This window comes from Shewanella sp. 30m-14 (assembly GCF_052977125.1).
In genome coordinates this window covers 1-115,343 of the sequence record NZ_JBRILW010000014.1, presented here as the reverse complement: position 1 = coordinate 115,343, position 115,343 = coordinate 1, and the positions used below count along the sequence as shown (strand labels likewise).

The following is a 115,343-nucleotide window of genomic DNA, read 5'->3' as shown; positions in this document are numbered from 1 at the left end:
GCCGTCAATCACGCTCATTAGTGCAAAACGATTAGGTTCATTACGCTTGTGTGAATCGTCAAATTCAGTGCCATCGATTAAGAAACCTTTGTAGTGCACTGTGACGACATCTTGTGGGTTTGGCTTACGGCCTTCTCCCTCACTAATGACTTCATATTGCAGACCTGAAGCCGTCTCTGTTACGCCATTTTTGTTTTTATTGTCAGCCAGGTATTCATTGCCTGCTGTCACGTTAGCGAGTGCAAGCTTTGCTTCAGCGGCTTCACGTGCGGTATTGAGCGTCTCTGCGCGCTGATTTAGGAACGTCAGGATTTCTTCATCTGAAAACTGTGGGTTATTTTTCAGCGCATCAATAACGCCTTCAATGACAAGGTCGACATCCACTTCAGCACCCAGCTCAGTTTGACTATAAATTTGGCCTGAAATGTACTTACCTAATGATGCACCAATGCTGTAAGACTCTTTTTCAACATCAGATGTCAGCTCAGTATTAGCCATTGAATTTGCAGACATAAACAGGGTCAAACCTGTCACAACAGCTAGGGTAGTTTTTGTGAATTTTTTCATAATAATCATCTCTTTAAATAAACTAGTTGCGTTTAACTTCTGTTACCCAACATCCTGCTGTTATGGCTTTTCTGTGACTCTATTTGAAAGTCGCCATCCATAAATTCCATCTGGCATCTGTAAAACATTGCTGTAGCCCATCTTCATCGCCTCATGTGCCGCTATCTCGCTGGCATTACATAGGCGGTTGGCGCAATAAAACACCATCACTGCATCTTTCTTAGCTGGCAGTAATTTTTTCCAATCTTTAACGTTGAAGTAAATAGCACCTGGAATGAACCCTTCAGCCCAAAGTTCAAGCGTATTCACATCGAAAAAGTAAACACCTTCCTTACCGATTAAGGTCTCAGCTTCCATCATGCTGATGGTGTTGAGCTGGTGTTCGTAACGATGAGCAGGTGCCATCGCAGAACCACCACCAGCGAAACAGCTAGCTGAACTTGCAATTAACGTGAGGCTTACCAGAATTTGACCCAGTGCTTTTTTCATAATCTTTCTCTTTATTGCCTCGGCAATTATTGCGCTGCAATGCATGCCGAGGCGGTTAACGAGTTAGGCGGCTTATTTAGCTGCGTAACCTGTTCCATCTAAGATGTTTTGCGCTTGTGTAACATAAGTAAGTGCAGCATCTAGACGCTTCTGGCTATAACGGAAGCCATGCACACCCCAAGAACCGTCTTTCTTGATTAGATCAACAGTCTCTGCAGCCTTCTCAGCTAGCATTAGTACTTGAGTCTTGTCTTCAGTAGACAACTTAGTGACTTCTAATAGCTGGTCGATGCGTACAAGAGCTTGCTCAACTTTCGCGAACACTTCTTTAACAGGTGTTTGCATCTTCATTACTTCACCGTAGATCTCTAACTGGTCTTCGTAATGTAAGCCTGTTTCAAGCTCAGACTGGAACTGGCTGTGACAACCCTTGTTCTCTACCACGTCGTGGTCAGAGATAGAGGTACGAGCACAAGACCACATTAAGTCTAGGTATGAGCGGCCTTCTTCGTTCTTAGCAACAGTCCAACCTTTACCCGCTTTAGGACCTTGAGTACGTGGCTCACCTTCAGGTGGGTTTAGCGTCTTCATCGTTGGGTCGACTTGAATCTTCCACATATGAGACTTACGTACTGCGTCGAAACCAGCTTGGTCAGGGAACTGCAGTGCCTTGAAGTTTTCACAGCTACCCATGTTAGGCATGTGACAGCTTTGACATGTTTGCTTATTGTGTGTATCTGAGTTTTCAGCAATCAAAGTCTGCGCTTCGTGACAGTCTTTACAGTCTTTCTTCAGCTTTGGTGTAGTGAAACCAGACTGCCAAGAACCATCAGTCACTTCGTGCGGATCGTGACAAGTCGTACAGCGCATGCCCTTCTCGTAGTGCTCAGAGTTATACATCTGAGAACCTTCAGTACCACATGATGGACAGAGTGACTTCATCTTCACACCGAAAGCGTACTCACGCTTTTCTTGTGCTTGAGGCGTGTCAGCAAGAGTAGGGTCATACTGGAAACGCTGGTGACAACGTTCACAGTTAGACTGCATACCGCCAGTACCACCATCTAAGTGACCACCCGCGCCATGACACTCTTCACAAGCGATACCACGAGAAATCGTGTGCTCTTGAAGCTTCTTAGGATCGCCTAATGCATCGAAGAACTCTTGCTTGTTTTGGAAGTCAAACTTAAACGTATGGCACACTTCACAGTAAGAACTTGCTGGTTGGAACAACATCTCTTTTTCGTACTTAGCACCGTATGAGCTCATACCTTGCTGGTGCGAACCTGAACCACCAAAACCTTCAAGGGTTGTTGGGAACTCAGGAATAACATCGTTAATTTTCTTCGACATTTCAGGCGTTAACCATTCAGCCCAACCACGAGAGAACTGGTTAGCACCCGCTACCATTTTACCGGTACCGTCACGTAATAAACCGTCTCTGATGTGGTAAGTACCACGTACAAGCCACGCATCGATGAAACCGTATTTAGTACGAGGCGTACCAACAGTTGCATAGATCATGTCAGGGGTAATACCGTCTGGTAAGATTGAGGTATCTTTAGTGTTGTACATGGTTTTTTCAATATCGTTATCCACTTCTGGGTGCTCTCCAGGGAAACGAATTGTTTTAGCATGACGCGAACGCTGCCACTTCTCATATTGAGTCGCATGACATTCAGCACACTTTTCAGGGCCAACGAAGTTGTTTGGATAATCTAGAATTGATTTAGCACCTAGACGGTATTGAACTGCGCGAGGCGCGCCAACACGTTCACTATAATCTGGGCTCTTACCTGTATCTAAATACTCTTCACCACGGTCACTAATATGGTAATCACCAATTAAATTACCGGCTTGCTGATATTTGAATACTGGGTGGTTTTCGAATAGATAATCAAATAACTCTTCTTCTTGAACAATATAGTCTTGCAGCGTTTTTACGCCGTTGACTTGTTGCATACCGTTGTATTCAGCTATTGCCCCTTTAGCGGTTTTACCCATTTGGGGAATACTGTCATATTTTCCAGCAGCGTTCGCATTGGCAATGGCACCAAAACAAAACAGCATGCTTAATGCTACCTTGTGTTTCCACCGTCTCATCATTCACTCCTACTTATCATTATTTTATTTTTTATCACTGTTTTTGCATGCTTTTATAAGCACACTTTTTTAAAAACTAACCGTTCACCGATTGAGCTAAACAACTGAGCGATGTCTATTTTCCATATAAAAAACAGTAAAAACCTGAGCTACAGCACACTAAAAAAAGCATTAGAAGCGATTAGATGTGAAAACAACATTTACGTTAAAAAACAGAAAGATAAATACAGCCAGAGAGATGTTTTTAGATATAAAAATGCACGTTAAACGTTTCTTAAAGCGCAAAAAAGTTACAAAACAGCGATTAAAAACCAAGCAGCGATTAATAAGGAAGTCTCGCAAGCTTAGGCGGTATAAGGCCTAGCGCAGTTATAATCATAAAGGGAGTAGGTTGACGTTGGTGTATTGCAGCAAAATGATAAACGGATCTCCCTCTAGCGCCCAAGTCCAGGGTAAAGGGCTTTAAAACGTGTTTTAAGGGACTATTTTTAAGGGGCTATTTTTAAGAATTGGAATCTAGACTAATTGGCTTAGATACGACGTGTAAAACCGTTATGAGCAATGAGCAATGAGTAATGAGCTTCTATTTTGAAAAATGTTTTCTATTTTGAAAAATGTTTTCTATTTTGAGCTTGTACTTTGAACTTGCACTTTAAACTTGCACTTTTACTTTGCAAAAAGGAGTAAGGGTGGCAGCAACACAGCCACCCAGTTCTATTGCTGTTAAGTTCGGTTACCAAACAGCTTATTAGCCAACTGCTTCACAGCGCTGGAGCAATCTTGCAAAAAACCTTCTGTGGTGGCCTGTGGCAATGTTCCAGCCCCTTGCAGCATCGCAAGTAATTGTCCCCGCTCATTAGCCGTCAACCAATTCTGCATATCCGGCAAGCGGTTTTCTGCCGCTAATCTGCATACAAACGCCTGTTGCTCATAGCCTTCATGCACGGCGAAATACACCAAAGATGCCTCTGGTACGCCGGCGTTATCAAGCCAGTTGAGTACCCAGCTTTGTTTGGCGATATCGAGCGCATCGCCCATCTCACTGTCTCGGTGACGCTCATTGCCAACTTCACAATGGCTCCAGCGCTCTGCCATTTGCAGCTCACCACGTTGAATAAGACAGGCAACATAGGCGCTCTCTACTGAACTCCTTCCTAGCCAATGTAAGCCACGCTTACCTAGTTGCGCTAAAAACAGCGCTAGGCGCTGCGCCATTTCGCTTGGTAGCATCCAGATAAAATCAGCCGGCCCGAGTTTACTGCGGTGCATTGGGTATGGGTTCCAGCCCTGCAGTTTTGGCATTTTTAACGCCTCTGGGCTCAACGTCTCTAATCCCTCACCGCTGGCAAGATAGGCCATCAGTTTGTCATACAGAGTTTGCGCACTCGCGTCATCGAAATCCTCTTTTAAGGTATTGAGCAAGGCGGTCTCAAACATGGGGACTATCGGCAGCGGCATATCTGGGTTGATAGCATTAATATGCTGTAAAAACTCCAGCACTTGATCTTCACGGCAGTACTCAAGCTGCTGCAATAAGGCCTCGAATTGCAGCCACTGCTGACGCCCTATCATAGAGGTATCAGCTGGTTCTAACTCTGCATATTGCGCGACCTTGCTAGCATAACGCAGGGCAAAGCGGGGATCGGCAGGACGATAGTCAGCGACTTGTTGATCTACCATCAAAGTAAAGGCTTCAAGCATGGCATCTGTTACACCGTGTTGCTGCAATAAATCGAATAAACCGGCCTCGGCATCTTGAGCATCAATCGCCGCGTAAAGCGAATAATCGGCCTTAAACTTCACAATGCGATTTATCACTCGCTGGGGCGCTAGCGACAGCCAGAGTTGCCAATGTCTTTTAGCTAACAGCACAACCTGACTAGAGGGATCGAGCTGACTCGTTTCAGCCTGATTTTGCTTACTTGCGCTTTGTAAAAACAAGGTGGTTAACATGCAGCGCTGACCCGCATCATGGGTAAACAGGGTCCAATAAGCCGCTTGTTTAGCGCTGATTTCAGGCCCTGACTTACCCCCATCTTTTGCCATACCTGCGCGCACAATCTCGATCATTTCTGCGTCAATACTCTCTGTATTGTCAGCTTGAGAGTCAGCTCCAGAAACTGCTTCAAACTCAGCACAGCAAAGCCACTGATGCAGTGCCTCGCTAGCCTCTTCTGGTACTTCGCAATACTTAAGGACAAAGTCAGTGAGTAGCTTACTTAAGTGCTGCTCAAGCCATTGCTCAATTGCTGTACGCTCGGCAAGACTGGGGTTATTAAGCAACCGTAGCGCAAGATAAGTACTACTCCCCAGATGCAACGGCATATAAGGTAAGGCTTCAATGATTTCTTGGCCGTCACGATAGCCAAGCTCATCACTGAGACGTTCAAGTCGATTTTGGCTGATTAAATCTGTTCTTGGGTTCAAGCAGGTAAAGAATCTACGCCCAGTTGCTTCATCCCACTCGATTGCTTCAACTTCTGGATCTGCTGCAGTATCAATCTCTTGCTCAGCCTCAGCGGGCTGCATCCAAGCTTGATAAACGTTATCAACGCCATTGCGCTGCGCTTCGGCTATAGCAAAAAAATCCGATTCGCTGCGGGTTTCAGTAAGGCTTGCCGCTAAGGCGATAATCTCATCTTCAACCTTAGCGCCACAAATAAGCTGTTGTTTAACCTTGTCTTGCCATTCCTCTTTTGAGAATTCAGCCTCGTCTTCAAGCTGCCAGCGATCGCATCCCACAGGCCAAGCGCCCATGCTGTCGTAATACTCAAACAGCATCTGCGTCAGCGAGTTCGTTGCGTCCGCAAGCGCTAAAATAGGACTGGTTTGCAGTCGCGCTAAAAGCTCGTTTTTAAAATAGCGATAATCGTCAGGATTGGATTGTAGGTGCGACAATAAGTCTGGTTGCACCGCATCCGCTTCTTCAGACGACGTCTCTGCATAAAAATAACTGCGTACCTCAGCACTATCGCACCAGACATAAGCCTTGATCAGGTCTTGCGTCCAGCCATGCTTAGCAACTAAACCAGCAAGCAAGTACAGCGGTGCCGCCATGGTTTGCGTATCCCAGTAAGGCACCAGAAAACGAGCGAGCATCGGGCTATAACTAACCTCGGTTGCAATCAGCATATACAAGGCTTCGATACCGAATGCGTTGTAATCATCTATCCAAAGATCGTTAGAGTCATTGCGACTGCGGGAAAACGCCACCAAAGCTGTAACCGTTTCAACCACCGCAGGCATAAGTTCTGGGAAATTCAATGCAGCGCCAAACAGCACAGGTTCACTGATGTAGGCCTGTTTTTCCTCAAAACGACAGGTATTAATGGCCTGCTCTACCAAGGCGCGATTATCTCCTGCATCCTCGATAGTCAGTGCACTGCCATCAGGCTTAACAAACTGCACATTGAGCAACAGATTCATGGTTAAGCGAAACGCCGAACCGTCTGCTAAACGCTGACGATACTCGGCTAATGCATTGGTAATACTCTCGGGGGAACTTGGATCGACAACAATAGAAACAGACTTATCAAACTGGGCCATACTGCATCCTTGGCGGTGGAATCAAATTAGAAAACAAATAGATAAAGCGACAGCAGGTTATCTTGCATAGCAATAAAATGCGAATCAAGTTGTAAAGAGGTGCGGCGGCGTCACATATCAGCGCGCCTGAAGCCTAAGTTAGTCTAGGTATAACAACTAACGTCTTGAGTCTCCTGATCATATTCGGTAGCTCAGATTAGCATTAGCATTTTACTGCCGATATTGAGGAATGGTCGAGCTCTATGAAATTTTGAGATTTGATAGTTGTTTATCTATTTCACCCGCTTCTGCCGTCAGTAGCGAGTAAGTTCTAATATCGCCTTTCCTCTGCGCAAGCATCGCTTGCTCAAGCTTAGCAAAATACAGCTTTTTAAGTTTCTTGGCAGGATCTCGTTTAAATATTGAAAACATTGGTTACCCCATTAACTCTCGTGTTTGGTCTGCAGCTTAGACAGGCAATTGCTTTAGCACTTACCGGACGATTTTCTTTGTCAAAAGCTATACGTCAAAGAGGTAAGAAAGGATTAACTTAGCAGTTAAAATAAACATTTAGATTACGGTGTTTACCACATAGCTAAAACAGCCACGTTCAACCTAGAAGTGCACCACCTATACTTTTTTAAAAGATTAGGAGGGGATTATGGGACAGCAATATAACCACTTAACAGAGTGGGAACGTAAAAGGTTATTTGAGTGGTATCACTACCAAAAGAAGTCCATGCGCGAAATAGGAAGGCTATTAGATCGCTCACACTCAACAATTAGTCGTGAGATGATGATTTTAAGCTAAGCTGATTTTAAGCTAAGCCATCCATTATTAATCAACTGATTTTAAGCTAAGCCATCCATTATTAATCAACAATATAACCGTTATAACGAAATCTTTCTCAAACTATAAACATGAGGTGTAGCATTATTTGATGGCAGGCAAATAATTTAGTGATTAACTGAATAAAACTGAGGGGTTTAGAGTAAATAAGCTAAAAAACGAGCGTGGAAAGCCAACCGAACTAGAACGGTATAACGAGTAATTTGTTTAGAAGTTCTTAGCCGACTTGTAGATGGTGACAGCTATTAGCGAAGTGCCGTCGTCGCTTATCTAAATGTTCGCAATAATGAGTTAGCTCCTGCAACGAGCCAACAGGGCCATGAAACAGCTTGCCAAACTCGGTGGTGACTTTTATCCAGTTATCGCTTGGAATATTGAGTCTATTCAATATCTTTTCTGCACTATGAGAAATGGCTCCTCGCTTGTCATCACGAATGATTCGGCCTGTTTCATCTACAAGTGTTAGATAATCTTGAAGAGAGAAGTTGATACCTTTGGTTTGGTGTTGTCTCTCGTTACCGATAAACGGCAGTAACTTAGCAGACTGCTTACCTTTTAGAGCCGCATTAACTCTTAATTGTAAGCTGGTGTAGTCCGACTTTTCAGGTGTTTTGACCATCTTAGCTCTAATAGGATTAAGCTCTACATAAGCCATACAGGCGAGCACTGCAGCTTCATCCAGTAATGCTTGGCTCTTGAATCGCCCCTCCCAGAAATGACCTGTACAGTTGTCTTCATAATTAGCTTGCCTTGCAATTGGTTCATTAAGGCACCTCATAAACCAGCTGATATCACAGAGGCGTGAGCGGTATGTCGCTATCAGGTGCTTGAGTGTAGCAACCATACATTCTTCTATCACATCACCTTTAGCAAACTTCTGAGTTAAATCAGTACCATTAAACAGTTTGTGCCACTGTTCAACTACTTCTCTATCTGACCAACGATTAACGGATTCTAAGTCGATATAAAGCACTACATGCAGATGGTTACTCATCACAGCATAGGCTGCTACATCAATTGCAAATACTTCTGTTAACTTGAGTATTTGTTCCTCTACCCAACCACGCCGATGATCATAGTTTTTGCCTGTGTACTTATCATCACCACATAAGAAAGCCCGTCGAACCACCCGACTGCAGCAATGATAATAAGGCGTGTCTTCAAGACTAATTAGCGTACTTCTAGCGCGGGGCATAATCACCTCCTACTTCAGCAATAACTAAAGCTTAGTAAGAGGTCTACAAACATGCCATTAACGATGGGTGTCTATGATGGGGCTAAGAGGCCTACAAACATGCCATTAACGATGGTGTCTATGATGGGGCTCTACGCAAGAGTAACATATCTCATATAAAACCTTTCTTTTTTTAAAAATACTTATTGACCATACCACCAAAAGAAACCTATTATATACACAAGGTTAACTACAGTCATAAAATAAGAGACATTAAATGAATAACTTAGAGATTCACTATACACCCTCACCAGCTCTTACTCAGCTAGCAAAAACTTTTGAGGCTGAACTTCTTTGGGACTTTTTATGTTCCCCAGAAAATCAAATACGAATGGAAACAGCAACGTTTTTGCGAAAGCCTGCACTTGAGCCTTTATCACCTTATTTACGAGAAAAATTTGAATTTTTTCGTGTTGAATCGGCTGAAAAAGCAACTTTTGACAGATTCAAACAGTTAGCAGGTAGTATGACTAAACAGGTAATGAAAGAGTTGGGATATGAGCTTGAAAAAAACTCTGTGACTGTATTGAATGGGGGCGTTTTTAAAACTGCTTCACGATATAAGTCTATTAAATAAAACATTTACGCTAATAATATAAATGATTTTTTTGTCAAAAAAGGACAAATTCATGAGTGGTATCATTTGGACATTAGAAACACTAAAAACAATTGAACAACTAGACTACCTATGGAAAGTGATAGAAAACTCAAGTGAAGACGAATTGAACGCTGTGTATTTCGGAACAAAAGGAGAAGGATATGCTCCCAATTACCTAATTAAATATGTAAATGGGACAAAAAAAGCCTTTAAAGGACTTAGTCACAAAGAGGATTCTATTGATGAGTATAACTCCAACAATCTTTCCGAAGAGGCATTTTCTTTATCCGACTTAAAGCTAGTATTTGATCAACAAAGTAAATCCTCCTATTCAGCAGTTAAATTAATGAGTGAGTACTGGAAAGAGAACAAAAATCTATTTTTACTTACAAAACCTGTTTCTGAATATAGAGATAAAATTATAGCTCTATCAACGTCAGGAGTACCAATTGATAAAGCCTTTAAGTTAATCATAAGTACTCATACTACTGAATGATATAGATAATCAATTAAGCAACTCTTGAATATAAAAAGTATTCTTCTCAAACCTTTGACTACACCAACAGAAAACACCATTTCCCCATCGAAGTTGCCGAAGTGCGTTGATGAAATAGTCGTGATGCCCACATGGATGTGGGCGTAGCTTTCGCGGGGCAGGATGCCCCATCGGAAGCGTTAGACTATTTCGAATAAGCATGAGGAAGACAACTTCGTTAGGCGCGGCTCGGGAGATGCAAGAGGGGGAAGCTGTTGTCCCCCTTTTGCCCGAGTGTGAGCTGGAAGCTCACGACCTTTATCAAGAGTGACGCAGTCCCATAATGCTAACTGTTAGACGCAGTCTAACTTATAAGTCAGGCGCAGCCTGATGCCTCACAAAACTTGACCTCGATATCAAGTTAGATATCAAACCTCTCATAATGGTACCAAGCCGTAACTTGCCCAAACAACGGAATGATCCACACCGCCGTCTTGTGATCTTGATGAATTCGAATGAAATACAACTCTTCATCCTTAATATCGCGCTTTCTCAAATCGCGATAAAAACGCACCGCCGAGTCATTAAGTTTATCTGGCTTAATCAAGTCTTTCTGCTCGACCTTAACCTGGAATATATCAGCCTTAAGGCCGCCAATCATGCCTGAATATTGCTTAAACTTGCCTCGCACCTTGTACTTAATCGGTGTAGTTAAGCAATCTTGGTCGGTAATACAGGTCGAAGAGTAAAACTCACCAGTATCAGCTGAATCATAGATCAGTGACATATTAATATCGGCGCGGATTAGCAGCTCATCTTTAACCGGAAAATATACATCCGCTTGGTAGTTATGCTCTAAAAAAGCGCCGCTAGTATCAGTGCTCTCAGGCAACATAACCCGGTTATAGCGAATACGTTGCTCCATGGCGCTCGACAGATCTACAAATTTTTGCAGGTTTAATTCTGCAGGTTCGGAGTCGACCGACGTGATGTTAATTAGGCCCTTACCCGCGCATTGTTCTTTATCATTACCCGGACAAAGTGCCATCGAATAGTTGGCACCATCGGTGGCTGCGAAAGCATTAAAATCATCATGACAAGTTAAAAAACTGGTGTCTGGCAGTAAGTGCTTTTCCCACATAAATGGATGCAGATGCGGCGCATTATCTTTATATAACAGCTGAGCACTGCCCTTTAAGCCGCCCACCTGCAACTCAAATTGCTCATTGCTACTCCAGCGTGACAGGTTCTGCTTTACCTTGTGATAATCACTGAAGTACCAGGCAAGAATAATTAACAGCAACGCGATTACGATGCCTGAAATTTTAACCAGTAAAGACACATCGAAAAATGCGGCGCGCATCGATTCAGCATCATTGACTGCTAGCATCTTCACATGGGATTGGGTCGATATATGCAATTGATAACCACGACGAGCAATGGTTTTTAATTGGATCTCACGATAACCATCGAGCTTTTTACGCAAGGTGCTAATACATTGAGTTAACGAGGTCACCGCCACTACGCGATCGGGCCAGCCAGCGCTAAGAAGCTCTTCTTTTGAGCAAACGGGATTTGAAGACAATAACAGGCGGTGTAGTACAGCAGATTCTGAGAAAGTTAAACCGACCGTCTTACCGCTCACATGATCAACTAACTGGTTCGCTTCTGTATCTAACTCCAAATAAGGAGTAATTTTCAACACAATGTACCTCTACTACTTATCAGGAGTAATTGATAGATATAAATATTTCGACTCGCGAAGTTTACAGTTAACTACTTAAGCGGAATGTGATTATTGGCTCAAATTAGTCGAGGTAAGTAAGCCAATAGTCGCTAACGCTCACAAATTTAGCGCTTAGCTAACTTACCTCTTTAGATATATACCCAAGTAACTTCAAGATGCTCGATTCAGCAAGTCGAGAAGTAACAGAGTTCAAGGCATGAAATTGATGGGCTAGTTATTCAGAGGCTTTAATCCCATTAAAGCGGCTTACGCTTGAAGATTTGATGCGAAAGCCCCGTCAATGACACTATCCACAATAGCAATAGTGCGTACATGCTAGGTAAACCCCAATCGGTTGTCGCTATCATGGCTAAACTGCCGCTGGCACTGCTTCCATCAATCGCGACTAGGTTAATCGCTCGATAAAGATCCGTCGGGCTCATGGCAATGAGGGTGTTGATGACATATTGGTTCGCGAATGAAAAGTCTGACACTAAAATAGTCAGTAGTAACAGATCATAGATAAGGACAAATAAAAACCAAATTAGCAGTAAACCGCCAATCGCCTTGGCTTTTTCGGTGCTTTTAAGGCTGACAATATAGCTGATTAAAATAAAGGTCAGTGCTAACAGGTTGCTACTTATTAAGAACTGCACAAAGGCGCTGATTAGATCCCCCTTGTGGTAATGGTCGCCTAACAGCATTAATAGTACCGCCGTTAAACCAAAAGCAGCGCCAGTGGCAACAAACATCACCGTCACATGGCCGAGCAACTTACCAAATAGAATTTGCATCCGCGTGAGTGGGTAGGAAAGTAGCAACAATAAGGTACCGGACTCGTCCTCACCAACAAAGCTGTCATAGCTGAGCAATATCGCTGCCAATGGAATAATAAAGACCGAAATGGTCGATAAGCTGGTCATCAAACTATTGAGCTCTGGAAGATACAAACTTCCCGTCACCGCACTACCAGCAAAGCTGACACTTAAAGACAAGACTAAAAACATGCTGCCCATAAAAGCAAGCCAACGATTGCGCGAACTGTCGCAGATCTCTTTATAGGCGATAATGAGGATCGGCGAGGTAAGTTTATTGATATACATGTTATGACTGCTCTGCTGCGGAGCGTAAAGACTGCCCCATTAAATCGTGATAAATGTCTTCAAGCCGTGGCTCTTTAATTTCAAAATTAAATATTTGGCATTGCGAGACTAAGTGCTTAATGATGTCGGCTTTGTGCTCAGCGTTAAAACGCAGTAAACCGTCTTGATAATATTGCTGCAGATAAGCATTGCTCTTCACTCTGTCATTCAGCTCACTGAAGTTGATACTGCTTTTTAAGCCGCTATTCATACTCAGCTGGGCACATGTCCCTATCGCTTGACACTTGCCCTTGGCCATGATCAATGCGGTATCAAGATGAGATTCCACTAACGACAGTTCGTGGGTCGAAATCACCACCGCGCAACCCGTTTGCTTTAACTGATTTATTTTGCCGTATAGGAACTGCGACGCTTGCGGGTCTAACCCCACCGTTGGCTCATCAAGTAATAATATTTTAGGCTCTGATAAAATGGCCTGCGCCACACCTAGGCGCTGTTTCATACCTTTTGAGTAAGTTTTTAGCTGGCGGTGCTGGGCATATTCAAGGCCAAATTCTTCAAACAACGACTCGACGCGAGCCATGCCAATGCCCTTTAGTGCCGCAAAGTAACATAGGACTTCACGGCCGCTGAGTTTGTCATAGAAGCTAACATCCTCAGGCAGGTAACCTAAGTTAACGTTATGCTTTCGATGGTTTGACTGAGCTGCTTGGCCCATGATACTAACCGCGCCACTGGTAGGGGGAATCAAACCAAGAATGATTTTTATCAGACTCGATTTACCCGCACCGTTATGGCCTAACAGCGCCATAGTTTGCCCGGCCTTAACGTCAAAGCTGACATGACTTAATGCGGTGAACTCATGATATTTTAGGCTAACATCGGTTAGTTTTATCGAAGGGGGAAGCATTATGCTCTCTGTCTTATCTTGTTCAATTGGCAAATTAACTGCGCTGCAGTGACCCATGGTTATTGCTCCATGTGAGGCGTTAATAATGGAAAGCTGTCTACGATGCCTGTTGCTGGACCAAACTCAAATTGACCTTGTACCCAGCGAAGCACTGCAACAACAGGGCTATTCATTAAGAATCGCGCTTCAGGATAGAGCCAAAACAGTTTGTCGAGATTGTCGTTAGGGCGGTATGGTTTATCGGCAATGCCATCATGGTTAGTATCCCAGCCCATATGGCCACCCCAATAGTTACCCTGCCCTTCATGGCTCCACTCTAACAGCGAGTCGCCGACATATTTAACTTGTATATTATTATTCACAAACTGGTTGCCATAGACTTTATTGCCTTCGCCGCCCATGGCCATATAGATGCCGATATCGTTGTTTGCAAACAGGTTATGGGTCACTTCGTTGTCGCGAGCACCGTAAATAAAGATCCCTTTACCTTCGTTACCTAGCTCAGGCGTTCCTTGTGGGTTGTGAGCTAACGACGCGCGGTTATTAGTCACAATGCAGTAATTGCTGATATTGAGCAGCACACCAAAATCAATCGCATTCGAGACCTGGTTTTGATGCAGATTAACAAACTTTGAACTCATGATGGCGTAACCACCGTCAACGTTATTAACCTCGTTGCCATAGGCCTCATCATGTTGGGTATACATGTAGTGAATACCGTATTGCTGCGAGTGAAAACGGTTATCGAACACTAGGCTATTGGTACTGGTTTCGAGGTAAACTCCGTCTCTCACATAGGAAATTTTGTTGTCATGTACCACTGGTGAGTCGACCCCTTTTAGGTAAACACCGTCACCTCGGTCGAGTTTGTACAACTCTGGGTTGCCTGAAATCATATTATTTGCCACCGTAATATGATTTGAGTTTTCTGAGTAAATGCCAAAGCCATCGCCATTGAGACGGCTTGATTCGATTCGTACATGATTAGCGTTATCTTGCACAAAAACACCAGAGTCACGCTCGTACAGATCGGCGCCCCAATTTTGGATCTGCACATTAGAGATGTGTACATTTGAGCTAAAGATCCCCAGAGCCGTGCCACGGTGCTCTGCATCAATAATCGCGCCCAGCTCACCCGTAAGATGAATAGGCTGATGGATCTCAAACTGGCCTAGGTAAGTGCCCGCTTTAAGTAAAACGGTGTCACCCGCAGCCACGCTTTTTAGTCGCTGAGTTAGCATTTCAGCATTGGCGACCGAATACGTGGCAGCAACACTGCCAGGGCTAGCAAGTGCTGCAAACCATACGTTTATCAGGAGGCATTTAGCACAGCGATGTAATCGCTTTAACATTCGCTTTTGGGTGACTGCTTTCATAATTAACTTCAAAAAGTAAGTAAACACTTACCTGTGACTCTAAATAAAGCGGATGATTTACTCGCCCGCTAATAACTGGATATCAATCTTGTCGTAAGGCAATACAGCCCCACCAAACTCTTTGGCAAAGTTGACCGCATCTGCCTGGTGCTTAAAGCTGGCTACAGCTGGACCCATCACGGCTTTTTTTATCGTACCGTATACATACCAGGCCGTTTTCGCGTCGGTAAAGCTGCTATCTTGTGGTTTTTCCCAGTCGGTGTTGCCAGCATCATGGACAAATAGCGCTTCAATTTGACGTTTATTTTCGCTCTGTAAGGCAAAGTTAAACATGTCGCGAGTCGAGCAGAACTTAGGCACGATTGTTTGGCCTTTAAGGTGGACTTGGCCTTTGGGTCCTGGGTATTTGGTGATCATCATGCCGCACAGGTGGCAGCGGTCATGTTCATGGATCGCCTCTGCAGTATATTGGGTTGCATCCGCGCTACTTTCGCTGCACGCACTGAGTAGAGGTAAAAGAAATAGTAAACAGATTAACTTTTTCATGATATTTCCAAATCACTGTGCTTTCAGGCTACCCCTTCAATTGCCTTGCAGGGGCGACATCAAAGGGCTAGCTTACTCACAGCTAGTCTAATTTATGGCTGTAATAATGAAGCGAATAGATCACTAAGCACCCATAGGGAAAGCGCTCAAAGACTTGCGGCTTCTTTACCACAACCACTACGACTAACATTATTTGTATTGAGTTAGGGGTCACTCACTCCCGCGCTAAGCTAAGCACTAAAGGCTCAGCTCAAGCGCACTGAAGAGTCAGTGACCGCAAACTCGCTACTCACTTTCGTCTATAAAATCGAGGCACCTGTTAAGTCGGGGAAACTTATACGGCTATCGAATTCATTCGACTAGATGGCATTTAGCTGACCTGCGTAAATAACAAACATACGCAGACACATCATGCCAACTACTGCACACATGCCTGACATGTAAAACGCTTTAGCTGAATGACTAAAGGCCTTACCTGTGGCGAAGTTAAGCAATAGAGGACCCACAAAACCGATACCCACAACACCAATCCAGAACACGTTCGCCCAGATACCGGTATGGAAACCAGCAAATGCAGCTTGTGCACCTTCATTACCTGTAGCCAAAGACATGATAATCATGAATAGGAACAGAGCTTCGGCTGCCATAACTGGCCATTCAAAGCCATGCAATGTGTGCATGTCTTTGCTGTGTAAGTCTTCTTTGAATACTGATACTGCAATCATTTTGGCAGCAGCGGCACCCGCAGAAAGGCCTGACGCAACAAATAGCGCTGGCAATACTGAAGTATTGATTATTGGGAAACGGATTAGTGCAGAGATCAAGAAGCCGGTGTAAGCACACACTGACATAGCAAGTAGCAGGACTAGCTTTTCAGATGGTGCGCGAATACCGCGTAACTTGTCGATGATTGGTAGTAAGAAGTTCAAAGGCTTGTAGGCTTTGATCTCTTCTTCCATCGCAAACAAGGTCACTAACGCGACTAGCGGAATATAGGCAGATAGTGCAATAACACCCACTGACATCACTGAGTTTAGGTTGTAGAACACCAAGATTCGCCAGAAAAACAGCGGATTGGTTAAGTCTAAAACCAAGCACAGCATACCTAGTGCAATCGTGACTAAAGAAACTAAAGATGCCGCCTTTAAGAAAGGCGTGTTTTCAGTTTGTTTTTTATAGAAACGAATGAACAGAGCAACCGATAGTGCGCCGCCAGAGATACCAGCAAAGAACAGGTAAACCGCAATTGGCCAAGGCCACGCGATGCCTTGTGACAGGCCCATGGTAAATTCAATATTACCGTCCATGACTATACTCCTAACTTCACAATAGGGATGTAGCGCAAGCTAGGTTCAGTACCGAAGCCCGGCTTAATACGTACCGAGTCCTTCACTGCTAATAACTTACTCACATATGAAGTTGGGTCGTTTGCATCACCAAAAATCAACGCATCGTAACGGCACTGCTGCACACAAGCAGGTAGCTCGCCAATGGCAAGTTTGCTGTTTAGACAGAAGTCACAGTTATCGGCTACGTCAGTTTCTTTGTTGATAAAACGTGCGTCATACGGGCAAGCACCAATACAGTACTTACAGCCAGCACATTTAGACGCGTCCATAGTCACAATGCCTGTCTTCTCGTCGCGGTGAGCCGCGCCAGTTGGACAAACAGTGACGCAAGGTGCGTTCTTACATTGCTGACATGAAACACGGACAAACTTACGCTGACAACCACAGTCATTTGTTTTGCCACAGTGTGGACAAGGCTGACCTTCAACGGCGCTCGATTGCTCTTCCATTAACAGGCGAGATTTACCTTCAGGTAAGTGGTTAGCTTTGTTACAAGCATCCTTACACTCACCGCAACCAACACATTTGTTTTGGTCGAAAACCATAACGTAGTGAGGCTTGTTGGTATCTTCCTTGTCTTTGACCGAGCTACACCCTAGCGGTGCCAATATCAAAGAGCTGGCTCCTAGACCTTTCAGGAACCTCCGTCTCTCTAGATTTTCACTCACAGCATCCTCCGATTATCGGTTTAACACCGACACGTAATTTTTATATTTAATATTTTTGCTAGTACGTTTATTTGGGGTTATTAACCACTAGGATTTAACTTGCGTTAATTTGCCCTTAGACTTGTCGATGGCGAATTGAATTGCACCACGATTAAACGCTTGCACTTTATTGGTTAAAACAATATTCCAGTTATCAATCGCCTTTTGATAATTACCGTTAAGGTAAGCATCATTAGCCATTAATAATCGGGTATGTAATTCTTGGTGATGTAGAGTTAGCGCCCTCGCGATCACTAAAGAAGTGTCCATGTTGATAACGCGGTCATCGCGGTAGTACATAGACGTTGCTTTAAGCCCTAACGCTTCAGTGTTTTCGGCGTCTATCGCCAATAGTTGGTCTAAGGTTCCTAGCGCGTCGTTGTATAAGCCACCGTCAACATATGACTGGGCTAGCCCTAATAGCACTAGTGGATCACCGGGGTTTTCTATTGCGAGTTTCTGGCCTTTGTTAATATCTGCAACGAGCAAATAATCAATATTGTAATCAACCTTGGCTGAGTCCAAATTCTGATAACTGCCAACTGTTAAATAAAGTAAAGCTGAAACACTAATTAGAAAGAAACCAATGGTTCCAAAGTAATAATTATTGTTTTGATTAACCTCAACTGAGTCGAAGTTAATCGTAGAGCCAAAAAAGTGCCCAACATCTGATTCAAGTTCGCTGACTTTTTTGTCGTACCTTAAATGGTGACAAAAAAGGAACGCTGCCGAACAGAATAAAATAATGAGGATACTAATAAGTACAGTGTTCATTTTGGCTCTATATCAATAATTAATATCAAATTTATTTGTGTGGATTGGCGCCCATAGAGCCGCCCATCATGCCACCCATACCCATGCCACTCAGTCCCATGCCGTGAGCGCCTTCACCAGGTGCTTCAACTTTGACAAGTTCAACTTCAAATACCAAAGTCGAATGCGGCTGGATCATGCCAACAACACGGTCGCCGTAAGCAAGTGCAGGTGGAATCGTTAACTTAAATTTTGACCCTTGAGGCATCAAAGCAAGGGCTTCTTGCCAGCCTTCAATTACGGTAACTAAAGAGAAACGGTTAGGCTCGTCGCGATCATAAGTGCTGTCAAACTCAGTGCCATCAATCAAGGTGCCTTTGTAGTGCACAGTAACCACGTCATTGCCCGCTGGCATTGCGCCGTCACCCATGGTGATCACTTCATACTGCAACCCAGACTCAGTCTGTTTAACGTCGCTGTTTTTAGCGTTTTCAGCCATGAAAGCAACACCTGCTGCCAAGTTCTTAGCAGTCAGAGCATCTAACTTGACTTGCTTAGCCGCATTGAGCGTTTCAGCACGTTGGTTTAGGTAAGTCACAATTTCCTCTTTAGACATTTTTGTCTCATCTTTCAAAGCGTCGAGTAAACCGTTAACCACCTGAGCCATATCCACTTCAGCGCCTAACTGAGATTGGCCATATACCTGACTAGAGATATGGTGGCCAAATGATGCACCTATGCTGTACGATTCCTTTTCAACGTCAGTGGTCAAATCGCTATTAGCGAAACATGACACAGATACTGATAGGGTTAGACAAGACACAACGGCCAAGACACTTTTTTTAAGCTTTTTCATACAATCAATCTCACTAAAAAATAAATTTACATAATCCGTTATGGCTTTTCTGTTACTCGATTAGCTAAACGCCAGCCATATATTCCATCTGGCATCTGAAGCACCTGGGTGTAACCCAGTTTCATCACATGTCGAGCAGCAATTTCACTGGCATTACAAAGACGGTTTGCACAGTAGAAAACCATCAGTGCGTCTTTGTTTTTTGGCAGCAAGTCTTTCCAATTTTTTACGTTGAAATAAACAGCGCCTGGAATGAATCCTTCTGCCCATAATTCCAATGTGTTGACATCAAAGAAGTAAACTCCCTCTTTGCCCACTAAGGTTTGTGCTTCCATCATGGTGATCGTATTAAGCGGCTCATCATAATATGTAGCAGGGCCCATCTCTTGGCCACCACCGGCATAACTGCCCGCTGATAGCATTGATAACAAGACGGTGAAAACGACACTTCCCAGTACTCTATTCATATTTTCTCTCTTTGTTACCTCAACCTAAGCGTGCCTAGGTTGAGGTCGGTATAAACTCAATTACATTTATTTAGCGCTGTAACCAACACCGTCAAGAATGTTTTGAGCTTGGGTAACATAAGTTAGTGCTGCGTCTAGACGCTTCTGGCTGTAACGGAAGCCATGAACACCCCATGAGCCATCTTTCTTAATTAGCTCAATCGTTTCTTGTGCTTTCTCAGCTAGCATTAGGACTTCAGTCTTGTCTGCAGTAGACAACTTAGTCACTTCTAGTAGCATGTCGATACGCTCAAGAGCTTGTTCAACTTCGGCATAAACCGCTTTAACAGGCTTTTGCATCTTCATCACTTCGCCGTAGATTTCCATCTGGTCGTCGTAATGTAGGCCCGTTTCTAGCTCAGACTGGAATGGGCTGTGACAACCCTTGTTGTCCACTACGTCTTTGTCAGAAATCGCGGTACGAGCACAAGTCCACATTAAGTCTAAGTAGTTGTGACCGTCTTCGTTCTTAGCGACTGTCCAGCCTTTCACGCTTGAATCACGTGGTTGACCTTCAGGTGGGTTAAGTGTCTTACGCTCTGGGTCGATATCAATCTTCCACATGTGTGTACGACGAACCGCGTCAAAACCTGCGCTGTCTGGGAACTGAATCGCAGCGAAGTTTTCACAACTACCCATGTTTGGCATGTGACAGCTTTGACAAGTTTGGTTGCTGTGCGTGTCAGTGTTGTCAGCAATCGTTGCTTGCGCTTCGTGACAGTCAACACAGTCTTTCTTCAACTTTGGCGTAGAGAAACCAGATAGGAAATCGCCGTCAGTTACTTCATGTGGATCGTGACAAGTTGTACAACGCATGCCTTTCTCGTAGTGAGCAGAAGCAAACATTTGCGAGCCTTCAGTACCACAAGATGGACAAGCAGACTTCATGTATACGCCAAATGCGTATTCCATTTTCTCTTGTGCTTGCTCTGTATCAGCTAGTGCGTCAACGAAGAAGAAGCGCTGGTGACAACGTTCACAGTTAGACTGCATACCGCCAGTACCGCCATCTAAGTGACCGCCCGCGCCATGACACTCTTCACAAGCAATACCTTTAGAGATAGTGTGCTCTTGAAGCTTCTTAGCATCGCCAAGTGCATCAAAGAACTCTTGCTGGTTTTGGAAGTCAAACTTGTACGTGTGGCACATTTCACAGTAAGAGCTACCTGGCTGGAATAGCATCTCTTTTTCGTACTTAGCACCGTATGAAGTCATACCCCATTTGTGCGAACCTGTATCACCAAATTCTTCAAGTGTTACTGGGAACTCTGGAATGGCTTTATTAATTTTCTTAGCCATTTCTGGCGTTAACCACTCAGCCCAACCACGTGAGAACTGGTTACCACCAGCAACCATTTTACCGGTGCCTTCAGATAACAAACCGTCACGAACGTGGTAAGTACCGCGTACTAACCATGAATCTAGGAAACCGTACTTAGTACGTGGTGTACCGATAATCGCGTAAACGTCGTTTGCACGAACACCGTCTGGTAGCATTGATGCTTCGCTGCCGTACAGTGGCGCGTTTAAGTCGCCGTTTGGTACTTCTTTATCAGTAATTTCACTTGGGAAACGTACTACGTTAGCGTGACGCGAACGTTGCCATTTCTCATATTGAGTCGCGTGACATTCTGCACACTTCTCTGGACCTACGAAGTTGTTTGGGAAATCCAAAGTAGACTTAGCACCAAGGCGGTACTGAACTGCACTTGGACGACCTACACGCTTGCTGTATGCCTGGCTTCCGCCAGTATCTAAATACTCTTCACCACGGTCACTAATATGGTAATCACCAATTAAGTTACCTTCTTCTTGATATTTGAACATTGGATGGTTTTGAAATAAGAAATCAAATAACTCATCTTCTTGAACAATATAATCGTGCAGTGATTTAACACCTGTTCTTTCTTCTGTACCAGCATAGTTTGCGATTGCATTCTTAGCCGATGCACCCATTTCTGGGATGCTATTGTATTTATCACCAGCAGCACTAGCGTTACCTATTGCGCCGAAACAAAACAGCACACTTGCGGCTGCTTTAAGTTTCCAACTTTTCATCATCACTCCTAGATATATCTAGTTATAGTATTTTCATCATCATTCAACTAAGTCACTCTCTTGTTAACTGAACAACTGAACAATTGAGTTGACGCTATTTTCCACATCTTTTTTGCGAAAAATATGCGTCACTGCAAGAAATGAGATCTAGAAAAGTGCAGATAGTAAAAAACCAGTGAAAACACATTAAATACAACAACTTAAACAAACATACCGAGTGTGTTTTTCATTTGTAATAGCATTTTTTGATATCTAAAAGAACCTAAAAAAAGCGCCTTTAGACGTGAAAAAATATCACTGCGTAGCTGGAGTGCAATAAAGGTTAGAGAGGTCACAAAACACTTCACTAATATACCCTACCCTTAGCCTTAACGGCCTGTTTAAGGCTTTGCTTGAATAGTTGCACATAAAGTAGTGAATTAATGAAAAGTAAGAATAGCTATATAACAACGGCTAGAAACTAATATTAAACCACACAGAAAAATCATTAATAAAAGAATATAACCAACCCAATAATTTATTAGAACATAGAGAATATAATTAAGATGATCCCAGAACTCGGACTTATTTTTCTAATAATTAGCACTGTGTCGGCCTTGTTGCTTTCATTTATCCCTCTTTATGCTTCTTATACAAAAAATAGCTACCTGTTTAGCTATGTAAAGTCATTAACAGCATTAATGACCGTTACCATTAGCGCCTCTATTTTGTGTTTATTGATCTCTTTCCTGCTTGATGACTTTTCAGTGGCCTATGTTGCCAATCATTCCAATACTCAATTAGCGACCTTATATAAAGTGGCCGCGGTGTGGGGCAGCCATGAGGGTTCCATGTTGTTTTGGGTGGTATCCATCGCGATTTGGGGTTGTTTAATCGTGTTTTCATCGCGCTATCAAGACCCACTGTTTATTGGCCGCATGATTGCTATATTGGCGTTTGTGATTGCAGGCTTTAACTTGTTTATGCTGTTTACCTCTAATCCTTTTGCCCGCTTGCTACCTAACTTTCCAATTGAAGGTCGCGACCTTAACCCCATTTTGCAAGACATAGGGTTAATCTTTCACCCACCGATGTTGTTTTTAGGCTACGTGGGGTTAACTGTTACTTTTGCTGCGGCGATTGCGGCTTTGCTTGGCGGCCAATTTACTCAACAGCACGCCAGTTATCTGCGCCCTTGGGCGCTCATGGCGTGGGTATTCTTAACGGGCGGTAATGCCTTTGGTTCATGGTGGGCTTATAACGAGCTTGGCTGGGGCGGATGGTGGTTCTGGGATCCGGTAGAAAACGCCTCGTTTATTCCTTGGCTGGTAGCCACCGCCCTGCTGCACAGTGTCGTACTGAGCCAGCAACGTAGCAGCTTTAAAATAGCCACCTTATTACTGTGTTTATTGGCGTTCTCTTTGAGTTTACTCGGCACCTTCTTGGTGCGCTCTGGCATTGTGCAGTCGGTGCATGCTTTTGCCTCAGATCCCACTCGCGGCATGTCGATTCTATTCCTGCTTGGGGTATTCGTGTGTGGCGCGCTTACCCTGTTTGCCCTAAAAGCCAACCAGATAAAATCCAAGTCGGAATTTGCGCTACTATCGCGCGACACCATAATGCTGCTGGGTAATATCGTATTAGTGGTGGCGGCTATCTCTGTATTACTCGGAACCTTCTACCCGCTGCTATTTGAACTGCTTAATTTAGGTACGCTGTCGGTGGGTGCACCTTATTTCAATAGCATCTTTGTGCCGCTCACCTTCGTGGCGGTATTGCTCATGGGCGCGGCGCCATTGCTCAAGTGGCAACAGCAGTCGTTCAATCGCTTATACCCACTTGCAGGACTTTTCGCGCTAGCTGCCATCATAGGTGTATTAGTGGCCATGCAAACTCGCGACGGCTTTAACCCTTGGGTATGGCTTGGCGCAACGGCGGCAAGCTGGGTGGTGCTGACATTAAGTTATTTAGTATTTAGCCTTCGCCAGCAAGGCTTAGCGGTTATCGCTACCAAGTCGGCGATGATGATTGCTCACTTTGGCGTGGCAATCACCATTATCGGCGCCACGGCGGTATCTAACTTTGAAACGGAGGAGCTATTAAGAATGGGCCCAGGCCAAGGTAAAGTCGTGGCAGGCTACACCTTTGTATATGAAGATACGGTTGATGTGGACGCTAAGAGCTACACCGCGATTCAGGCCAATATTCGTGTAACCGATAGCGATGATAACGTTGTTGGTTACATTACCCCTCAGCGTCAAACCTTTAAAACCAACGCCATGGAGACGACTCAAGCGGGCATTATGCGCAACCTAGTGCGCGACCTGTATGTATCTAGCGGTCAGCAGCTTAGCGAGACTGAATACTTAGTGCGTATTAGCCATAAACCGCTAGCGTGCTGGATCTGGATTGGCGGCTTGATGATGATGCTTGGCGGCGTTATTGCTGCTCTGTCTGGTCTTTATCAGCTACGCCTGCGTAGCTGCCAAACAGCTAACACACCGTATCAAGCTGCTGCCTGTAAAACTGCAGCCTGTAAAGCAGGAGATCTCGCATGAGTAAAGCTTACACCTCATCGTTAATCCGCTTGTTAGCAGGCTTGGCTATTTTGCTGTGCATCAGTCTTTCGGTGCAAGCGTCAGCCCAAGCGGCTAGCGACAAAATCCACTACACCCAAGATCAAATTCGTGATTTGGGCTTTGAAATCGCCCACGAGCTACGCTGCCCGATGTCGGTCAACCAAAACCTATTTGATTCGGGGGCACCGATTGCGAGCGAGCTTAAAGGTCAGATTTTTTTAATGCTAGAACAAGGTGAGTCCAAAGCTGAGATCATCGACTTTTTAGTACAACGCTATGGCGAAAAAATCAGATACCAACCTAGCTTTTCAGCCGCAACGGCGGTGCTGTGGTTTGGGCCGATATTGCTACTATTTGGCATTATTGCGTTTGCAGTAATGTGGATCCGTGAACAACGTAAACATCAAGACATGAAGGCTAACACCTATGAATAAAACACACCTGCTGAGCGGCTTACTGGTGCTCTCATCTTTGCTTATGCCAGCTCAGGCGCAAGTTGCTTCAACCAAGGTTTATAACACTGGTGACGCCATTGAAAAGCCGCTAATTATGTCACGCTTTATCGAAATGCAATCGGCGCGATCAGTACCTGAAGTAAAGTTTACCGACACCAAGGGCGATGAGATCAGCCTAAAACAGTTTAAGGGCAAGCTGGTGCTAGTGAATCTGTGGGCCACATGGTGTGCACCGTGCATTAAAGAGATCCCGCAGATGGAAAACATCCGCCAAGTGAATAAGAATAACGACTTGGTGGTGGTACCTATCTCTATCGATGAAGAGAGTGACAAGGTGCAAGCTTTCTTAGAGCGTCATAAACTTGGCCATTATCAGACCTGGTTAGACCCAAAGAAAAGCATCGATCAGGTGATGCCTGCTGACGTTGTCCCTGCAACTTATGTATTTGACGGCTCGGGTAACCTTGTGGGTTTCTTGCGTGGCTACCTCGATTGGGGCGACAAAGAGGTGCAACCTTACCTTGAAAAGCTGACGGCAAAATACGCGAAGCGTTAGTTCTAGGATCAAGGCTCAAGATCCTAGGTCCTAAAGTGATTTTCACCCTCTCCATGGTGATATTTGGCTTTGCTAATTGCTGCATTAATAACAGTTATTAATTGCTACGGCCAAACGCCTTGTCGGGGACTAACTGACAAGGCTTTTTTTTGCTTAGCGTTTACTAACCAACCGCTGTAACAGGCTTTTCTTCAACCGGCTCTATACGCTCAATCTTAAAATCATATTTTGCGTAAGCAGCACTAATCAACGGGCAAACTAAGTTAAAAAAGGCATAAGGCAGATAAGCCACTGTCGCCACCCCAAGAGTACTGGCCATATAGGCGCCGCACGTGTTCCACGGAATTAACGGACTAGTAATCGTGGCAGAATCTTCTAGTGCTCGGCTAAGGTTCACAGGGGCTAAACCTCGTTTTGCGTATTCCACTTTAAGCATGCGTCCAGGTAGCACGATGGCAATAAACTGATCGGCGGTAATTAAGTTGGCACCTATACCACTCGCTAACGTTGTCAAAATCAAGCTACCACTTGATTTCACTAGGCCTAAGATACTTTGCAAAATACGCTTTAACAGGCCTGTGACTTCCATAATACCGCCAAAGGTCATGGCGCATAAAATGAGCCACACTGTATTGATCATGCTGCTCATGCCACCGCGGCTGAGGAGATTATCTAATACTTCATCACCTGTGTTAGCTGTGTAGCCGTTAAACATCGCTACCCAAATACCTTTCACCAGTGCAACCACGGGCATTAGGCTGGCATCATTGGCAAACTTGACCACATTCTCAAACTGAAATAGTGCCGCGCATACAGCACCTGCGATGGTACCGATTATTACAGTCGGAAATGCCGGGATTTTTTTCCAGGCCAAGATCAACACCACAAGTAGTGGTAATAACAGATGAGCACCGGGGTTAAATTGCGTATCAATAAGGTATAAGGTCGTTTCAAAGTTATTATTATCGACGCTCGCCTGGGTGTTAAAACCTAAGATTAAAAAGCCAATCATGGCGATAATGATACTGGGGGCAGTCGTCCATATCATGTGGCGAATATGACTGAATATATCCGTGCCCGCGACCGCAGGAGCCAAATTAGTGGTGTCTGACATTGGTGACATTTTATCACCAAAATAGGCGCCACTGATGATGGCACCGGCAGTAATTTCCACATTAAGCCCCATAGCCGAAGCCACACCGACCAAGGCAATGCCTAAGGTACCTGCGACTGTCCACGAGCTACCGATACTGATCGCCACCACGGCGCATAGTAAGCAACAGGCCGCATAGAAATACTCAGGGTTGAGCACTAACATACCGTAATAGATCATGGTGGGCACCGTACCTGCGAGCACCCAAGCTCCTATCAAAGAACCGACTGTGAATAAGATTAATATGGCGCCCGTTGCGACACCTATACTGCGAACAATTCCTTGCTCCATCTCAGTCCAGCTGTAGCCATTTTTCCAACCGATAAGTAAGCCGATACAGCCCGCCATAATCAAAGCGATTTGATTGGCACCGTAGGAGCTGTCGGACGAAAACAGATACACGGCGGCAGTGAGCATCATGACCAAAGCGATTATCGGGATCAGGGCGTCGAGCAGTGAAGGAGCGCGATGTCGACTATCTTCTATAGGGTCAATAGTCACCGACTCTGACTGTTGAAGATCATTATTGGAGCTCATGAGGTATCCTCTTATTATTCTTACCTATGCTAAGCACTCAACGCTGTAACGGGTCGCCTTTACGACGAGCAGAACAGCTAAATGTTATGGATATGAGCGATAGGCTGGAGCAGCATCCTTACATAAAATTAACAACACCGTCTAGCGTGGAGCTTGGGCGCTGGTGCCACCCTAGTCTTTCGTGCATATGAAAATAGCCTAGCCATTCAAACTAATCACTCTATATCGATTAAATATGCAAACAATACCCATATTTAAAAACCCACCTAACGCGTGATAAAAATTCATCTCAGAATGGTTTATCGGTTAAAATGGCAACAATTATGCAAAATAAGTTGGAAGCATGACTCTTATGGCTTATATCAAAAATAGAGTGAGCAGCGATGTTTATATCACTGCTTAAATAAGGCATTTCAATGAGCAGTTAAAATAAGAAGTTAAATGAGCAGAAACTGAGGAAGTGAAGCCATAATTATGCGTCATTTTAGCATTAGCCGATTAAGCACCAGTATAGGAATCGTTAAGCTCCAGGGCGAAATACAGCAAGCAAAAACGATCACTATGACCCAATTTTCTATCATGGGTACCGATGGCTGGTTCGAGCTTGATCTGACTCATCAAGACAGTCAAAACTTAATCAATCAGATCCAAGCTGAAATTGTGGCTCACCTTACAATATCACTGAGCTCTAGAGCACAATAAATCAATAGCTTGTTGATACTATTACTTAGCCTTAAGACCTGATCCGCCCCCACTCAGACATTTTCAATTACGCAGCACGGCTTTCCTTTGCAGACTCATTTCTTTAGTATGGCGACTCTTAAATCTATTTAGCAGCAAAGGCATATTACCGATGAAATTATCCGCTTTGGATCAGCCACTATACGATCACTTATATCGCGATATTCGAGAGTTTCGCTTAACTTTCGATCTACCGATTGAAGATATCAGCACTCTGGATGATAAAGCCGATACGCTACACACATCGCTTGCGATAGAAGAGCTAACCGAGCTTGCTGAGGCCGATAGCCGTGTAGAGCAAGCCGATGCTATCGTCGATTCAATTTATGTATTAATGGGCAGGTTAGTGCATTTAGGCGCAACTCAAGTGAGTGATCGTCTTGAAATCAGCTACGTTATCGATTTACTTTTACATGTGGCCAAAAACCGTGAGATCGACTTTGTCACCTGTTGGGATGAAGTGCACTCAAGCAATATGAGCAAGGTGTGCCGTAACGAGCAAGAGCTTGCTGAGACTGTCGAATTTTACGCCAAGCAAGGCGTGGAAATTGTGGGTAGCACCAAGGGTGATTTTATCATTGCCAAGTGCGCTAAAGACGTTGATATGGCCGGTAAAATAGTTCGTCAAGGTAAGGTGCTTAAGTCGGTTTACTACCGCCCTGCCGATCTAGAAAAGTTAGTTAAAGCATAATTTTGCTTCAAACCAATACAGCAGCTATCTTGCTGTATTGGTCTATTCAAATATCAACTCAGACAAGAATATAACTAAGCCGCTTGCGCTACGTTGATGAGTTCCGTTAGCGCTGTAGGCTGATCAACATGTAAATACAGCTGCTGTATATCTTCTGGTAACACACTCATAGCGCCATAATAACGCTGTGGAACCTTCAGTTTTATCTGTACATTACTGTCACCACGGCCTAAGTGCACCTGCTCGGTTTGTTCTTTCGTCCCATCATCACTTAATAACTTACTGCGGCGATACTGGCCAACATTGATGGCTTCGATGTCAGTTAACGGCAACATAATAAAGCCCCAGACGCCGGCATTAATCACCAAATATTGCTGATGTAAGTAGACACTGTAATAGCGAGCAAGACGATAGTTCGCCCTCGCCATCACTAAGCAGTAACCAATAAAGCTCGAGACTAAAATGGCGGCAATCACACTCCATGATGCCAACAGCCAATAACTCAGTACCGTAGCCGACAATATACCTAAGTTAACTAACAAGTAGTGCCAACGCGAAGCTGACCAAAGTTGCAGTTTGCACAGTGCTGGCGGGTGCTGCCTAGATAGATGATTTAAAGCATAAAACCAGTTCACCACTTCCATCGCCAATGTCATTGCCACGCCATGAGCTTGCAGTGCTTTTTCAGTTAGAGGCTTGCCTTGCACGCCATCATGGATATGTAGGCGCGGATCACCGGGTAATTTTCGCCCTTGCCATAAAGACTTAACCACGCGGTATATTAGCGTTACTTGCAGCATCAATAGCACCACAATAATCGGATAGCGGATCCAACTAATAAACTCGAAATAACTCGCAAGTTCGGTAGGAAAGCTAAATCGCGCCATCAAACTACTCAAACTGAATATAAGCAACATTTTCCACCAATGCTGCTGGCCAATATAGATAATGCAGTAGCCATAAATTGCAGGCAATAACACAAAATAGCCAATCGAGCTGGCAACGGTTAGCCACTGTTCAACAGGAGTTACCATTGACTCTGGCAGCCAGTAAAAACCTGCCGAATAGACCATAATGGCACAAAACAAAAATATTAAACGGTACTTAACGCTACGACGCATTCTAAGACCCTTGATGGTTGTTAAGTATTTGTTATAGCAGATATAGTAACGCTATTGCCATAAAAGAAGGCGAAAGATTTTGAAGGGTCATTGAAACCGGTGACAAGGTGAACTCTGCACGTAAATGAGGCGCAGACATCACCAACCAACTAAATAACTCAGAGAAGTTCAAGCTTATACCGTGACAATACTGCAATAATTTAATACCGATTAACTGATCCCGCGCTGCTCGATTTTCAAGATACAGGGCGTTTTGATTACAACCTTGGCACTTTTATGAGTGAACTTATGCTCATACCAATGTATGTACAAACGCAGCTCTATATTGTCACTAAAATTATTGCTGTTATAAAAGTCGCGATAACAGCGACTATGCTCTAAATATCCCCCGTGATAGAGCTTTAACATGCGTTGACCTATGTGAATTTCTCGAAAGTCGACACCATGGGCAGAGTTATGAGGAAAACGATACTCACCATAACGGTACTGACCATCAAGTACCTCGATGTTCCGCCCTTTAGTTAGCAATGAATTTAATTGCAATGCATCAACCCGACTGGTTAAACATAACCCACTAAGGGCTACGCAACTCACTATTGCGAATGTCCAACGAATAAACCCTTGGGGCTTAAAGCGACTGACCAATAACCAAATAAGTAAAATAGAGACGCTGATACACAATAGAGCTAACTCATAATCGGCCCACTGCCCCGCCTCATAAGTCGTATTCCAAGCTGCCATAATCCCTCCGTAGCCACCAAATCCCTTTGTGTTTACTACCCGATACGTTAGCTAGCCAATATGTCATTTAGATGACCCTTTATAAGGGCTAGCTGATTGGTATGAGTATAGTCAGGAATATCTGGCTCTGTTGTATACGAAAGGGAAGCTAATCGAAGTCCTACTTGGGGCATAAAAAAACGCCTCATTATGAGACGTTTTATATGACTAACTTGATATGAAAGCTTATATGAAGAGCTCAGTGGGTTTAGCGCTTAACCTAGGACTAAATAGTCTAATATCAGTGCAGTAAACAACACAAAACCCGCCCAGTTATTATTTAAAAAGGCAGTAAAGCAAGGTCCACGTTCGCGGCCATAAATCAATTTTTGTTGATAAACACCAAAACCAATGAAGGCCAAAATACCTAGGCCGTAAATCTCACCCCGGCCAGCAAGCATGCCCGCAATAATAAAGCAGCTTAGTGCCGCAAACTGAAACGCTGCAATAATCTGCCTGTCGTAGCGGCCAAATAGAATCGCTGTAGACTTAATACCAACCTTCAAATCATCATCGCGGTCCACCATGGCGTACATGGTGTCATACGCCACAGTCCAGCACCAGTTAGCAGCAAATAGCCACCACGCTTCAATCGGTACCGCGCCAGTTTGGGCTGCATAGGCCATAGGAATAGACCAGCTCCACACTGTGCCGAGGAACATTTGCGGCATATTAGTGTAGCGTTTGGTAAAGGGGTAAATAATGGTAAGAATAATACCGACAATAGAAAGTTTGACCACCAGAGGATTGAGCATTAGCACTAAAGCGAAAGCAAGCAGTGCCATGACGACAAACAAGAGTAGCGCCTCTTTACTTGAGACTTCACCGCTCGCGAGCGGTCTGGCTTTAGTGCGCTCCACATGCGAGTCAAGATCCCTATCGGCATAGTCGTTGATGATACAGCCGCAGGCTCGCATCACCACCACGCCGATAACAAAAATAATAAAGACCTTAAGATCGGGCAAGCCACCAGCGGCAAACGTTAAGGCCATCAAACAGGGCCACAATAACAACAAGGTACCAATGGGACGGTCCATACGCGCGAGTCGCATATAAACGTCTAGTTTATCCCTTACATTCATGATTAGGCTCTCCTACAACGTCTTCGGCCTTAGTTTTGTAACCGCATTATGACTGAGCTGTAACAGTATTCAACCAGTATTGAGATAAATAAAATCAGTGCCGGTTTTATCGGCTAAAAATAAGGCTGAGCTTCACGCTCAGCCTTAGATTCAATGGTCGTTAATCGCGTAATATCCAAGCTGCTATCTATAACTGCTTAGCTGTATTACACCTTCTCTAAACGGGCGTAAGCGATCACTAACCACTTGCTGCCCACGTCGAAAAAGTTAACCTGAATACGTGCCTGCGCACCACTACCTTCATAATTGGTCACTGTGCCTTCACCAAATTTCGGGTGCATAACACGTTGACCTATCTTAAAACCTGAATCATTGAAGCTATCGTCTTGCTTGCTAAAGCGAGTGCTCACTGCAGGCGCTGACACTTGAGTGCGCATGCGGATCTCTTGCACATATTGCTCTGGGATCTCTTTAACAAAACGCGACGGTCTCGCAAAGCTTTCACGGCCATAGATACGTCTAGACTCAGCATAAGTGATATACAGCTTTTGCATGGCGCGGGTCATACCCACATAACAAAGGCGGCGCTCTTCATCGAGACGATCCCCCTCATCAATCGCCATTTGGCTTGGGAATAAACCTTCTTCAACCCCTGCCATAAATACCATTGGGAACTCAAGACCTTTGGCCGAGTGCAATGTCATCAATTGCACCGCATCGGTAAACTCGTCCGCCTGGCCTTCACCGGCTTCTAATGCCGCATGCGACAAGAAAGCATTAAGCTCACCCATATCTTCAATTTCTTCAGGCATCACAAAGCTGCGTGCAGCCGTGACCAATTCTTCTAAGTTCTCAACACGAGCGCGCGCCTTTTCACTCTTCTCCGCTTCATACATCGCCTTAAGACCCGATGTTTGAATAACATGGTCTGTCATGCGGTGCAAAGATTGCTCGTCGGTGTCCATTCGCATGGCGATAATCAAATCCATAAAGCCACGCACTGCATTCGCGGCGCGCCCAGCAAGGACTTTCTCTTCTAGTAAGCGAACACTCGCTTCCCACAAGGTCATCTCTTGTTGGCGTGCAGTCGTGCGAATAATGTCTAAGGTACGGTCGCCAATACCACGGGTTGGGGTATTCACCACACGTTCAAAGGCGGCATCATCATTTTTATTGTTGATAAGCCTTAAGTAACCCATGGCGTCTTTAATTTCTTGACGCTCGAAGAAGCGCAGGCCGCCATAAATACGATAGGCGATACCTTTGTGTAGCAAGGCTTCTTCCAATACACGTGACTGAGCGTTTGAACGATATAAAATGGCGCAATCTTCAAGCTTGCCGCCTTCATCTTGCCAGTCAGTAATGCGACCAACGATAAAGCGCGCTTCATCCATTTCATTAAACGCACAATACAGCCCTATCGGCTCGCCGTCTTTGTCGTCGGTCCACAGTTTTTTGCCCATGCGGTCTGGGTTATTGGCAATCAGCTCATTCGAAGCATTAAGGATATTGCCGCTTGAACGGTAATTTTGCTCTAATCGAATGGTTTGCGCTGCAGGGAAATCAGCTAAGAACTTATGTAAATTTTCAACCTGAGCGCCACGCCAGCCGTAAATAGACTGGTCATCATCACCAACGATCATCACGTTGGCAGTTGAACCTGCAAGCACGCGGATCCACGCATATTGAATGGCGTTGGTATCTTGGAACTCGTCCACCAATATGTGCTTAAATCTATCTTGGTAATGATCCAAAATATGCGGTTTGTTGAGCCATAACTCATGCGCTCTTAGCAGGATTTCAGCGAAATCTACCAGGCCAGCACGGTCACATGAGTCTTGATAGATTTGGTAGATCTTCAGTAAGTTTTGCTCAATCGGAAAACCGCCAGCATCGATATGCGATGGGCGTAGACCTAAGTCTTTCTTACCATTGATATAACCTTGGGCTTGTCTTGGCGGATACTGCTTCTCATCCAAGTTAAGGCTTTTTAGAATACGTTTGATTAGACGCAGTTGATCGTCTGAATCTAAGATCTGGAAGCTCTCAGGAAGATTAGCATCTTTATAATGGGTACGTAGCAATCTATGGGCTAAGCCGTGAAAGGTGCCGATCCACATACGGCCCACATTGCCACCAGCGACTTTTTCAACTCGCTCGCGCATCTCTTTCGCCGCTTTATTGGTAAAAGTTACCGCTAAAATGGCATAAGGGCTTTGCTGTTCAACCTGCATCAACCAGGCAATTCTATGGGTTAACACCCGCGTTTTGCCACTACCTGCACCCGCCAAAACTAGCATGCTAGATTGCGGTGCACCAACAGCTTCGCGCTGCTTGTCGTTTAGGCCGTCGAGTAAAGATGATACGTCCATTATTGCCTCCAAAAAATCAGGCGAGAAGTATAACAGAACCTAGGAACTCGGGGATAGAATTAGCGCGATTGCACTGGGTTAAAATCGAAGAGGGAATAGAGTTACCGAAGCGAAAATCCACCTCGGTAATGGGTCGGCCTAAGGTTAAGCTTTTTCAGCAGCAACCACTGAAATTTCAACTAACAGCGCTTCGCGCGCCATTTTAGCTTCAACACAGGCGCGTGCGGGTGCATGCCCTGCTGGAACCCATGCATCCCAAACTGCGTTCATTTGGGCAAAATACTGCATATCTTTAATATAGATAGTGGCAGATAAAATATGCTCTCTGTCGCTGCCCGCTTGCTCAAGTAAACTATCGACTTTTTCTAGCATGGTACGAGTCTGCTCCTCAATGCCCTGCTCAGCATCCTTAGCGACCTGGCCACATAAATAGATGGTACCGTTATGCTTTACGATACGGCTCATACGGGCTGCGGTTTCAATTCTTTCAATCGTCATTGTTAACTCTGTTACTCAATTAATTGGGTTATTAGCGTAATTCTAAATAATATCTCATTGATTAGCATCTGATTTATCTATGAAAAATTGTCAATACATCAGCGGGTATTTTGTTAGCATTGAGCTAATCTACCATTTATTGATTTAAGTCCTATACTTAGTTCAAAAAAGTAATCAACGGATTTGATTGCTGATTGTTTAAAGGACTAAATATGGTTTATCCAAAAACCCAGTTTTTCTTACTCTACCAAGACCATTGTGTCTTTTACTCTACTTTTTTAGAGCATCTTCGCTATACGACAGCCTTGTTAACTCATTTTCAATTGCAATTAAATCCTCAAAGCTGCGTGAGGATCTGAGGTATGCAACCAAATACAAAGCGCTCAATCATCTCTAAGAACCTATGCCTAGTCATGGTTATTTTCAACGCCAGCATAGGGTTATTTTGGTTATTAGATCTCTCTAGCCAACACTCAACATTATCAATGATGCTGCCGCTATTTTTACTGGCTAATATTATCGTTCTGAGCCTGCTGAGCTGGCAGTTACATCACCACTCGACTCGCCTCAATCAACGAGTAAAAGCCAGAGAAAACAACCATGTGCAAAGACACAAAACATCGCAGCCCACTCGCACTCACAATGTGCCACTGGGTAACATAGAAGACAGCCTTAAACACGCCAATGAAAGCTTAACTGCGGCAGTGATTCAAACTCAAGCGATTGAGTCACGCCAAGCAGAGACTCAACTCTTCTCAACGATTTTAGATGCTATAGATGTTGCGATTTATGCCGTTGACAGCAAAGGGCAATGCATTTTTGCCAACCCACAATGTGCACGACTATTAGGCTATAACCACCCTGACCTCCTATTCAATTCAAATATCCAACAACTACTTTATCAACAAGATAACGCACAGGATTTTGAACTATCAATACAAGATCTTGAAGCTATCAAAAAAGATATTTTTTGGAAGGCTGATGGTACTCACTTCCCCGTCGAGTACAACTTACAACCACTGACGCTACATAATCAAAGCAATGGTGCCATCATCTCTTTTTATGACAATAGTGAACGCAAGAAAGCGGAAGAACTGATCCGTCGCCAGGCCCATTATGATGCCTTAACCGATCTGCCTAACCGCTTCTTGGCGTTAAAACGTCTTGAACAGTTAGTGAATGCCAGTGAAAGAAGCGGCAAAATGCTCGCTGTCATCTTCCTTGATTTGGATGATTTCAAAAAAATTAACGATTCACTGGGTCATGAAGCAGGAGATCAATTACTCATCACAGCCTCTAAGCGTCTATTAAAAACCACCAGAGCCGAAGATACTGTAGGCCGCTTAGGTGGCGATGAGTTTATTATTTTACTCGACGGCCTTTCGAGCGCTAACGATGCCCAACCTCTGGCGGAAAACCTCATCAGTGGTTTTAGAAAGCCATTTTATATCGACAATCGTCAACTCATTCTCACCGCGAGTATCGGTATCGCCATCTACCCTAACGATGGTGAAACCCCTTCTGAACTATTACGAAATGCCGATTCAGCCATGTACCATACTAAGAGTATTGGCCGTAACACATACTCTTACTTCACCCATGCAATGAACAAGGAGGTCTCTCGCCGTCTGGCTATCGAAGAACAGATCCACGGTGCCTTAGAGCGTGGTGAGCTTAGAGTTCATTATCAGATCCAACTCGACATTAGAGATGGCAGCATTATGGGGGCAGAGGCACTGTTACGTTGGAGCAATCCGGCGTTGGGTAACGTATCTCCTGCGGAGTTTATTCCGATTGCCGAGCAAACCGGCATGATTGAGCCTATGGGGGAGTTTGCTCTACAGCAAGCATTAGAGACTGCACAAATTTGGCAGAAAAAATTTAATGACAAGTTTAGGGTCGCAATAAACCTTTCGCCTCGTCAATTTAGGAATCCAAAGCTGGTACAAACCATTATTGATAACGTTAATCAGTTCGGCATGAAACCTGAGGATCTTGAGTTGGAGATCACTGAGGGCGTACTACTCAGCGGTCATGCTTATACGCTAGGTGCATTAATGGAGTTAAGCCAAGCCGGTTTTTGTATCTCAATGGATGATTTTGGTACCGGCTACTCTTCTCTTAGTTATTTAAAAACTTACCCATTTACCATACTGAAAATCGATCGTAGCTTTATTAATGATATGAATAAAGACGATAAGAGTAATGACCTTATTATCGCCACGATTGAAATGGCTCACGCTTTAGGCATTAGAGTGATTGCTGAGGGAGTAGAGACTCAGGAGCAACTCGACGAGTTAAGCTTTATGATGTGCGATTACGCTCAAGGCTTCTTGATCAGTAAGCCTGTACCGCTAAAAGAGCTATTAAAAATTGGCTTTCGCTACAAAAAAGTACATCAAAAAAACGCATTAAAAAATGAATCTGAAACCTTAAAAGTTATTTAACTGAACCGAAAAAATGACTAATCTTTACACCTAGAATTTGCAGCTGTTTACCGCTAATCACAATAGCTTTATAGACAAAAAAGCATAAAAAAATACTAGACCCATTTCTGAATCTAGTATTTTTATTAAGTATCAATATGTTACTTTTTGCTTTCTTCTAAACCAATACTATTCATCCAGTGATCAAAGTCCATCATATTACCCGGTAAAATGACCTTACTCTGACCAGTACTGACTCCATCAAGCTGCTTTAAGTATTGCGCACCTAACTGCATACGCACCACATTCTTACCACCAGGCGCTGCAATTACCATTGCCATACGCTCAATCGACTCCGCTGTTGCACGTGCAATGGTTAAGATCTCTTCGCCCTTACCTTCTGCCTCGTTAATACGGCGCTGCATCTCACCTTCTGAGTGATTAATGGTTTCCGTTTTAATACCTTCAGAGCGGTTGATCTTACTCTGCTTATCACCTTCACTCTTGGCCAATAATGCACGACGCTCACGCTCAGCATTTACCTGCATCTCCATCGCATTTTTAACCGTTTCTGGTGGCGTGATATTTTTAATTTCATAACGATGCACTCGTATGCCCCACATGGCACCAGCTTGATCTAGCACTTCAACCACTTTTGCACTAATCACGTCACGCTCTTCAAAAGTGCGGTCTAAATCTAGGGTTCCAATCACGCTGCGCGTCGTCGTTTGCGCCAATTGAATCGCCGCATATCGGTAATCTGTCACACCATAACTGGCTTTAACGGGGTCAACGACCGAGATATAGATAACACCATCGACTTCCACATTCACTTCATCACAAGAAAAGCACTCTTGCGGTGGTACATCAATCGTCTCTTCTTTTAGATCGTGTATGTAAGATACTTTGTCGACAAAGGGGATTAAGGCGTGAAAGCCCGCATCTAAGGTGGAATGATATTTACCTAAACGCTCAACAATATAAGCTGATTTTGTTGGTACTAAACGGATCGATTGAAATAACTTAATCACAAAAATAGCAAAGATTAATCCCCAAATAGCCATAACAATTAAATCGGTATCAATTCCTGCAATCATTAGCGTGCTCCTTTTACTGAATTGGCAGCCACGGCACTAGTGACCTGTTCCATGCCTTCGAAAAAACCTTCAATCTTAGCCAGCTCTGCCGGGACCACCGACACATCAGCTTCAGCTAAAATCTTACCGACTTGGGCAATAAACTGCTCTTTTAGCTGCATGTTCATCGCTTCATTACCGCCATCTTTAGCAAGAGCCGCAGACACAAGCTCCATACCTTCCGCTTTTGCTCTGGCAACAATCGCGATCTCTTGTGCGGTACCTTTTGCTTCATTAATCCGGCGCTGTTTTTCCCCCTCAGACAAGTTAATCGCCTGTTGGCGCTCACCTTCAGATAAATTAATCATCGCTGCCTTTTCGGCATTTGCTAAGGTGATTTCAGCGCGCTTACTGCGCTCTGCTTCCATCTGTTTTTCTAAAGTATGAATAACTTTACGAGATGGAGTGATATTCTTAATTTCATAACGCAGCACCTTGATCCCCCAAGGATCAGAGGCTTTATCGATCTCACGTACAATCGATTCATTAAGGCTATCTCTCTCCGAGAATGTCTGACTAAGGCTCAACTTACCTATCTCTGAGCGCATGGTCGTTTGGGCAAGGTTCACCGCAGCGCGGCGATAATCTTCAATACCGTAGCTGGCAAGCTTACCGTCCATCACTTTGAGGTAGACTAAGCCATCGACTTCTAACTGAGTATTATCTTTTGAAATACAACTTTGTGGCGGCACATCAAGTACTTGCTCACGGATTTCATGTTTATAAGCCACCCGGTCAAAAAACGGGATCAAGAAATGAAATCCTGGCTGCAGCACTGTACGAAACTTTCCTAAACGTTCGATCACATTGACCTCACGCATAGGCACAATTAACAGCAACTTATAGAGGATAAAAAAAACAAATAGAACAAAGAGTGTAAATGCAAACATAAATAGATTCCTTCCTTAAAGCGATTACTTTTCTTTTACGAAGTGCTCATTGTCAGCCTCTATAGGCTCAACCACTAACGCAATATTATCTCGACAGATAATCCTAACCTGTGAGCCGGCGGCAATCTCGCTACCATCTCCCAAAGCTGACCATTCACTGCCTTGAAATTCAATCCGCCCCATTTGTTGAGCCGGACCAATTGTTTGTTTGACGATAGCGAGCTGATTATAAATCTCCAACTCTTCGTCTGTGTTGTCAATGTGAGCGTCTCCGCCAACCAACTTCTGTGTGATCTGGCGAAATGCCAGTAAGAGAACCATAGATGCGATAAACCAAAGCGTTAAACTTTGCACTATGCCTTCGACTAAACCTATAGCCAAAGCACTTGCTACAACCAAACAAGCCGCGCCTAAAAGAATCACAATACCACCTGGTAAAATGATCTCTGCCAGCATAAGAATAATGCCGATACATGCCCAGATAAAGATGGGATTTGAAAACTCCATATTTCCCCCTGAAATGAAAGAGTCAAGCAATGACTATATCAGTTGCGCATCATTTGTGCGACATAATATGTCAGCATTCAGTATTCCATAAATGTAACTAAAGCTGTCAGCCCTCAGCTATCGCAACCCTATCACGGCCTTTATCAAGAGTAAAAAGTTGTCCGGCAGTTATAGCGCGTTTGTTTTAATACACAATAATGACACGATTTAAAAACTACTAATCAGCATTTATTCAAGGCATTACCGTGAGACGATGACCATAAGCTCGAAAAATAATGACAAACCATTTGAACATTGTTCGCACAACCCCTATATTCCCCGCCAATGAAACACATGTTTAGTTTATTTCAAATTAGCTGCACCCTAGATCTCATAAAAATAAGAAGGTTTTACGATGAACAACAAACTACTTTGTTTAGCTTTATTGGTTAGCCCTACGGCGATGGCTGATAATATGGTTAACTGGTGGGACGCCAGCGTCACTGCGCTTTATGGCGAAAATTATGATTTAGCGCCATCTGAGAAGCAAACGACCCTCACATTTGAAACCGCTGGTGATTGGAAATACGGTGACTGGTTTGCCTTCCAAGATGTGACTTACTTTAATGGCTCTAATGCCAATAAAGACAACACCACCTATGGTGAGATCTCGACTCGTTTTAGTGCCGGCAAGATATTAGGCAAAACAGTTGGTTTCGGTCCAGTTACCGATCTATCACTGGCGCTAACGCTTGAAGAAGGCGAAGGCCCAGTTAAGAGCTTCTTATACGGTGTGGGTATGGATATCAAGATCCCTTACTTCAACTACTTTCAACTTAACACCTACCGTCGACACGCTATGAGTAGTGACAACATCAGTGACGGTTGGCAGTTATCACCCGCTTTTAGAATGGACTTCCCTGTTGGTAACTCCAACATCGTATTTGACGGTTTCTTTGACTGGGTATTTGCTGCTGACGAAGGTGCTTACGAGACAAACTTTCACTTCAATCCGCAACTAAAATATGACTTAGGCGCTGTTGTATTAGGCGAGCATAAGCAGAACAAGCTATTTGTGGGTATCGAATACGATTACTGGAAAAACAAGTACGGTGTCGATGGTATCGTTCAAAATACATTTTCAGTGATTGCTAAGTATCACTTCTAATCTTTGCTATTAATGCGACGGTTTAGAACACAAAAAAAGGCGCATATAGCGCCTTTTTTATTGCATGAGAGTCAACTTATGCAAGCAACTTCTTCGCTGCTGCAACCACGATTGATACCGCGCTTACTTCGGTTTTCTTCATTGTCGCTTCATCAGGGATCTCTTGCTGAGTACGGTTAACAATCACCCCAGCAACACATGCCGCACGCCAACCTTGTGATGCACACATGGTAAATAGCGTTGAAGACTCCATTTCATAGTTTAATACACCCAAGTCTTGCCACTCTTGCATAGAGCCCTTGAACTGGCGAGTGACGCGACCCGAAACAGTGTCGTAACGTTCTTGACCTGGATAGAAGGTATCTGACGATGCAGTAATACCAATATGAGGCTCAAGACCCGCTTCACGACTCGCTGCAACCATAGCGGTTGTACATTCGAAGTTTGCTACCGCAGGGTATTCCATTGGCGCAAAATGTAAGCTTGCACCATCTAAACGTACTGATGCTTGAGTCACAATCACATCACCCACATTTACATGCGGCTGAATTGCACCTGTGGTACCCACACGTAGGAAAGTACGCACACCAAGTTGAGCCAATTCTTCTACTGCAATAGAAGTTGATGGACCACCAATACCAGTAGAACACACCACTACTGCCTTACCATCGATATATGCCAGGTAGCTGGTATATTCACGGTGGCTCGCTAAAAATGTCGCATTCTCCATCAACTCTGCAATACGCTTAACACGCTCTGGATCGCCTGGCACGATCGCTAAACTAGCACCATCTAACATCTCTTTAGTCAGGCCTAAATGAAATACATCAGACATCGTGAAAACCCCTTTCATTTTTGAATTTATAAATCTTATTAATTCGACTTTAACCTAGTCTTGACGCCAAAAAGGTTAAGTAGATCACACTTTACCCGCCAAGAGTAAATGATATGTCGTAATCTAGTTACTAAATCAATCAAAGAATAGAGCTAGAATATAGCAGCTCTCACCTATTCTGCCAGTGATAGGACAGCGCAAATGACGTGCGAATAATGCAGGCATATCAAGTGGATGTTATATGAAACAAAGCAATATTAGCAACAACTTAGATAGTTAGCACCGTCTCAACATTACTGATTAAACGACCGTTTTTTTCACTATAACTATCTTGTATTACAGTGGGATTATCGACTAAAAACAGTTGTAGATTTAGATAAACAAATCAATCGTTCATTACTTGATCAATGTCACATTTAACGACTAAAAATCGCGCTAGTTTAAAGTTGAACCAAACGAAAAATCGCCATAAAACCAGCAAGAAGGACGCCTGCATGTTTCCAGAATACAGAGAACTTATCAGTCAGTTAAAGACATCTGACGCGCATTTTCAGAAGAAGTTTAACAAGCACAACCAGCTCGATGAGGAAATAAAGAACCTGGAGCAGCACAGTGCAAGCGACTACACCCCTGAAGTGCATGAGCTCAAACTACAGAAGTTACATTTAAAAGAAGAGATCTACGATATCTTGAAGGAACGTTCGGCTTAACCGAAATACAAACATTAAAAAGGGCGCTTAGCGCCCTTTTGTACATCAAATGCGTAGGCGACTACTTCAACCCAGCCTGCAGTGCTTCAGTTGTCTCATAAAATGTAATATTAGTGATCTGATTATTAGTCAACTCTATCAGGGTCGCTTGGTCTTTTATCGCTGGCAATGGCTTGGTTTGCTCACCTTCATTGTCTAGCGCCACTCTATAAGGAAATTTCTTAAACTGAGGTAGAGCAACAAAACGAGCGATCAGTGACGGCATGCCACTAATATCTGCCACATAAACTAATGCAGTATCTTTGACTAGCTCAGGTTCAGCTTCCAATGCTTCTTGAATTAAGGTGCCGCCATCCATACTACGACTGAACAATACACGCGTTGTTGTGCTATCAACTTGATATTGAGCCTCGTGTTGATCTTGTAACTTGATGTCTGTGATTTGATCACCAACTTTATACTCATTGGCCCAAACTGACGTGGCTAACATGCTACATAAAACGAAAATAACAGCTCTCATAATTGAACTCGGCAAATTAGAATTAGCAGAAAGAGTAACCTATTCTATACAGAGCAACAGTAAACTTAACAGCAAAGCATGATCCTCTTCACGCAAAGCCTACTGACATTCAAAACCAAATGTTTCTCTGGCTATACATGTATAAATTATAAGTTACAAAACAGTTTTATTTCAGTGAGTTAATTATTTCGCAAAATTGGTATAAGCTAATCAGAAAATAAGTTGTCATAAAGGATAGTTAACATGAATGAGCAAGGCCTAGATCAAGAGATCGCGCAGTTGCAAAATGCTTACTCTGCAATTACTGAATTTCTGGTGCAATATAGCTTCAGTATTCTTGGTGCCATCATTATCTTTTTAATCGGGATCTGGATCGCTGCTAAAACAGCTAACCTTGTTACGCGCATTTTTGAAAAGCACGATATTGATATCACTCTCAGCAATTTTGCCAGTAACTTTGTCCGCATCTTAGTCATCGCCATGGTCGGTATTATTGCCTTAGGCAAACTAGGGATCAGCGTAACCCCTATGGTCGCCGCAATAGGCGCCGCATCTCTTGGTGCAGGTCTTGCGCTACAGGGCATGCTTTCAAATTATGCAGCTGGTATCACCATTATTGTCACCCGGCCTTTTATTGTCGGTAACACCATCGAAATTAAAGGGGTCGGTGGACTTGTTAAAGATATCCATTTAGGCATGACAGTGCTAACCAATGAAGAAGGTGAAGAGATTAATATCCCCAATAAACATATTGTCGGTGAGATCTTACATAACTCTTTTGCAAATAAGCTGGTCGAAACAAAGTTCAATATCAGTTATCAATCTGATCCTGAGCAGGTCATTGCTCTGCTTGCTAAAGTATTAAGCGACAGCTCCAAGGTCTATCAGGGTGATAAGGCGCAAATCGGCGTTAATGACTTTAATAGTATTGGTATCGAGATAGGCATTCGCTATTGGGTACCAACCCAAAGCTATTACCAGAACAAATACCAAACCAATGCCGCTCTCTTTAAAGCCCTCAAGCAAGCCAATATAGAGATCCCCTGCCCAGTTAGACAAATTCATATTCAAGAACCCTAAGCTAAACTTCAGCATAGCGGCTCCCCCTGAGCCGCTATGTATTGGTATTTTTCATCATCTAATCTACTTATAACAAAAGCCAGCCACAAACCATTTTTAGGCTATTAAGAGTCATATCAGCCACAAGTCATAAGTAAAACAAATAATCGTTATTCGTTTTGCTGTATCGCTCTGATTTAACGAATACTGCAGAATGCCGCCATTGAAAGATGCACAGATAAAGTATATTAAAATTCAATGGAGACAATATGATGAACAAAACAGTGCTCGCATTAGCATTATTAAGTACATGCGGATATGCCAACGCGGCAGACGTGGATAATACTTGGTACATTAGCGCAGGCGCAGGCCAAAGCAACTATGAGTCAGTAGACGCGATAAGCCATCTAGGCGACGACAGCGACTTAGCCTGGAATGCCCTAGTCGGTTATCAACTAAACAAATACCTGGCCTTTGAAGCTGGCTGGCAAGATCTGGGGACTGATGATGACACTCACCAATGGGGTGGTTTAGACGGTAGCCAATCGATAGATGTTGATGGCTTTACTTTAGGCCTTGTTGGTACATTGCCACTGTCTGAAAAATGGTTCTTAACCGGTGAAGCGGGTGCTTTCCAGTATCATTTATCTCACCAAATAAACGCTAACCAATACGTTAGCGCAACCGATACGGCTCCTTACTTTGGCGCTGGCGTGGGCTATAACATCACAGACTCATTGGCGATTTCAGCTAAATACCGTCGTTTCGCTAACATTGATGAAACGGCATGGAACACGGCAAACATGGATGCGCAAACTGTTGGCCTACAGTTAACTTACCGCTTTGGTGTTAAGCCTGCTGCAACAACCGCAGCGATCTTACCCGCTGTTATCGAAAAGCAAACTAAGCCAATGCCTAGACCTGAGCCAGTACCAGCACCTGAATATGAAGTCGTCACAGAACAAAGCAGTGTCGCGGTGCTATTTGGTTTCGACTCAGCAGAACTCAATAGCGAAGCGAAGGCAAAATTGGATGACGTGATCCAGCTTTCTAAGCAAACCGTTCAAGATGTTATTTTACTCAATGGCCAATCTGATAACCAAGGTAATAGCCAATACAATCTTAAGCTGTCAGAAAAGCGTGTACAGCAGGTAGAAGCATACTTAACTTCTCACGGTGTTGATGTAGAGCGTATTGATACTGATGCCATCGGTGATCAAGATGCCCATGCTGATTCACGTAAAGGTCGTGCATTAGAGCGCCGCGTTATTGTAACGTTAACCAGCCAAGAAACCGTTATTGTCTCTTAAGTCATCCGTTAGAAATCGTATCATTAATATGGACCCGACTGAGCAAGGACTGCGACATGGTACTCAAGGATCCCTTTAGGCTGATAAGGCGAAGGGGCGTAAGGCTCACGTTAACCAAGGCGGTTAACGTGCATGCTTACCAAGGACACTACTGGACAAATTACGCTTATTTAAGGGTAAACATGGACAGACATGAGCCAAGGATGGCTTTGATGGTCTCCAAATTGATTCATGTCATCATCGCCTATTCAAGCTGAGATTTATCATTTATAGTCAGATTGTTAATAGGGACTAGGTAACATAATGCTTACTCAGCTTAATCTTGAACGTCTTAAAAATTGCGACCTCAATTTATTACTTGCCCTTGCTGTCTTGCTAAAAGAGGCTCATGTTTCTAATGCCGCTAAACATCTAGGCCTTTCCCAGTCAGCGATGAGTCAAATACTCAAACGCTTACGATTAATGTTTGCCGACCCATTACTGCTAAAGAGCAACAATGGCATGACACTAACCAACAAAGCGCAAGCCATTGCTTTGGAGTTAACCCCCTTACTAGACAAAACAGCTCGATTATTAGAAGCCGAACATTTCAACCCCAAAACGGCTCAAGGGCGCATCCGATTCATTATGAACGATATTACCGCCCAGCTGATTATTGCGCCATTAATTGAGCTCATGAGTGAACAGGCTCCCGGTATTGAACTAGAATATATTTCTCAAAATGCCAACGGATTTCAACTACTCAGACGTGGGCAAGCTGATGTCGTTATTGGCTTTTACGATAATGTCTCCACTCCAATTGTTAGCACTGCAATAGGTAGAGCACCTTGGCAAATGGTCACCCACAAAACGACCAATCAGAAAAACCTTCACTCAGACAAAGATGCAATTAAGCTATTACGCTATCAATTTCAAGAGCATAACCAATTACACTCCATTGAAGCGCTAGAGGACCTAAATGCACTCGATGCCGCTTATACCTTAACGACAAATTCATTAAGTGCCCTACTTTATGCCCTACAAACAAATAATACCGTCACCTTACTGCCGCATTTTGCTATGAGAATTTTGCCTGAAGATGAGACTCAAAATTTCGACTGGTTAGGTTCACCGATTAATCTTGAGCTAAAAGTCTGCTGGGATCGCCATCAAAGAGCCCCTGAATTACAACAATGGTTTAGACGTCAGATCATCGCACTATGCCATAAACATCTACTTGTAGAAAAAGCCTTATGAACCCAACAGATTTAAAAATTATTCAGCAATGCGACTTAAACTTATTACTCAGTTTAGCCATTTTGATTGAAGAGCAAAGCGTCTCTAAAAGTGCTGAAAGGCTAGATATATCTCAGCCAGCGATGAGTCAAAATTTAAAAAAACTTCGCGCCGTTTTTGATGACCCACTATTTGTAAAACAGGGACAAGGCATTAAGGCTACCAGTAAAGCATTACGCCTCTATAGTTCACTCACAGAATGGCTGCAACTGAGTGAGCGGCTCATCTCTCAGAGCGCGTTCGATCCAATGAAAAGTCATGGGGTGATCCGTATTGCGTTTATGGACGACCTCACCCAGACAATGATCCCGATGCTGCTAGATAAAATACTCATGTCAGCGCCTAATGTAGAGCTCGAATTTGTCCATAAACCCAAGGATGTTTTTTCCTTGCTAGAGTCCGGTGAGATTGATATCGCAGCAGCGGGCACAGATACGCCTCCAGCCAATATCCATGGGCGCCATATCAGTAGTGATAATTACTGTGCCGCCTATAGTCGACATCATCCTTTAGCTAAAATTAAGCAACCGACATTAGCGCAAATTTTTGCATATGATACCGCCGAGTATTCAGCTTCAAACTCAGTTGAAGCTGAGATAACTCAACTGGCATTACATAACCAGTTACAGCGTAAAATCACCCTTATTAGTGGCTCGTTTCAAGTATTGTTACAAGGCTTGCTAGCAGGAAAACATGTCGGTTTTGTATCGCAGCGAACGCTGGCATCAGAAAAGTGGCAATCGAGATTAGAAGCGGTAGTGCTTAAAGAGCTGCCTCAACTAGACAGCACCCTTTACTGGCATGCCAGAGTTCACAAAGACCCGTTAATCCAGTGGTTTAAAGACCAGTGCTTAGATGTCGCGAACACATTAAAACAGCAAAGCAACATAAACTAGGTTGGCAATACCAAGAGTATTAAATCCTTACAGCCCTCTTTGCCACTCTTGCCGTAACTGAATTCGCTCAGGAGTATTCATTGCGGCCGCAACTTGCTCCACCAATGCCTGTTTATCTTTGCCCAGCACACCTTTTAACACCAGGTAATTAGAAGCATGGTCTGACCGAAATACGGTCTTCTCTAGCTCAAGATGGCTCAATAGCGTATGCATCTCCTCAAACAATTGAGACTGGTTGGGTAACCGAAACTCGCCATCAAAAGCCGCGTCCATCCTCTGTGTGCCTAAAGGCAATGTCACCACTAAGGTCGACAGATATTCTGGTTGTGCTGCGTTCATCAACTTGGCCGAATTCTCGGCGTGCTGCCTTGATAATTCAACACCACCTAAGCCATTTAAAATCATCACTGACGCTTTGATCCCCGCGGCTTTAATTTTCTGTAATGCCGCTAAGGAAGATGCAAAGGTTTCACCTTTATTGATCCTAGCCAGCACTTCATCATCACCACTCTCGCAGCCAATATAAAGCAAACTTAACCCAAGCTCTCTTAACCGTTGCAACTGTTCAGGGGTCTTATTATTGATATTACGAGGCAAACAGTAGCTGCTTATTCGAGTCACATTCGGGAGATATTGTTTTATCAACAAACAGATGCTTTCGAGGCGTGCGAAGGGCAGCGTCATCGCATCACCATCGGCTAAGAAAACCCGAGAGATATGTGCTGATGAGTTAGCTACGGCAATAAGATCTTGCTCTATCTTGTCAGCCTTTTGCGCCCTAAAACGCTTCTGCGGCTCAGTGTACATATCGCAAAAACTACATTGATTCCAACTACAGCCATTGGTCACCTGTAAGATCAGCGACTTCCATTCTGATGGTGGACGAAATACAGGTTCAATATAGCTAAGCACTGCTAACTCCTTAATACGTTTGTTGTATAGATTTAAAAAGTTGACCAATTTTCACTAAAAAAACAACTATTTTCTGAATAACCCCATGCCTAACTGCTTAAAAAATGGTTATATTAGACAGCAGTTGTATAATTAATATCTAGTGATATAAACACGCTAACTTATAGAGAGATATTATGCTAATTGCATTACATTCTAAAGAAAAGCGAGGGACTGCACTTGCTCATGATACTCATTGGGATACCATGAGCGCAGAGCAAAAGATTGCTCTGTATGATCTACATAAATTTGGCTTCAGGTTACTTTTTGTCCGTCATCTGTCTGCTGGGCCACTCGCGTTTATTATGCAAAACAAAACGCTTGCAGTGATCAGTAAAAATGGTGATGTCGACTACAAGCCAGAAGTAACGCTAAGAGCTTAAACCTGCTGCTCAATGATCAATAAAAAAGCGCACCTATGTGCGCTTTTCTGCATTTGAAATTAGTGTTTAAGCGTTAACAACATATCCAAATGTGGGATCCCATCTTCTAAATACATCTCAGAGACCGGCTCAAAACCTAAGTGTTGGTAAAAGCCTTTTAAGTGCTCTTGGCCGCCAAGCTGAATATTATGCTCAGGCCACTTCTTGCTCGCAATCGCAATCGCTTTTTGCATCAATGTATGCGCAATACCACCACCACGAGCAGCCTCAGCCACAATCACTCGACCAATACTCGCATCTGGATAACTCACGCCAGGCGCGAGCACTCGAGCATAGGCTTGAATAATGCCTTGCTCATTAACTCCTAAAAGATGCTGAGTCTGACTCAGGCGATCTTTATTATCGAGTTCCGGATAAGGGCAGTTTTGCTCTACCACAAATACGTCAACTCTGAGTTTTAACAAATCATACAATTCATTCAATGAAAGCTCAGAAAAAGATAAAGATTTCCAAAGCATAGGAAGCACTCCTAAACAACGCAATAGAGCAGCAGTCTAGCACTTCATCAGGATAAAAACAGAAATTAAAAAGGGCTCTGTATAAGAGCCCAAAAAAGATATGGGTTAGCTAATTGCAGGGAGCGCTAACCCTTACTTTTTATTCTTTGCGGTCAAATACGTGGTATTTTTCAATACCGTATGAACGACCTTCAGCATGGCAAGTTGCACAAGATTCTGACGTACCTTGGCTGTACCAGTCACCCTTAGTATCTACCGGAATATTGATTTCACCACCATTTGACTTCATATGGTTCAGCGCCTGATCACTATCATGACAAGCATAGCAATTTGCCGTTACTGGACTTGATGCGACACCGGAAGTACCGCCGTTGAACGCTTTAGACAACATGTACTGGTTTGGCACCGCGTTAAGATCAATCCCCTCGGCATGACACGCCACACAGTTTTCAGCATTTAGCTTAGTGGCTGAGTTTGGCTCACCCGTTATCGCAGAGCTACCTTCGCCCCAATGCATACTGTGGACCATAGGACCAAAGCCTGGTGCTGAATTCTTAGAGCTACGGTCTTGACCATTGTTATGACACGCCACACAACCTAAGCCACCGTCGGCATAGCTGCCGTTTTTATGGTAGTTAGTTTCGTTGTTATGACAAGTGCTACAGCTATCAATCGTAACGCTATGGCGACGCTCATATAACGTACCCGACATCATGTCAGAATAACCATGAAGTGTGACGCCATCATAACTAGCATCTGAGCCAAAGTTAAAGGTGATACGTGAGCTGGCCATTAATTCAGGGAATGTTGCATCCAAGCTAGCAAAACAGATCGACGCAGTCCCGTTAGCATCGTACGTTGTAGTGCTCGTTCTCGCTGCGCGGCCAACAATTGATGCATTATCATAGCCGTGTAAATAAGCCCCTAAATAAGAGACAGTGCCATCAGCCTGCAACGTTTCTAGATTTAGCTGTTCTTCACCTTTAAATAAAGCGATATCAGTACAATAGCCACCATCAGCAGCCATATAAGGCGCTGAAACTGTTGCAGCATGCTCATCACGTACCAGAGCTTTTTCCGCAACCTTCTTATGGAATAAACGCATATCATCAGACTCACTAAAGCCACTATACGTCATCGCAACGGCCGCCGTGCCGACACCAGCAGCATCGTGACAGTCGGTACAAGTACTCATGCTATTAACCTTAGTTATAGGCTCAGCATGACAGGTATAACAATTGGCTGGTTCGAAATCTTTTTCAAATTTCTGGTGATTGATATGACCAATCTTTTGCATTGAGTTACGCGCATAACCACCGTCATCACGCACCACATTGCCGTGGCACACCATACAACCCGCGACTAAGTCAGTTTCACCGTCAGTGTTAATTGCGGTGTAGCTTGGATGCTTTAAGTTAGATGCGGCGTAATCGACGTGACAACCATGACAGGTTGCCGTTGATGTGGTGTGTAGGCCTTCTGACTTATCAACCACGATATAATTTGACTTAGCAATATTCTCACCGCCACCAACAGCGATACGAATGATGCCTTCTGTACCAGCGTTGACTGCTGGCATAGGCGCTAAAAACTCATAACGGCCATCTTCAGTCATGGTCAAGCTCGCACCTTCGGTAGCCTCATTAGCGCTGCCACCTACGATTGTCCCCTCAAAATCGGGGCGACTCCGTGCGATGCCTTTATCGGTCAAAGCCGCCACTTCAGCGCTCACTTTTTCAAGCCCACTTACCAGTAAGCCTTCTTCGTTGGTCACTTCAAACTCAAAGCGTACAGCGCCCTCTTCAAGCGTATAGCCAAGCATTGCAACATTAGTGGCTTCAGTAACCTCGACAACCGGTGGTAGAGGACTGGTGCCATCTTCACCATCATTACCGTCTTTACCATCGCTACAGGCAGCTAGACCGAAAGCGGTGGCAACGATTAACGCCACACTGCATTTATTAAATTTTTTCATCATCACTCCATATTTTTTATTAAGTCGTGATCTTTTACTCCCCCGCAAATACCTTATTAGTAGTAACAGCTTATTTTTGTGACTAATTTCTCAACAACCTATTTATTACGAGGTAGAGTTCACATAAATAAACACACATAAATAATACGCTAATTATTTAATGTTCAATTAATTACACCACAACAAGCACTTAAAAATAAAATATAGTTAAAACAATAACTAACAAATCAAAATCGGTATAAAACTTGATGAAAAAATAACAGACAGAAGTAATGAATTTAATAATTAATTAATCGAGTGGCATACTGTAAAGCAACGTTCAAAATAATAATGATAAACATTTAAAATAATAGATTGTCAGTTTAAGTTAAATAACCGATTAACATCGCGCAATACAAACGCAATTAAAATAAAAATACAATGCAAGCACAATACAAAAACTTAAACACAACCCTGACAACAGCTGTAATCGAAGCCTCACATTAACTGGGCATATTTACCGGCATCAATAACACTCAAAAAGGAGAGGGACAGTGAGAAAAAAATGAACAGACTGCATACTAGCCATGTTCATAAAGTAACGTATAAACGCACTTACCGCCCCACGAATGAGTGCCCGAAAGAACAAAGCAAACAACAGGAAACACTAGGCCGGTGGTCTTTAGTACTCTTAGTTACTGCTATTAAACAAAATTAATCGCTGCGTTTAGCATTTTTAAAGGCCTGCGGCTGATTTATTTCGATAAAGCTGCTAACATTGCTGGCAATTTTTTAAGCTTAGTGAGAAAGATCAAGATGGGCAGAGCATACCAAAACAAGAAAGAATCCATGGCGAAAACCGCTGGGCAAAAAACCAGAATCTATTCTCGATACGGGAAAGAGCTGTACGTTTGCGCCAAGAATGGTGGTTTCGATCCTGACGGCAACCTTGCGCTTCGCACCATGATTGCCAAAGCAAAGAAAGACCAAGTACCTGCACACGTTATTGAGCGTGCTATTGAAAAAGCCCGTGGCGGCGGTGGTGAAGATTATGAAACTGCACGCTATGAAGGTTTTGGTCCTGGCGGTTGCATGGTTATTGCCGACTGCTTAACTGATAACGTTAAGCGTACTTTCACTGAAGTTCGCCAAGCATTCGTTAAAAATGATGCTAAGCTCGGCGGCCCTGGTACTGTTGGTCATATGTTCGATCATCAAGCGGTATTCGTATTCGCCGGTGATGACGAAGATGCCATCCTTGAAATGCTAATGATGGCTGACGTTGATGTATCTGACGTAGAGTTAGAAGATGGCATGATCAGCGTATACGCGCCGCATACAGAATTCTTCAAAGTGAAAACAGCATTAGCTGCTGAGCTACCAGAAGACACTGACTATGTTATGGAAGAAATTACTTTCTTACCACAGACAATGACTGCTATTACTGATGCAGAAGAGATTGAGCAGTTCGAAAAGTTCCTTGCTGCCCTTGAAGATTGTGATGACGTACAGAACGTCTACCACAATGCAGAATTACCGAACTAGTTCAGGTTAGCTAAATACGCTTCAATGCTCACTCGTTAATGATGATTGACATAAGATAAGCAAAAGAAAAGGCACTCTATGAGTGCCTTTTTTATTGCCAGAATCAACGCTGACTGCTTACTTCTTACTTCTTACTTCTTACTTCTTAAGCAAAAAGCGTAACATCACGCCTTGCTGGCTGATATCTAACACTTCATAGCCGTGGTTCTTGGCGTCGTTAGGAATATTGTTGATTGACTGCGAGCAGTCGGTAATCACTTCTAACACTTCACCCGACTTGAGTGACGCCATAGCTTCAAGAGTAGCAACGGCTGGGTAAGGACAAGGCTCACCATAAATTTCTAAATTGTAATCAGGTACGATAGATGCTGGCATAATATGCTCCTCAGCAAAGGGGCGGCTCAAGTCAGCTTGCGCCGCATATAAAGTAAATCAATTCATTCCTTGAGAGTTGATAGCTAATAGTTACTCGCTCTCAATAACGACAGGTAACTGCTGCCCTACCAACTCCTATCAAGGCTTGTTAGCTTTGAATCGTTGGTGCTACTGGCACTGCTGCTACTGGCGCAGAGGCTAGCTCTGCAAGCTTTGCTGCAACGGCTTGTTGCTGACGCTTTTGCTTTTTAAAGAAGTGTTGTTCCCACATTAAAATCAGCACAAACGACAAGCCCAAAAGCAAGTAAGTCACACCTAAGCCACCTAATGGACCAAATACATCGAGCAGGTTCACTTTATCCCAACTCGTTGCTAACGGAGCCGCTAAGCTATCCCAGTAATAAGCCAGAATCGTTGCGCCAATAATATTACCAATACCGACCCACCAAAAGTGCACCTGGCCTTCAAGTGCTCGGTACATCCAACCGGTTTCACAACCGCCCGCGATCACAATACCAATACCAAACAGCAAGCCACCAATGACCGCATTCGGGCCGGCCCATAATGTTTTAGGTGTCATGCCTAGCTGCACGTAGCTATAGATGCCAATAACACTCACCGCCATGCCTAAAATAATCGCCTTAGCCATATGTGTACGACCGGTGATCCACATGTCTCTAAATGCTGAGGTAAAGCAGATCTGCGCACGCTCAATCAATAGACCAAACATCATGCCCATAAACATGGCAATGCCAAGCTTAGTCGAGCTTTGCATCACATAAAGCGACAAGCCAATCATAGCCGCAAATACCAGCCAACCTAGGCGAAAACGGTTTTGTACTTGATTCGGATTTGGCTTAGCAATTTTCTTCAAACTGCCCGACTTTAGCCTGGCAGTTGATCGGAAAAACGGTAACAAGGTGATCTTAGCGCCAATATAGGTGCCCGCAGCAGCCGCAAAAGCAAAGATCCAGGCATGCAAAGTAAACTGCGGAATACCCGTAAAGAAGGCCGCCAAATTACAGCCCATCGCCAAACGCGCACCAAAGCCTGCGATCATACCGCCCACTAATGCCTGCGCAATACGCTTTTTAGAGCTAGGCATACGCAGCTTTAGGTTATTTGCCCACAGCACCGCAGCCATACAACCGCCAAACATACCAATAATCATCACACCGCCAACGCGATCAAGTGGTGTGCCTTGTAAGCCGATGATTTGAAAGTATTGCCATGACTCTGGCTCAGCACCAAACCACTGCAATATATGCCCACCCCAGCGAGTAAACTCACCGGTAACCGCCCAAAGTGAGCCTGTTAGGCCAAAAAAGTAAGTCGACAATATACCCGCTGCAATAACGGCGGCAAAAGGCGACCAGAATTTAATAAAAAACTGATTTTTAAACGTTAACCACATATTTAAAATTTACCAACTAACATGAAGATGAAATAAAACACTTAATTTAAGCACTTGATCCAAAAGCTTAAATTAAGCACTTAAAATCAGCCTTAAATCCTTTATCTAACTAATAAAACCAAGTTATTAATTAATCAACTAAAATTAAGGCTAAAATTTGAAACACGCACTGAACACTGAACACTAAACACTAAACGCTGAGTAAAAAGCTTAACTAGATCACAGCTAAGTTATTATTTTCAACATTACTTAGTGTTTTATCACATAAATACAACCTTTCAGGATGGGTATATATTGTCACTCTATTTTCACGGCAAAACCCAACCAAAGTAATATTCGATCTGTTTGCGATATCAATCGCTAACGAAGTTGCTGAAGAAATTGCAAATATAATACTAATATTTGCAATAGCTGCTTTTTGCACCATTTCAAAACTGGCTCGACTGGTTAATAACAACGCCGAATGACGAGTCAGAGGATCACAGCTGATATGACCGATTAATTTATCTAGCGCGACATGACGCCCCACATCTTCGAAGCAGCACATAATATCACCTTCTGCCGACAAGGTGGCAGCAGCATGTGTGGCACCGGTCAAATTAAATGCATTTTGATGCTTATGCAGATTAGATAATGCCAATTTTAAGCTGTTTAGGTTGAATTTTTCAGTGCCTGTGACTTTTACGGTCGGTTTCACCGTTTGTTCTATCTGCTCGACACCACAAAGGCCACAGCCTGTGCGGCCGGCAAGACTGCGGCGATGCTGTTTTAACTGCATAAAGCAGCGCTGAGAAACCTCAATATGCACCAACACCCCAGTGGCAATGGCTTCAATCTCAATCGAACGGATATCACGTACGCTTTCAATAATTGATTCTGACAAGCTAAAGCCAATGGCGAACTCTTTTAATGCCGTTGGACAGGCCATCATTACGACATGAGAAATACCATTATAAATCAGCGCGACTCTGACCTCTTTCGCTACCGTTTCGATTAATGACTGCTCTCTATCATTACGAAAACATGTTACTGCTGTCTGCTCGGTAATATTATTTAAGCCACACACAAGTTCCGTCATATATCTGTTCCATTTCTTCTGCTAAATAATGTCCCATCTAGCGATCTGAATATCGATAAATGGATAGAGGTAAATAGGACTCACACTTAGTCAATATATAAGTCGATTAATATCGTTTAAAATTTAAAGCCCCACCGTCACAGCACTCTATGTGCCTGGTAAATAATGTCCCACTCATCATGTTAGATATCGATAAATGCAATGTAGACTCACAATTAATAAAGTTAGCCTGCCACTGATATTGTCTAGCTAAAAACAATTACTTATTATTCTCCGCAAGTGATACGGAAGAACGTCGTTTCCGGTGAAACGTCTGGATTTCAAATCCAGGTGGGGCTGCCAGCAGTCCCGGGTAGGTTCAACTCCTATGTTCTTCCGCCAAATCACTTGCGATAAAAATACTGCTATCGCGTATCACTCTCGAATTATCTTTCTTCTTGCGCCACGTTAATCCACTACGGTCATAAAACTCTAAAAGCTGAATACTGGCTTTGCGGCCTAATTTGATAATCGAATTGAAATCGGCAGTTTTTAGCTCACCAGCCATATCGATCTGTTTGCGGATCACATCGGCATAGAAATACAGACTTTCGGTGAGCATAAAGCGGTCTTTAATAATCGCCGACAGATACCCTAACTGGATGAGCTTACGGCACAGCGTGCGAACGACAGTCAGCTCAAGATTTAACACTTGAGCTAAGTCTGATGACCATAACGGGCTGTTGGCACTAAGCAGTTGCTGCTTTATCTGCGACCACAGCTGCTGATCAGCATCCGACAGTGCTAGGTTATGCCGTGGCAGATGCAATAAGCCGCGGGTACTTTGCAGCTGCTTTTGCTCTCTGAGCCCATCGGTTAGTTTCAACAATACAGGCAGTGGATATTGGTTATGAGTCATGCGCTGTAGGCGATTAATACTCAAACCTAATAGCTCAGGCGATTGCTGATGATAATTAGCGATAAGTGCCAGTAGTTGCGCTTCAATCTGCTGAAGCAATCCGCTCGATAACAGATAACCACCGAGACTAATCACCTGCTCATCAGCCAAACAAGGTGTTTGTTCAGTCAACTGATTCGCCCACATAAAAGCGGACTTTGCTACGCAGTGGTGGTTTATTTGCACCTGAAAACTCGCCGTTAGCGAGCCGCACAGCTTAAGGCTTTCTAAATAAGCTAAACGCTCAACGCTACGCTTGGCACGGGTTGGCGGGTTAATATCTAACACCCGCAGCGCACCTAAGGTGCTTTTAGCGGCGCTGTCGCGCACTATAATGCGATCTTGCTCGACACAACCTAATGGCTGCTCACATTGCAGCTCAACCAAGGCACTGCCGTCTGCCAGGTTTTGCAGTAAGCCTAAGCGCGCGGTAGTGTGGCGATTACCAAGATGCACTTGCACGCTTTGCCAGTGCTTAAATGGCAAGCAAGACTCAAATACGCCACAAATCACTTTTGGCGCTTCATTAGCAGCAACACTAGGTGCTAACGCGGTAAGCCAGTCGCCGCGCTCTGCGCCGCGGTGTTGATCTACGCCGGTAAGGTTCAGTGCTACTCGCTGACAATGCTGCGCGCTATCGCTCACCAGCCCTTGGCTATGTAAGGTTCTCACTTTTACCGGCTTTCGCTGGCCAGATAAATACAGGCTTTGCCCCAGGCTAACTTGGCCACTAATCACAGTACCGGTGACCACAAGACCTGCACCTTTTACGCTAAAGGCTCTGTCGATTGCCATACGAAAACTGGCTTGCTCTCGAGTCTGTTTTAGCTTTGCCATTTGTATTTCAGCAAGCTGGGTAATCGCATCGCTTAAATCACTAATACCAAAGCCGGTTTGCGCCGATACTACATAGATATCACTTTGTCTTTGATGTGTTGCCAGTAGCTCACTGACCTCAAGCTTGACCATCTCGGCCCGTTCACTATCGACTTTATCCTGCTTGCTGAGTACCACGATTAAGTGTTCAAGATTAAGCAGTTGTAAAATGGCTAAATGCTCGTGAGTTTGTGGCATCACCCCATCATCACAAGCGATGATCAGCAGCGCATGCTTAGCGCAGCTCACTCCGGCGAGCATGGTATTGATAAACTTGCTGTGGCCCGGCACATCAACAAACGCCAGGCGCTCACCACCAGCGAGATCCATAAAGGCATAACCCAGTTCGATAGTCATGCCGCGCTGTTTTTCTTCCGGTAAGCGGTCGGCATCAGTGCCAGTTAGCGCTTGAATGAGGCTAGTTTTGCCGTGATCCACATGACCTGCAGTAACAATAATCATGACGCGGTCTCCACAATTGCTGCAGACGTTTGACTAGGCTCTTGCGCTGCGGCGAGCTCTCGCTCACCGGCGATCTTTTGCTCAAAACTGAGTAGGCTTGTTGTCAGGACGTCAATAAGCTGGCTGTCACTATCAGTGCCACGCAAATCTAGCCATAATTGATTGGCCGTAATACGACCGATAATAGGGGTACTTGTGGCTTTAAATAGCTTATCCAGTTGCAACACACTTAGTGTGCTGTATTTTTTTGCTGTCGCAGGATTAACAGAGAAACACAGTGCGATGGACTCCAGTAGAACGTCTGGCTGCGAACCGCTGCCCACTTGGGTTTGGCAAGATTTGATTGTCACATCAAACAAGCTGATATTGACGTTACCAGCTAACTGCTGCTGAAGCTTTTGTGCAAGCCGTTCAAGTTCAACCAAAGGACGAGACAGTTTTCTAAAGATAGGTAACTGGCTATCTAGCGCTTCGGGATTGCGGTACTGCATCAAGGTCGCCTCGAGTGCAGCCAAGGTCATTTTATCGCAGCGCAGTGCACGCTTTAATGGATGCGCTTGCAGCTTAGCGATTAGCTCTACGTCGCCAACGACTAAGCCAGCTTGCGGGCCACCCAGCAGCTTATCGCCAGAAAAACTCACTAGATTGACGCCATCTTTTAGCATCTGCTGCGGCATTGGCTCTTTTGATAAACCAAAGCGCGATAGATCTGTCAGTGCGCCGCTGCCAAGATCGGAAATTAATGCGATGCCGCGTTCTTTACACAGTGCAGCTAATTCAGCTTCTTCGGTAACTTTAGTAAAACCACTAATATGATAATTACTGGTGTGCACCTTCATAATTGCCGCGGTGTTTTCAGTAATCGCGGCGGCGTAATCTTTAAGATGAGTGCGGTTCGTGCAGCCCACTTCCACCAGCTTACAACCCGCCTGGGCCATAATATCGGGAATACGAAACGCGCCGCCAATCTCCACCAGCTCACCGCGCGATACAATCACCTCTTTACCGGCGGCGGTCGCGGCCAACATCAATAAAACCGCGGCAGCGTTGTTATTAACGATACAGCAACTGTCTGCGCCCGTTAGCTCATGGATAAGTGCTGATATTGCGCTGTCACGATGGCCGCGCTTACCTTGGCCCATATCAAATTCAAGTGGCACCGGGCTGCGCATCACTTGGGTGACCGCGTTAATCGCTGCTTCACACATCTGCGAGCGGCCAAGGTTAGTGTGCAATATGGTGCCAGTTAGGTTAATCACAGGGGTCATGCTTTGGCGCTGCGCGCGAGTAATACGACAAACGAGCTCTTCGGCAATCAGGCTTACGTCCAAACACCAGCTTGGCAAGCTTTGCTGCAGTGCAATTTGCTGCCGCGCATCTTTAAGCATTTGTGCCAGCAAGGACTTAATCCAGGGTTTGCCCTGCTGCTCGATAAAACCTATCACTTGAGGTATCAGTAGCAAGCTGTCCATTGCGGGCAAACAACGGTAGAGGGCTTGGGTTGAGTTGATAGCTTGAGTCATAGGTCTTCGTCTGATTGTCTGTTTATAGAAATGAGTTAATTGAACTAGCCAAATAAAAGAGCCGCACCGAAATGCGGCTCTTGATTGGCTTATGTGGTACTAGTGGATGTCGCCAACCTTTTGCTGTTGATGTGGCTGAGGCTCTTTATCAAGCTGAGGCTCTTGCTCATGAGCCAGCAGCAACGGGTTTACCGTGGTTACACTGTATCCTTGCTCAACCAAGTGGCTATCCATCATCAATGTCGCCAAATCGTCTGCCGCAACCTCAAGTCTTGGGTTGATGTCGGTAAAGAACATCTTGGTGTACCCCTGACAGGTGTCGCAGCTTTCTACCCGAATAGCGGCATTAGTTTCGGTTTCAGCCCACAAGAACATGCCCTTGCTTTCGCCGCATGCAGTGCACTCGGCGCGCACTTCATGCCACTGTGTTTCACACAAACTGCAATGTAAGTAGCGTAGGCCAACACGTGGTTCTTCCTTGATCACGCTACCCACAGGGTGGCTGCCACACACAGGGCATAAACGCTTATGCGCCTCTGCCTCATCAGCCAAAGCCTGTGCAACATCCACCGCCCAATGTGACCAGTACACTGATAGCGCTGCCCAGATAAACAGGCTGTACTGCGCAGGGACTTGTGCAAAATGTCCGCCAAGCATCGACTCGGCGTAACCTTGCAATACCTCCCCTTCAGCCTTAGCGAGTTCCTTTAGCACCCCATGTAACTCAGTACTGACTTTGGGCATTAGCTCACTAATTAGCTCCAGCAATACCGACTGCCAATAATTTCCCCACTCAAAGTGCTGCTGCGCCATCGGTTGGCTTTGGCTGAGATCTAGCGTTGGCTTAGGACCAAAGCAGCTACTTGCCGCATCACCGTAAAGTGCCGCTACCTTTTGCTGTGCCTCAACTAACTGCTCGAGTAAGCCAAAGTATTCTGTTAATCCAGATTCTTCAGCTAGCTCTGCAAGTCGCTTGGCTCTAAATTGATAAACGGCCTGTGGATCTGCTGCGATCACGGTTTTAATGTCCAATGACTGTCCAGGGATCTTGTCAGCGTCGAGTATTGCTGTGCTCATAATTAGTGTTTTTCCTGCTTATTAGTCTTTAATTCAGGATCGTTTAGCATGTTAGGGTGATGCTTCTTGCACCAAGCCCGCGACACATAGCCGTACAACATGCCAGCAACTGATCCTTCCACCCACGTCGCCATCCAAAAATGCACAATCACAAAGATCAACATGATCAGTGCAGATACTGCATGAATCAAAATGGCCCACTCAATGGCGCTTGATTCAAAATAAGGGGCAAAGTAAGGCTGCCACATCATGATGCCGGTAATCGTCAATGCGATTGAGGTCACCACAAAGGTACGGAACAGCACTTTTTGACCCGGGTTGTAATGGCCGATAGCGGGGATCTTGTCCTCGTTTTCGAACATCACATCCTTAATGGCTAACATCCATTTCAGGTCGTTCTTTTCCCACTTGTTATGGTGGTAGTAGCGAACCAGCATCACCATTAACGGCAGACACATCATCAAGCCGGCAATGGGGTGAACAAAGCGCGCCATTTGCGGCGTACCTGCAATCGACCCCAACCATTGAAATGATGGGAAGAAGAAAGCAAAGCCGGTTAGGAATGTCACCAAACCTGTTGCAACCACAAACCAGTGACAGATGCGGTCGAACAACTTATGACGCAAAATCATATTCTGCTTATGCATGAGCGTTACTCCTTATCTGACTTATCTGAGTGAGTGTGGTCAAACTGTGCTGGCTCGTCCTCTTCAACAAGGTTGCGACCCACAGTGATACGGTGTAAACACGCAACAGCAACTGTTGCCATGATGCCCGCCGCACCCAATGGCTTAACCACGTCTTGCCATAACTTAACTGGCACACTCGTTTTAGGATCGGCTGGTAGGCCATAATTCTGCGGTTGATTGATATCATGCAGAATCATCATCATGCCTGTACCGCCCACACCTTCTGGGTTATATAAGCCGGCATTAACGAAGCCACGCTTATGCAGCTCTTTGATTCTAAGATCTGCAATAAACAACATGTCTTCACGCGTACCGAACTTCAAAGCGCCAGTGATACAAGACTTCACACACGCGGGCTCTTGGCCCACTTGTAGACGGTCTGAACACATGGTGCACTTGTAGGCTTTTTGATCCACAGGGTCGAGTCTTGGTACATCGAACGGACAAGCCACTACGCAGTAACCACAACCGATACACTTATCAGAATCAAAATCGACAATGCCGTTAGCATGCTGAACAATGGCACCTTTAGTTGAACAAGCCGTTAAACATGCGGGGTCATCACAGTGCATACAGGCGCTATGAGTGAAGTTCCAACGTAGCTTATTGTCCTGTTCAATTTCGTTATACTTCATCAGTGTCCAACACTCTGAAGACAAGTCCATTGGGTTCTGGTAAGAACCTTGGAAGCTACCCACAGGTGCTCTAAGGTCGTTCCATTCAGAACACGAAACCTGACACGCTTTACAACCGTTACACTTAGTGGCGTCGAATAACTTTGCCACTTTGCTTAACTTACGTCGTACCTGCGCTGCAGGGGTGAGCTCTGATGTACCAGAGCTTAAAATAATATCTTGAGCAGACATGATTAAACTCCCTCAGCCTTAGCGATATCCACAAGGAATGCTTTAAATTCAGGCACCTGTGTATTCGCATCGCCCACTTCAGTGGTCAGTACATTACAGCTATAACTTCGGCGCGTAAGACCGTTATGACCGCCATGACGCGGTAAGCCAACCGTATGTACCATCTGGCCGTGAACCTTAAGTGGTTGTAGACGCTTAGTGACTAACGCTTTAGTTAACAAACTGCCACGCTTAGAGCTCACCTTGACCCAATCACCATTAGCAATGCCTTTCTTCTCTGCAAGAATTTCATCGAGTTCAACGAAAGTTTCAGGCATAGAGATAGCCGCTAAACGACAGTGGATCGTCCAAAAGTTAAAGTGTTCTGTTAATGAGTACGTGGTGCACACATAAGGGAACTCCGTATGCGAACCTAAAGTCTCGGCCACGCCCGGCAGCATCCGCACCGCAGGGTTGCTGATCACATTCGGGTGCAATGGGTTAGTACCGATAGGCGACTCCATTGGCTCGTAATGCTCAGGGAATGGTCCTTCGGCTAATAATTTTAACGCGAAGAAACGCCCCACCCCTTCTGGCTGCATAATAAATGGATGCGCCGACTCTTTTGGCGGTAACTTCATGTTGAAGTCGCCTTGGTCGATGCCATGCCATTTACCATTAGTCCACTCAACGATGACGCGCTTTGGATCCCAAGGCTTACCATCAACGTCACACGATGCGCGGTTATATAGTACGCGGCGATTTGACGGCCAAGAGAATGCCCAACCCGGCGTAATCCCTTTACCTGAGGTATCAGAGTTGTCACGACGCGCCATCATGTTGCCTTCTTCAGTCCAGCAACCTGAGTAGATCCAGCAGCCACAAGCCGTACTACCGTCATCTTTTAACTGGCTAAAGCTATCGAGCTGTTTGCCTGTTTTAAGGTCGATACCGTTAAGCTCTTTTGCCACTTCTTCGCCATGTGGGAAGTGTGGATTATGGTAACCCCAGTTAACGGCTTCAATCGGCTCAGGCAGTACACCTCCTTCGTCTTTATAAAGCTCACGTAGCTTCATTAAAATGCCAGATAAAATTTCGGCATCTGGCTTAGACTCGCCTGGTGGGTTTGCGCCCTTCCAATGCCACTGCATCCAGCGACCGGAGTTAACGATACAACCTTCTTCTTCAGCAAATAGTGTTGTCGGCAAACGGAACACTTCAGTTTGAATGTCGCTTGGCTGCACGTCGTTGAACTCACCTGCTTTTTGCCAGAATACCGAAGTCTCAGTCGCTAACGGATCCATCACCACCATGTACTTAAGCTTGCATAATGCCGCTAAGGTCTTGTTACGGTTCGGCATAGAGTTAATCGCGTTAACCCCTTGAATGAAGTAACCGTTAACTTGGCCGTGGTACATCATGTCGATGTGTTTAGTAAAGTCGTACTGAATATCCCACTTAGGTAACCAGTCATAGCCAAAGCTATTGGCCGCCGTGGCGTTCTCACCCCAGAAACTCTTCATTTGCGAGATAAAGAACTTAGGATAGTTAGACCAGTAGTTAGTTTGGCCAGGACGCAACGCCTTAGGCGTATAGTTATCTAGGTATGTCGCTAAATCTGTATCGTTATCATTTGGCAGTTTCAAGTAACCAGGCAGGTTCTGGCATAGCAGCCCCATGTCGGTTGCGCCCTGCACGTTTGAGTGACCACGCAGTGCGTTAACACCACCACCCAATACGCCGATATTACCCAGTAGCAACTGCACTAATGCCATAGAACGGATGTTCTGCGCGCCTTTAGTGTGATGGGTCCAGCCCAACGCATACATAAAGGTCGCCGCCTTGTCATGAACGTGCGTGCTACCAATTAAGGCACACACTTTTTCATAATCTTCAACTGGCGTGCCGGTAATATTGCTTACGGTTTCAAAGTCGTAACGGTCAATGTGATGCTTTAATAAGTTCCACACGCAACGTGGGTGCTCATATGTTTCATCGACTTTGGCATAACCATCTTCATCTAATTCGTAGTACCAAGAATCCTTGTCGTAAGTGCGACTCTTGTCATCAAAACCACTAAATAGGCCTTCATTGAATTCGAAATCTTCGCGAATAATGTAGCTAGCGTTGGTGTACGCTTTGACATACTCGTAGTTAACTTGTTTAGTCTCAATGAGGTATCGACTTAGACCTAAAAGGAATGCGATATCAGTACCACTACGAAGTGGTGCATAGCAGTCAGCTAATGCTGCACTGCGATTAAAACGTGGATCCACAACCACCAATTTGGCGTTATTGTGTTCCATAGCTTCTGTAACCCAACCGAAACCGACAGGATGTGCTTCAGCGGCATTACCGCCCATGATCACCACGACATTAGCGTTCTTAATATCGATCCAGTGGTTGGTCATGGCACCGCGCCCAAATGTTGGAGCAAGACTTGCTACCGTTGGGGAGTGTCAGTTACGCGCAATAGTATCGATGGCCACTAGGCCAAGAGAACGAGCAAACTTGTGAGTAATAAAACCACCTTCATTTGGCTGTGCAGATGAAGTCATCATGCCGGTACTCAACCAACGGTTTACTGTGGTGCCATCGCTATTTTTTTCAATAAAGTTTTCATCGCGGTCGTCTTTCATCAAGCGCGCGATACGGCTAAATGCCTCATTCCAACTAATGCGTTTCCACTCGTTAGAGCCTGGCTCACGCACTTCAGGAAAATGGTTACGGTTAGGGCTATTTACATAGTCGACTAGACCGGCACCTTTAGGACACAATGCGCCGCGGTTAACCGGATGGTCAGCGTCGCCTTCAATGTGGAAAATCGCTTTTTCAGCGTTTTTACCGTTGCTACCATGGCTGTACATCAACAAGCCACAACCCACTGAGCAATAACAACAGTTATTGCGGGTTTCTTTTGCTTTCATCAACTTATACTCACGAGGCGCAGCCATCGCAGTGCCGGGCATTAATCCCAGCGCTGATATTGCCGATGTGGTCGCTCCGCAGGCACACAGTTTAAAAAACTGTCGTCTGTCCATATCACCCTCACACAATTAGTATTTTCTACTCAGGCCAATAATCTCATCTGGCGCTGTAGTTTGTTTTTTGTCATTTATCTGTCCTGCTAAGCTGCGCTTGCTTTAGCTAGCGGTAACCTAAACAGAGACTCTTTAATGCAAATTGATTATCCCCAAAGTCAGCTATACGGACAATTAATAACACACGACAAAGATCACAATAAAAAGCCAACAGAATAAAACCGATAAAAATAGAAAGAAAAAAGAATTAAATTTCACCCAAACGAAAACCAGCAGGCAAATGCGGAATAAAACACCAAACAGTTGGCAACATGAAGAAAGGGACAACTTGACACATCAGACAGGGACACTATGTCTCACCCGTAAGTAATGGTAATGATTAAATTAGGTACTTGAAAAATACATGCTTTCACACGCAATCAACCCTACAGCAAGCTTAGCGTCAAGAAATGAGGCTTTTTGGAAACATAAAGTTTAAAAATTGTTTATTTGGCCATTAATGACCACACGGGAGAACGAGACAATATGGCGCAAGAGTCATGCCCCTTTCATGAATACAGGCAAGCAAATATCTTAAAAATAGGCTGATTTGCCGTTGCAGTGTTTGAGACCCTAGATAAATAATATGAGCGAAGCACGCCTAATCGTACTTAAATTGAGTGGGTTGGCGCCCTTGCCATCGCGGTCATCGCTCAAAATGGAAGCGATTTAGCCTTGCTGTCCGCCATTGTCAGGTAATAACCAAGAGGTGAAATTAACGCAAGTTACAGGAGTTTTTTTTACCAAAGAGTCGATATCGATATTTAGCCAGCAGATTGTAACTGCCTTCGCGAATGGGTTTAGGAAAAAAGCGAAGATACCTCAGTAATACAGCCATGCCAGTGAGCGAGTTAGCGATTTCAATCACCGCGTCACTGCGTAAATAATAGCGCCCCAGCTTAATAAGAATCACGCTGTCTAGTGCAAGGTGACTAAGTTGATACTGAGCTAACAGTGCTTGACCTTGTATTGATTGTAAAGCCACAAAATTAAAGCGTTCCTCAGGATCATGGCGCCGAACAAACTGTACTGCGCCATCACATAAATTACAGACCCCATCAAAGATAATTGTCGCCTTTACTTCAGCCATAATGTGCCTAGCAACTAAAATAAGCTGTGGCTAAGCACAACGCTGCACTGACTAAGCATCTCTCCACCCCTCCATCATAGTGATACCTTATTAACGATTAGCTAAGCTTGCCTTTTCGAGTCCAACTAAATAACTGGCGATATCCATCACCTGCTCGGCCGAATTTGCCGACTCATTGAGAATGATATAACGGCCATTAACCAAGATAGTGGGTGTGCCTTGAATTTCTGCCGATGACATCAGCTGCATAGCATGCTTAAGCTTTGACACGATATCAGCCGAATAGAGCTTGCCGATAAACTCTTGCTCCGATAATCCATAACCATTTAAAAAATCAGCTAACTTAGCTTGCTGCTCAGCAAGGCTTTTCACTTCACGCAGTCCAATGATTTGATTAAACAGTGCAGCATGCACCTGCTGCTTATTTTGCATCTGCTCGGCAATAAAAAAGACTTTTGCATGTAGCTTCATCGCTTCATTCCACACCGCTGGCGATTGCACTAAAGTGACACCATCGGCCATACTTTCTTCCCAATCATGCAGGGGTTTTTCGAACAATTCACAGTGAGGGCAGCCATACCAAAAAAATTCGGTTACCGAGATATTATCGCTGCTTGCAGGAATAGGGGTCGCCAATTCGCGGTAGTGCACACCTTCAACATAGTGACCGTCACTATCTAGGCTTGATGGCTCTGAGCAAGCAACAAGGGTCATACTGAGCAGCAGTATGGTGAGGATTTTGTTCATGGCAGTTCCTTTTATTCATGTGGCTCATTGTCTCGAAAACTGTAACCAAACTTTAGCTTATTACAACAGCTTAGTACGACCTAAAAACAAAAAGGCACTCTAATGAGTGCCTTTACCTTATCAAACAATTCCCTGCAAAGATTGTTTATAGCAATTTATGAGCAGCAGTCTCGGCGCCACCAGTTTTTAGGTAGCTTATCTAAAAATACCTTAGCCATCAGTATCGCGAGTACCACACCCGAGGTATAGACGATACCAGCCGGCAATAGCTCATGCTGCTCACCAATTTGTGGCATTACCACAAAACCGAACGTCTCAACTAAATAGTTAACTAAAATACCCGACACTAAGGCGACGCCTAGGACTCCGCCCAAATAGCCATAAAGCGCACGCTTTCCTAACTCTTTTGTGACCACGCCTAAAGTAGCAATATTGGTTGCAGGGCCTGCCAACATAAACACCAACACAGCACCAGGTGAAACCCCCGCTAAGAGCAATCCTGCCGCGATAGGGGTTGAGGCCGTGGCGCAGATATACATAGGCACAGAAATAAGCACCATCACTAGCATGGCAAGAATGCCGTCGCCCCACTTTGCCATAAAGTCAGCAGGCACGTAGGTTTGCACCAGTGCCGCAAAGAACAAACCAATCAACAACCAAACCGTGGTGTCTCGAACTAGATCTGTCGCGGCGTAATGCAGACCTTTACCAATACGGCCAATAACAGAGGTGCCCTTTAATTCAGTGGCCACATCTCTGGTCGATTCACAGCAGCTCTCGACTTCAGCACTAGCCTGTTCATGGCTAGAAGTGTCCGTTTTTTTACTGCTACAACATGATGATGTAGCTTCCACTACTGGGGCTTTTTTACTTGAGCAGCACGAGCCTTTCTCAGCTTTCGCTTCAATTTTTGGCTCAGCTTTTTTGCTACTACAGCATGAAGCTACTGGCGCAACTTGCTCCTCAGCTTTTTTACTGCTGCAGCATGAGCTTACTTGCTCTGCTTTGGCACCAGTTTGTTTAGCTTCGCCACTAATATTAGCATTAGCAACGGGTTTACCATCATCGTCATCACGGCCCACCAATAAGCCTGCAACGATAGCACTAATCACCGCCGCAATAGGTCTGACTATCGCCATAAATGGACCCAGTAATACATAAGACACGGTGACTGAATCCACGCCAGTTTCAGGCGTTGATACTAAGAATGAAGTGGTTGCGGCTTTCGATGCACCGCTACGACGTAGACCAACGGCTGCGGGAATAACACCACAAGAACACAAGGGTAGAGGCGCGCCCAATACCGCTGCTTTTACCACAGTTTTAAAACCGTGGCCGCCAAGCTGCTTTTGCATCCAGGCCATAGGAACGAACATTTTCAACATGCCCGCTAGCACTAAGCCTAATAATAGCCATGGCGCAGATTCTAGAAACAACTCAATAAAGTTTTCAAATAACATAACGACTTCTCACGTGTATTCTGAGTATTTTATTTATTAGTACAGTGCTTAGTGAACCCACGTTCACCATGACTATGCTGATTATTTTCACAGCGAATGCTGTCGGTATTCGATTCTAATGCTTCGAGTATTGAGCAATGTTCAGCGCTTTCAGGGCCACCACAACAGGCTTGGGACAATCGTTGTAGCGACAATTGAAAATGGTTTAACTCGGCAATTTTCGCTTCAACATTAGCCAGTTTGTCATCCACTAATCCCTTCACATCGGCGCAAGCCCAATTGGACTTATCTAACTCAATCGAGAGCAGTTCGGTGATCTCGGCTAACGTAAACCCCACCGCTTTGGCGCGTAAAATAAAGCGTAATCGCTCTGCATCGGCTTCGGTATAGATCCGGTAACCAGAGTCGGTGCGCGATGATGGCGACAAAAGACCATGTTTTTCATAAAAACGTAAGGTATCTGTTTTGACTTCGCACAATTGTGCAAGCTCACCAATTCGATACATGCCTAGCTCCAGTTCCGTTTTAAATTTAATCTCAACATCAAAAGATAAAAAGCAAAAATAGCCCGCTTAAACCTTTTGATTTTGTCGAGTATAAACCTTGGAGTTGTATCCAAGGTCAAGACTTATTCTGCGCTTTAAAAAACACTAAAGCTTGTTCTGCTGAACGTATTGTGAAATCGCGCAGAAAAAAACACTGTCGAGTGTAAATTTACGTTAAAATATGCGCGCCGTGACGAGGGGTAAAAAATATTGAGGGGCTTTTGGAAAGCAGTGTAGGCCACAAAGGCGCGAGACTGTTCTGTTTTCCGAAAGATCCTTAAAAATAACTACTGGACCCTGTACCTACAATGAATAATGCCAGACCTATTCGTCGCGCGCTGTTAAGCGTTTCAGATAAAACCGGAATCTTAGAGTTTGCACAAGCGCTGCATGCTCAAGGTGTTGAGCTACTTTCTACAGGTGGCACCGCACGCCTGTTGGCTGATAATGGTGTGCCAGTCATTGAAGTATCTGACTATACTGGTCACCCAGAGATCATGGATGGCCGCGTTAAAACCCTGCACCCTAAAGTGCATGGCGGCATTTTAGCGCGTCGCGGTATCGACGAAATCGTAATGGAACAAAACAACATCAAGCCAATCGATTTGGTTGCGGTTAACTTGTACCCATTTGCAGCGACTGTTGCGGCAGAAGGCTGCACCTTAGCTGACGCTATCGAGAACATCGATATTGGCGGCCCAACCATGGTTCGCTCTACAGCTAAAAACCACAAAGACACTACCATTATCGTTAACGCTAACGACTACGGCCGCGTGATTGCCGAGATGCAAGCGAACGAAGGTAGCACCACACTTGAAACTCGTTTTGACCTAGCGATTGCCGCGTTTGAGCATACTGCCGCGTACGATGGCATGATAGCTAACTACTTCGGTACTAAAGTGCCTGCGCACAGCAAAGATGAGTGTCACGAAGATTCTAAGTTCCCACGCACCTACAACACCCAGTTAGTAAAAAAGCAGGACCTGCGCTATGGCGAAAACAGCCATCAAACAGCCGCTTTCTACGTTGATACTAATCTCGATGAAGCCTCTGTTGCCACTGCAGTTCAACTGCAAGGTAAAGCACTTTCATACAACAACATCGCCGATACAGACTCCGCACTTGAGTGCGTAAAAGAGTTCGATGAGCCAGCATGTGTGATTGTTAAGCACGCTAACCCTTGTGGCGTTGCTATTGGTGAAAATCTACTAGAAGCCTACAACCGTGCATTCCAAACTGACCCAACCTCAGCCTTTGGTGGCATCATCGCCTTTAACGGCGAGCTAGATGCAGCAACAGCAAGTGCGATTGTTGAGCGTCAATTTGTCGAAGTCATCATTGCGCCTAAAGTCAGCCAGGCTGCACGTGACGTTATTGCAGCTAAAGCTAATGTGCGTTTACTTGAGTGTGGACAGTGGACAAGCAAAACCACCAGTCTAGACTATAAGCGCGTTAATGGCGGCTTACTGCTGCAAGACCGTGACCAAGGCATGGTAGATTTGGATGACGTTAAAGTCGTTTCTAAACGTCAGCCAACCGCTAGCGAAATGAAAGACTTAATGTTCTGCTGGAAAGTGGCTAAGTTTGTAAAATCAAACGCGATTGTCTACGCAAAAAACAGCATGACTATCGGTGTCGGAGCAGGCCAAATGAGCCGCGTATACAGTGCTAAAGTTGCTGGTATCAAAGCCGCTGACGAAGGCCTAGAAGTGCAAAACTCAGTAATGGCATCAGATGCATTTTTCCCATTCCGTGATGGTATTGATGCTGCAGCAGAAGCTGGCATCAGCTGTATCATCCAGCCAGGCGGCTCAATCCGCGATGAAGAGATCATTGCAGCAGCAGACGAGCACGGCATGGCAATGGTATTTACCGGTATGCGTCACTTCCGTCATTAATTGGTTTGCGCGAATAAAGGGCTTTATTCGCGCATTAACAAAATTAATATTTAACGTTTAGAGCAAGCCATTTTTTCTAGGTCAAAGAAAGCACGCGCAGCGTATGCCAATACGTGAGCATGCTTGATGCAGAGATAGGAAGAATGGCGCAGCTATAAAAGGTAAAGATATGAAAGTATTGATTATAGGTGGCGGCGGTCGCGAACATGCATTGGCATGGAAGGCTGCACAATCGACGCAAGTTGAAACGGTATTTGTAGCGCCGGGTAATGCAGGTACTGCATTAGAGCCAAAGCTTGAAAACGTAGCGATTAATGTTGAAGAGATCTCGGCATTAGTTGCCTTCGCCACAGAGCAAAAAGTAGCTATCACAATAGTGGGCCCAGAAGTGCCATTAGCACTTGGTGTGGTTGATGCCTTCAATGAAGCAGGCTTGCCAATCTTCGGCCCAACCAAAGGGGCTGCGCAGCTTGAATCTTCTAAAGCCTTCACTAAAGACTTCTTGGCTCGCCACAATATTCCTACAGCGGCCTACTCAAACTTTACTGAGATAAAACCAGCTAAAGCCTATGTCAAGCAAGTAACAGCCCTGACTGGTTTCCCGATTGTCATTAAGGCTGATGGCCTAGCGGCGGGTAAAGGCGTTATCATTGCGGCAGATCAAAGCGAAGCTGATGCAGCAATCGAAGATATGCTAGCGGGTAACAAGTTTGGCGAAGCGGGCTCACGGGTTGTGGTTGAAGAGTTCTTAAAAGGCGAAGAAGCCAGCTTCATCGTGATGGTGGATGGTAAGAACATTCTTGCTATGGCCAGCAGCCAAGACCATAAAGCACGTGACAATGGTGACCATGGGCCAAACACTGGCGGCATGGGGGCATATTCACCAGCCCCCGTTGTGACTCAAGCGGTTCACGATTGGACTATCGAGAATGTAATTCGCCCAACCGTTGATGGCATGGCGGATGAAGGTAATGTTTACACTGGTTTCTTATACGCAGGCCTGATGATTTCTCCAGATGGCAGCGCAAAAGTACTTGAGTACAACTGCCGCTTTGGCGATCCAGAAACCCAACCGATTATGATGCGTTTGAAATCTGACTTAGTTGAGCTTTGTTTAGCATCAACTCGCGGCGAGCTTGATCAAGTCACTGCCGAGTTTGATTCACGCGCAGCTGTGGGTGTGGTGATGGCGGCAGGTGGCTATCCAGACGCTTACCGCAAGCATGACGTGATTGAAGGGCTAACCTTAGGTAACAATAATGCAAAAGTTTTCCATGCAGGAACGAGTATGGAAAATGGTCACGTAGTCACTAACGGCGGCCGCGTATTGTGTGCTACCGCACTGGGCAACACGGTTACCGAAGCACAGCAAGATGCTTACAACTTAGTTGAGTCTATCCATTGGGATGACGTTTACTTCCGCACAGATATTGCTTACCGCGCAATAGCTCGTGAAAATAGCGAAAGCTAAGTAACTCTATTCTCTTGTAGAACAGACATTGCTTACCGAGTAATGGGCCGTGAAAATAGCGAAAGCTAAGTAACTCTATTCTCTTGTAGAACAGACATTGCTTACCGAGTAATGGCCCGTGAAAATAGCGAAAGCTAAGTAACTCTATTCTCTTGTAGAGCAGACATTGCTTACCGAGTAATGGGCCGTGAAAATAGCGAAAGCTAAGTAACTCTATTCTCCTGTAGAACAGACATTGCTTACCGAGTAATGGCCCGTAAAAATGGCGAAGGCTAATTAGCCATCTCGTTTACAGCTATTCAACGCCCTGTTAATACAGGGCTTTTTTCATGGACTACCAAAATGGAGATGACGGTTATTATCGCCTACTAAGCTAACGCTAGAGTCAATATCTAAGGCTAAACAGATATCAAGCCTCAGTCACTTGCCCTGCCACTCTGAATTTGTATGTCACTCATCGGCCTAAAATATAAGAAAGTGAAAAGTGGGATCTAGGCCCGCTTACATTAAAATGCACACCAACTGCATAAACAAACCTTTCGATTACAAATGTATCGACAACTTTTTCATATTGTTCATAACCTAAGCTAAAACATTGTTTTTATATGCAACTTTTACCCCGCATAAAAAAACTTACAACCATCAAAAAGCAAACTGACAGCACAAAATAACAGTTAACCAACCAATTGCAGCATATTGCTCACATATGTATACTCGCGCTTCAATTTTAAGCTGGAAGCACTATGAAGTACCTAAATCTGTTGTTACTTTTCTTACTTACTGCCTGTGGAGGTGGTGAGTCAGATTCAACAGAACCGCTACCACAGAAAGAAACTCATCCACCTATTACAGCCATTGATATTACAAGAACATTTTCACATCATGGCGCTATCACTCCTGATATCGTAGGAGCATTCGGAAATATCAGTTATCAACTCGTTGATAGCGCCCCAGATGATGTGTTACAGATCTCAGCAGATAAGCGTAGTCTGATAATCCTCAATGCAGGCAGTACTGAAGTCATTGCCAATGATCCTGGTAACGCGCAATACTTACCAGCAAGCACTCGCTTCAATGTCACTATCGGCAAAGCCCCTCGACCACCTCTAGTGACTAACAATCTAAGCTTTCCTTACCAAGCAGCTGCAAGTCATCAAGTCAACGTAAATGGTGCTCTTGGCGAACTCGAGTATGCGCTAAGCGCTGATCAAAGCGATCAAGTTATACTGATTGAACCTGCTGGTGAATTGCTGATTTGGGGCAGTGGCAGCGTATTGGTCGATGTCACTGACAGCGGTGGACGTAACTATCAAGCGGATACCCAACAATTTAAAGTGACCATTGAATCCGCGGCTACTGAATTTGCGCAATTTTCAGATGTCATTGATAAACCTTTCCTATTGGGAGCAAAACTACTTCCGGTATACCGCGGCTCTCCAACTGAAAACATTCATTACTCTCTAGTAGATGCTACAAATAACCATGTGGTGCAAATAGATGAAGCAAGTGGTGAAATGAGTATTATTGGCGCTGGTGCAGCTGAGATCAAAGTCATCCAACATGCTCCACAATATCACCAAACCGTTGCAACTCAGCGTTTTAAAGTGCAAATCAATCCAGCGAAGAACCTTGAACTACAAGTTGCAGATATCTCTGCGGCCTATAATGCAGATGCTCAAAAAACCATTAAAGTGACAGGCGCTAAGGGTAAACAATCTTTTTCCCTCTCAGAAAATGCAAATCCCGATATCATCAATATTATTGATGCTGAAAAAGGGACTTTTAGTTTTATTGGGGTAGGTAAAACACAGGTGACGATTAACGACGCTGGCAACCAAAACTACCTAGCTGAAAGTCGCGAAATTAATGTTGAAGTCACACGTATCAATAGCAACTCTCTAAACAGTTTAGATATCCAGAGCCGTTACCAACAGAATCAAACTATTCAACCTCAAGTCATAGGCGGTCATGGTCAGTTAGCTTATGCCTTAAGCGATAGTAGCCCACAAGATGTTATCTCTATCGATGTAAATACGGGATCAATGACAGTATTTAAGCCTGGAACTGTTGAAGTTATCATCACAGATGATGGCGGAGAGTTCTGGGCTAACCAGCAGCAGAATTTTACAGTTACTGTCGACAAGCAAACTAATAGCGATCTTATTCTAGCGAATACCCGAGTCGACTATGCAGCCAATGCGACTTTTACTCCACAGGTGATCAATCACAAAGGCAGTGTGAGCTTTAGCATAGATAATGGAAGCGATGGAGTCTTTAAGCAAAATGCCGATACTGGAGCCATTACCATAGTGGGAGCTGGTCGCGGGTGGATAACAGCTATCGATTCGGGCGATGAGTATTTTGCTCCCGCCACAGAACGTTTTTATGTAGATGTCTCGCCACTCAATGGCACATTATCAATTTCATCCGTGCGAGTTCCATATTCAACAGGAAATACATTTGATATACCAATTTCTGGTGGTATTGGCCAACTAGAGTGGCAACTTAAGTATGGAGAAAGTGATGTCATCACGATAAACGAACTAGCACGAACCTTCACAATTAATAATGCAGGCTCTGCAACTTTCATTGTGACCGACAAAGGAGATGCTGGGCATGTCTCACAAAAAGCAGAGTTCAATGTCATCATCGATAAAGCTGATGAAAATACTGACCTAGCACTTGCAACTGCGTTTATGAGTAAACCCTTTGCTATCGATGCCACCATCCCTGCTCCTGTTATATCAGGTCGAGCTCTAAATAGTCATATCAGCTATTACACCGCCTCTCAAAACAGTCATATTGTCAGCGTAGATCCGACAACTGGTGTGCTCGCAGTAAATGGAGCCGGTCTTGCTCAAATTAGCGTAATAGAGCAAAGCCGAAACTTTGAACGCACTATTCGTCAGTTCAATGTCAATATTGAAAAAGCCAAGCATCCAGGCCTAGAGCTTGAGAACAATATTATAAATGTAGTGTTCTACCCTGATCGCCGAGTTAAAGCACCCGCTGTCGCAAGCCAATTTGGTAAATTAAGCTATGCTTTTGCCACACCAGTATCGCCAGAGCTTGTAGATCTCGCACCCAACGGTGAAATCACGATACACAGCTACCCAAAATCGCTAGAAAATGACTATTTTGATGTCAATGTAACTGACGATGGCGGCCAAAATTACCAGCCTACTTCCGCTACCTATAAAGTTTTTATTTCTCCAATAGAAGCAGGCTTAGGTGAAGAAGCAAGTATCAGCTTTGATGGAAGTGATAAACAAATTATCTCTCCTATTGATATCGCGGCCAATGAGGTTTCTTACTTCACCGTTTTTGGTGGCAGAGGCGAGTTAACAAACCATACTCTCGGAGATCAAGGTGGTGGCTACTCAACGATGATAGCTCAAGTCTGCAAAGATCCGGTTAACTACAAAGGTTGCACCTTGATCACTTTAAGGCTGCAAAAGACCAGCCATTGCAGTGACGGAAGCCAAATTGCTTACCCTATTAATTCTAAGGCGATTTATACCTGCCCAGGGCTAACACAACCCACCAGCTCAGAAGTCACGATAAGCCTCAATAAAGATGATGCTTTCAATGCTTGGTTTACCCAATCTGGACGTTATCAGATGGGCTCTCCAATCGTGCTCGTACATTTTGCTAAGCCCTACCGAAGCGGTGGTGTTATTGAAGCTGGTGATATTCAATCTAGGGCCTGGTGGTTAATCAATCTTGATCTCACTAATAACTAATAACCTACTACTAAGCCCAGTTTCACTGGGCTCTTTTTTGCACAATATGGCTTCGATGGTTATAGAGCGGTATAGATGAGAAACCTAACTAATTCTGTAACGTCTTTTAGGCGTTATGCTGTAACTTAAGTAACATCCCAATCCGCGTAAACCAATCTAAGGTTTTGTGACATAGGTTACATAAAGTCAGTATCTGTTAGCGCACTCTATGGGCAATAACAGATCAAATCGTAAACAATAACATCAGTTCAAACCAACTCAATATAGATTGGTATCGATTTTACTAAAACTTAAACTTAAATATCAGGGGTTAACAATGGCATATTCAATTGGCGATCTTATCTATCAAGGCGAAACATCAGGTGTTCATAACTGGGACACGCTATCAGGCTCATCTTTTTACTGGCACCCAGACTGGCTGCATATTGCTGAAGAGATGACGGGGCACAGCGCCACGGCTCACATTGAGACCAGTAACGAGAAAGCGACTAAAGCTGAAGCGGCGGCTGCAATTGTAAAACACCTCAATAAATAACCTTTCGTATACTGCGCCGCACACTAGCGACCAGACTCTATCGCCCTTCGTGCAATTTTATCAATTAGCTCTGGGGCGATAATTTTAAAGAAACGACCTATTTTTCCTCTAAACGAGGTGATTAGCTGACGCTTTCTGTTTGCTATCGCCGGTATCATCAGCTGCGCGCACTTCTGTGCAGTCATGATTTTAGCCTCCTGCATCGGTGTTTTACCTAAAGGCTGCCCTTTGGCATCGAGTGCACGCTTATGGGTTTGGCTTACCACAAAATCTGGGCAAATCACGGTTACTGCAACATCATTATCATTTAGCTCAATTCTTAGCGAATCAAAAAAACCAATAACAGCGTGCTTTGAAGCCGCATACCCCGAACGCGCAGGCACACCGGTCATCCCCGTTAACGAGGCAACGGCCACTATCTGTCCTTGGGTTTGCTTTAAATAGGGAATTGCTGCGTGGGTGAGATAAACCGGACCCAGATAGTTTACCTGCATGATCTGCGATATAACGCTCAAGTCTTGCAGCTCATCAAAACGTGACCACATGGTCATTCCCGCGTTGTTGACTAAGATATCTAGCTTGCCAAAATGAGCGATACAGGCTTTGATTAAACCTGAGCATTGGCTTTGTTCTGAAAGGTCTGCCACATGCACCAATGGGGGTTGGCCGAGTTCTGCCACTTCCTCGGCTAACGAGTTCAGTCGCTCAAGATTACGGGCACAGAGCACCAGTTTACAGCCATAAGGAGCAAGTTCTATGGCTAATGCTCGCCCTATACCTTCCGATGCCCCGGTGATGATAATAACTTTGTCATTAAAGATTTGCATATATCACCTAACACTCGAGAGTTTATATTTAAGTGTTAAAGCTCACACATAATTACCCCAATCGCAAATAACTCTTTTAAACCATCACTCTTTTAAAGTGATCGCGATTTTAAACCATCAGTTTTTCTGGGGCGGGTTCTGTTTGATAGGACTCTAATGCTTGAGGTCGGCCAATACCGTAACCTTGGGCATAGTTAATCCCAATGATTTCGAGTTGATCGATAATCTCTTGGTTTTCCACAAATTCTGCGATCGTTTCGATTCCCATCACTCGGCAGACATCGTTAATCGATTTTACAATGGCGTAGTCTTTGGCATTGCTGACTAAGTTTTTTACAAAGCAGCCGTCTATCTTAACGTAGTCGACAGGCATCTCTTTGAGGTAACCATAGGATGCAAACCCGCTACCAAAATCATCCAGTGCAAAAGCAAAGCCACGCTTTCGCAGATCTAACAACATCTTCATCGCACGACTACGATTTTGGATAGCACTTGTTTCGGTGATCTCAAAGCAAATACAACTGCTCGGGATCCCAAAACGCTTTTGTTGCTTAAGGATAAAGTCGACCATGCCTTCAGCGCCAAGGCTATTACCTGACAAATTAATCGATAGACAGTGATCATCCCAAAGCGGTTCATTTAAAGATAACCACAGAAAAGTCTTTCTGATGACCTCTTTATCGACATCAACAATTAACTTAAAGCGCTCTGCAGCAGCAATAAATTGTGCAGGAGGCAAAACTCTCCCGCCCGGCTCTTGGATCCGCAGTAACACCTCAAGACGCTGTCTACGACTGTGAGAGGAAAGACATTTTATCTTTTGATAGTAAAGAACCAGTTCATTGTGCTCAATCGCCTGTACAATTCTAACCGCCCACTTAGATGCATTACGTTGATAGCTTAAGTCTTTGTCGCGGCTGTCATAAAAGTGCACTTGGTTACTGCCCTTGCATTTAGCAGCATGGCAGGCGATATCGGCATCTTTTAGTAGCTCTAAAAGATCCGTTTGTTGATCAAAGCGTGACAAGGCTACGCCAGCACTCACACCAACGCGGTAGTGCGTATCGTTATGTGTCACCTCTTGGCTACCCACGCTGACAATGATCTTCTTAATCAACTTAGCCACTTCAAGGGCCGAGCAGTCTTTAATCACTAAGCCAAATTCATCGCCACCTAAACGCCCTAATAATTCACCTTTGAATAAGCAAGAGCCAATAGCTTTAGCAACGTTATCAAGCATTTTATCGCCAACGCTATGACCGCATGACTCATTGATAAGCTTAAATTGTTCCAGATCCAGACATACCATTGCCAGTGTTTTGGACGATTGCACATAACGAATAAATTGCTGCTCAAATGCACCACGATTAAGCAGCCCGGTCATAGAGTCAAAATGAACTCTGCGCTGCAATCGCTGTTTGAGTAGCGCTTCATCGGTGGTATCTCGTAGCACAATCACTGCGCCAATAATGCGGCCAGAGTAGTCTGATAAATTGCTGAATTTGCCACTCATTAGCTTAGGTGTATCAATGTCTAGTCTAAGCTGCGTGGACTCCACACGTAGACTACCGCCTTGCATAAAAGCAACTAAGGTATCGCTCAAGCCTTTATGACCTGCTAACAATTCATCCAGGCTTTTGCCTCGCGCCTGCTCATTACTCACTTTTAGCAAGCGTTCGCCATAAGGGTTGAGATAACTCACTCTGGTATCAATATCGATCAAAATGACCGCTTCTGCAATTGACTCTAAGGTGATCTTAGATTGCCTTTCTTGTTGATATACCCGAGATAATAGTTGGTTAATGTCGCTTGATATCTGGCTAAACTCGCCATGGCCGTCACTGCTTATCAGTGCCCTTTCCCTTGAAGTAAAGTCGATAGCGTTAAGTTGTTTAGCAAAGCGCTCAAAGGGCTTAAATACCCCTAACCTAAGCCAAAAGAATACACCTAATAACAAGATGATAGATAAACCCAATAGGCTCAATGTGAACAAGCTATATTGCAATACCACGCGAGAGAAAAAGTGATTAGAGAAGGTAATTGTAAGATGCGCTGGCGATTGAGCTAGTAGGCTTGGCATACTCAATTCGGCGGTCACTGTATTGGCGGTCACTGTATCATCTGTTAGTAGCAGCCCGGCTTGTGCGCTTCCCGGTGCCAATTTAATCTGGGTAACAAAATCGCTCAAGTCTAAATTTGCTAAATATGCATCTGTTAGCTTACGGCTCAAAAGTAAACGCTGAGAACCCGACGCCGCCAGCAAGCTTATAAAATAACCCTGCCTATGTTGTGCGTCATAGTAGAGTCCTGTGTTTTCCTGCGGGTTCGCAAGTAGTTCAGCAGGTAGATTTAATCTGGCTTTGTTAGCGCCATCATCCAAGTCAACATACCCGTCTACTACCGGGGATAACTGCAGGTCGCTAAATTGTGCCAGCTTTGGCCATGCAGAAGCTGCCGAATTAACGGCTGAGGCTGACAGCATCGGCTGAGCCTCTAGTGCTCGCTGCAGCACCTCAAGGTCACTTTTTATTTGCGACTCAATACTCTTAAGCTCTGCTTCAATAACATCACGGCGAATCGAATCGACTTCGTTATGTAGCCATGTCACTCCAGCTAAGCTGGCAGCAACGAGGAGCGGGATACTCATCCCAAAAATGATTAAAACAACTTTCTTGCTAATTTGCATTTAAAGACAACTTCTCTAATTCAAAACCCACCAGCAACTCTGGCCACGACTTGGTTTGCGCTAGCAAAGTACCCGATTTATATCATAGATAATACCTACCTTAGATGCAGTCGTTGATAAAAACACCAACCAAGGACAACTCTTAAACAAATCCATGAATAAGCCTGTAAATTCATGGCAAATTCCCCCTGATTATCGCATAAAACCAATTGTTATACTTTTGTGATAATTGAGAGATATTCAGGTGACATCCCTTTGCCACACTGAACCATACATTGCAAAGGAGAGTTATCATGAAGCTTAACCAGATCACTAAAATGCTTATTCTAAGTACCGCTATTAGCCTACCCGTGTCAGCGGCTGAGTTAGAGATTAGCATCACTAATTTAACCCACGGCAATCATTTCACCCCGCTGCTTATCGCTGCCCATGATATGGACAGCCATCTTTTCCAAGCCGGAGAAATGGCAACTCCTGCCTTACAAAAAATGGCTGAGGGCGGTGATATTGCCGACTTAGATGCCGCCGTAAAAGGTGCAGGCGGTATTACGCTGACCAATCCGGCTGGCGGACTATTAGCCCCTAGCACTAAAGTCGACAGCATTATGCTCGATTCAGGTGATATGACTCACCTATCGATTACCGCTATGGTCCTGCCAACAAACGACGCTTTCGTCGGCTTAGATGCCTGGAAAATCCCAACCGAAGCCGGCAGCTATACCTTTACCCTTAATGCCTATGACGCTGGCACAGAAGCCAACGACGAAGTCGTTAATGGTGGTGGCATGTCTGGTACTCCAGGGATCCCCGCGGCACCTGGTGGTGATGGCGGCATGAACGCAACCGGTGTAATGGGTATGAGCAGTAACGATAAGGTGCATATTCACCCAGGCGTGCTTGGCGATACCGACCTACAGGGCGGCATGAGTGACCTTGATAGCCGCGTACACCGCTGGTTAAATCCGGTAGCTCGAGTGACTGTTGTGGTTAAATAGGAGAATACCTGATGAATAATCCTAACAAGAACCTTAAATACAACGGGCTTATACTGTTGAGCGCTGGTGCATTATTACTAGGCGGCTGCTCTGACAATAATAATGACAGCCCTGAACCCATTACTCCCCCCGTAGTTACACCGACAATGCAGAGCTACAGCATTGCAGTGACCAACTTAACCGCAAACCAGCCCATGTCGCCAATTGCGGTCGTTAGCCATCAAGTTGACACAGTGCTATGGAGTAGCGGACAAAGCGCTAGCGTTGCTTTAGAAACATTAGCAGAATCCGGAGACCCCAGTGGCTTAACCGATGAAGCTGTGGTCACTGAGCTGACAAGTGGTGCTGGCATATTATTACCTGGGGCCAGTGAGAAGATCTCTATTAGTCTTAATGCCGATATGATTGCGGACCTGTCAGTAGTGACCATGCTCGTTAACACTAACGATGCTTTTGCAGGTTTTACCGGTTATGACTTAACAGCCTTAGCTGTTAATGAGTCTATCAGCTTTAGAGTGATTGCCTACGATGCTGGTACTGAAGCGAATACTGAAGCTAAAGGCACTATCCCAGGCCCTGCTGATGGTGGCGAAGGTTTTAATGCCACACGTGATGACTCCAACAAAGTTCACGCTCACCCTGGAGTCATTAGCAGTGATGACGGCCTTGCAGACTCCGTCCTTTCAGCCTCACATCGCTTTGATAACCCAGTAATGCTAATCCGCGTGAATCGCACAGAGTAAACGACTTATAAAAGTGACCAATAATAGTGCGAAATAAAAGCTTCCATCGGCGGGTCTTGTTGTTAAGCAACTGCCTTTGGGAGCGAAGCATGAATGGATCAATCAACAACAATGAGCATCAAACATCGAAGCGAATACTACTCCTCGAAGATGAGCAAGACTTAGCAAAACTCGTCATGCTCAACCTTAAAAGCATGAATCATGATGTGATCCATTGCACCACGCTGCAACAAGCACAACGTCATATAGAGCAAACTAACGTTGACCTTATTGTCATGGATAGAATGCTACCCGATGGCGATGCAATCACCCTATGCCAACAGTTCCGTGAGGCCGGAAACGACCTACCTTGCATGATGTTAACCGCTAAAGACTCTGAAGCCGATATCGTGCTCGGGCTCGAGTCAGGTGCAGATGATTATTTGATAAAACCTTTTAGTGTGCTCGAGCTCAGAGCCCGAGTTAAAGCCCTGCTAAGGCGCTCAAGACAACTGGAACAACAGCAAAACTCAGTTGAATTTGATGGCATCACCATTAACTGTAATACCCGAGAAGTGATTGCTTTTAATGAAGTGCTGGAGCTGACTGCTCGAGAGTTCGACCTCTTGCTGTACCTTGCTCAGCATCCCAAGCAGGTGTTCAGCAGAATGCAATTATTAGAAGCCGTATGGGGTTACTCATATTCAGGTTATGAGCACACGGTGAATAGTCATGTGAATCGCTTACGCTCTAAGCTTGCGCGTAATAGCCACACCTCTAAATTGGTTAAAACGGTCTGGGGGGTTGGCTACAAATTTACTCCACCCACAATACAAGCAGCATCTTAACCTTACCTTAGTCCTAAATAACTCACCTTAGAGGGCAAGCAATGAAAAGCTTATTTAGCCGAATCTTACTCGCGGCTACTTTAGTCATACTCATATTACTTGTCGCACTGTGGCAATGGCAGCAGTTTAGCCAAGAATTTAGCCGCAACCAAATTCAACAATCGCTGCACCGCGAGCTTGCTGAGCATATGGCGCATATCAACCCCCTACTTTCTAAAGGAGTGACCTCCGACGCTGCATTAAAAGAGGCCTTTCATGACTTTATGCTGCTAGGCCCTAGCTTTGAAATATACACCTTAGACAATCAAGGTCAGGTCATCGCTTATGATGCGAGTGAAGAAAAGATTAAGCAGCAGCGAGTTGATACAAAACTCATAAACACCTTCATTGACGGTAATAAACGGCCTTTACTCGGTACCGACCCGCGCTCAATCAACAAAGATAAAATCTTTTCCGCAGCTAAACTCATTGACCCTCAAGGCAAACAAACTGGCTATCTATACGTGATTATTGGGGGGGAGGACTTTGATAGCTGGCAATCAATTGTTGGCGAGCATCAATCGACACAGTTTTGGGCGGCCGCCATTGTGATCACCTTCGCTTTTGCCATCTTACTCTTTATATTGTTATTAAAGATTTTTACCCAACCATTAAGCCGTTTAGAACATGATCTGAACTTGCTGGCCAAGCACAAGCTCAATGATGGCCTCACTTTACCAGGCCAATACTCAGGCAGCAGTGAAATCAATCGCCTCAGTCAGCATATCAATACGTTATTGTCAGCATTAAGTGAGCAGCACCAAGCGATTCATCGCCAACAAGAAGAGCGTCATGCTTTTATGTTGCATCTGTCTCATGACTTAAAAACACCGCTAACCTCACTACAGGGTTATATCGACACCTGGTTATTACTGCCTGAACATGAGCGCAGTAGCGACCTAATTGAGATCGCAGCTCGCTCAGGCCAGCACCTGCAGCAATTACTGGGGCAATTACTTGAGCTAACCGCGCTTGAAAATGGTCAGGTAACACCAAAGTTTCAAGCTTGCTTGCTAAGCAATCTATTGCAGGAGTTACAGCAAACCTTTGCCCCTAGAGCAAAATCGAAATCGATTGAGCTAGACTTTGTCGATAAACAGCAGCTAACGATAAGTACCGATCCACAGCTGCTACAAAGGGTGCTTAATAATCTAATAGATAATGCTATTCGTTATACTCCAGAGCGAGGAAAAATAAGCATTGCGACCATGACTGCCGATAACGATAAAGTGTGGCTACAAGTCAGTGATAACGGCTCAGGAATGCATAAGCATGAGCTGCAAGCCCTGAAGCAATTAAACCAAAGGACGCTCGATATAACAGGTAAGCAAAGTGCTCTACCGCAATTAGGCATAGGCCTTGCGATAGTCAGGCAGCTATTAACCTTGCTCGGCTGTGGTATAGAGATTGACAGTACACCGGGTAAAGGTAGCCAATTTAGATTGGAGTTAAAGCCTGTTAAGACGGTGAGTGGGGCACCAAGTAATGATAAAGCTGAGAGTTCATCTCAAAATCCGCTAACAACAGAAACAATAAAGGCCCAGTAAACTGAGCCCTTATTTATACCAACCAATGGTTAATTAATTCGCGTGTGGGCGAGCTAATTACTTGTGGTATTTACCTGATAACTCATGCACTGAGTTAATGAACGAACCTGCACGCTCTGGATCAACATGCTGGTGAATACCGTGGCCCAAGTTAAATACATGGCCAGTGCCTTCACCGTAAGAAGAAAGGATTTGATCCACTTCTTGATGGATGCGCTCAGGTGTTCCGTAAAGTACTGATGGGTCCATGTTACCTTGTAGCGCAACTTTATGACCAACACGGCGACGTGCATCACCGATATCAACAGTCCAATCTAGACCTAGTGCGTCACAGCCAGTTTCAGCCATTGACTCAAGCCATAGTCCGCCACCTTTAGTAAATAGCGTAACTGGTACTTGGCGACCGTCTGCATGGCGAGTTAAGCCATCAACGATTTTTTGCATGTAGCGTAGTGAGAATTCACGGTATGCATGGTGAGAAAGTGCACCACCCCATGAATCGAAAATCATAAGAGACTGCGCGCCGTTTGCAACTTGAGCGTTCAAGTACAAAGTAACAGAGTCTGCTAGCTTATCTAAAAGCATATGCAAAGTTGCTGGCTCTTCGTAAGCCATCTTCTTAATCTTTTCAAACGCCTTGCTAGAACCGCCTTCAACCATGTAAGTCGCTAGCGTCCAAGGTGAGCCAGAGAAACCGATTAATGGCACTTCACCTTTAAGCTCACGACGAATGGTGCTAACAGCACGCATTACATAACCAAGCTCATCTTCTGGGTCTGGAATGCAAAGCTTTTTGATTGAATCGATAGTATCTGTAGGGCGTTCGAAACGTGGACCTTCGCCTGTTTCGAAGTAAAGACCTAAGCCCATAGCATCGGGTACAGTCAAAATGTCAGAGAACAGGATTGCAGCATCTAAATCGTAGCGACGTAATGGCTGAAGAGTGACTTCACAAGCCAGGTCTTGGTTCTTACAAAGAGACATGAAGTCGCCAGCTTCTGCGCGGGTGGCTTTATATTCTGGAAGATAACGACCTGCTTGACGCATCATCCAGACAGGAGTTCTGTCGACAGGCTGTTTTAATAACGCACGTAAATAACGATCATTCTTTAATTCTGCCATTTGGCTTGATTCCTAAACTTATAGTGATATCCGCTTGGGGCAGTAGTTTAGCATTTACGTTAATAAAGTAACCTGAATCCGTAAAATAATGTGACAAGCAACGCGACATTTTCCGTCAATTCTGAGGTAGTTAACATTATTGCCTTCTTTATCGGTAAAATATTAAGGCTATAAATCACAGTTCACAGCTTTGACTAGAAACGTGAAATAGATTCACAACTCAGCTTAACCTAAGCTGTATGACTCCCAATGTGACAGAAAAAAGTTGCACCAAGGTGCTAGCTTTGGTATAAAAAGTCTGCGCTAGCAAGAACAATCAAGAAGCTCGTCGCATCGAGCCCGCAAAAACTTTACTCGCCCAGCGATAGATTTCTATCGCTGGGCATTTTATTTTATAACGCCCCATTCACAATTCATACGCTGGTATGTCCATTTCATAAATCCTTCAAAAATGGTTGATCAAAACCACATTTGTCCCCTACATTAGAGATACAGAGATGGATTTTTAACGGGGAAGATCATGCTAAGAAAGCTAGAGAAAGCCGAACAAAAATGGGGCGGCTCAAATACTCTTATAGATCAATGGTTAAATAATCGGCGCAACCTGCTTATTAACTATTGTCAGATTGCTGGGATCCCGCCGTATGAGGAAACTGAAAAATCACTCCCTGCCTTTGCGTCTGTAAAGCTGTTTTGTGGCCAATTAATGGATTATGTGTCTGAAGGGCACTTTGAGATCTATAACCAAGTTGTGACCGCCTGTGAGAAAAATGGCAGCTCAAGCCAAGCGCTTGCTCAACAACTGGTACCCAAGATTAGTGAAACCACTGACACAGCTTTAGACTTCAATGACAAATATACCGAAGCCGATGATGAGCAAGTGCTATTTCATTTAGATAAAGACCTGTCATCTTTAGGTCACGCAATGGAAACACGTTTTGAGCTTGAAGATAAGCTGCTCGAAGTGCTGCATAGCAAGCATTCTTAAGACTCAAAGAAGGTTCTAGGTTCTAGGTTCTAGGTTCTAGGTTCTAGCAAAATAAAAATGAATCAACAAAAAGGCCAGCTGATTAGCTGGCCTTTTTAGTGCTTCAATCTAGCTTAAACTGCTGATTGGAAAATCACTTCATCAGCTTTTGCTGTGTACGACGCAATTTGATCAAAGTTCAGGTAACGATAAGTGTCAGCTGCAGTTGCATCTAACTCTTTAGCGTATGTCTGATACTCATCGGGTGATGGTAAACGACCAAGTAGTGCAGCAACTGCCGCTAGTTCTGCAGATGCTAAGTAAACATTAGCACCTGTACCTAGACGGTTCGGGAAGTTACGTGTAGAAGTTGAAACTACCGTAGCACCTTCAGCAACACGTGCTTGGTTACCCATACATAATGAACAACCTGGGATCTCAATACGTGCACCAACACGGCCGAAGATTGCGTAGTAGCCCTCTTCTGTTAGCTGGTCGCGGTCCATCTTAGTTGGCGGCGCAATCCACAAACGTGTTGGCAAAGTGGTAGCAAACTTATCAAGCATCTTACCCGTTGCACGGAAATGACCGATGTTCGTCATACAAGAACCAACGAACACTTCGTCAATCTTAGTATCAACCACTGAAGATAATAGCACTGCATCATCTGGATCGTTTGGCGCACAAAGAATCGGTTCTTTGATTTCGTTCAAATCGATTTCGATAATTTCGGCGTATTGTGCATCGCTGTCTGCTTGCATGAGCTCCGGGTTAGCCAACCACTCTTGCATCGCTGTGATCCGGCGCTCGATAGTACGACGATCACCGTAACCCTCGCTAATCATCCACTTTAACATCACGATGTTTGAGTTAAGGTATTCAATGATTGGCTCTTTATCAAGCTTAATGGTACAGCCTGCAGCACTACGCTCTGCAGATGCATCTGAAAGCTCAAATGCTTGCTCAACTTTAAGCTGCTCAAGACCTTCAATCTCAAGGACGCGACCAGAGAAAGCATTGATCTTGCCTTTCTTCTCAACAGTCAACAGACCCATTTCAATCGCTTTATGCGGGATAGCATGTACCAAATCACGTAGCGTGATACCAGGCTGCATCTCACCTTTAAAGCGAACCAAGATTGATTCTGGCATATCAAGCGGCATCACACCGGTTGCAGCAGCGAATGCCACAAGACCTGAACCGGCAGGGAATGAAATACCAATAGGGAAACGAGTATGTGAGTCACCACCTGTACCTACGGTATCAGGTAGTAGCATACGGTTTAACCAAGAGTGAATAACACCGTCACCAGGACGCAGCGCAACACCGCCGCGATTCATAATAAAATCTGGCAGTGTGTGGTGAGTGTTCACATCAATAGGCTTAGGATAAGCCGCTGTGTGACAGAAAGACTGCATAGTCAAATCAGCGCTAAAACCAAGACATGCAAGATCTTTAAGCTCATCACGTGTCATAGGGCCAGTAGTATCTTGCGAGCCTACAGAGCTCATCTTTGGCTCACAGTATTGGCCTGGACGAATACCGCTAACACCACACGCTTTACCAACCATCTTCTGTGCAAGGGTATAACCCTTACCAGTGTCTGCCACATCTTGTGGACGTACAAACTCAGCAGATGCTTCAAGGTTTAATGTTTCACGAGCACGGTCTGTTAGACCACGACCGATGATAAGTGGGATACGACCACCTGCACGAACCTCATCCAACAACACGTCAGTCTTTAGCGAGAACTCAGAGATAACTTCATCAGTGCCATGACGCTTAACGATGCCTTCATATGGGTAGATATCGATAACATCGCCCATTTCCATCTTGCTCACATCTAGCTCAATAGGTAGTGCACCAGCATCTTCCATGGTGTTGAAGAAGATTGGCGCAATCTTGCCACCTAAACAGAAACCACCAGCGCGCTTATTAGGCACATTAGGGATATCATCACCCATAAACCACAATACAGAGTTAGTCGCTGACTTACGTGAAGAGCCTGTACCCACTACGTCACCAACGTATACAAGTGGGAAACCTTTAGTTTTTAATGATTCAATCTCTTTGATTGGACCAACAGCGCCAGCTTCATCTGGCACAATGCCGTCACGCGCATTCTTAAGCATCGCAAGTGCGTGCAATGGAATATCAGGACGTGACCATGCATCGGGTGCCGGAGAAAGATCGTCTGTGTTGGTCTCACCTGACACTTTAAATACGGTCAGAGAGATTTTTTCAGCAAGCTTTGGACGAGACAGGAACCATTTAGCATCGGCCCAAGCATGAACAACTTGCTTAGCGTAGTCATTACCAGCTTGCATTTTTTCCACTACATCGTGGAAAGAATCAAACATTAATAGTGTGTGTGATAGCGCTTCAACGGCTAATGGCGCTTGCGCTTCATTATCAAGTTGCGCAATCAGTGGTTCGATGTTGTAACCACCTTGCATTGTGCCTAGCAGTTCAACTGCTCGCTCAGACGATAAGATAGAAGATGAGACTTCGCCTTTAGCGACCGCATCGAGAAAGCCCGCTTTAACATATGCGGCTTCATCAACACCAGGTGGGATACGATTTTCTAACAGATCAAGAATAACTGCTTCTTCACCTGCTGGTGGATTCTTTACCAATTCAACTAACTGTGCCACTTGTTGGGCATCTAATGGCTTAGGGACTACGCCCTCTGAAGCACGTTCTGCGACGTGTTTACGATATGCTTCTAGCACGGCAACCTTCCTCTTTGTTTGGCGTTCTAACAGCGAAACTGCTCGTCTTCAAATTGAAACTGACAGCTCGGCAGGCTCGACCCTTATTTCGAGCGCTATTATACTACAGCTTTACAAAAGTATGAATCGGATCACACTTCAGCAAAAGTAAAACAACACTCAATCGACATCTCGGCCTATACATTAAAGCCATTCGCTGCAAAAGAAAACTAGACCATAGTGTGAAACCTTGATCTAAATTATATAAATCAGATATTTATGATCATTAAAAACGGTTTTGAGAGGCAATAATTAAACATAAAACTCTGTGATTATTATAGGGTTAGCAGTATGATTATTTGTTAAATAGGCCATTCTCACCGCTAATATTCACCAAAGTTATAATGAACATAATTGGATACTTATGAGCACACCAGAGCTAAAAGCCGTCATTTTTGACATGGATGGCGTATTAATCGACTCCGAACCTGTTTGGCAAATAGCCATTTTTGAGGTTATGACTAAACTGGGTTTAAACGTTTCAATGCAAGATATGACGCTCACAACCGGCCTAAGAATCGATCAAGTCGTCGCTTTTTGGTATGCCCGTTTTCCGTGGAAAAATTACAGTAACCAAAGTACTGCCGACGCGATTGTAAAACAAGTGGTCCGCCACATTACCAGTGATGGTGAACCCATGGCTGGCGTTGTCAATGCATTGCGTTCTTGCAAGCAACATCAGCTAAAAATCGGCCTCGCAACCTCCTCTTCTAGCGATATCATTCACGCCGTTTTAAACAGGTTACAGATAGGTTCATACTTTGAAGCAGTTTACTCTGCCGAGCACTTAGCCCATGGCAAACCTCATCCAGAAGTCTATTTAAAGTGTGCAGAGGCGCTCAAAATTGATCCCATCAATTGCTTAGCGATAGAAGATTCATTTAATGGATTAATCTCTGCTCGCGCGGCGAATATGCAGACCATTGCCATTCCTGAAGCGCAACTCGCGGCGCAGAGCAAATGGGTCATTGCCCACCAACAACTAAATAGCCTAGAAGAATTACCCGACTTTTTAGCAACGCGTTAAGCAATGCACTCTCAAACAGTTAACAGTCAGCGATACAAAAGTAAAAAGCCCATCTGTCGATGGGCTTAAAATCAATATCACTGTGTTTAAAGCGCAGTATTTAAAGCTGTGTGTTTCAAGCGTTGTGTTAACGCCTAATACCAATCAGCGTAAGGTTATAGCCTCTTTACTTATAGCCTCTTTATTTACTGACTCTCAGTTTGTTTTAGCCTCGACTACCAATTTTTACCAATAAACAGGAATACCGTTTTCTCTCCATCATCAGACGCGCCGAAACCCAGTGCCGCCGGGCCCACACTGGTATCAATGCCTAAGTACAAACTGCCTGCATAAATCAGATCATCTAACGACACGCTATCTTTTTGGTTCCACACATTACCCGCCTCGATACTTGTGCCTAGATAAAGCGGATATTCAGTCATGCCCAATATGTCACGACCTAAATCATACTGGTAAACAAAGGCACCAAAAACCTTATGCGCCCCATAGAGTGCGTTCTTGTGATAGCCCGAAAGATTTAAGAAACCACCTAGCTCAGATACGTTGACGGTAAACTCACCATCTTTGTCGACAGTCGCCAAAGAGGCGATACCCACAAACGCATGATTCCCCACACCTACCGCACCACGCCAATCGGCTTCGTACTGCATAGAAAAATCAGAAGAATCACTAACACCATCAAGCTCGTAACTTTCTTTTCGCATATACACATTGAAGGTAAAACGATTACCTGATGTCGGGAAATTAATACTGTTTAAATCATCATAGGCAAATTTGAAATAGCCACCGTAGCCGTCGTAATCGACTTTACCAAAACCCCAAGCATCATTTTCTAAATCACCCATTTCGCCTAGCAGACCCACCTCTACCATGCCGTTTTGAGTGTAATTCATACCTATGCCTATCTCGGTTCGATATGCCGTTTGCCTTAGCTCTAAAACACGATTGTTGTTTTCAAAAAAGCCCCAATCTTTAAGCTCATACTCAACCCGCGCCCGACTAAAGAAACTCTGATCTTTTTCAAGCGGTTGATAAAACTCAGAGGCGATTAATTTATCAAAACCGAAAGAGACCTCATTGCGCCATTCCCCGCCATTTTCAGTGAGATCTGTCATGGTATAGGCCATATCCAGAGAGATAACGGAATCTAAGCTAAAATCATCTTCCCAACTGAAACCCAGCTGAAAGTAATTAGGCCCCCAAGATTTTGCCTTGGTGCTAACAGTTAACACTCGCCCATCTTCGGTATCGGTAAATTCGGCATCTACACGTTCAAACTTATCCAGCGCATAAACTCTATCTAAGCCAGCTTCTAATGCTTTAACGCTAACAGGTTCGCCCACATTCAATTCTAGGTTATCAGCCAGTAGCTTCTCGCTGACCTTGGAGTCATTGTTATAAATGATTTTGATTAGCGGTCTGTCGATATCAGCTAGCCATTGTTGTCTCTTCGTTTTTTTAGTTGCGATATGCTGCTGGTAATCTTGCTTCCCGACACTGTAAAGCTCAAGCTTATCGCTCTGTTGTCGCGCAGCTATTTCGCCTAATGGTAGCGCAATAGGCATAATGCTGAAGTCAGTTGTACTGAGTTCGCCGATATTAGGACGGATCAAAATATCGTGCTCGGTTAACAGCGCTTTTTGTCTATCAGAACTGGCATTGGTCAAAATAGTGGAAAGCTGATTAAGGACTGCAACTGTGCTGCTAAGCTCAGTTTGCCCCATTAATGGCGAACCAATATCAACCGCAATAACAATATCAGCCCCCATCGCTTTAACAACATCTACAGGCATATTATTAGCAATACCGCCATCGACTAATAGTTTCCCGTCAATCACTGCAGGTTGCAGCGCACCAGGTACCGATGCAGAGGCTTGCATTGCCGCAACGATACTACCCGAGGTTAGCACTACAGGCTCGCTAGTGGCTAAATTGGTCGCCACGGCTCGATAGGGGATCGATAGATCATTAAAGTCACCAAACTGCTGCACCAGGTTAGTCGAACTGCGTAATAGTTGTGACATAGACTGGCCTCGAAGCAGGCCAGCAGGCATTTTCACCTGCTCATCGCTATAGCCGACATTAATGGGTATATTGAACTGATCACGCGTCTCTTTATCACGATAACTTAATGCTTCACGTGGAATGGTATCGGAGTAGCCTTTATCCCAATTGGTATTCATCATGATGGCTTCGATTTCAGCAGCGCTATACCCCAACGCATACATCCCCCCCACATAAGCCCCAATACTGGTGCCCGTTATATAATCGATGGGGATCTGCTTCTCTTCGAGGACTTTAAGCACCCCAATATGGGCAGCGCCCTTTGCACCACCGCCGCTCAAGACTAAACCGATTTTTGGGCGCTCTTCAGCTACGGAGAAATAGGGGCAACTGATGGCTAAACAAAGAATAATAATTCTATGTATCATAATGACTTATTCGACTCTTCTAATAATGTATTAACGTATTTTATTTAGTGGCTATACGCAAGTAATGGTGGGGATAGATAAATAGACGTGTATTTAAACTTCTACACTTAACGCTTGATTTAATCCCATGTATGACTCTATTTCGGCAAGCGGCATAGGCTTAGCAAAGTAATAGCCTTGAATGACATAACAACCGCGACTAAAGACCTGTTCCAACTGCTCATGAGTTTCAACTCCTTCAGCAACGACATCTAGCTTAAGGTTTCTAGCGAGCTCTATAATACTACTGGCGATCGCTTGATCCGCCTTATTAGTGGCGATATCAATAAGAAAAGAACGATCTATTTTTAGGGTGTTAACCTCAAAGTGGCGCAGGTAAGCCAATGATGAATAACCAGTACCAAAATCATCAATCGCAACATCAATCCCTAATGTCTTAAGCTGTTTAAGATGCTGCTTGGCCACCTTAAGCTCTTTCATCAACACGCCTTCGGTGATCTCTAATGATAGCGCCGCCGCAGGCATATTAGTTTCAGCGACGATCTGCTCTACTCCTTTAATAAAATCGGGCTGACGAAAATGCAGTGCAGAAACATTCACCGATACATTAATAGGCTCGACTAATTGCTTGGCCCAGCGCGCGCCATGAATGCAGGCTTCACGCATCACCCAGCGATCTATGTCTACAATAAGACCACAGGCCTCTGCAACTTTGATAAAGATATCGGGGCGAACAAAGCCTTCTTTTGGGTGGTTCCAGCGCAGTAACGCCTCAACTCCAACCAATTTATCATTTTGTAGGATATCTATCTGAGGCTGAAAGTGTAACTCTAACTCATTGCGCTCTATGGCCTTGCGTAGATCCGCTTCAAGGCGAAGGTGATACAGCGCTTCGGCATTACGCTCCACAGAATAGTACTTAAACTTACCCTTACCCTCTTCCTTAGCATGATACATAGCCAAGTCGGCATTCTTGATTAACGCTTCAGGTTGCTTGGCATCCTCTGGCCACAAACTGACACCGATACTGGTTGAGATATAAAACTCTCGACCATAAAGCTCAAAAGGCAACTCTATACTTGCCAAAAGCTGCTCGCAAAGGTGATTGATCATATCCACATCAGGACTATTACGCAGCAAGATAACAAACTCATCACCACCAAAGCGGCACAATACATGCTCGTCTGCAATTAATGCCTGCAAGCGGTTCGACGCCTCAACTAATAGAGCGTCCCCCATGCTGTGCCCATAGGAGTCATTAACATGTTTGAACCTATCAAGATCCAAAAATAGTAGAGCTAAATTACTACCGTCTTTTTCAGACTGATATACAGATTGAGCCAGTTTACTTGAGAGCAATGATCGGTTGGGTAATCCGGTTAACACATCATAATTAGCTAATCGACGTAAGTCGGCTTCAGTACGCTTTCGCTCAGTAATATCAGAAAATACCACCACATAGTGAGTCGCATCGCCGTTGGCATTAAGGATTGATGAAACGTTAAGCCAAACTGCACAACATTGGTTATCCTCTGCATTTACATGGCATTCACCAGCCCAGGTTAGCCCCTGTTGCAACAGAAGGCTAATACTCGAATTGATTTCATCTGCTTGCAACACTTGCGAAAACGGCAGCCCGATCAAGCTATCAGAATCTAGCCCCATCATGTTTTTGGCAGCTTTGTTAGTCACCTGGACTCGCTCTTCGCTATCAAAAATTAGCACTGCTTCAGAGGTATTCTCAAACGCTTGAGCCAATAAATATACATCATCTTTTAGCTTTCTCTGTTCGGTGATATCGCTATATATACCGGCAACACGTTCAATGACTCCCGTAAGATCATTACGCTTTACAGGACGCCCCATCACTCTCACCCATCCCCAGGTGGCATCGGTTCTCCAATAGCGATATTCAACCTCAAACCTATCGGTACGTTCTTGCAGCATATCTTGCCAAGCAGCCATCACTTCGCTAGCGTCTTCTCTATGGATAGGAAATTGCTCTAACTTAAGGTAGACCTGCGCCTCTTTGTTACTCAATAATCCAGCAATATTTTCCAGACAGAATAGATCGCTATCGAGTTGCCACTCCCAGAGCTCTGAGTTACTGCCTTTTAATGCTTGTTTTAAGCGGTTATCACTGTCGGTAAGCGCTAAGTTTATGCTTTTAAATGCCTTAACTTGGCGCTGACGGATAAAGATAATCCCTAAACCAATAAGCAATAAAACCACAAACAGAACGGCTTTAAACCAAGAGGTCTGCCACCAATATTTTTCAACATAAAAGTGATAAGAATAGGGCGTTTTTGACCAAATATCGTTATTTAAACTCAGAATATCAAGTATGTAGGATCCAGACTCTAATCCTGAAATGTTGAGGTGAGACTTACCATCAAGAAAAATATAACTGGCCTCGTCATCTAAAGCCCCCTGCCTTAAGCGGTATTTTAGCTGCAAAGGTTTAGTGTCGAGATAATTGCTACTCGCTAGCTGAAAGCTGACCAACTGTGCCCCAGGCAAAATATGGTAATTATTCTCCGGCAACAACTTCAACTCGGTGCGATCTTCAAAGTAGATCTCTATCGACTCTAGCAATACCGACTCTTCACTGACTCGATTTTTCAGTAAATCAATGTCTAACAACATAGCGCCATCAGGTGTACCGATATACAGCCCATCTTCAGAGGCGAAGTAAGAGCCTTCGTTCAACTCATCACTTATCAAGCCATCTCGCGGTGAAATCGTCATCAATGACCCATCAATGACATTTTGGCGGATCAGCGACCGCGGGCAACCGATTAAACGGTAGTTACGCACCTCTTCAATAAAAAAGATCCCAGGGCAGGTCACATTCCAGCTATCGGTTAGCTTGTTAATCTCACTCGTATGCATATTAAAAGACACTAGCCCATGAGATTCCAACCCTAGCCACAGTTCATCTTCACCAATCTCTTTAATAAAACGAATGTTAGCTGCGCCACCTAGGCTTGATAAGGGCGCCATTTTTGGATGAAAAGTCAGCTGCGAGTCTAGATAGCCTAATATATGTTTACCACCAAGCCATAAACGATTACTGCTATCTCGGGTCACCGCCACAATTTCAATCGCTAGAGCACTATTCAGTGCGCTGCCAATACGCACAGGTTTGGGTTGCTTAAAGCCTTGCTCCCAATAGAAAAGCCCGCTACTGGTTGCAAACCAAATTCGGCCTTCGATTGCGCTATCAAAGTAAGTGTTAAACACCACTTTATATTCGAGCGAGCTCTGGCCACCTGACCAACTGGCAAAGCTTTGGCTGTGAAAGGTCTTTTTGTTAACCACCGACAATCCATTGGTGGTCGATAACAATAAAAAGTCTTCATCTAAGGAGTCGATTTTATAAATACTGTCGTTTAGCGCAACGCCATGGGGATTAATTAAGTAAGATTGCTGAGTAAGCTTGTCGACTAACATCAGTCCACTATCAGTGCCAAACCACACATGATTGTCTTCGGCATAAATAGACCAAATCACTTCATCTTTTATTCGATAGGGCGCCGCTTTAGTGTATTTGTCTGTTAAAAAATCTGCCTCAACGGTTAAAATGGCCACGCCATCGCCAGAGCCACCAACCCAAATCAACCCCGTATCATCTACCGCAATGTCGTAGGTATAATCGATATTAGATTTAAGTTTTAATTCATTACCATAGAAGGAGCCCGTTTCAGCATCAGGAAACCATCGCAGCAAACCCGCTCGAGTAGAAAGCCATAGATAGCCACGCTTATCTTCGGCAACATTTGTAATATAATATTCGAGTTGCTCAACCTTGGTTATCGACAAAGTTTTTTGGTCGATTTCAAATAAGCCTTTACTTGAGCTTATCCAGGCCCGCCCTGTAGAGTGTTTAAACACATTCTTAATATCTCCCCACTCATCGCGCCATGGCAGCACTTCCAATCTCACACCATTGATATCGCGCACTTCTAGGTGGCTTTCTTTACCGACCAGTAGACGGTTTTCAGACAGAGGCAGCATAATCCGCCATGGGTGATCGGGGTTACTAGGGAGAAAGTTGATCCGCGTAAGAGACATGCTTTGATAGTTAAATCTCAGCAATTCACCATCATAAGTTAAAAAAATACGATCGCCACCACTCTCCTCTACTTGAGAGACAATGCCACCGCCGCGATATTGAGGAAATAATTGTGGGCTACCAAACTCAATAAACTCGTTGGTATAAATATCATAAAGGTAAATTTGATAAGCACCACTAACCAGGATATGACGCTGACTAAGTGGCTCTGCAAGATAGAGAATACTATCACTGAGTTTTGACTTCTCGCCGACCTTATCGATACGGCGGACTTTATGACTACTTACGCGATATAACCCCTCCTCTGTCGCCAGCCAAGTATAGCCGTGTTCATCGAAGCTTATATCCCACACCGTCGCATTAACCAATCCATCATCAGCGTTAAACACCCGCTGCACATCACCGCTGGCCAATGCTGGAGCAACGCATGTCGTAATGAATAACAGAAAACTAAGCCAAACCTTTTTGATTATTATCCCCATCTACTTTATGGCTTTACCAAACAAATCTGAATGTATCATTTAGATAACATAGATTCATCATTTGATTACCTAAAAAGTGCTCTTCCGATCAGTTGATCTTTAAAACTCGCTTTCTTATGGAGTAGATGATGAATTTCTGGCAATAAAAAAGCGCTCAAAAGAGCGCTTTATTGGGTTCAAAGCAATGTTGATTAATTGCTTACTTTTTCTTCTTTGCCTTTGGGTTTGGCAGATCAGTAATTGAACCTTCGTAAATCTCAGCAGCTAAACCCACTGACTCATGCAATGTTGGGTGCGCATGGATAGTCAGTGCTAAATCTTCAGCATCACAACCCATTTCAATGGCTAGGCCGATTTCACCTAGAAGCTCACCACCATTAACACCAACAATAGCACCACCGATAACACGGTGAGTCTCTTTGTCGAAAATAAGCTTAGTCATGCCGTCAGCACAATCAGACGCGATAGCACGGCCACTTGCAGCCCATGGGAAAGTCGCAGTTTCATAAGCAACACCTTGCTCTTTTGCTTCTTTCTCAGTTAAACCAACCCACGCAACTTCTGGGTCTGTGTAGGCAATTGATGGAATAACTTTAGGGTCGAAGAAGTGCTTAAGACCAGAAATCACTTCTGCAGCAACGTGACCTTCATGCACACCTTTGTGTGCAAGCATTGGTTGACCAACGATGTCACCGATTGCAAAGATGTTTGGTACGTTAGTACGCATCTGCTTATCAACGTTGATAAAGCCACGCTCATCAACATTAACGCCCGCTTTTTCTGCGTCTAGACCTTTACCGTTTGGTACACGGCCGATTGCAACCAATACTGCATCATAACGAACTGGCTCAGCAGGGGCTTTCTTGCCTTCCATTGTTACGTAGATACCGTCTTCTTTCGCTTCAACCGCAGTGACTTTGGTTTCAAGCATCAAGTTGAACTTCTTCTTGATTTTCTTGGTATATACGCGAACAACGTCTTTATCAGCTGCTGGAATAACTTGGTCGAACATCTCAACCACGTCAATCTCGCTACCTAGTGAAGAGTAAACTGTACCCATTTCTAGGCCAATGATGCCGCCACCCATAACAAGTAGCTTGCCAGGAACTTCTTTAAGCTCTAGTGCATCAGTTGAATCCCATACACGTGGGTCTTCATGAGGAATAAATGGCAATTGAATTGGGCGAGAACCCGCAGCAATAATCGCTTGCTCAAAATGAACAACTTTAACGCCATCTTCGCCTTGAACTTCTAGCGTGTTAGGACCTGTGAACTTACCAAGACCGTTAACCACGTTAACTTTACGCATCTTAGACATGCCGCCTAATCCGCTAGTCAACTGACCGATTACTGATTGCTTGTATTCACGAAGCTTATCAAGATCAATTTGAGGCTCACCAAAAACAACACCGTGGCTTGAAACCGCTTTTGCTTCTTCAATGACTTTAGAAACATGAAGCAAAGCTTTAGAAGGGATACAACCTACGTTTAGACATACTCCGCCTAACGTGCTGAAACGTTCAACAATAACAGTATCTAGACCTAAATCTGCAGCACGGAATGCAGCTGAATAGCCAGCAGGGCCAGCGCCTAGTACAACTACCTGAGTTTTGATTTCGTTACTCATGTTTTCCTCTATTCTTTTTATGTCGTTGGTGGCACCGACTTAACGATAAATACCGACTCAACGATAAACTGTGGCCAAATCTTGTAAGGTGGCCGCATTTTAACCTTTGTTTGATGCTGATCACAATCCTAGAAACGCTTAATCTTGCTGATGTTTACTAATAGTGCCAATTCAGCGAATTAGATAAGCTATCTAGAAAATAGGCTGCTTGAATCAAGCAGCCTATTTGGATTAAAGCACTAAGGTACGAATGTCTGACAAGCAGTTATTCAAGTACGTGATAAAGCGAGCACCATCAGCGCCATCAATCACTCGGTGATCGTAAGATAGTGATAGCGGTAGCATCAAGCGTGGCTCGAACTCTTTACCATTCCATACTGGCTTCATATCTGATTTAGACACACCTAAAATAGCTACTTCAGGTGCGTTAACGATAGGCGTAAATGCCGTACCGCCAATGCCGCCAAGGCTTGAGATAGTGAAGCAACCACCTTGCATATCCGCAGCAGTTAACTTACCACCACGGGCTTTCTTAGAGATTTCTTTCAGCTCATCAGAAAGCTCATGAATGCCCTTCTTGTTCACATCTTTAAATACTGGAACAACTAGACCGTTTGGCGTATCAACCGCAATACCTACGTTAACGTACTTCTTCAAAATCAAGCTTTCGCCATCTTCTGACAATGAAGAGTTAAAGGTTGGGAATGCTTCTAGTGCTTTAGCAACCGCCTTCATGATGAACACAAGCGGTGTGATCTTCATACCAGACTCTTTCTTCGCTTCGGCAGCATTTTGCGCCTTACGGAAAGCTTCTAGTTCAGTGATATCAGCATCATCCCACTGGGTAACATGCGGGATCTTCACCCAGTTACGGTGTAGATTAGCACCAGAAATCTTCTGAATACGTGATAGTGGCTTAACTTCTGTTTCACCAAACTTGCTGAAGTCCACTTTTGGCCATGCAAGTAGGTTTAGCTCGCCGCCACCAGCTGCAGTTTTAACTGCGCCAGACTCAACTTGTTTGATCACCGCTTTGATGTAGTTTTGAACATCTTCTTTAACGATACGATTCTTACGACCAGTCCCTTTAACGTTAGCTAGGTTAACACCCAGTTCACGTGCCATACGGCGGATAACTGGAGAGGCGTGAGCGTATGCATGGTTCTCTACAAAGTCTTCTTTTGCAGCAGGTGCAGAAGCCTGACTAGCAGGAGCTTGGCTAGCAACCGGCGCTACAGCTGGTGCCGGAGCAGCAGCTTGTACAGGTGCAGCAACAGGTGCGCTACCTGCGACTTCAAACGTCATAATCAAAGTACCGGTAGACACTTTGTCGCCTTGAGCGATTTTAATCTCTAATACTTTACCAGCAAAAGGTGCAGGAACTTCCATCGCAGCTTTATCGCCTTCAACACTGATAAGAGATTGCTCTTCAGTAACAGTGTCGCCTACTTTAACCATGATTTCAGTCACTTCAACTTCATCACCGCCAATATCAGGTACATTAATATCTTGTACTGATGGTGCTGATGCCACTGCAGCAGGTGCTGCTACTGGCGCTGCCGCTGCTGGAGCTGCAGAACCTGCAACTTCAAAAACCATCACTAAGCTGCCAGTAGAAACCTTGTCACCAACAGCAACTTTGATCTCTTTAAGTACACCAGCAAATGGTGCAGGAACTTCCATAGAAGCCTTATCACCTTCAACGCTCATCAGTGATTGTTCTTCTGTGATGCTGTCACCAACAGTCACTAATATTTCAGTCACTTCAACTTCGTCGTCGCCAATATCTGGTACGTGAACTTCTTTTAGCTCAGCCGCTGCTGGAGCCGCAACTGGTGCAGCCTCAACAACTGGCGCAGCTTCTGTTGTAGCTACTGCAGAGTCAGATTCAAAAATCATAATTAATGAATCAGTAGACACTTTGTCGCCTACTACAACTTTAATTTCTTTAACAATACCCGCTTGCGATGCTGGAACTTCCATCGCTGCTTTATCGCCTTCAACAGAGATAAGCGATTGCTCTTCTTCAACCTTGTCGCCTACGCTAACAAGGATCTCTGTTACTTCAACCTCATCGGCACCAATGTCAGGTACATTAATTTCGATTGTCATTTTGTATTGCCTCTTACGCGTATAGCGGGTTTGTCTTGTCAGCGTCGATGTTGAATTTAGCAATTGCAGCTGCAACTACTGACTTTTCAATATCGCCACGTTTAGCGAGTTCATTCAGTGCAGCTACAACAACGTAGCCAGCGTTCACTTCAAAGTGACGACGTAGGTTTTCACGGCTGTCTGAACGACCAAAACCGTCTGTACCTAGTACTTTGAATGATTCAGAAGGCATAAATGCACGAACTTGTTCTGCATAGTTCTTCATGTAATCGGTTGCCGCAATTGCAGGTTCGCTGCCCATTACTTGAGTAATGTACGCGGTCTTTTGCTCAGCTTCTGGGTGCAGCATGTTGAAACGCTCAACATCTTGACCTTCACGAGTTAGCTCGTTGAAAGAAGTCACAGAGTAAACATCAGATGCTACATCGTACTCTTCACTCAAGATTTGAGCCGCTTTACGTACTTCGTTCATGATAGTACCCGAGCTCATTAGCTGAACCTTGTTGCTACCAGTGTACGACTCAAGCTTGTAGATACCTTTACGAATACCTTCCTCGCTGCCTTCTGGCATTGCAGGCATCGCATAGTTTTCATTCATCAGCGTCAAGTAGTAGAACACGTTCTCTTGGTCGCCATACATACGGCGGATACCGTCTTGCATGATAACGGCTAGCTCATACGCGAATGTTGGGTCGTAAGAGATACAGTTTGGAATCGTGTTCGCTTGAACATGGCTGTGACCATCTTCGTGCTGTAGACCTTCACCGTTCAATGTTGTACGGCCTGCTGTAGCGCCTAATAGGAAGCCACGAGCTTGCTGATCACCCGCCATCCATGCCATGTCGCCAACACGTTGGAAACCAAACATTGAGTAGTAGATGTAGAATGGGATCATAGGTAGATCGTTAGTGCTGTATGACGTTGCCGCAGCAACCCATGAAGACATAGCACCTAACTCGTTGATACCTTCTTGCAATACTTGACCAGAAGTCGCTTCTTTATAGTAAGACACAACACTGCGATCTTCAGGCGTGTATTCCTGACCGTGCGGGTTGTAAATACCGATTTGACGGAACAGACCTTCCATACCAAAAGTACGAGCTTCATCAGCAATAATAGGAACGATATTCTTACCAATGCCTTTGTTCTTTAGCAAGATGTTCAAAGTACGAACAAATGCCATAGTGGTAGAGATTTCACGCTTTTGCTCAACAAGCAAAGGAGCAAACTCTTCAACTGCAGGTAAGTCTAACGGCTTAGTGAAGTTAGGCAGACGCTGCGGAGTATAACCGTGCAACGCGTCACGACGAGCGTGTAGGTACTTATACTCTTCAGAACCTTCTTCTAATTGTAGATAAGGTAGTTCAGATACTTTCTCATCGCTTAGTAAGTCTTCAAGTCCAAGACGGTTACGTAACTGTAGTACGTGAGTCATGTCCATCTTCTTCACGCCGTGAGCAATGTTCTTGCCTTCAGCCGCTTCACCCATACCGTAACCTTTAACTGTTTTAGCTAAGATGACTGTAGGCTTGCCTTTAGTTTCTTGGGCATTTTTGAATGCCGCATAAAGCTTAGATGAGTCATGACCACCACGCTTAAGCGCGAAGATCTCTGCATCTGTCATGTCAGATACAAGGGCCGCTGTTTCTGGGTACTTACCGAAGAAATGCTCACGTACATAAGCACCATCTTTAGATTTGAATGTCTGGTAATCACCATCGATGGTTTCATTCATAAGCTGTAACAGCTTACCCGTGGTGTCTTTAGCAATCAGTGAATCCCAGTTGTTGCCCCAGATCACTTTAACTACGTTCCAGCCTGCGCCTCTAAATAGGCCTTCAAGCTCTTGAATAATCTTACCGTTACCCATAACAGGACCATCGAGGCGCTGTAGGTTACAGTTAATTAGGAAGCAAAGGTTATCTAACTTTTCACGTGACGCGAAAGAGATAGCACCACGAGATTCTGGCTCGTCCATCTCGCCATCACCTAGGAAGGCATATACGCGCTGCGCTGAAGTATCTTTTAAGCCACGGCCATCAAGGTACTTAAGGAAACGCGCTTGGTAAATTGCCGACATTGGGCCAAGACCCATAGATACTGTCGGGAACTGCCAGAACTCAGGCATTAATTTAGGGTGCGGGTATGATGGAATACCTTTGCCATCAACTTCTTGACGGAAGTTATCTAACTGATCTGCAGTCAAACGGCCTTCAACAAATGCGCGCGAGTAGATACCAGGAGAGATATGACCTTGGTAATAAACTAAATCACCACCGTCAACTTCGTTCGGAGCTCTGAAGAAATGGTTAAAACACATTTCATAGAATGAAGCCGCCGATTGGTAAGACGCCATGTGGCCGCCGAGGTCTAAATCTTTTTTAGACGCACGCAGCACGATCATGATCGCGTTCCAACGGATAATTGAACGCAAACGGCGCTCAATTGTTGTATTACCAGGATATGCAGGCTCTTGGCTCGTAGGAATAGTGTTGACGTAGTTGGTAGTAATACCCGTCGCCATATCGACACCGTCGAGACGTGCCTTATCAAGTACTTGCTCAAGTAGATACTGAGCACGCTCAACACCTTCTTCGCGTACAACTGATTCTAAAGCAGACAACCACTCATTAGTTTCTAGTGGATCAACGTCATTTAGCATATGTTCAGACATTTGCAGTCCTTTCCTATACGTAATACCTAAGGCACCATTGTCAGTGCTTAGTGTATTTAAATAATAAAAATATGGTTTGGTGACAAGCTTTTGCTCAAAACTGAGTTAGCTTAAACACCACTCTTTAAGCGACGCAGGCTACGCTGCAATCGACTGTCTTCTTCCCGTACAGCCAACATCACTTCTTCAATGTAACTTAAGTGTTCATTGGAAGCTTCGCGTGCTGCTTCTGGATCTCGGCGAATGATGGCTGCGAGTAGTGCTCGCCTGTGGTCATTTGCCGTAGTAGAGGCTTCTTCGCGTCGGCTTAAAAGCTCTAAGTTCTGTGCCACGTTTTTGTGCAGCACAGGGGATAAACTTAATACAAGATGCAGCATAGCCACATTATGTGATGCTTCGGCTACTGCGCGGTAAAAACGCACAATGGCATTAGCTTGCTCTTCAATCTCTTTCGCTGCTTCTACTTCTAAAATGGTGCGCTTGATATTTTGCATATCAGCGTCGTTACCACGAAGTGCAGCAAAATACGCCATCATGCCTTCAGTGGCATGACGAAACTCCAGCAAGTCATACTGACTTTCTGAATCTGAGTGCATAAGTTCAACGATTGGATCGGCAAGACTTTGCCAAAGCTGTTCTTTTACATAGGTTCCGCCGCCTTGGCGACGCATTAACAAGCCTTTTGCTTCTAGCTTTTGAATCGCTTCACGCAAAGAAGGTCGAGAGACTTCAAACTGCAACGCCAGTTCACGTTCTGGGGGGAGCTTCTGTCCTGGTTGGATACTACCTTCCAAGATCATCTGCTCTAACTGTCCCATAATGACGTCAGAAATTTTTGGCTGGTTTATTTTGCTATAAGCCATACTGGGCCTCAGCTCCTATTGTAAATTGGTCTTACCAATTTAATTGACTGAGCGCACTTTATCAAATCACACTTTGGAAGTCCAGTTAGTGATCTCCATCAAATCTATGCGCGATGTGTGAGCATAGCTGATTTTTTTCACTATGGGGTCAGACCAATGTGCCAAAATTGACAATTAGCGCATTGATAATAATTATTATAAGCAATTAAACATGGAGAGATTTTTGGTAAATGGATAAGGATTAAAAGAGAATGCGCGATCAGTTAAATGTCGATAAATCGCGCAACTTTCGGTTTAGATAATTCGGTAAAACTAAATTTAACACCTGCTAATTTTTCATTAAAAACACAACCAAACGCTCATTAATTAACCACGCCAAATATCGTCATTAGTGAAAGTACGGTAATCAGCAAAATAAAATTACGCTTACTTAACTGCAGTAATGAGATAGTCGATTGCAAACAGATGGGGGCAGACGATGACTCAGGTAATGTTTCTGCTGCTATAGCAACATGCATAATCGTGTCACGCGCTGATGATTTGGGATTTAATGCGTGTGACAACCAGGCCGAAATAGCCTGTCTGAAATGGCCGCTTAATACGTAGCCAAAGGAGAACACTCGGCTCGGGATCCAATCAAGTACAAACAACAGGTTATCGACTAACGGTAGTGGAGTTTCATATTGACGACTCTGCTCACTATAAAAGCGCACGGTGCAATACAGTACTGCGCCAACGGGCCCTAATATAATAAGATAAAGTGCAATGGCGCCATAATAACGGTAATTAATCCACGCCACACTTTGGCCGACCTTTTCACCCAGTTCTTTTTCATTCACTGAATCTAAGCTTTGACTCGGATCCAACTCGTTCGCGTAAATGAAACAAGCTTGCGAGTCTGCTCGGCAAGCAGCTTGAATGTAGCGTTTAAATGCCTGCCTCTGGGCATTATGGCTAAAACACAATACGGCTATCGCCACCCATAAGGCAACGCTCACTGCGCCCCACAACATGCCCGATGCAAGCCATGACAACAGATAAACGATGATTGCCGGTAACAAAATAGCCAGAGCCATCATTGGCAATGACTGATCATGTTGCTCATTAACCAATGATTTATGGTACCTAGACAATAAAGCATCGAACTGCCAGCGATCAGGCAATAATCGTAATCGTTCAACTAAAATTGCAACTAATAACGCAAACAAAGCCATAGCATATACCTTAAATGTTAACGCGCTAACCACTGACCTCTTTACTGCTTGGTCAAATAGTAGCGCCTAATTCCAGCACCTAATTCCTGCACCTAGTTACAGCGCTGCTTTAAAACGCTGCCAATCAAAACTTGTTCCCGGGTCGGTTTTCCGCCCCGGCGAAATATCACTGTGGCCTGTAATACGCGTAGGCGTAATGTCAGGATAATTGAGCATCAAGCTGTGAGTCAGCTCAATTAACTTTTGGTACTGCCTATCCGAATAAGCCGCAGTATCCGTCCCCTCAAGTTCGATACCAATTGCAAAATCATTACAATTACTACGACCGGCAAACTCAGACACACCAGCATGCCAGGCTCTATCATCACACGATACATACTGCACTAGCTCGCCATCACGCCGAATTAAAAAGTGCGCCGATACGGCCAAGCCTTGCAAATCTTTAAAACTCGCATCGGCTTCAATATCAAGCGTCCCCTGAAATAACTGGTCGATATAAGGCTCCCCAAAACAGCCTGCTGGCAGACTAATATTGTGGATCACCAGTAAACTAACTTCATTATCAGGTCGTTGATTACAATGCGGTGAAAGGCAGAATCGTGCCTGAGTCACCCAGCCATCAAGTAAATTCAGTGACAAAACAGAGATCCTAAAGCAAAAATAATAGATTCACTTTAGCAGTTTTAACCCTATGAATATAGTCGCGCTTTTGAGATATATCATCCCAAAAAAAGCAACAATTCCAGAGCATAAGCCGCAATAATGCTAACTCTCCCCCTAAAACTTTATGTTAAGATTAAAGGCACTATTAAAGCGTGCCCATGTATACAACAGTTATAACCGCAGTTAGATGCCAGTTATATCAGTTATATGCCAGTTATAAGTCAGTAAGGACAGCCCACCATGCTTGAAAATGATATTCGACTCTCAGTCAAAGCAGCTTTGGATGAAGATTTAGGCCACCAAGGTGCCAATTCAAATCTCACTTCAACACAGAGATCCGATGCAGACATCACTGCACTGCTTATTCCAGCCGACAAAATTGCACAGGCAAGCTTAATCACCCGAGAAGAAGGGGTGTTTTGTGGCAAGGCCTGGGCTGAACAGGTTTTTAATCAGTTAGGTAGCGAAGTTGCACTGCATTGGCATGTGGATGACGGCGATTTAGTCCTGCCTAATCAACTTTTATGTGAGCTTGAAGGTCCAGCCAGAGCCATCCTAACCGGAGAGCGCACGGCGATGAACTTTATCCAAACATTATCTGGTGTGGCCACGCTCACCAAGCATTATGTTGATAAGCTTGCAGGCACCCATACTCGCCTATTAGATACTCGTAAAACGATTCCCGGCCTGCGCACAGCACAAAAATATGCCGTTAGCTGTGGTGGCGGCCAAAATCATCGCATCGGTTTATTCGATGCATTTCTGATTAAAGAGAATCACATCATGGCCTGTGGCAGCATAGCCAAGGCAATTGCAGCGGCCAGAGCGTTACGCGCCGATAAACCTGTCGAAGTTGAAGTTGAAAGTATTGATGAGCTAAAGCAGGCTCTCGACGCACAATCCGACATAGTGATGCTAGATAATTTTGATATCACCATGATGATAGAAGCAGTTGAGCTTAATAACAGCTATAAAGCCAGAGGCCTAGGCGTAAAACTAGAAGTCTCAGGTGACGTCACTATCGACACTATTGCTAACTTTGCCAAAACCGGTGTCGACTTTATTTCCGTCGGCGCGTTAACAAAGCACGTTCGCGCACTAGATCTGTCATTAAGACTTAAATAAACACAGCTTAACCGCAGTTAAGCTGTAAAAAAGGTTGGCGAGCGCTAACCTTTTTACTTTTAAAGAACTAGCCAACTGCCCGTTACTTCTCCACGCTTTTTACCTATCTTCACTTTTAACTGTAATTAAAGCGCACGACTGTGATTCTAATACTCGACTCTCTAAAACATCAAAAATAAAGCCTAAAAGACTATAAAAGACTGTATTAGTTATCACATCTTATCGCATAAATGCGAAACAGTTATGACTCTTCATTTAAACACGCTGATTGAATCAAAGAATAATTATTAACCATCGAAATACTGGCTAGCTGACTTAATATCAATAAACCTATGTTTGAATTTTTATGTTATTTAAACGCTAAGCTATGCTTATTCAAACAGTTGTATTTTATCTAATGGATTATTAAGTCACCATAATTGAGCCCAACCTTTAGCAATATCTGCCACATATCTAGTACTTAGCTTCCGTCCTCACCAACAAACCAGAACTGCAGTGTTAACTATTTTAGCGTAAAACCATCAACAAGAGTCTTGATGTAGATTCGATTTCCACCCACACCATAGCTACCAATACTTATAAAAAACGAACAAAACCATTTTTTAAACTGAGGCTAAATGAACCTACACTTCAGTAAATAAACCAATGACAAAAGGTTCAAAAAAATGACACCTTCACCATATACGTCAATATACAGTCGACACAAACACAACTCTCATAACCTTTTTACTAAAAAACCTCCATTTTCAGAAAAAATCATAATTAGATGGATACTTTATAGCAATCCGGTATTCCATTTTCATTAACTTTGTACTAACTTGCACTTAGGCAAATAGCCGCTTTGATTCACCTGTTATTAATGTAAATAGAGAGAAAGCTTAAATAACTTTTTGACTGTACAAATTACAATCAAATTTTATTGGCAGTATTGATGCCAATGTATGTACAAATTTAATACTCTGCATACATGAGCAAAAATCACTTTATTAACAACTAACCAGGTAATCACATAACTAAAACTTGATATAAGATAGACACTGATACCTCTCGTCGCGCTAGTCATCATTTATTCATGATTAGCATGGAGCTTCATGATTAGCATGGAGCAATGCGATGTGCTAACGCAGGAGCATCAAGCAAGGTTGAAGCACTATTTACACTGAATATATTTTTGGATACGCGCTTAATCCAATTATTAAACCCGTGCTAATCATATCTATGACTAGCGGTGATTAATAATTTACGAGATAACTAATCGAAATACCATGATTAGGCCGCTAGCCAAAACTTTTAAGCTTTCTAATGGAGATAGATATGAAACAGTTACAAATGAACAAAGCTAAGGGCTTCACCCTAATTGAATTGATGATCGTAGTGGCGATTATCGGTATTTTGGCAGCAATCGCATTGCCTGCTTATCAGACATATACACAGAAAGCTCGTTTTTCTGAGGTTGTTTTAGGTACCAGCGCATACAAATCTGCTATTGAAGTCTGTTTTCAGACGAAAACGGCTGGTTGTGACACATTAGGAAGTGATGGTATTCCAGCGGCTACTGCTGCAACTGGCGCTACAGAAATCAGTACCGTAACTTGGGATGGTACTGACCTAGAAGTGACTTCTGGTGATGCCGATTTAGGATCATATAAATTATCAACCAAGAGCACTGTTGGAAATGCAGTAATCTGGGAAACTCCTGTCTGCTCTGTTGGCGCAATGTGCTAATTAAATTAGTGGCTCAAGGCGACTAAGCTTTGAGCCACTCTTAAGTTACATAAGACATAACCATGCCAACTACCGGCTTACACCTAGGATTATCTACCCTATTTATTCGCAAAGGTTTACTCAGCGAAGAACAGATTGCATCCGCTGTAACCAATTCTCGTAAACATAAAACCTCATTAGTTAGCACTATTATTAGCAGCAAACTAATCTCGGCTCGAGAAATCGCCGAGCTGTGTTATCAAGAATATGGCACGCCGCTGCTAGATCTCAATGAATTTGATATTAACTCTATTCCTGAAGAGTTCATTAATAAAAAACTGATCGAAAAGCATAAATGCCTGCCGCTATTTAAGCGCGGCAATCGCCTCTATATCGCCACATCTGATCCCACTAATATCGCAGCACTGGAAGATTTTCAATTTAGCGCAGGCCTGCACGCTGAAGCGATTCTAGTTGAAGATGACAAGCTCACTAAAGCGCTAGAGAAAGTGTTAGAAGATGATATTAGCGGCCTAGATCTTGATAATATCGATGCCGATGCCTTAGCAGGCATCGAGGTAACAGACACAGATAAACGCGAGCAAGAGCAAGCTGGCGACGGCAAAGATGACGCGCCAATTGTCATCTATATCAACAAAATTTTAACTGACGCCATCCGTAAAGGTGCGTCAGACTTACACTTTGAGCCTTACGAGAAGCGTTATCGCATTCGCTTTCGTATCGATGGCATCTTGCATGAAGTCTCCGAGCCGCCGGTAAACTTATCAGGCCGTATATCTGCCCGCTTAAAAGTGATGTCAAAGCTTGATATTGCCGAGCGCCGCGTACCGCAAGATGGCCGTATTAAGATGAAGCTATCGCGCACAAAATCTATCGACTTTCGTGTTAGTACCTTGCCCACCATCTGGGGCGAGAAGATTGTAATGCGTATCTTGGACTCCTCATCTGCCCAGCTCGGTATTGAAAAGCTCGGTTATGAAGATGACCAAAGATTATTGTATGAAGAGATGCTCTCTAAACCTCAAGGGATGATATTGGTGACTGGCCCTACAGGCTCAGGTAAAACCGTCTCGCTTTATACTGGCCTAAATATTCTTAACACCGAAGAGCGTAATATTTCAACCGCCGAAGATCCGGTCGAGATTAACCTCGAAGGCGTTAATCAGGTTCATATTAATTTAAAAGCGGGGTTAACCTTCGCTTCAGCTCTGCGCTCATTCCTGCGTCAAGATCCTGATGTGGTGATGGTAGGTGAAATTCGAGACCTGGAAACCGCTGAAATTGCCATTAAAGCGGCGCAAACCGGACACTTAGTATTATCGACCCTGCATACAAATTCTGCGGCTGAAACTTTAACCCGCTTAATCAATATGGGGGTGCCAGGTTACAATATCGCCAGCTCAGTTAATTTGATTATCGCTCAGCGCCTTTCAAGACGCCTCTGCCCAACCTGTAAAGCCCCGGAAGATATCCCTGCCGATGAGCTATTAAAGCTCGGTTTTAGTCAGCAACAAGTCGATACAGGCATAACCCCTCACAAACCTGTCGGATGTGATCTCTGCTCAGGTGGCTATAAGGGCCGTGTCGGTATCTATGAAGTGATGAAGATGTCTGATGAAATTGCCCGCACGATTATGGAAGGCGGCAATTCGCTACAAATTCTCAAACAAGCGAAAAGCCAGGGCATGCGTGATTTGCGCGATTCAGGCCTGTTAAAGGTTATTCAAGGCGTCACCAGTATCGCAGAGATTAATCGCGTCACCAGCTTTTAATCGACACCATTAATAGACATCATTAATAGACACAATAAAATGGCTTCAGCCTTAAAATGTGCAGCTCAAAATTAACCGACATGAAGCGTTACCTAAAATAACGATTATAAAATCACGAAATAGAATAACGATATAAAGGGCCGCCATGGCAATCGTAACCAAAAGCTCCAAGCAAGCAAGAGAGCGAAAGAAAACGCAAAAAACTCAGCCTAAAGTTATCACCTACACCTGGAGCGGTACCAACCGCGATGGCGGTAAAACCTCTGGTGAATTACGAGGTATTTCTAGCGCAGAAATTCGCGCCCAATTAAAAGCTCAAGGGGTTATTCCAAAGGCTGTTCGTAAAAAGTCGGCGCCGCTATTTAAATCTGAAAAAAAAATCACCGCGATGGACATCGCCATGATGACCCGGCAAATCGCGACCATGCTGGCAGCAGGCGTCCCCATTGTGACCACGCTTGAAATGCTCGGTAAAGGCCATGAAAAACCCAAAATGCGTGAACTGTTAGCAACCATAGTTAACGATGTACAATCAGGCATTCCACTTTCTGACTCGTTAAGACCGCATCGACAATACTTTGATGATCTCTATGTGGATTTAGTCGGTGCAGGTGAACACTCTGGCTCGCTAGACCAAGTGTTTGATAGAGTTGCCACTTATAAAGAAAAATCTGAAGCCTTAAAATCAAAAATCAAGAAAGCGATGTTCTATCCTGCCGCTGTTGTGATTGTGGCTATCTTAGTAACCGCCTTACTGCTGTTATTTGTAGTGCCACAATTTGAAGATATCTTTAAAGGCTTTGGCGCTGAGCTTCCCGCTTTTACTCAATTCATTATTAACATCTCCCGCTGGCTGCAGGCCTCTTGGTACTTCTTTGTTATCGCCATTATAATTGGCATATGGAGCTTTAAGCGTGCACACCTTAACTCGCAGATGTTCCGCGATAGAGTAGACGAACTAATACTAAAAATCCCTGCTATTGGCGACATTTTACACAAGGGCGCCATGGCCCGCTTTGCACGAACGCTTGCAACCACCTTTGCTGCAGGTGTGCCGTTAATTGAAGGTCTTGAGTCTGCCGCTGGCGCATCGGGTAATGCCGTATACAAGAAAGCGATTTTAAAAATCCGCACCGAAGTAATGTCGGGCATGCAGATGAACGTCGCTATGCGCACAACCGGTCTGTTTCCGGATATGCTGATTCAGATGGTGATGATTGGTGAAGAGTCCGGATCACTTGATAATATGCTCAACAAAGTCGCTAATATCTACGAGATGCAAGTGGATGATGCCGTTGATGGCTTATCAAGCCTGATTGAACCTATTATGATGGTGGTGATTGGTACTGTTGTTGGCGGCCTAATTGTGGGTATGTATCTGCCTATTTTCGAAATGGGTAATGTTGTAGGATAGGGCCTCTTTAATAAATACCAAAGACGCGGAATTATTGTCGCGTCTTTACAATTTAAGAATAATAATGACTGAACTAATTTCTGTTTTTAGCCAAACCCCCTGGCTTTTTATCGCACTAAGCTTTGTTTTTGCCGCTGTTATCGGCAGCTTTTTAAACGTAGTCATTCATCGTATGCCGGTAATGATGAAGCGTGAGTGGCAGCAAGAATGCAATCACTACTTAAGTGAATACAAAAAACAGGTGTTCGATAGCAATAAAAAACTGCTTGAAGCGCCAATCGATGCTTTTCCAGAGAAATACAATTTAGTTGTTCCCGGCTCTGCTTGCCCTAAATGCAAAACCAATATCAAACCGATGCATAACCTGCCCATTCTTGGTTGGTTAATGCTAAAGGGCAAATGCGCGGCATGTAGCAATCCTATTTCGGCTCGCTACCCTATTGTTGAACTCATTACTGGCGCACTCGTTGCCTTTTTAGCCTGGCATTTTGGTCCCACATTAGAGTTTGCGCTAACCACTTTACTGACATTTTGTCTTATCGCGTTAACCGGGATAGATCTAGACGAAATGTTACTGCCAGACCAGATTACTCTGCCGTTATTATGGCTGGGGCTCATCATTAACTTAAGTGGTACCTTTGCGACAACATCAGATGCCTTAATAGGTGCAGCAGCAGGGTACTTGAGCTTATGGAGCGTGTTTTGGCTGTTTAAACTGCTTACAGGCAAGGACGGCATGGGCTATGGCGACTTTAAGCTGTTAGCCGTTTTTGGCGCCTGGTTTGGCTGGCAAGTGCTGCCTTTGGTTATCTTACTGTCATCACTTGTTGGCGCCATAGTCGGTATCGCACTTATCGTGTTCAAAAAATTAAATCATGGTAACCCGATCCCGTTTGGACCTTACATCGCTGCTGCTGGCTGGATAGCGATGATCTGGGGCGAAAGCATTACCAACTGGTATCTTTCTACCTTATAGAGGGGCGTAAAGAGTAAAGGAATCACTATGGCTGACTATATAGTTGGACTAACAGGCGGGATCGGTAGTGGCAAAACCACTGTCGCAAACCTTTTTGCTGAGCTCGGGATTACGCTCGTTGATGCCGACATTATCGCCCGCGAAGTGGTAGCTAAAGGCTCTACAGGTCTTATCAAAATTGCAGAACACTTTGGCTCAGACACGCTACTCGCTGACGGTAACCTTGATCGTGCAAAGCTTAGAGAAAAGATATTTTCAAATAACGCCGAGCGACTATGGCTAAATAACCTATTACACCCAATGATTCGAGAATCAATGCTGCAGCAGTGCAAAAATGCACAATCAGATTATGTAATTATGGTTGTACCCTTGCTATTTGAGAACGGGTTAGATAGGTTAGTAGATCGAACACTTCTGGTGGATATTTCGCCGGAGCTGCAGCAACAAAGAACGATTAGCAGAGATGCGGTTACTGCAGAGCAGGTAAAAAATATAATAGGCAGTCAAGCTCCTAGAGCTGAAAAACTGTCAAAAGCTGATGATGTCATAGACAACCATGGAGAGATATCGGCGTTAAAGTGCAAGGTACACGCACTACATAACTTTTATTTAAAATTATCCAGTAATTCTTGAATAACGCCATGACTGAATTGATCTATGAACAACCTCTGAACGAAAAAACTCGTAGTTACTTGCGCCTAGAATACTTGGCTGAGCAACTACAGGCTAACCTAGATCAAGATCATCAGCATCGCTGTTTTTATCCCCTTTTCTCATTGTGTGAACTTACCGAGCGCTGCGATTACCGCGGTGAAGTGCTCAAAGATTTAGATAGGCAACTGTTTGCCTTATCAAAATGGCAATCTCTACCCACTATCAATGATGAGCAAGTTGAGCTTTACATCTCAAAGTTGAGTACGTGTAGAGACATATTACAAGCCGCTCAACGCCCAGGTCATGAACTAAAGCATGACCGCTTCTTGTCTGCATTGAGGCAAAGATTCAATATGCCCGGTGCGAGTTGCAATTTCGACTTACCACAACTGCATTATTGGTTAGCAAAACCGTGGCAGGTTCGCCAAAGTGAATATCAAGATTGGGTGGGTCAGTTTGCAAGCATACTGTCACCGGTAAAATTACTGCTAGATTTAACAAGGCAAACTACACAGTACCAAGTAAAACAGGCTAGTGGCGGCTTTTACCAAAGCAATAGTGAACAGCCTTTATCACTGATAAGAGTCAAACTCGCCGCCGAACAGGGCTGCTACCCAACCATTAGCGGACATAGAAACCGCTACGCGATACATTTTGTGCAATTCGACCAACAGAAGCATTCTGACCAAGCGATCGAATTCGAGTTGGCAACCTGCACTTAACGCTTTAAAATCTACTTATACACTTTTAAACGTCAGGCTCTAAGCTGACAAGGTTCATTATGTCTTTAACCGTAAAATGCCCGACTTGCCAAAAGCCCGTAACCTGGAATGCTGAATCTGAGTTCAAGCCATTTTGCAGCGAACGCTGTAAATTAATCGATCTTGGAGATTGGGCGTCAGAGAAAAATGCCATCCCAGTAAAATCAGAGTTCGATCCTGAAATGCTAGATCAATTAGGCTACGACGAGGATGACTTTTTTCTAGATAAAAACCCATTTAAAGATGATAAAAACCAATGAGCAAACTGATCCACGTTGCTGTTGGAGTGATCCAAGATAAAAATCAACGCATCTTATTGGCAAAGCGTCCTGAACACCTGCACCAAGGCGGAAAGTGGGAGTTCCCTGGTGGTAAGGTGGAAAAGTCAGAGACGACTTCAGAAGCGCTCATTAGAGAGCTTAAAGAAGAAGTAAACTTAGACGTAAATGCTACCGAACCCATGATGGAAATCCACCATGACTATGGTGATAAGCAAGTCTTCTTAGATATCCATTGGGTAACCAATTTTAGTGGTGAGGCAAAGGGCTTAGAAGGCCAGCTAGTCAACTGGGTTGAAAGAGAACAACTCAGCCAGTACGAATTCCCCGATGCCAATAAAGCCATCTTAGACAAAATCCTTAGCTAGAGTTAACCTCAACGATTACAAACGAAAAAGCCCGCTACATAGTAGCGGGCTTTTTCGCTTCTCTTTCGAGAATCCTTTTTTGTCTTCACTTTTACAAAAGTGAAATAAAAGTGGCGACTACTCTCGTAGTTCGCGCAGCGAACACATGGGGGTGAAAGTTGGGCGCTTTGAATACGCAGTATTCAGTCTGACTTGAACGCGGAGTAACTTGTTACGAAGCTGGGGAACCCGCTCAGCGGCGGGCGACCGTCATGGATGACGGAAGTGTCGATTATGCAGGAGCAATAATCTAATCGACATCGGGAGTCGTTCTTTTCACGCAGCGTATATACGAAAAAAGCCCGTTGCGTTAGCAACGGGCTTTATCGCTTCTCTTTCGAGAATAATTAGGCGCC

General features: G+C 44.3%; 92 protein-coding genes and 1 tRNA gene (1 of these 93 running past the window's edge). 37 read left to right on the top strand and 56 right to left on the bottom strand.

Translation table 11 applies throughout. The annotated features are described in order from the left end of the window. From ACVBIU_RS12185 to ACVBIU_RS12165, 5 genes are all read right to left on the bottom strand, one after another. Positions 1-567, bottom strand: the 5' portion of a protein-coding gene (locus ACVBIU_RS12185) for an FKBP-type peptidyl-prolyl cis-trans isomerase (RefSeq protein WP_447163887.1). 219 nt of this gene lie to the left of the window's left edge; the window shows 567 of its 786 coding nt (coding positions 1-567); its start codon is at positions 565-567; its stop codon lies beyond the left edge, outside the window. Between the two features lie 60 nt (positions 568-627). Further along, positions 628-1,056, bottom strand: coding sequence for a rhodanese-like domain-containing protein (locus ACVBIU_RS12180; protein ID WP_447160861.1), 429 nt, complete (start codon positions 1,054-1,056; stop codon positions 628-630). 72 nt (positions 1,057-1,128) lie between these two features. Continuing rightward, complete coding sequence (locus tag ACVBIU_RS12175; protein ID WP_447160860.1) at positions 1,129-3,159, bottom strand: multiheme c-type cytochrome; 2,031 nt, start codon at positions 3,157-3,159, stop codon at positions 1,129-1,131. Positions 3,160-3,882: 723 nt separating this feature from the next. Next, complete coding sequence (locus ACVBIU_RS12170; protein WP_447163886.1) at positions 3,883-6,705, bottom strand: hypothetical protein; 2,823 nt, start codon at positions 6,703-6,705, stop codon at positions 3,883-3,885. Positions 6,706-6,945: 240 nt separating this feature from the next. Next, positions 6,946-7,116, bottom strand: a complete 171-nt coding sequence (locus tag ACVBIU_RS12165; RefSeq protein ID WP_439267683.1) for a DUF6435 family protein — start codon at positions 7,114-7,116, stop codon at positions 6,946-6,948. 229 nt (positions 7,117-7,345) lie between these two features. Here ACVBIU_RS12165 and ACVBIU_RS12160 point away from each other — a divergent pair, with 229 nt between their 5' ends. Beyond that, positions 7,346-7,495, top strand: a complete 150-nt coding sequence (locus ACVBIU_RS12160; RefSeq protein WP_447163885.1) for a helix-turn-helix domain-containing protein — start codon at positions 7,346-7,348, stop codon at positions 7,493-7,495. 256 nt (positions 7,496-7,751) lie between these two features. Here ACVBIU_RS12160 and ACVBIU_RS12155 read toward each other — a convergent pair whose 3' ends face one another. After that, complete coding sequence (locus ACVBIU_RS12155) at positions 7,752-8,729, bottom strand: transposase (RefSeq protein WP_447163884.1); 978 nt, start codon at positions 8,727-8,729, stop codon at positions 7,752-7,754. A 256-nt stretch (positions 8,730-8,985) separates the two neighbouring features. On the opposite strand from ACVBIU_RS12155, the gene ACVBIU_RS12150 reads away from it, so the two are divergent. Together ACVBIU_RS12150 and ACVBIU_RS12145 are read left to right on the top strand one after the other, a co-directional pair. Continuing rightward, positions 8,986-9,345 (top strand): hypothetical protein, encoded by a 360-nt coding sequence (locus tag ACVBIU_RS12150; RefSeq protein WP_447163883.1) that lies wholly within the window; start codon positions 8,986-8,988, stop codon positions 9,343-9,345. Between the two features lie 52 nt (positions 9,346-9,397). After that, on the top strand, positions 9,398-9,862 hold the full coding sequence (locus ACVBIU_RS12145; protein WP_447163882.1) for a hypothetical protein: 465 nt from the start codon (positions 9,398-9,400) through the stop codon (positions 9,860-9,862). Between the two features lie 400 nt (positions 9,863-10,262). Here ACVBIU_RS12145 and ACVBIU_RS12140 read toward each other — a convergent pair whose 3' ends face one another. From ACVBIU_RS12140 to ACVBIU_RS12090, 11 genes are all read right to left on the bottom strand, one after another. Beyond that, positions 10,263-11,546: a winged helix-turn-helix domain-containing protein gene (locus ACVBIU_RS12140; protein ID WP_447163881.1), complete on the bottom strand. Its 1,284-nt coding sequence runs from the start codon at positions 11,544-11,546 to the stop codon at positions 10,263-10,265. A 278-nt stretch (positions 11,547-11,824) separates the two neighbouring features. Then, on the bottom strand, positions 11,825-12,670 hold the full coding sequence (locus ACVBIU_RS12135) for an ABC transporter permease (protein ID WP_447160852.1): 846 nt from the start codon (positions 12,668-12,670) through the stop codon (positions 11,825-11,827). A 1-nt stretch (position 12,671) separates the two neighbouring features. After that, positions 12,672-13,580, bottom strand: a complete 909-nt coding sequence (locus tag ACVBIU_RS12130; RefSeq protein WP_447163897.1) for an ABC transporter ATP-binding protein — start codon at positions 13,578-13,580, stop codon at positions 12,672-12,674. 59 nt (positions 13,581-13,639) lie between these two features. Beyond that, entirely contained in the window at positions 13,640-14,956 is a 1,317-nt protein-coding gene (gene nosD / locus ACVBIU_RS12125; protein WP_447163880.1) for a nitrous oxide reductase family maturation protein NosD, read from the bottom strand. A gap of 57 nt (positions 14,957-15,013) precedes the next feature. Next, positions 15,014-15,502 carry a nitrous oxide reductase accessory protein NosL gene (locus ACVBIU_RS12120; protein WP_447160850.1) on the bottom strand — a complete coding sequence of 163 codons (489 nt, stop codon included), beginning with the start codon at positions 15,500-15,502 and terminating at the stop codon, positions 15,014-15,016. Positions 15,503-15,861: 359 nt separating this feature from the next. Then, positions 15,862-16,809, bottom strand: coding sequence for an NrfD/PsrC family molybdoenzyme membrane anchor subunit (gene nrfD / locus ACVBIU_RS12115; RefSeq protein WP_447163879.1), 948 nt, complete (start codon positions 16,807-16,809; stop codon positions 15,862-15,864). A 2-nt stretch (positions 16,810-16,811) separates the two neighbouring features. Further along, positions 16,812-17,519, bottom strand: a complete 708-nt coding sequence (locus ACVBIU_RS12110) for a 4Fe-4S dicluster domain-containing protein (protein ID WP_447160848.1) — start codon at positions 17,517-17,519, stop codon at positions 16,812-16,814. Positions 17,520-17,606: 87 nt separating this feature from the next. Next, a complete protein-coding gene (locus ACVBIU_RS12105) occupies positions 17,607-18,332 on the bottom strand; it encodes a tetratricopeptide repeat protein (RefSeq protein WP_447160847.1) in 726 nt (241 codons plus the stop codon). Positions 18,333-18,363: 31 nt separating this feature from the next. Next, a complete protein-coding gene (locus ACVBIU_RS12100) occupies positions 18,364-19,167 on the bottom strand; it encodes an FKBP-type peptidyl-prolyl cis-trans isomerase (protein ID WP_447160846.1) in 804 nt (267 codons plus the stop codon). Positions 19,168-19,205: 38 nt separating this feature from the next. After that, complete coding sequence (locus tag ACVBIU_RS12095; protein WP_447160845.1) at positions 19,206-19,634, bottom strand: rhodanese-like domain-containing protein; 429 nt, start codon at positions 19,632-19,634, stop codon at positions 19,206-19,208. Between the two features lie 66 nt (positions 19,635-19,700). Continuing rightward, positions 19,701-21,731: a multiheme c-type cytochrome gene (locus ACVBIU_RS12090; protein ID WP_447163878.1), complete on the bottom strand. Its 2,031-nt coding sequence runs from the start codon at positions 21,729-21,731 to the stop codon at positions 19,701-19,703. A 545-nt stretch (positions 21,732-22,276) separates the two neighbouring features. On the opposite strand from ACVBIU_RS12090, the gene ACVBIU_RS12085 reads away from it, so the two are divergent. From ACVBIU_RS12085 to ACVBIU_RS12075, 3 genes are read left to right on the top strand one after another with little or no spacing between them, the layout of a single operon-like run. Beyond that, the gene (locus ACVBIU_RS12085; RefSeq protein WP_447163877.1) at positions 22,277-24,268 is read left to right on the top strand and encodes a heme lyase CcmF/NrfE family subunit; all 1,992 of its coding nucleotides are present in this window, start codon (positions 22,277-22,279) and stop codon (positions 24,266-24,268) included. Beyond that, a complete protein-coding gene (locus ACVBIU_RS12080) occupies positions 24,265-24,723 on the top strand; it encodes a cytochrome c-type biogenesis protein (protein WP_447160842.1) in 459 nt (152 codons plus the stop codon). Before ACVBIU_RS12085 ends, ACVBIU_RS12080 begins: the two co-directional genes overlap by 4 nt. Next, positions 24,716-25,300 carry a TlpA family protein disulfide reductase gene (locus ACVBIU_RS12075; protein WP_447163876.1) on the top strand — a complete coding sequence of 195 codons (585 nt, stop codon included), beginning with the start codon at positions 24,716-24,718 and terminating at the stop codon, positions 25,298-25,300. Before ACVBIU_RS12080 ends, ACVBIU_RS12075 begins: the two co-directional genes overlap by 8 nt. A 163-nt stretch (positions 25,301-25,463) precedes the next feature. Here the strand turns inward: ACVBIU_RS12075 and nhaC are convergent, their stop codons facing one another. Continuing rightward, a complete protein-coding gene (gene nhaC, locus ACVBIU_RS12070; RefSeq protein ID WP_447163875.1) occupies positions 25,464-26,990 on the bottom strand; it encodes a Na+/H+ antiporter NhaC in 1,527 nt (508 codons plus the stop codon). 474 nt (positions 26,991-27,464) lie between these two features. Between nhaC and ACVBIU_RS12065 the strand changes: the two genes are divergently transcribed. Both ACVBIU_RS12065 and ACVBIU_RS12060 read left to right on the top strand, forming a co-directional pair. Next, positions 27,465-27,692, top strand: coding sequence for a hypothetical protein (locus ACVBIU_RS12065; protein ID WP_447163874.1), 228 nt, complete (start codon positions 27,465-27,467; stop codon positions 27,690-27,692). A gap of 151 nt (positions 27,693-27,843) precedes the next feature. After that, positions 27,844-28,422 carry a nucleoside triphosphate pyrophosphohydrolase family protein gene (locus ACVBIU_RS12060; RefSeq protein ID WP_447160838.1) on the top strand — a complete coding sequence of 193 codons (579 nt, stop codon included), beginning with the start codon at positions 27,844-27,846 and terminating at the stop codon, positions 28,420-28,422. Between the two features lie 74 nt (positions 28,423-28,496). Here ACVBIU_RS12060 and ACVBIU_RS12055 read toward each other — a convergent pair whose 3' ends face one another. From ACVBIU_RS12055 to ACVBIU_RS12035, 5 genes are all read right to left on the bottom strand, one after another. Further along, positions 28,497-29,543, bottom strand: coding sequence for a hypothetical protein (locus ACVBIU_RS12055; RefSeq protein ID WP_447163873.1), 1,047 nt, complete (start codon positions 29,541-29,543; stop codon positions 28,497-28,499). A gap of 210 nt (positions 29,544-29,753) precedes the next feature. Beyond that, a complete protein-coding gene (locus tag ACVBIU_RS12050; RefSeq protein WP_447160836.1) occupies positions 29,754-30,284 on the bottom strand; it encodes a hypothetical protein in 531 nt (176 codons plus the stop codon). 254 nt (positions 30,285-30,538) lie between these two features. Further along, positions 30,539-31,405, bottom strand: coding sequence for a 4-hydroxybenzoate octaprenyltransferase (gene ubiA, locus ACVBIU_RS12045; protein WP_447160835.1), 867 nt, complete (start codon positions 31,403-31,405; stop codon positions 30,539-30,541). Between the two features lie 206 nt (positions 31,406-31,611). Next, entirely contained in the window at positions 31,612-33,777 is a 2,166-nt protein-coding gene (uvrD, locus tag ACVBIU_RS12040; protein ID WP_447160834.1) for a DNA helicase II, read from the bottom strand. A 144-nt stretch (positions 33,778-33,921) separates the two neighbouring features. After that, complete coding sequence (locus ACVBIU_RS12035) at positions 33,922-34,275, bottom strand: RidA family protein (RefSeq protein WP_447160833.1); 354 nt, start codon at positions 34,273-34,275, stop codon at positions 33,922-33,924. 362 nt (positions 34,276-34,637) lie between these two features. On the opposite strand from ACVBIU_RS12035, the gene ACVBIU_RS12030 reads away from it, so the two are divergent. Then, positions 34,638-36,722 carry a putative bifunctional diguanylate cyclase/phosphodiesterase gene (locus tag ACVBIU_RS12030; RefSeq protein ID WP_447160832.1) on the top strand — a complete coding sequence of 695 codons (2,085 nt, stop codon included), beginning with the start codon at positions 34,638-34,640 and terminating at the stop codon, positions 36,720-36,722. A 140-nt stretch (positions 36,723-36,862) separates the two neighbouring features. Here the strand turns inward: ACVBIU_RS12030 and ACVBIU_RS12025 are convergent, their stop codons facing one another. From ACVBIU_RS12025 to ACVBIU_RS12015, 3 genes are read right to left on the bottom strand one after another with little or no spacing between them, the layout of a single operon-like run. Then, the gene (locus ACVBIU_RS12025) at positions 36,863-37,798 is read right to left on the bottom strand and encodes an SPFH domain-containing protein (RefSeq protein WP_447160831.1); all 936 of its coding nucleotides are present in this window, start codon (positions 37,796-37,798) and stop codon (positions 36,863-36,865) included. Continuing rightward, complete coding sequence (locus ACVBIU_RS12020) at positions 37,798-38,727, bottom strand: SPFH domain-containing protein (protein ID WP_447160830.1); 930 nt, start codon at positions 38,725-38,727, stop codon at positions 37,798-37,800. The genes ACVBIU_RS12025 and ACVBIU_RS12020 overlap by 1 nt, the downstream gene beginning before the upstream one ends. Positions 38,728-38,751: 24 nt before the next feature. Continuing rightward, positions 38,752-39,234 carry an NfeD family protein gene (locus ACVBIU_RS12015; RefSeq protein ID WP_447160829.1) on the bottom strand — a complete coding sequence of 161 codons (483 nt, stop codon included), beginning with the start codon at positions 39,232-39,234 and terminating at the stop codon, positions 38,752-38,754. A 394-nt stretch (positions 39,235-39,628) separates the two neighbouring features. On the opposite strand from ACVBIU_RS12015, the gene ACVBIU_RS12010 reads away from it, so the two are divergent. Continuing rightward, a complete protein-coding gene (locus ACVBIU_RS12010; protein ID WP_447163872.1) occupies positions 39,629-40,381 on the top strand; it encodes an outer membrane protein OmpK in 753 nt (250 codons plus the stop codon). Positions 40,382-40,457: 76 nt separating this feature from the next. On the opposite strand, the gene udp is transcribed toward ACVBIU_RS12010, so the two are convergent. Continuing rightward, entirely contained in the window at positions 40,458-41,216 is a 759-nt protein-coding gene (gene udp, locus ACVBIU_RS12005; RefSeq protein ID WP_447160827.1) for a uridine phosphorylase, read from the bottom strand. Between the two features lie 494 nt (positions 41,217-41,710). On the opposite strand from udp, the gene ACVBIU_RS12000 reads away from it, so the two are divergent. Then, the gene (locus tag ACVBIU_RS12000) at positions 41,711-41,926 is read left to right on the top strand and encodes a YdcH family protein (protein ID WP_447160826.1); all 216 of its coding nucleotides are present in this window, start codon (positions 41,711-41,713) and stop codon (positions 41,924-41,926) included. Positions 41,927-41,987: 61 nt separating this feature from the next. Here ACVBIU_RS12000 and ACVBIU_RS11995 read toward each other — a convergent pair whose 3' ends face one another. Then, positions 41,988-42,446, bottom strand: coding sequence for a hypothetical protein (locus ACVBIU_RS11995; protein ID WP_447160825.1), 459 nt, complete (start codon positions 42,444-42,446; stop codon positions 41,988-41,990). A 243-nt stretch (positions 42,447-42,689) separates the two neighbouring features. Between ACVBIU_RS11995 and ACVBIU_RS11990 the strand changes: the two genes are divergently transcribed. The 4 genes from ACVBIU_RS11990 to ACVBIU_RS11975 all read left to right on the top strand — a co-directional run bounded on the left by ACVBIU_RS11990 (position 42,690) and on the right by ACVBIU_RS11975 (position 46,986). Then, a complete protein-coding gene (locus tag ACVBIU_RS11990; RefSeq protein ID WP_447163871.1) occupies positions 42,690-43,526 on the top strand; it encodes a mechanosensitive ion channel family protein in 837 nt (278 codons plus the stop codon). Between the two features lie 248 nt (positions 43,527-43,774). Continuing rightward, positions 43,775-44,815, top strand: coding sequence for an outer membrane beta-barrel protein (locus ACVBIU_RS11985; protein ID WP_447163870.1), 1,041 nt, complete (start codon positions 43,775-43,777; stop codon positions 44,813-44,815). A 303-nt stretch (positions 44,816-45,118) separates the two neighbouring features. Next, positions 45,119-46,051: a LysR family transcriptional regulator gene (locus ACVBIU_RS11980; RefSeq protein WP_447160822.1), complete on the top strand. Its 933-nt coding sequence runs from the start codon at positions 45,119-45,121 to the stop codon at positions 46,049-46,051. Continuing rightward, the gene (locus ACVBIU_RS11975; protein ID WP_447163869.1) at positions 46,048-46,986 is read left to right on the top strand and encodes a LysR substrate-binding domain-containing protein; all 939 of its coding nucleotides are present in this window, start codon (positions 46,048-46,050) and stop codon (positions 46,984-46,986) included. Before ACVBIU_RS11980 ends, ACVBIU_RS11975 begins: the two co-directional genes overlap by 4 nt. A 27-nt stretch (positions 46,987-47,013) precedes the next feature. On the opposite strand, the gene ACVBIU_RS11970 is transcribed toward ACVBIU_RS11975, so the two are convergent. Beyond that, positions 47,014-47,898: a radical SAM protein gene (locus ACVBIU_RS11970; protein WP_447163868.1), complete on the bottom strand. Its 885-nt coding sequence runs from the start codon at positions 47,896-47,898 to the stop codon at positions 47,014-47,016. 176 nt (positions 47,899-48,074) lie between these two features. Between ACVBIU_RS11970 and ACVBIU_RS11965 the strand changes: the two genes are divergently transcribed. Then, on the top strand, positions 48,075-48,320 hold the full coding sequence (locus ACVBIU_RS11965) for a hypothetical protein (RefSeq protein ID WP_447160819.1): 246 nt from the start codon (positions 48,075-48,077) through the stop codon (positions 48,318-48,320). Positions 48,321-48,379: 59 nt separating this feature from the next. Here ACVBIU_RS11965 and ACVBIU_RS11960 read toward each other — a convergent pair whose 3' ends face one another. After that, positions 48,380-48,838, bottom strand: coding sequence for a GNAT family N-acetyltransferase (locus ACVBIU_RS11960; RefSeq protein ID WP_447163867.1), 459 nt, complete (start codon positions 48,836-48,838; stop codon positions 48,380-48,382). A gap of 139 nt (positions 48,839-48,977) precedes the next feature. Further along, positions 48,978-50,813 (bottom strand): multiheme c-type cytochrome, encoded by a 1,836-nt coding sequence (locus ACVBIU_RS11955; RefSeq protein ID WP_447163866.1) that lies wholly within the window; start codon positions 50,811-50,813, stop codon positions 48,978-48,980. A gap of 795 nt (positions 50,814-51,608) precedes the next feature. On the opposite strand from ACVBIU_RS11955, the gene ACVBIU_RS11950 reads away from it, so the two are divergent. After that, positions 51,609-52,337, top strand: coding sequence for a YebC/PmpR family DNA-binding transcriptional regulator (locus ACVBIU_RS11950; RefSeq protein WP_447160816.1), 729 nt, complete (start codon positions 51,609-51,611; stop codon positions 52,335-52,337). A gap of 138 nt (positions 52,338-52,475) precedes the next feature. On the opposite strand, the gene yedF is transcribed toward ACVBIU_RS11950, so the two are convergent. The 3 genes from yedF to fdhD form a co-directional block, all read right to left on the bottom strand. After that, a complete protein-coding gene (gene yedF, locus ACVBIU_RS11945) occupies positions 52,476-52,712 on the bottom strand; it encodes a sulfurtransferase-like selenium metabolism protein YedF (protein WP_447160815.1) in 237 nt (78 codons plus the stop codon). A 148-nt stretch (positions 52,713-52,860) separates the two neighbouring features. Then, the gene (gene yedE / locus ACVBIU_RS11940; protein WP_447160814.1) at positions 52,861-54,126 is read right to left on the bottom strand and encodes a selenium metabolism membrane protein YedE/FdhT; all 1,266 of its coding nucleotides are present in this window, start codon (positions 54,124-54,126) and stop codon (positions 52,861-52,863) included. 214 nt (positions 54,127-54,340) lie between these two features. Continuing rightward, positions 54,341-55,204 (bottom strand): formate dehydrogenase accessory sulfurtransferase FdhD, encoded by an 864-nt coding sequence (gene fdhD, locus ACVBIU_RS11935; RefSeq protein ID WP_447163865.1) that lies wholly within the window; start codon positions 55,202-55,204, stop codon positions 54,341-54,343. Between the two features lie 286 nt (positions 55,205-55,490). Between fdhD and ACVBIU_RS11930 the strand changes: the two genes are divergently transcribed. After that, positions 55,491-55,585: transfer RNA gene (locus ACVBIU_RS11930), tRNA-Sec, on the top strand. Here ACVBIU_RS11930 and selB read toward each other — a convergent pair. The 10 genes from selB to zntR all read right to left on the bottom strand — a co-directional run bounded on the left by selB (position 55,563) and on the right by zntR (position 68,496). Then, on the bottom strand, positions 55,563-57,479 hold the full coding sequence (gene selB, locus ACVBIU_RS11925; RefSeq protein ID WP_447163864.1) for a selenocysteine-specific translation elongation factor: 1,917 nt from the start codon (positions 57,477-57,479) through the stop codon (positions 55,563-55,565). The genes ACVBIU_RS11930 and selB overlap by 23 nt on opposite strands. Further along, positions 57,476-59,002 (bottom strand): L-seryl-tRNA(Sec) selenium transferase, encoded by a 1,527-nt coding sequence (selA, locus tag ACVBIU_RS11920; RefSeq protein WP_447163863.1) that lies wholly within the window; start codon positions 59,000-59,002, stop codon positions 57,476-57,478. The genes selB and selA overlap by 4 nt, the downstream gene beginning before the upstream one ends. A 99-nt stretch (positions 59,003-59,101) precedes the next feature. Then, complete coding sequence (fdhE, locus tag ACVBIU_RS11915; RefSeq protein ID WP_447163862.1) at positions 59,102-60,079, bottom strand: formate dehydrogenase accessory protein FdhE; 978 nt, start codon at positions 60,077-60,079, stop codon at positions 59,102-59,104. Positions 60,080-60,081: 2 nt separating this feature from the next. Beyond that, the gene (locus tag ACVBIU_RS11910; protein WP_447163861.1) at positions 60,082-60,726 is read right to left on the bottom strand and encodes a formate dehydrogenase subunit gamma; all 645 of its coding nucleotides are present in this window, start codon (positions 60,724-60,726) and stop codon (positions 60,082-60,084) included. Positions 60,727-60,731: 5 nt separating this feature from the next. Next, positions 60,732-61,634, bottom strand: a complete 903-nt coding sequence (gene fdxH / locus ACVBIU_RS11905; protein WP_447163860.1) for a formate dehydrogenase subunit beta — start codon at positions 61,632-61,634, stop codon at positions 60,732-60,734. 2 nt (positions 61,635-61,636) lie between these two features. Next, on the bottom strand, positions 61,637-64,654 hold the full coding sequence (gene fdnG / locus ACVBIU_RS11900; protein ID WP_447163859.1) for a formate dehydrogenase-N subunit alpha: 3,018 nt from the start codon (positions 64,652-64,654) through the stop codon (positions 61,637-61,639). Positions 64,655-65,408: 754 nt separating this feature from the next. Next, on the bottom strand, positions 65,409-65,783 hold the full coding sequence (locus tag ACVBIU_RS11895) for a thiol-disulfide oxidoreductase DCC family protein (protein WP_447163858.1): 375 nt from the start codon (positions 65,781-65,783) through the stop codon (positions 65,409-65,411). Between the two features lie 90 nt (positions 65,784-65,873). After that, positions 65,874-66,530, bottom strand: coding sequence for a thiol:disulfide interchange protein DsbA/DsbL (locus tag ACVBIU_RS11890; RefSeq protein WP_447160805.1), 657 nt, complete (start codon positions 66,528-66,530; stop codon positions 65,874-65,876). 155 nt (positions 66,531-66,685) lie between these two features. Further along, complete coding sequence (locus tag ACVBIU_RS11885) at positions 66,686-67,990, bottom strand: SO_0444 family Cu/Zn efflux transporter (protein ID WP_447163857.1); 1,305 nt, start codon at positions 67,988-67,990, stop codon at positions 66,686-66,688. A 29-nt stretch (positions 67,991-68,019) separates the two neighbouring features. Beyond that, a complete protein-coding gene (gene zntR, locus ACVBIU_RS11880) occupies positions 68,020-68,496 on the bottom strand; it encodes a Zn(2+)-responsive transcriptional regulator (protein ID WP_447160803.1) in 477 nt (158 codons plus the stop codon). Between the two features lie 347 nt (positions 68,497-68,843). Between zntR and purH the strand changes: the two genes are divergently transcribed. The 4 genes from purH (at position 68,844) to ACVBIU_RS11860 (ending at position 76,182) form a co-directional block, all read left to right on the top strand. Continuing rightward, positions 68,844-70,433 carry a bifunctional phosphoribosylaminoimidazolecarboxamide formyltransferase/IMP cyclohydrolase gene (gene purH / locus ACVBIU_RS11875; RefSeq protein ID WP_447160802.1) on the top strand — a complete coding sequence of 530 codons (1,590 nt, stop codon included), beginning with the start codon at positions 68,844-68,846 and terminating at the stop codon, positions 70,431-70,433. A gap of 169 nt (positions 70,434-70,602) precedes the next feature. Further along, complete coding sequence (gene purD / locus ACVBIU_RS11870; RefSeq protein WP_447163856.1) at positions 70,603-71,904, top strand: phosphoribosylamine--glycine ligase; 1,302 nt, start codon at positions 70,603-70,605, stop codon at positions 71,902-71,904. Positions 71,905-72,647: 743 nt separating this feature from the next. Beyond that, complete coding sequence (locus tag ACVBIU_RS11865) at positions 72,648-75,647, top strand: hypothetical protein (protein ID WP_447163855.1); 3,000 nt, start codon at positions 72,648-72,650, stop codon at positions 75,645-75,647. 316 nt (positions 75,648-75,963) lie between these two features. After that, positions 75,964-76,182, top strand: a complete 219-nt coding sequence (locus ACVBIU_RS11860; protein ID WP_447160799.1) for a hypothetical protein — start codon at positions 75,964-75,966, stop codon at positions 76,180-76,182. Between the two features lie 23 nt (positions 76,183-76,205). Here the strand turns inward: ACVBIU_RS11860 and ACVBIU_RS11855 are convergent, their stop codons facing one another. Both ACVBIU_RS11855 and ACVBIU_RS11850 read right to left on the bottom strand, forming a co-directional pair. Further along, positions 76,206-77,009 carry an SDR family oxidoreductase gene (locus ACVBIU_RS11855; protein WP_447163854.1) on the bottom strand — a complete coding sequence of 268 codons (804 nt, stop codon included), beginning with the start codon at positions 77,007-77,009 and terminating at the stop codon, positions 76,206-76,208. 109 nt (positions 77,010-77,118) lie between these two features. Further along, positions 77,119-79,656, bottom strand: a complete 2,538-nt coding sequence (locus ACVBIU_RS11850; protein ID WP_447163853.1) for a putative bifunctional diguanylate cyclase/phosphodiesterase — start codon at positions 79,654-79,656, stop codon at positions 77,119-77,121. Positions 79,657-79,988: 332 nt separating this feature from the next. Between ACVBIU_RS11850 and ACVBIU_RS11845 the strand changes: the two genes are divergently transcribed. The 4 genes from ACVBIU_RS11845 to ACVBIU_RS11830 all read left to right on the top strand — a co-directional run bounded on the left by ACVBIU_RS11845 (position 79,989) and on the right by ACVBIU_RS11830 (position 83,846). After that, on the top strand, positions 79,989-80,690 hold the full coding sequence (locus ACVBIU_RS11845; protein ID WP_447163852.1) for a spondin domain-containing protein: 702 nt from the start codon (positions 79,989-79,991) through the stop codon (positions 80,688-80,690). A gap of 11 nt (positions 80,691-80,701) precedes the next feature. Continuing rightward, positions 80,702-81,433 carry a spondin domain-containing protein gene (locus tag ACVBIU_RS11840; RefSeq protein ID WP_447163851.1) on the top strand — a complete coding sequence of 244 codons (732 nt, stop codon included), beginning with the start codon at positions 80,702-80,704 and terminating at the stop codon, positions 81,431-81,433. An 89-nt stretch (positions 81,434-81,522) separates the two neighbouring features. Beyond that, a complete protein-coding gene (locus tag ACVBIU_RS11835) occupies positions 81,523-82,260 on the top strand; it encodes a response regulator transcription factor (RefSeq protein WP_447163850.1) in 738 nt (245 codons plus the stop codon). 41 nt (positions 82,261-82,301) lie between these two features. Further along, complete coding sequence (locus ACVBIU_RS11830) at positions 82,302-83,846, top strand: sensor histidine kinase (protein ID WP_447163849.1); 1,545 nt, start codon at positions 82,302-82,304, stop codon at positions 83,844-83,846. A 57-nt stretch (positions 83,847-83,903) separates the two neighbouring features. On the opposite strand, the gene hemE is transcribed toward ACVBIU_RS11830, so the two are convergent. Continuing rightward, entirely contained in the window at positions 83,904-84,968 is a 1,065-nt protein-coding gene (gene hemE, locus ACVBIU_RS11825) for a uroporphyrinogen decarboxylase (protein WP_447160792.1), read from the bottom strand. Positions 84,969-85,488: 520 nt separating this feature from the next. Between hemE and rsd the strand changes: the two genes are divergently transcribed. Continuing rightward, positions 85,489-85,956: a sigma D regulator gene (gene rsd, locus ACVBIU_RS11820; RefSeq protein WP_447163848.1), complete on the top strand. Its 468-nt coding sequence runs from the start codon at positions 85,489-85,491 to the stop codon at positions 85,954-85,956. Positions 85,957-86,069: 113 nt separating this feature from the next. On the opposite strand, the gene acnB is transcribed toward rsd, so the two are convergent. Next, entirely contained in the window at positions 86,070-88,667 is a 2,598-nt protein-coding gene (acnB, locus tag ACVBIU_RS11815) for a bifunctional aconitate hydratase 2/2-methylisocitrate dehydratase (RefSeq protein WP_447160790.1), read from the bottom strand. A 403-nt stretch (positions 88,668-89,070) separates the two neighbouring features. Here acnB and hxpB point away from each other — a divergent pair, with 403 nt between their 5' ends. After that, positions 89,071-89,733, top strand: a complete 663-nt coding sequence (hxpB, locus tag ACVBIU_RS11810; protein WP_447163847.1) for a hexitol phosphatase HxpB — start codon at positions 89,071-89,073, stop codon at positions 89,731-89,733. Between the two features lie 215 nt (positions 89,734-89,948). Here hxpB and ACVBIU_RS11805 read toward each other — a convergent pair whose 3' ends face one another. The 8 genes from ACVBIU_RS11805 to ampD form a co-directional block, all read right to left on the bottom strand. Further along, positions 89,949-92,165, bottom strand: a complete 2,217-nt coding sequence (locus tag ACVBIU_RS11805) for a patatin-like phospholipase family protein (RefSeq protein ID WP_447160788.1) — start codon at positions 92,163-92,165, stop codon at positions 89,949-89,951. Positions 92,166-92,258: 93 nt separating this feature from the next. Continuing rightward, positions 92,259-96,722 (bottom strand): EAL domain-containing protein, encoded by a 4,464-nt coding sequence (locus tag ACVBIU_RS11800; RefSeq protein WP_447163846.1) that lies wholly within the window; start codon positions 96,720-96,722, stop codon positions 92,259-92,261. Positions 96,723-96,921: 199 nt separating this feature from the next. Beyond that, a complete protein-coding gene (gene lpdA / locus ACVBIU_RS11795; protein WP_447160786.1) occupies positions 96,922-98,349 on the bottom strand; it encodes a dihydrolipoyl dehydrogenase in 1,428 nt (475 codons plus the stop codon). 231 nt (positions 98,350-98,580) lie between these two features. After that, positions 98,581-100,461, bottom strand: a complete 1,881-nt coding sequence (aceF, locus tag ACVBIU_RS11790; protein ID WP_447160785.1) for a pyruvate dehydrogenase complex dihydrolipoyllysine-residue acetyltransferase — start codon at positions 100,459-100,461, stop codon at positions 98,581-98,583. 13 nt (positions 100,462-100,474) lie between these two features. Beyond that, a complete protein-coding gene (gene aceE / locus ACVBIU_RS11785; RefSeq protein WP_447163845.1) occupies positions 100,475-103,135 on the bottom strand; it encodes a pyruvate dehydrogenase (acetyl-transferring), homodimeric type in 2,661 nt (886 codons plus the stop codon). Between the two features lie 110 nt (positions 103,136-103,245). Beyond that, a complete protein-coding gene (gene pdhR, locus ACVBIU_RS11780; protein WP_447160783.1) occupies positions 103,246-103,998 on the bottom strand; it encodes a pyruvate dehydrogenase complex transcriptional repressor PdhR in 753 nt (250 codons plus the stop codon). A gap of 362 nt (positions 103,999-104,360) precedes the next feature. Next, entirely contained in the window at positions 104,361-105,212 is an 852-nt protein-coding gene (gene ampE, locus ACVBIU_RS11775; RefSeq protein ID WP_447160782.1) for a beta-lactamase regulator AmpE, read from the bottom strand. Positions 105,213-105,308: 96 nt separating this feature from the next. After that, entirely contained in the window at positions 105,309-105,851 is a 543-nt protein-coding gene (ampD, locus tag ACVBIU_RS11770) for a 1,6-anhydro-N-acetylmuramyl-L-alanine amidase AmpD (RefSeq protein ID WP_447163844.1), read from the bottom strand. Between the two features lie 264 nt (positions 105,852-106,115). On the opposite strand from ampD, the gene nadC reads away from it, so the two are divergent. The 9 genes from nadC to mutT all read left to right on the top strand — a co-directional run bounded on the left by nadC (position 106,116) and on the right by mutT (position 114,948). Further along, the gene (gene nadC, locus ACVBIU_RS11765) at positions 106,116-107,000 is read left to right on the top strand and encodes a carboxylating nicotinate-nucleotide diphosphorylase (protein ID WP_447163843.1); all 885 of its coding nucleotides are present in this window, start codon (positions 106,116-106,118) and stop codon (positions 106,998-107,000) included. A gap of 1,314 nt (positions 107,001-108,314) precedes the next feature. Continuing rightward, positions 108,315-108,725, top strand: a complete 411-nt coding sequence (locus ACVBIU_RS11760; protein ID WP_447163842.1) for a pilin — start codon at positions 108,315-108,317, stop codon at positions 108,723-108,725. 62 nt (positions 108,726-108,787) lie between these two features. Next, a complete protein-coding gene (pilB, locus tag ACVBIU_RS11755; protein ID WP_447163841.1) occupies positions 108,788-110,497 on the top strand; it encodes a type IV-A pilus assembly ATPase PilB in 1,710 nt (569 codons plus the stop codon). A gap of 145 nt (positions 110,498-110,642) precedes the next feature. Beyond that, positions 110,643-111,911 (top strand): type II secretion system F family protein, encoded by a 1,269-nt coding sequence (locus ACVBIU_RS11750; protein ID WP_447163840.1) that lies wholly within the window; start codon positions 110,643-110,645, stop codon positions 111,909-111,911. Between the two features lie 64 nt (positions 111,912-111,975). Beyond that, on the top strand, positions 111,976-112,887 hold the full coding sequence (locus tag ACVBIU_RS11745; protein WP_447163839.1) for a prepilin peptidase: 912 nt from the start codon (positions 111,976-111,978) through the stop codon (positions 112,885-112,887). Between the two features lie 27 nt (positions 112,888-112,914). Next, a complete protein-coding gene (coaE, locus tag ACVBIU_RS11740; protein ID WP_447163838.1) occupies positions 112,915-113,520 on the top strand; it encodes a dephospho-CoA kinase in 606 nt (201 codons plus the stop codon). Between the two features lie 8 nt (positions 113,521-113,528). Continuing rightward, positions 113,529-114,263 carry a cell division protein ZapD gene (gene zapD / locus ACVBIU_RS11735; protein WP_447163837.1) on the top strand — a complete coding sequence of 245 codons (735 nt, stop codon included), beginning with the start codon at positions 113,529-113,531 and terminating at the stop codon, positions 114,261-114,263. Positions 114,264-114,322: 59 nt separating this feature from the next. Continuing rightward, a complete protein-coding gene (gene yacG / locus ACVBIU_RS11730) occupies positions 114,323-114,562 on the top strand; it encodes a DNA gyrase inhibitor YacG (protein WP_447163836.1) in 240 nt (79 codons plus the stop codon). Next, positions 114,559-114,948 (top strand): 8-oxo-dGTP diphosphatase MutT, encoded by a 390-nt coding sequence (gene mutT / locus ACVBIU_RS11725; protein WP_447160773.1) that lies wholly within the window; start codon positions 114,559-114,561, stop codon positions 114,946-114,948. Before yacG ends, mutT begins: the two co-directional genes overlap by 4 nt. The last annotated feature ends 395 nt before the right edge of the window (positions 114,949-115,343 follow it).

Excerpts from the sequence above, each read along its gene's own strand:
- ACVBIU_RS12180 (WP_447160861.1), bottom strand. The coding sequence starts at position 1,056 with ATGAAAAAAGCACTGGGTCAAATTCTGGTAAGCCTCACGTTAATTGCA.
- ACVBIU_RS12175 (WP_447160860.1), bottom strand. The coding sequence starts at position 3,159 with ATGAGACGGTGGAAACACAAGGTAGCATTAAGCATGCTGTTTTGTTTT.
- ACVBIU_RS12170 (WP_447163886.1), bottom strand. The coding sequence starts at position 6,705 with ATGGCCCAGTTTGATAAGTCTGTTTCTATTGTTGTCGATCCAAGTTCC.
- ACVBIU_RS12165 (WP_439267683.1), bottom strand. The coding sequence starts at position 7,116 with ATGTTTTCAATATTTAAACGAGATCCTGCCAAGAAACTTAAAAAGCTG.
- ACVBIU_RS12160 (WP_447163885.1), top strand. The coding sequence starts at position 7,346 with ATGGGACAGCAATATAACCACTTAACAGAGTGGGAACGTAAAAGGTTA.
- ACVBIU_RS12155 (WP_447163884.1), bottom strand. The coding sequence starts at position 8,729 with ATGCCCCGCGCTAGAAGTACGCTAATTAGTCTTGAAGACACGCCTTAT.
- ACVBIU_RS12150 (WP_447163883.1), top strand. The coding sequence starts at position 8,986 with ATGAATAACTTAGAGATTCACTATACACCCTCACCAGCTCTTACTCAG.
- ACVBIU_RS12145 (WP_447163882.1), top strand. The coding sequence starts at position 9,398 with ATGAGTGGTATCATTTGGACATTAGAAACACTAAAAACAATTGAACAA.
- ACVBIU_RS12135 (WP_447160852.1), bottom strand. The coding sequence starts at position 12,670 with ATGTATATCAATAAACTTACCTCGCCGATCCTCATTATCGCCTATAAA.
- ACVBIU_RS12130 (WP_447163897.1), bottom strand. The coding sequence starts at position 13,580 with ATGCTTCCCCCTTCGATAAAACTAACCGATGTTAGCCTAAAATATCAT.
- nosD (WP_447163880.1), bottom strand. The coding sequence starts at position 14,956 with ATGAAAGCAGTCACCCAAAAGCGAATGTTAAAGCGATTACATCGCTGT.
- ACVBIU_RS12120 (WP_447160850.1), bottom strand. The coding sequence starts at position 15,502 with ATGAAAAAGTTAATCTGTTTACTATTTCTTTTACCTCTACTCAGTGCG.
- nrfD (WP_447163879.1), bottom strand. The coding sequence starts at position 16,809 with ATGGACGGTAATATTGAATTTACCATGGGCCTGTCACAAGGCATCGCG.
- ACVBIU_RS12105 (WP_447160847.1), bottom strand. The coding sequence starts at position 18,332 with ATGAACACTGTACTTATTAGTATCCTCATTATTTTATTCTGTTCGGCA.
- ACVBIU_RS12100 (WP_447160846.1), bottom strand. The coding sequence starts at position 19,167 with ATGAAAAAGCTTAAAAAAAGTGTCTTGGCCGTTGTGTCTTGTCTAACC.
- ACVBIU_RS12095 (WP_447160845.1), bottom strand. The coding sequence starts at position 19,634 with ATGAATAGAGTACTGGGAAGTGTCGTTTTCACCGTCTTGTTATCAATG.
- ACVBIU_RS12090 (WP_447163878.1), bottom strand. The coding sequence starts at position 21,731 with ATGAAAAGTTGGAAACTTAAAGCAGCCGCAAGTGTGCTGTTTTGTTTC.
- ACVBIU_RS12085 (WP_447163877.1), top strand. The coding sequence starts at position 22,277 with ATGATCCCAGAACTCGGACTTATTTTTCTAATAATTAGCACTGTGTCG.
- ACVBIU_RS12080 (WP_447160842.1), top strand. The coding sequence starts at position 24,265 with ATGAGTAAAGCTTACACCTCATCGTTAATCCGCTTGTTAGCAGGCTTG.
- ACVBIU_RS12075 (WP_447163876.1), top strand. The coding sequence starts at position 24,716 with ATGAATAAAACACACCTGCTGAGCGGCTTACTGGTGCTCTCATCTTTG.
- nhaC (WP_447163875.1), bottom strand. The coding sequence starts at position 26,990 with ATGAGCTCCAATAATGATCTTCAACAGTCAGAGTCGGTGACTATTGAC.
- ACVBIU_RS12065 (WP_447163874.1), top strand. The coding sequence starts at position 27,465 with ATGCGTCATTTTAGCATTAGCCGATTAAGCACCAGTATAGGAATCGTT.
- ACVBIU_RS12060 (WP_447160838.1), top strand. The coding sequence starts at position 27,844 with ATGAAATTATCCGCTTTGGATCAGCCACTATACGATCACTTATATCGC.
- ACVBIU_RS12055 (WP_447163873.1), bottom strand. The coding sequence starts at position 29,543 with ATGCGTCGTAGCGTTAAGTACCGTTTAATATTTTTGTTTTGTGCCATT.
- ACVBIU_RS12050 (WP_447160836.1), bottom strand. The coding sequence starts at position 30,284 with ATGGCAGCTTGGAATACGACTTATGAGGCGGGGCAGTGGGCCGATTAT.
- ubiA (WP_447160835.1), bottom strand. The coding sequence starts at position 31,405 with ATGAATGTAAGGGATAAACTAGACGTTTATATGCGACTCGCGCGTATG.
- uvrD (WP_447160834.1), bottom strand. The coding sequence starts at position 33,777 with ATGGACGTATCATCTTTACTCGACGGCCTAAACGACAAGCAGCGCGAA.
- ACVBIU_RS12035 (WP_447160833.1), bottom strand. The coding sequence starts at position 34,275 with ATGACGATTGAAAGAATTGAAACCGCAGCCCGTATGAGCCGTATCGTA.
- ACVBIU_RS12030 (WP_447160832.1), top strand. The coding sequence starts at position 34,638 with ATGCAACCAAATACAAAGCGCTCAATCATCTCTAAGAACCTATGCCTA.
- ACVBIU_RS12025 (WP_447160831.1), bottom strand. The coding sequence starts at position 37,798 with ATGATTGCAGGAATTGATACCGATTTAATTGTTATGGCTATTTGGGGA.
- ACVBIU_RS12020 (WP_447160830.1), bottom strand. The coding sequence starts at position 38,727 with ATGTTTGCATTTACACTCTTTGTTCTATTTGTTTTTTTTATCCTCTAT.
- ACVBIU_RS12015 (WP_447160829.1), bottom strand. The coding sequence starts at position 39,234 with ATGGAGTTTTCAAATCCCATCTTTATCTGGGCATGTATCGGCATTATT.
- ACVBIU_RS12010 (WP_447163872.1), top strand. The coding sequence starts at position 39,629 with ATGAACAACAAACTACTTTGTTTAGCTTTATTGGTTAGCCCTACGGCG.
- udp (WP_447160827.1), bottom strand. The coding sequence starts at position 41,216 with ATGTCTGATGTATTTCATTTAGGCCTGACTAAAGAGATGTTAGATGGT.
- ACVBIU_RS12000 (WP_447160826.1), top strand. The coding sequence starts at position 41,711 with ATGTTTCCAGAATACAGAGAACTTATCAGTCAGTTAAAGACATCTGAC.
- ACVBIU_RS11995 (WP_447160825.1), bottom strand. The coding sequence starts at position 42,446 with ATGAGAGCTGTTATTTTCGTTTTATGTAGCATGTTAGCCACGTCAGTT.
- ACVBIU_RS11990 (WP_447163871.1), top strand. The coding sequence starts at position 42,690 with ATGAATGAGCAAGGCCTAGATCAAGAGATCGCGCAGTTGCAAAATGCT.
- ACVBIU_RS11985 (WP_447163870.1), top strand. The coding sequence starts at position 43,775 with ATGATGAACAAAACAGTGCTCGCATTAGCATTATTAAGTACATGCGGA.
- ACVBIU_RS11980 (WP_447160822.1), top strand. The coding sequence starts at position 45,119 with ATGCTTACTCAGCTTAATCTTGAACGTCTTAAAAATTGCGACCTCAAT.
- ACVBIU_RS11975 (WP_447163869.1), top strand. The coding sequence starts at position 46,048 with ATGAACCCAACAGATTTAAAAATTATTCAGCAATGCGACTTAAACTTA.
- ACVBIU_RS11965 (WP_447160819.1), top strand. The coding sequence starts at position 48,075 with ATGCTAATTGCATTACATTCTAAAGAAAAGCGAGGGACTGCACTTGCT.
- ACVBIU_RS11960 (WP_447163867.1), bottom strand. The coding sequence starts at position 48,838 with ATGCTTTGGAAATCTTTATCTTTTTCTGAGCTTTCATTGAATGAATTG.
- ACVBIU_RS11955 (WP_447163866.1), bottom strand. The coding sequence starts at position 50,813 with ATGAAAAAATTTAATAAATGCAGTGTGGCGTTAATCGTTGCCACCGCT.
- ACVBIU_RS11950 (WP_447160816.1), top strand. The coding sequence starts at position 51,609 with ATGGGCAGAGCATACCAAAACAAGAAAGAATCCATGGCGAAAACCGCT.
- yedF (WP_447160815.1), bottom strand. The coding sequence starts at position 52,712 with ATGCCAGCATCTATCGTACCTGATTACAATTTAGAAATTTATGGTGAG.
- yedE (WP_447160814.1), bottom strand. The coding sequence starts at position 54,126 with ATGTGGTTAACGTTTAAAAATCAGTTTTTTATTAAATTCTGGTCGCCT.
- fdhD (WP_447163865.1), bottom strand. The coding sequence starts at position 55,204 with ATGACGGAACTTGTGTGTGGCTTAAATAATATTACCGAGCAGACAGCA.
- selB (WP_447163864.1), bottom strand. The coding sequence starts at position 57,479 with ATGATTATTGTTACTGCAGGTCATGTGGATCACGGCAAAACTAGCCTC.
- selA (WP_447163863.1), bottom strand. The coding sequence starts at position 59,002 with ATGACTCAAGCTATCAACTCAACCCAAGCCCTCTACCGTTGTTTGCCC.
- fdhE (WP_447163862.1), bottom strand. The coding sequence starts at position 60,079 with ATGAGCACAGCAATACTCGACGCTGACAAGATCCCTGGACAGTCATTG.
- ACVBIU_RS11910 (WP_447163861.1), bottom strand. The coding sequence starts at position 60,726 with ATGCATAAGCAGAATATGATTTTGCGTCATAAGTTGTTCGACCGCATC.
- fdxH (WP_447163860.1), bottom strand. The coding sequence starts at position 61,634 with ATGTCTGCTCAAGATATTATTTTAAGCTCTGGTACATCAGAGCTCACC.
- ACVBIU_RS11895 (WP_447163858.1), bottom strand. The coding sequence starts at position 65,783 with ATGGCTGAAGTAAAGGCGACAATTATCTTTGATGGGGTCTGTAATTTA.
- ACVBIU_RS11890 (WP_447160805.1), bottom strand. The coding sequence starts at position 66,530 with ATGAACAAAATCCTCACCATACTGCTGCTCAGTATGACCCTTGTTGCT.
- ACVBIU_RS11885 (WP_447163857.1), bottom strand. The coding sequence starts at position 67,990 with ATGTTATTTGAAAACTTTATTGAGTTGTTTCTAGAATCTGCGCCATGG.
- zntR (WP_447160803.1), bottom strand. The coding sequence starts at position 68,496 with ATGTATCGAATTGGTGAGCTTGCACAATTGTGCGAAGTCAAAACAGAT.
- purH (WP_447160802.1), top strand. The coding sequence starts at position 68,844 with ATGAATAATGCCAGACCTATTCGTCGCGCGCTGTTAAGCGTTTCAGAT.
- purD (WP_447163856.1), top strand. The coding sequence starts at position 70,603 with ATGAAAGTATTGATTATAGGTGGCGGCGGTCGCGAACATGCATTGGCA.
- ACVBIU_RS11865 (WP_447163855.1), top strand. The coding sequence starts at position 72,648 with ATGAAGTACCTAAATCTGTTGTTACTTTTCTTACTTACTGCCTGTGGA.
- ACVBIU_RS11860 (WP_447160799.1), top strand. The coding sequence starts at position 75,964 with ATGGCATATTCAATTGGCGATCTTATCTATCAAGGCGAAACATCAGGT.
- ACVBIU_RS11855 (WP_447163854.1), bottom strand. The coding sequence starts at position 77,009 with ATGCAAATCTTTAATGACAAAGTTATTATCATCACCGGGGCATCGGAA.
- ACVBIU_RS11850 (WP_447163853.1), bottom strand. The coding sequence starts at position 79,656 with ATGAGTATCCCGCTCCTCGTTGCTGCCAGCTTAGCTGGAGTGACATGG.
- ACVBIU_RS11845 (WP_447163852.1), top strand. The coding sequence starts at position 79,989 with ATGAAGCTTAACCAGATCACTAAAATGCTTATTCTAAGTACCGCTATT.
- ACVBIU_RS11840 (WP_447163851.1), top strand. The coding sequence starts at position 80,702 with ATGAATAATCCTAACAAGAACCTTAAATACAACGGGCTTATACTGTTG.
- ACVBIU_RS11835 (WP_447163850.1), top strand. The coding sequence starts at position 81,523 with ATGAATGGATCAATCAACAACAATGAGCATCAAACATCGAAGCGAATA.
- ACVBIU_RS11830 (WP_447163849.1), top strand. The coding sequence starts at position 82,302 with ATGAAAAGCTTATTTAGCCGAATCTTACTCGCGGCTACTTTAGTCATA.
- hemE (WP_447160792.1), bottom strand. The coding sequence starts at position 84,968 with ATGGCAGAATTAAAGAATGATCGTTATTTACGTGCGTTATTAAAACAG.
- rsd (WP_447163848.1), top strand. The coding sequence starts at position 85,489 with ATGCTAAGAAAGCTAGAGAAAGCCGAACAAAAATGGGGCGGCTCAAAT.
- hxpB (WP_447163847.1), top strand. The coding sequence starts at position 89,071 with ATGAGCACACCAGAGCTAAAAGCCGTCATTTTTGACATGGATGGCGTA.
- ACVBIU_RS11805 (WP_447160788.1), bottom strand. The coding sequence starts at position 92,165 with ATGATACATAGAATTATTATTCTTTGTTTAGCCATCAGTTGCCCCTAT.
- ACVBIU_RS11800 (WP_447163846.1), bottom strand. The coding sequence starts at position 96,722 with ATGGGGATAATAATCAAAAAGGTTTGGCTTAGTTTTCTGTTATTCATT.
- lpdA (WP_447160786.1), bottom strand. The coding sequence starts at position 98,349 with ATGAGTAACGAAATCAAAACTCAGGTAGTTGTACTAGGCGCTGGCCCT.
- aceF (WP_447160785.1), bottom strand. The coding sequence starts at position 100,461 with ATGACAATCGAAATTAATGTACCTGACATTGGTGCCGATGAGGTTGAA.
- aceE (WP_447163845.1), bottom strand. The coding sequence starts at position 103,135 with ATGTCTGAACATATGCTAAATGACGTTGATCCACTAGAAACTAATGAG.
- pdhR (WP_447160783.1), bottom strand. The coding sequence starts at position 103,998 with ATGGCTTATAGCAAAATAAACCAGCCAAAAATTTCTGACGTCATTATG.
- ampE (WP_447160782.1), bottom strand. The coding sequence starts at position 105,212 with ATGGCTTTGTTTGCGTTATTAGTTGCAATTTTAGTTGAACGATTACGA.
- nadC (WP_447163843.1), top strand. The coding sequence starts at position 106,116 with ATGCTTGAAAATGATATTCGACTCTCAGTCAAAGCAGCTTTGGATGAA.
- ACVBIU_RS11760 (WP_447163842.1), top strand. The coding sequence starts at position 108,315 with ATGAAACAGTTACAAATGAACAAAGCTAAGGGCTTCACCCTAATTGAA.
- pilB (WP_447163841.1), top strand. The coding sequence starts at position 108,788 with ATGCCAACTACCGGCTTACACCTAGGATTATCTACCCTATTTATTCGC.
- ACVBIU_RS11750 (WP_447163840.1), top strand. The coding sequence starts at position 110,643 with ATGGCAATCGTAACCAAAAGCTCCAAGCAAGCAAGAGAGCGAAAGAAA.
- ACVBIU_RS11745 (WP_447163839.1), top strand. The coding sequence starts at position 111,976 with ATGACTGAACTAATTTCTGTTTTTAGCCAAACCCCCTGGCTTTTTATC.
- coaE (WP_447163838.1), top strand. The coding sequence starts at position 112,915 with ATGGCTGACTATATAGTTGGACTAACAGGCGGGATCGGTAGTGGCAAA.
- zapD (WP_447163837.1), top strand. The coding sequence starts at position 113,529 with ATGACTGAATTGATCTATGAACAACCTCTGAACGAAAAAACTCGTAGT.
- yacG (WP_447163836.1), top strand. The coding sequence starts at position 114,323 with ATGTCTTTAACCGTAAAATGCCCGACTTGCCAAAAGCCCGTAACCTGG.
- mutT (WP_447160773.1), top strand. The coding sequence starts at position 114,559 with ATGAGCAAACTGATCCACGTTGCTGTTGGAGTGATCCAAGATAAAAAT.